The sequence below is a fragment of the Marinobacter sp. AC-23 genome (assembly GCF_001858325.1).
Classification (GTDB): Bacteria; Pseudomonadota; Gammaproteobacteria; order Pseudomonadales; family Oleiphilaceae; genus Marinobacter.
In genome coordinates, this window is sequence record NZ_MBPP01000078.1 from 57,672 (window position 1) to 173,014 (window position 115,343).

A 115,343-nucleotide genomic window follows, 5' to 3' on the forward strand; every position below is an offset into this window, starting at 1 on the left:
TTGCTCTGGATTCCCGTTTTGTACCTGTTGAAGGGGAGCCGCAGGATGCGCCGCGTGCACTTTCGGGCGCGCCGACGGCCTCTGAAAAACCAATCCAGGCGCAAGCCGAGACGGCTCAGGGTACGTCAGAGAGCGCTCCGGAAGAAGGCGCAGGGGCTGGTGCTTCTGAGCAGGCTGCGTATACCTACCAGCCCTCTCCCGTAGACGAAGAGGAAGCGGAGCAGGCCTTTGAGTCGCTTTATCAAGTGCTTTATTACCGCTGGCAGCCCGCGCCGGTTATCGAGAATGATGGCGGTCAGTAAGCCGCCATTGGAGGCAGCTCTGTGAAGTCACACACTTGGCGCTGGATTCCCAATGCGCTAACGTTTGTGCGCATTTTGCTGATCGCTCCTTTCGCCAGAGCCTTACTGGTCCAGGAGTATCGTCTCGCTTTGCTTATTTTCGCTGTCGCGTCGGTTACAGACGGTCTTGATGGTTTCCTGGCACGGCATTTCAATTGGCGTTCACGGTTTGGTGCGGTGGCTGACCCTTTGGCGGATAAAGCCCTGTTGGTTACGGCCTATCTGATGCTGACATATACATCGGTGCTGCCCTTATGGTTGTTTGCATTAGTGCTCGGGCGGGACCTCTTGATTGTTGGAGGTGCGCTTGTTTATCACTATTGCATCGGCCGTTTTGACATGGAACCCAGTGTGCCCGGGAAGTTGAACACCCTGGTTCAGGTTCTCGTGATTCTAGGCATCATTGTTATTTTGGCCGGCTTGCCCGTGCAGCCTATATGGCTGGAGGTGGGAATCTGGCTGGTTGCAGCATCCGCTGTGTTCAGCGGCAGCCATTATATTGTGATATGGGGTGCACGGGCATGGAGGTCCAGGCAGTCGTGAGCGCTTCTCAACTGGTTCTTGGTGTCAGGCTTCGGGACGACGCACGTTTCGACAACTTTCATGGTGACCGCAACCGGAACGCAGCGTTGCGATTGTTGTCGGTGTTCAAGCAACCAGCAGCGCTGCCGGTAATCGTGGTATGCGGTGATTCGGACACTGGCAAAAGTCATCTGCTTCAGGCCGCCTGCCATCACGCGGAAGCTGAGGGTAAAACCGCTGTCTGTATCAGTATCGCTGAGTTGGAACAGTTTGGGCCAGAAGCCTGGCGGGCCTGGATGCCATGCACCTGGTCGCACTCGATGATTTGGACAGAGTGGCCGGGAAAGCCGACTGGGAAGAGGCGGTGTTCCATTTGTATAACCGGCTGCACGATGGCGGTCATATGTTGGTGGTAAGTCTTTCGGAGGTTCCAGGGTCGCTGCCTTTTGTGTTGCCCGACCTGGTTTCCAGATTGCATCACGGGCTTACCGTGCAGCTGGGAATCTATCGGGATGATGATCGGCTGAGGATTCTTATGGCCCGCGCTGAACAGCGAGGGCTAACAATGACGGACGACGTTGCAGGTTTTATCATGCGCCGGGCGCCCAGGCGTCTCGGAGACTTGTTGAGTATTCTCGATACCCTGGATGAAAACTCTTTACAGGCGCAGCGGCGGCTCACCATTCCGTTCGTTAAAACAGTCATGCAGTGGTAAGAATAAAAAGCCAAGCACCGCAAAACACAGAAACAGCACTCAAACGATAAGGCGCTGAGTAAAGTGCCAGATGGAGACACGACATGAGACGGGTAGTATTCAACCAAAAAGGTGGAGTAGGGAAATCCAGTATTACCTGCAACCTGGCAGCGATCAGTGCCGCACGGGGCAAACGCACGCTGGTGGTTGATCTGGACCCACAGGGCAACTCGACGCATTATCTGCTGGGTAAGCCTGCCAGTGAGCTTGAAGACACAGTGGCAGATATGTTGGAGCAGACGGTGGCATTCAAGGTGTTCAACCGGCGTCCAGATGAGTTTGTTCATGCTTCGCCGTTTCGAAACCTCTTTGTGTTGCCTTCCAGCCCTGAGCTGGATTTTCTTGAGCGCAAACTGGAAGCAAAGCATAAAATTTACAAACTGCGGGAAGCCCTCAAGAAGCTGGGCGAATCATTTGAGGAGATCTACATTGATACGGCACCGGCCCTTAATTTTTACACCCGCTCGGCACTTATAGCTGCTCAGCGCTGCTTGATTCCGTTCGACTGTGATGATTTTTCCCGTCAGGCACTTTATAGTATTCTCAATGAAATCCGTGACCTGCAAGAAGATCATAACGAAGAACTTGTGGTGGAAGGTATTGTTGCCAATCAGTTTCAGCCCCGAGCGACTCTTCCAAAAAAATTGGTCAAAGAGTTGATAGCCGAAGGCCTGCCGGTTTTGCCTGTGCGCTTGTCTAGCTCTGTAAAAATGAAAGAATCCCATCAATGCCGGCAGCCGCTTATTCACATGGCGCCGAAGCACGGACTTACACGACAGTTTGAAGATCTATATCGCGTACTGAATGGCGAGGCGGTAGAGCTTGAGCCGCTGGCGGATTGAGACAATACGTTTATGACAGATTCAGGTGACATTTTGGGGCAGGTTGCAGATTGCCTTCTGGGTATCGAGATGGAGCTTCGCAAGCTTGATCTGTGGGAGGCCGAACGCCCGCCTGAGAAGGCCTTCCAAAGCACCGAGCCCTTTAGCCTCGATACGTTGATGTTTAACCAGTGGGTTCAGTTTGTGTTTCTTGAACGCATGAAGTTGATCGTTGAAAACGGGCACCCTTTGCCTTCGGTGTCAGGCGTTGCGCCCATGGCAGAAGAATACTTTCGTGGTCGCCCCGAATCAGGACTGGCTTTGATTCGGGAGCTTTATGCTATTGATCAGTTGTTGTCAGGTAGCTGATAACTTCTATTGGCTGCTGATTGCTTGTATTAATCCAAACGCATGGAGAGGTCGATGGCCTTGACGTCTTTGGTCAGCGCGCCAATGGAAATATAGTCGACACCGGTTTCCGCAATGGGAACCAACGTATCCGCGTTAATGCCTCCCGAAGCCTCCAGCTTTGCTCGCCCTTCGTTTATGGCGACCGCCGTGCGCAGGTCATCTATAGAAAACTCGTCAAGCATGATGATGTCAGCACCGGCACTAAGAGCCTGCTCCAGCTCTGCCAGATTTTCGGTTTCGACCTCTACGGGTTTGCCAGGTGCAATTCTGCGAGCTTCATTAATTGCGCTAGCAATAGACCCGCAAGCCGAGATGTGGTTTTCCTTGATGAGAAAGGCATCCCATAGGCCAATTCTATGGTTGTCGCAGCCGCCACAGGTTACCGCGTATTTTTGGGCAAGGCGCAATCCCGGCAGAGTTTTTCGAGTATCCAGAAGGCGTACACCTGTGTGAGCCACTTGAGCTGCGTAGCCTGAGCAGTTTGTTGCCACCCCTGAAAGGGTTTGAAGCCAGTTTAGCGCGGATCGCTCGGCAGTGAGCAGGCTTCTTGCCGGCCCTTTCATGCGAAACAAAACCTGGTCGGGGGATACCGAATCGCCATCCCGAACCAGCCACTCCAATGACACGGAGCTGTCCACCTGGCGAAACACTTCGTCTACCCACTGGCGTCCCGCTATTGTTGCCTGCTCCCGCGTAATGACGCGCCCCGTAGCCTGTTTTTCCTGGGGGATAAGCTGGGCCGTTATATCGCCGTCGCCGATGTCCTCGCGCAGGCTCCCAGCAACGGTTTCGATTCGAGACTGGCGTAGGCGTTCAGTGAAATTCATGGTTATGCATCCGCTTGTGTCTGGGCCAGAGGGGCCTGAAATATTCCGGGGCACAATTCTATAGTTCGCCAGCGGTTTCGCCAAATCCTGCTGGAAGTGTGATCTGAGTCCAGTCTACACAAAAGGTGACAAATTCTGACACAAGGTGACGCAGACAACTCGTATGATGTGTAATCAGAGTAGTGTCAAACCTATGGCCAAGCATTTTACATGATCTTGGTCGGGAGCCGTTGAATGAAGCAGGATAACAAGGTTGTCAGTTTTTCCGGTCAGAAGCCGTTTTCCCGGTTTGATCTGCCTCCGGCCCTTGTTCGCTTGCGTGATACCTCTGGCCAAGCTCTAAAGAGTGTTCTTGGGCGTTTTTTTGAACGTGCTGACGACGCCTTGTTTGAGCTGGCCGACCGCGCTGGCTCCAATAAGGATCAGACCGTTTATTTTGACGCCATGCGCGAACTAAGGTTGCGGCGCAAAGCTATGGCAGTCTCCGTACTGCAATACGTCAGCCAGGCATTTAACGATATTGGCCAGTTCCGGCCTCGGCACTCAAGCGGGGCGCTGGATGAAGTAGATCAGGACTCTCTTAGCTTGGTCGAGCATTCAGATCTGGAGCAGCAGGTTGCTGTTGATAATCTGATTAATAAGCTGCGTAACCGCTATCAAGACCCAATCCAGCTTTTGTCGTTGCGGGTAAATCACTTGGTTCCCGGCGTTGAGCTGGCAGAAAACCAAATGCCTCTCAGCCCGGAAGTTATTTGCACAGGCTTGGCGGAGGCCTGCGCAGATCTGGATATCGATATCCGTGCCAAACTGGTTGTGCTGAAGCTGTTTGATCGCTTGCTGGCAGATACGCTTGGTGATTTTTATCAGGACGCTAACCGCACGCTGATTTCGGAAGGCATTTTGCCAGATGTTAAGCGGCCACAGGCCCGTTCACCAGGGGGGGCTCGACCGCCAGGTCGGCGACGTCGGCCCCCGTGCCTCCAAGCTCTGTGCAGCACGGGGCAGGCAGTGAGACCGGCGAGACGAGTGGCAGCCAGAGCTATGGCTATGATCATATTCCGGGTAATGTTCCTTATGCGACGTTTTCCGAATTGAGCGCGCTCCTGCACCAGAAAGGCAACCCACAGGCAACGGCCGATCAGGCCGTTGGGAGTGGCACCTACCTCGATACGGATCGGTTGATGGCTCGTCTTAGCGAGGCGCAAGCCTCGTTTGGCCAAACGCAGGGTATTGAAATGGCCTCGTTCGACCAGCAGCTTCAGTCCGTGCTTCAGGTGGCCAACGGGCAAAAGGCCAATGTCGGCCAGGTAGACAGTGATGTGATCAACCTGGTGTCTATGTTGTTCGATTTCATACTCGAAGACCGGCAATTGCACCCGGTAATGAAGGCGCTCATCGGGCGCTTACAGATACCTGTATTGAAGGTTGCCCTGAGCGACAAAACCTTCTTTAACCGCGGTGGCCACCCGGTTCGTAAGTTGTTGAATGAGCTTGCACTATCTGCCATTGGCTGGAGCGAAAAGCGTGCAGGTCAGCGGGATCCTTTGCATGAAAAAATAGGGTCTGTTGTGGATCGGGTGCTCAACGAGTTTACCGATAACGTATCGCTTTTTGATGAACTGCTTAAAGACTTTTGCCATTTTACGGATCTTGATCGCCGCCGCGGGGAGCTCGTAGAGCAACGACTGCGGGATGCTGAAGAGGGCAGGGCGCGCCAGGAGCGGGCAAGCCATGCTGCTGAGTCACTGGTTAAGGATTTCACCGCCGAGCGAGATGTTCCTGCGCCTGTTTTTGAGATGCTTAGCGAAGCCTGGACAAGATATTTGCAATGGGTGCTGTTGCGGGAAGGCGAAGAAAGTGAGCGCTGGGCCGACGCGAGTGAGCTTACAAGGCACCTTGTCTGGAGTGTGGATCCGCAGCCAGTTGAAGCGACCACTCGAAGTGAACTGCTTAGAGCTATACCGGCTATTGTTGACGATTTTCGCATAGCTCTTCAGGAGATATCCTGGGATCCGTTTGCCACAGATGCGGCTGTGCGCGATCTGGAACTGGCCCACGTTGACGTGTTTCAGCGTTTGGCGACGGCACCGGCTCAGGCTGAAAGAGATTCTGAACGAATAGCTGCAGTGGCGATTACCGAAGAGCTAGAAGTGGGCGTGACAGAAGCAGGCGAAGCTGAGTTAGCACCGCTTGTCATTCCAAAGCCTGTTGCTGAAGCGCCAGCCCTGGACGAGGCAGAATCAGTTTCCCAGCAATGGTTGGATCAAACTGACAACCTTCGGGTTGGGGCCTGGGTTGAGCTAATACGTGAAGAAACCAAGCTGCGCTGTAAGCTGGCGGCGTTTATCAAAGCTACTGGCAAGTATATTTTCGTCAATCGCAGTGGCGCGAAGGTTGCTGAGTACCGCCGCCAGGAGCTGGCTGCTGAAATGGCGAGTGGGGTCGTCAGCATGCTTGATGATGGGCTTATCTTCGACAGAGCGCTGGAATCCATCATTGATAACCTGCGTAGCAATCGCAAGGATTGATCCGTGGTAACAGGCCTTGCTTTGTGATTCAATCAAACCACAACGTAATGCTCTGATAATCATGGATTCATCTTGCCCCATTCAGCCTCTGACAAATCCGGTGCGACCGTTTACGGCGAAGACTTAAAAACTCTTCGTGAGACAGGACGCCTTTCGTCTGCCCGCTGGTGCTCGTCGCCGAACTATGGCCCCCGACCAGAAGGTGTGAATATAAGCCTTCTGGTTGTGCACAGTATTAGCCTTCCTCCCGGTCAGTTTGGCGGAACCTATATTGAGCAGTTTTTTACGAATTGCTTGAACCCCGCCGACCACCCGTATTTTTCAACCATTGCCGATATGCACGTGTCCGCCCATGCCCTGATTCGCCGGGACGGAGCTGTGGTGCAGTTCGTCAGTCTGTTGGAAAGAGCCTGGCACGCCGGGCGATCGAGCTTTCAGGGGGTTGAGGAATGTAATGATTTCTCCATCGGAATTGAGCTTGAGGGCGCAGATGACATTCCTTATACCCCAGAGCAGTATCGGTCGCTGGCTATTCTCACAGACGTGATTCGTTCAGCCTGGCCGGCCATTACCCGTGATCGGATTGTCGGCCACTGTGATATCGCGCCCGGCCGCAAGACGGATCCCGGTCCAGCGTTTGACTGGCAAGAATTTTGGGAATCGCTACTGTCTACCCAGCTGGGCAAGCCCTGCGGTGCACAGCCTCTTAAAGGAGCTGAGTGAATGATTTTGGTGGTCTTCCTTATTGCTTACCTGGTACGGCGCCGTCTCGACAACCTCAACGTGGTTTCCAGCGATGAGCTTTGGCGGCGCTGGTTTCATCAGGGAAGCGTTGTTAAAGCTGGCGGTGAATCAGGCACCTTGAGGGGCCTGGTGTTTGTGGCTGTGCCGGCATTTTTGGTAGCGCTGAGTGTCTATGTTGTGGCGCTTTATGGCTGGCGGGTAGCAGCTATCCGCTCGAAGTTCTTGTGCTTGTACTGATGATGGGTACACCTGGCTGGCGGCAGTCGGTGGAGCCTTATGCGCAAGCCTGGCAAAACGGTGACATGCAGGCGGCGTGGCATCATGTGCAGGAGCGTCTACCGGCCAGCGAGCGTGGTGCAGCAGTGTCACCCGAAACCATGCACCTATCCTTGTCCAAGGCGCTTATGCTGGCTGTGTTTCAGCGCTTCTTCCTTGTGGCTTTCTGGTATGCGGTGGGCGGTATTGGCCTGGCAATCTTTGTGCGCGGGCTTGTGGCCCTGGCAGAGCAATGGCCCCAGGCGGCTGCGAGGCCGCGGTATCTAAAAGCCTGTGAGTGGGTTAACTGGATACCCGTAAGGTTGCTTTCAATCACCTTCGGAATCGCCGGCGATCTGTCGGGTTGGCTGGGAGAATCCAAGGCGGCTATTACCGGTGTCACAAAAAAGACCTCAGAGGTGCTCATGATTTCTGCTAACGGGTCGTTAACCGGGTATGCACTTGATCCGGCCCGTTTTTCCCGGATTCATCCGGATGAATGGGCCAGTTTTGGTGGACGAAGCCTGAGCGCGGTGAGAGACCTGCTTAACCGGAGTATGCTGGTTTGGATTTGCCTTTTGGCGCTATTGGTTATTGCAGGCGTTGTCTGAGTAATCAAGTGGTAGGAATTAGCGCTCAAGTTTTACAGCGTTCAGGCGATAACAAAAAAAAGAACATGAATTCAGTTTTTTTGTGTTTATAAAAGAGAGAGCCGATGTGAAGCAACTCATTAATCCCGCAGTAGCACTGATGAACCGGTTGCCGATGCTGTACAAGTTCAGCCTTATAAGCATCCTGTTCCTCTTACCGATTGGTGGGTTGTCCTGGCTTGTGATGACTGAGCTCAATCGTTCAGTTGCGACCATGACTCGCGGTGTTGAAGGCTTGGAACAATTGCATCACATTGATCGCCTTGTGGATGCTTCTATGGACTACCGGGATTACAGAGCGCCGGCAGTGATTAAAAACGAAAGTGCCATCAAGACTCTCTCAGATAAAGCCGCTAGCGAAATAACGTCGGTTTTGGACACTTTAACGGCTCAGACACGCTCGTTTGACGTATCTGGGGCTTGGGCTGATCAAGTCGAGGGCCTCAAGTCTGACTGGCAGGATCTTCGTGCAGATGATAACTACCAGACCAACTTTGATCCTCAGTTCAAGTATTTTCAGGAATTTGTCCAAAAGGCGCTGGCGCTGCTTCCAGCCACTATAGAGACATCAGGGTTGGGCCAGGGAGCTTCAAGGGAAAACCTGCTTATTCTTGGGCTTATTCGTGAAACCCTGCCGGAAGCCCGAAGTGTGATCGGACAGGCACGCTCCTATGGCATGTTTGCATTGGTTGAAGGCCAAGTAGGTTACGCGCTCAGTGAAAGCTTTAACGAAATTTACGATGGCTTGACCAACCGTAGTTCGCTGCTTTCGCCTGCACTCACATTTGCCGCCGATGCCTCTCCGGCACTGGCATCTCAGTCGGGTAATGCGCTCGAAAAGGTTGATGAAAGCCTTCTGAATGTCCGTGAATTGCTTGACGTAAATATCATCACACCCATGCGGCTGGAGATGACTTGGCAGGAATATGATTCGCGTATTTCTGCATCGCTGGCAAGCTATGGTGAGTTGAAAGACGCAGCGTTTGATGTGATTGGCACCAATCTAAACGCCAGGCTGGAGCAGGAAGTGAGTCAACGCCGCCTCATCGTAGTGGCGCTGATTGTGGTACTGCTGTTTGTTGTGTACCTCTATATTGGCTTCTTTATGTCTGTGCGCACAGCCATAAATCGCTTCAGTGAAGCGGCTCGCAAGGTTGCTGCAGGAGATATGACCACTCGTATTTCACTTGATAACCGCGATGAACTCGGCGAGCTGACCGGTGAGTTCAACAATATGACGGATCGAATGGCTGATCTGATTCGCTCTGTAGGCCAGACAACTTCTGAAGTTGACCAACAGGCTGCGCGAGTCAAGGATACGGCTGCCGCCAACAGCGATGCAGTGGCGCGCCAAATGGCAGAGAGTGGCCAGATTAATGAAGCCATGAACCAAATGGTTGAAGCTGTGAACGAGGTTACAGAGAGCGCTCACCGGGTTGCAGACAGCGCTACAGCAGCTGAACAGGATACAGAAACCGGACGCGGCGTTGTGTCGGATACAGTGGAAACCATTAACCGGCTGGCGACTGAGATTTCCGGTGCTGTGGATGTCATCAATCGGGTGAGTGCAGACAGCGACAACATAAGCCAGGTTCTGGTGGAAATAAAAGCAATAGCTGGTCAGACCAACCTTCTGGCGCTTAACGCTGCTATCGAAGCAGCCGCGCGGGCGAACACGGCCGTGGTTTTGCGGTTGTTGCCGACGAAGTACGCTCTTTGTCCCAGCGCACCCACAAGTCTACCGAAGAAATCGAAGGCATGATTTCACGGCTTCAGAGCGGCGTGAAAGATGCAGTAGCGGCCATGACCAATAGCCGTGATGTGACTCAGGCAACCGTTCAGAAATCCGGAGAAGTAACCGAAGCATTGACCCGGATTGCCAATGGTATTTCGGTGATCGTGGACATGAGTCACCAAATTGCCCAAGCAGCGGAAGAACAGTCTGCCGTATCCAAAGACGTGAACGTCAGCGTTGCTCAAATTGGTGAGCTGGGTACATCGACTGCGGCTAACGCTGAAGAAACACTGGCCTCATCCCGGCAGATGTCGGAGTTGACCGCATCTCTGCAAAAGCTCGTTGAGGCGTTTAAAGTCTGAAGCCGGGCTAAATGCCCGACTTCTTCTGATCCCACAGAATTTCTTCAGCACCATCCTGGCGCGCTAACACCCTTGAAGCTACAAACAACAAGTCTGATAAACGGTTCAGGTACTGGCGCCCTAGGGAGTTGATTGAATCCTCATGGCTGAGCGCAACCACCACACGTTCCGCACGGCGGCAAACGGCACGTGCTAAGTGACATTGAGCCGCAGCAGGGCTTCCTCCGGGCAGGATGAAGTTCTTCAGGGGTGGAAGAGGTTCGTTCATTTCATCCAGCAGATTTTCCAGCCAGCTAATGTGCTCGTCATTGATCGCCTTGCTTCCTGGAATCGCAAACTCACCACCTAGGTCAAATAGGTGATGCTGAATGCGGCGCAAGGATTCCAGCATGTCATCGTCATTGTCCAGAGTTTCAATCAGCAAGCCGATATGGCAGTTCAACTCATCGGCCATGCCCATGGCCTCAACGCGCTGGGCATTTTTGGCAATACGATTGCCATCGGCCAAGCCGGTAGTGCCGTCGTCACCGGTGCGGGTGTAAATTTTGGAAAGGCGATTGCCCATGAGGCGCTCCTTATTGGTTAGATGCTGATTAGTTAAGAGCTGATTGAATAAAAGCGTTATAAAGCTTTTATTCGTTCGGACAGCATTTGGTTTACCGGCGTGGCAATGCTATGGCGCTTGCCACACTGCACCAGATAGCCGTTGATAAAATCGATCTCGGTTTTACGCCCTGCCATAACATCTGCACGCATGGACGACGTATTGCTGGCGGTACTCCTCGCCACCGTTTCAATACGCTCCCGCAGAACTTTTGGCGCAATAGCCTCCGACGTTTCCGCTTGAAGCAAAACAGATATCTCTGAGCAAAGCCCGTCAATATTCTGCTGAAAAAAAGGTGAGTCCAGAATGTCACCGTTAGGACAGTCGAGCAGAGCCGTAAACGGATTGATCCCCGCGTTTATCACCAGCTTCTGCCAGAGTCTTTGCAGGATGTTCTCTTCAGCATGAACCCTCAAACCGGTCTCGGCTAACCGTTGCATGACACGTGTTGTGTGTTCAGCGGCAGAAGCTGTGAGTGCACCTACCCAAGTATCACCAGCCCCGCCATGAACCAACACATCAGGGGAGGGGCGGTTGGCTCCTTCAGTGGTGCTGGCTGCGAGAATCGGCCTTGATGGCCAGCGCTCGGCAACTGTTTGTTGGCTGCCCAGACCGTTTTGAAATAAAACAACAGGTGTGTTGTTCGGAATGTGAGGTAGCCAAGCTTCCAAAGCCGCGAGCGTATCTCCAGCTTTCGTTGTTACGAGCAGAAGCCCTACATTCTCAGCTGACTGGAGCCAAGGCAAGACTACATGGGAGCGAGTATCACCGGTGTCTGGCGAAGCCTTCAGGAAAGCCTCCCCGAAACCTTGTGGAGCCATGGATGGCGGAACAGAGCGTACAAGGATGTATTCACAGCGTGTTTCGGGGAGGCTTTCCTGAAGGCTGAAGCTTCTCCCAAGCTGATAACTCTCAGACGGATCGCACGACAGGCGAGGCAGGAAACCACAGCGAGCAGAAGGCAAAAGGGCGGCCCAAAGCCGCCCCAAAGAACCCGCTCCAAGAATGGCGATCTGCTCGCCACCCCCGGAACGCTCACCCACAGATACCATACCTACATGGCCTCGATATCTGTGCGCTGCTGGTTCAACCGGCTCAGGTTATTCCGAACCTCCGCCAGCTTCTCCTGCTCCTTGGCTACAACCTCCGCCGGTGCCTTGGCAGTGAACTTCTCATTACTCAGCTTGCCTTCAAAACGCCCGATTTCCTTTTGCAGGCGCTCAAGCTCCTTATCCAGGCGCTTCAGCTCCGCATCCTTATCGATCAGCCCGGCCATGGGCACCAGCACTTCCATATCGCCAACCAATTGAGTGGTACTCATGGGAGCGTTGTCGCCCTCAAACCACTCGAGGCTTTCCAGCTTTGCCAGAGAACTCAGGAACTGACGGTTCTCGTTCATTCGGCGCTGACCATCGGCGCTGCTGCCGCGGAGAAGAACCGGAATCTTCTTGGCCGGAGAAATGTTCATCTCGCCACGAATATTGCGCACTGCCACAATCACACCTTTAAGCCATTCGATATCCTCGACGGCTTGTGCGTCGTGCTTGCTGGCGTCCACCTGCGGGAATGGCTGCAGCATAATGCTGTCACCGGTTTTGTCGGCCAGCGGCGCAATGCGCTGCCAGATTTCTTCCGTGATAAACGGCATGATAGGGTGGGCCAGGCGCAGAACGGTTTCCAGCACGCGCACCAGAGTGCGTCGGGTACCGCGTTTGGCTTCGGCACTGCCAGATTCGTCGCTCAACGAAGGCTTGGACAACTCCAGATACCAGTCGCAGTATTCGTTCCAGATGAACTCATACAGCGCGTGGGAAGCCAAATCGAAGCGGTACTGATCCAGGTGGCGGGTCACATCCTGCTCGCACTGCTGCAGTGCGCTGACAATCCAACGATCTGCCAGCGATAGCTCAACTGGCTCGCCATTTACGCCGCAATCTTCATTTTCGGTGTTCATGAGTACGTAGCGGGCTGCGTTCCACAGCTTGTTGCAGAAGTTGCGGTAGCCTTCCAGGCGCTTCATGTCCCAGTTGATATCGCGGCCGGTGGTGGCCATGGCTGCCAGGGTAAAACGCAGGGCGTCGGTGCCGTGAGCAGAGATGCCTTCCGGGAATTCTTTTTCGGTCTGCTTGGCAATTTTCTTTGCCAGCTTGGGCTGCATCAGGTTGCCGGTGCGCTTCTCAAGCAGCGGCGCCAGATCGATGCCATCGATCATATCCAGTGGGTCGATCACGTTGCCCTTGGATTTGGACATTTTGTCGCCGTGCTCATCGCGGATTAGGCCGGTCACGTATACGGTCTTGAATGGAACCTGGGGCGTGCCGTCTTCATTTTTCATGAAGTGCATGGTCATCATGATCATCCGGGCAACCCAGAAGAAAATGATGTCGAAACCAGTAACCAAAACATCGGTAGGGTGGAAGGTCTTCAGGCGCTCGGTGATTTCCGGCCAGCCAGAGTGCCAAAGGTCCACAGGGCAGAACTGAACCAAGTGTCCAGCACATCGTCGTCCTGCTTCAGCGCAAAATCCGGTGCCAAATTGTGCTTCTGGCGGACTTCCTCTTCACTGCGGCCCACGTAGATATTGCCCTCGGTGTCATACCAGGCCGGAATGCGGTGGCCCCACCACAGCTGCCGGGAGATGCACCAGTCCTGAATGTCGCGCATCCAGGAAAAGTACATGTTCTCGTACTGCTTGGGTACAAACTGGATGCGGCCGTCTTCAACCGCTTCAATGGCAGGCTTGGCCAAGGTTTTTGCATCGGCAAACCATTGGTCCGTCAGCATTGGCTCAATGATCAGACCAGAACGGTCACCACGGGGCACGCTCAGTACGTGGTCTTCTACTTGCTGCACCAGGCCGGCAGCTTCCATGTCAGCCACGATCTGCTTGCGAGCATCTTCTCGTGTCATTCCAGCGTAGGCTGCGGGTAGGCTGTCATCCAATTCTGTATTTTCGGTGCCGTCGCTGTTGAACACCTCTGCCTGTTCACGGATGTTCGCGTCTTGGGTGAGCACGTTCATCATCGGCAGGCTGTTGCGCTTGCCCACGGCGTAGTCGTTAAAGTCGTGAGCCGGGGTAATCTTCACACAACCGGAGCCTTTTTCCGGGTCGGCGTGGTGATCGGCAATTACCGGAATGCGGCGGTTCACCAGCGGCAGCATGACAAACTTGCCGATCAGGTGCTGGTAGCGCTCGTCATCTGGGTGTACAGCGACAGCGGTATCGCCCAGCATGGTTTCCGGGCGAGTGGTCGCGACGACCAAGTAGTCTTTGCCATCTTGCGTAGTGGCACCGTCGGCCAGCGGGTAACGCAGGTGCCAGAAAAAGCCTTTTTCTTCCTTGTTCTCAACTTCCAGATCAGAAATAGCGGTGTGCAGTTTCGGATCCCAGTTCACCAGGCGCTTGCCACGGTATACCAGGCCGTCTTCGTACAGACGAACAAAGACTTCCTGCACGGCTTTGTAAAAACCGTCGTCCATGGTGAAGCGCTCGGTGTCCCAGTCCACCGAGTTGCCCAGCCGGCGCATTTGGTCGGTTATCGTGCCGCCAGACTCTTCTTTCCACTCCCTGATACGCTTTATGAAGTCTTCGCGACCCAGGTCGTGGCGGGTTTTGCCTTCTTCCGCCGCCAGTTTGCGCTCAACAACCATTTGCGTGGCGATACCTGCGTGGTCACTGCCTACCTGCCACAGGGTGTTGTGGCCCTGCATGCGCTTGTAGCGGGTGAGTGTGTCCATAATGGTGTGCTGAAAGGCGTGGCCCATGTGCAGGCTGCCGGTCACATTGGGCGGCGGGATAGCGAGGCTGTAAGACTCACCTTCGCCACTGGGGCGGAAGTAGCCTTTGGATTCCCAGTTTTCGTACCACTGGCGCTCAATGTTTTCTGGCTGGTAGGTTTTTTCCATGGGTTTTTCTGGCGACCGTTTGATTGATTCACAAGGGGAAATTGAAATCCTGGATTATACATGGTCAGCCGGATTGCGGCGAACCGGAACGCGAGGCTAGCGCTTTCTTTGGTCGTGCACTTGAGGCTCTATACCCAGCGCCCTGAGTTGTTTGAAGTGTGCCCTGGCTTGGTTGAGGACTGCAGGATCGTTGTGGGCCACCAAAGCGAGGCGCTTGAACCTGTCTGCATTTGCCGGAAGCGTCTCCGAGAGAATGATAACGGTATCCCAGTCTTCAGCTATTGGTGGGCATAACAGAATGCCGACAGGGTCGGTACAGGGTGTGGCGGCGTCGGGTATGACGCTGTGAGGGATGAACGCATCCGGGCTGAAATTCCAGATCAGGTTGTCCAGTTCTTCGGCCTGTTGTGTTGTATCACATACGATGCACACCCGGTCGCCTTGCTGCCAGGCTTTGTTTACAAGCTTGGTAGCGTGCAGGTGGCGGGCGGCCGGGGTGTCCTGCAGCAGAATGTGGAACCAATAACGTTGGTTCTTTGCCTGCTGCTCGGAGTCACCGGCAGCAGAGCTGCCGGTTTGTGTTGTCGGACTGCTTCTCACATGACTATCCGGCATGGGACATCAAGTAATCGACCAGCAGGGGAACCGGGCGACCGGAGGAGCCTTTGGCCTTGCCGGAGTGCCAAGCGGTGCCGGCGATGTCGAGATGGGCCCAGCGATATTCCTTGGTGAAGCGCGACAGGAAGCAGGCAGCGGTTATGGTGCCCGCTGAGCGGCCGCCGATGTTGGCCATGTCGGCAAAATTGCTGTCCAGCAGGCTCTGGTATTCATCCCATAGCGGCAGGCGCCAAGCTTTGTCGCTGGCACGGTCACCGGCGGCCAGCAGTTCGTTTGCCAGCTCATCGTTGTTGGCCAGCAAGCCGGTAGCTTCGTGGCCAAGAGCAACAATGCAGGCGCCGGTGAGGGTGGCTAGATCTATCACCGCCTCCGGGTCGAACTTCTTCACGTAGGTGAGGGCGTCGCACAGTACCAGGCGGCCTTCGGCATCTGTGTTGAGAATTTCAACGGTCTGGCCCGACATGGTGGTCACAATATCGCCTGGGCGGGCGGCGTTGCCATCCGGCATGTTTTCAGCGGCAGCAATAACGGCAACCACATTGATTTTCGGTTGGATTTCCGCAAGCACCTGCATGGCACCGAATACGGCTGCGGACCCGCCCATGTCGTATTTCATCTCATCCATGCCAGCGCCTGGCTTAAGGCTGATGCCGCCAGTGTCGAAGGTGATGCCCTTACCCACAAGAACATGGGGTTTGTCTTTGGCGTTGCCGCCGCGATATTCCATAACAATCAGGCGCGGTGGCTGGGTGCTGCCTTGGCCAACCGCCAGAAGCGAGTTCATGCCCAGCTTTTTCATCTGTTTTTCATCAAGAATCTCGGTCTTGATGCATTCGTGGTCGGCCGCCATTTTGCTTGCCTGTTCTGCCAACCACACCGGGTGGCAAATGTTAGGTGGCATGTTGCCAAGGTCGCGGGTGTAATTCATGCCGCGGCCAGTGGCCAAGCCCAGGTTGAAAGCTTCCTTCTGGGCTTTGCCGGTGCCAGAAGCGGCCACCAGTACCTTGTTGAGTTTCCGTGCGGCGGGCTTCTCGCTCTTGAAATCGCTGAACAGATAGAGCTGCTCTTCAAGTGTGCGACCAATCAGGCTAAGTTTTGCTAACTCTGAACCAGTCTTTTCGTCGCCGGTTATCGCAGTATCTGAAAGGGCAATGAGCACACTTTTCGAAGGGCCGTCCTTGAGAGCGCCGGTCATTGCGCTCAGCGCTTTGCGGAAGCTGGCGCTATTGCGGTCGGCGTCTTTCCCGGTGCCGATAATAAGCAGCCTGCTCCAGGCTGGTCGTTAAGCGGCACCATGTTTGCCTCTGCATTTTTGCCGCTGACATCACCGGCTTTTTGGAGTTTGCTGATCAGCCCGCCCAATGCACCGTCTGCCTCGGTGGTGGAGGTCGGCCAATCGCCTTTTTCTGGAAGGGCGACGACCAAACAGTCGGCTTTGGTGCTCGTAATGGCATTGCTGTTCAGGCTGAAGTTCATGGAAACTCCTTTAATTGTCCGGGGATGCCGCTGCGGTGAGCGGCGAGAATGATTTGATTCTATACCACCAAGCATTGGGGTTTGGAGGCGGATTATCAAGTTGGGATAGCAAGTTGCTTCACTTTGTCGACACTTAATCTGTCGCGGCCTTAACGTCTGCGCACTGTCATTCAGCCTCAAGGTTACATAGAATACGCGCAGTTTTCCCATTCCTTCATGTTCCGGTTTACACGGGCAGAGAAACCGTTTTGAGCATTATTTTTCGCTATCTCATACGTCAGGTTATGGTCAGCATGGTTGCCGTTTCGGGCATCCTTTTGTTGGTGTTCATGAGTGGGCGTTTTATCAAATACCTTGCCGCTGCCGCTGAGGGCAAAATCGCACCAGGTGTGCTGTTTGAGATCATGGCCTATCGCTTCCCTGGGTTCCTTGAGCTCATCCTTCCGCTAGGGCTGTTTATCGGCATATTGCTCGCCTATGGACGGATGTATCTGGAAAGCGAGATGACCGTGCTTTCCGCCTGTGGTTTGAGTGATCGCCAGCTGCTTTCAAAAACCCTGATGGGCAGTCTTGTGGTGATGCTGGTTGTCGGAAGCATGAGTCTGGTAGTTTCGCCCTGGGGCATGAAACAGGTCGAGAAAATCTTTGCCGAACAGGCGAAGGCAACAGAGTTCGACTTGCTTGCGCCGGGTCGCTTTCAGGAGCTTTCCTCCGGTGGGCGTGTGACCTATACCGAAGCGCTCAGTGACGATAAACGTGAGCTCAAAGGTGTGTTTATTGCCGAGTACGGCAGCAACGGAGAGGGTGTGAGTGTCATTGCTGCTGAGGCCGGATCCCAGTTAATTGATGAGGAAACCGGGAGTCGCTTCCTTATTTTGGAAAATGGTGCTCGTTTTGATGGCGTACCCGGTCAGCTGGATTATCAGGTTACCGGCTTTGAAGCCTATGGTTTGAAGATTCGTAGCGGTAGCCGTGGCGATGTGGAGCTGGACGAAGGGGTAACTACTGGCCAACTCATGCGCTCGGATGACCCCAGAGATAGGGCTTTGTTGCATTGGCGTTTTTCGTTGCCACTGATTGTCCCAATTGTAACGCTGTTGGCGGTTCGGCTGAGCAGGGTAAACCCCCGACAAGGCCGGTTTTTTCATTTGCTGCCCGCCATGCTGGTTTATGTTGCATATCTGGGGTTGCTCATAGCGGCCCGTGATGCAATGTCCGAGGGTAAAGTGCCTGAATGGCTGGGCATGCTTTGGGTACACGCTATCTTCCTGGCATTGGGCTTGTGGCTACATTTTGGCCCTGCGTGGCTTTACAAGCGAAAGGTACAGCGGGAAGGACTAGCCAATGCATAAAATTGACCATTATGTAATGCGCAATGTTGGCGGCGCTATGCTTCTGGTGATGGTTGTGGTGCTGTCGTTGGATTTGATTTTTGCGTTCGTTGCGGAACTCGACGATACCCGAAATAACTATCAGATCCTGAACGCACTCTGGTACGTGGTTCTTACTCTGCCACGCCGGATATACGACTACCTGCCATTGGGCGCGTTTATGGGCTGCCTGATTGGGCTGGGCACAATGGCAGGAGCCTCTGAGCTTACGGTCATTCGTGCCGCTGGGGTGTCCCTCAAGCGGGTTGTTTGGTCGGCAATGAAGCCGGCTTTGGTTATCGTTTTGGCGGGAGTTCTTATCGGTGAATACGTAGCGCCACCAGCGGAGCGAACTGCCCAAAGCTATAAAGCCGTTGCTCTTGGCGCTGGCCAAAATGTTGCAGCGGCCCATGGTGTATGGCATCGAGAAGGGAATGTCTTTATGCACCTTAACGCGGTGCAGCCGAACGGCGTACTGCACGGCATTTCCATGTTTCGCTTTGATGATCAGCGCCAGTTAATAGCGGCCAGTTTTTCGGAACGTGCGATTTATCAGGGTGATCACTGGTTGCTGGAAAATTCCACCACCACACGCCTGGAAGGAGACTCAACAAGCCGCGAAAATCATAAAACCTGCGCTGGGATACAGGCTTGTCGCCCGGTGTGTTGAGTGTGTTGATCGTAAAGCCCGAAAATCTTTCCATGACGGGCCTGTACACTTACGCAAGCTATCTTGGCGACCAGGAACTGAATGGCTCACCATACTGGCTGGCGTTTTGGAAGAAGGCTCTGATGCCGCTGGGTACCGGCGTGATGGCGCTGGTGGCGATTTCCTTTATCTTCGGGCCCTTGCGCTCGGTTACCATGGGTTTTCGTGTGTTTACCGGTCTGCTCGTGGGGTTGCTGTTCAAGTACATGCAGGATTTGCTCGGCCCCATGAGCTTGGTTTTCGGGTTTAACCCAGTGCTTGCGGTTCTCGTGCCGATTGCGGTGAATGCGGTATTTGGTGCCGTATTGATGCGCCGGGCAGGGTAGCCTGCCTGGCGAATGGTTTAGCCGGCCTTCGGTTTTGTGGCCAAGCTGACAACAACGCTGTCTGAAAATCGGTCGGTTAGTGAAAGCCCGTTTACCGGGAAGGACAGTGCAATCATGGCAGGAACCGATAGGAAGAGCGTTGCCGCGCCTAGGTAGTAGCCAGCCAGCAGAGCCAGAAATAACACAACGGCGGCGGTTACGTAGCGCCGAAGAGCCTGGCTCCAGCTTACGGATGTGCCATCCAGGTTTTCTATACGTACGCGCCATACCTGCATGCCGAGTGTTTGCCCGATACGTGTCCAGAAATAGGCAAAGAACAAATACATCACCAGAAATAGCACAAACGTCAGGCCGGGGTCTCCGGATAACTGACCCGTTTCAGCTTTTTGCAGAGGGGCATCCCAGTCGGTGACCCAGCCGTTCGCCCAGCCAGTTATCATGGTGTAAGCACCGGTGGTAACCAGGAGCACGGCAATGCTGATCAGGCCGTCGTAAACAATAGCGAGGAATCGTTTAAGAAACGACGCTGGGGGGAGTAGTTCATCAGCGGCGTGGAAGCGGCGGGGCATGGGGTCTCCTGTGATGTTTCACGTTTTTCATGTACTCGGCGTGTGCTAGAGTAGCCGATTTACACACGCATGTAAGTATTCGTATTCAATCGCGGATCCGGCCGTTTTACGGTGGGATTTATGGAAAGGTATCAACGGGCTATGAAAACCGCAGAGTTGCGACAGGCGTTTCTTGATTATTTTAAGCAGCAAGGTCACTCCATTGTTTCAAGCAGCTCGCTGGTGCCAGTGGATGATCCAACATTGCTGTTCACCAACGCTGGAATGAACCAGTTTAAAGACGTGTTTCTTGGCCGTGAGGAGCGCGATTACAGCCGCGCCACCAGCACCCAGAAGTGTGTGCGGGCAGGCGGCAAGCATAACGATCTGGAGAATGTCGCTACACAGCACGCCACCATACGTTCTTTGAAATGCTGGGCAACTTCAGCTTTGGTGACTACTTCAAGCGTGAAGCCATCAACTACGCGTGGACCTTCCTGACCGGAGAGCAGTGGCTGAACCTGCCCTCTGAAAAGTTGTGGATAACGGTCTACGCAGACGATGACGAAGCTTACGACATCTGGAATAAAGAAGTCGGCGTACCGGCGGAGCGTATTGTCCGTATCGGCGACAACGGCGGCGCTCCCTATGCGTCAGATAACTTCTGGCAGATGGGCGATACCGGCCCGTGTGGCCCTTGTTCCGAAATTTTCTATGACCATGGCCCGAGTGTGGCCGGTGGCCCTCCCGGCAGCCCCGAGGAAGACGGCGATCGCTACATTGAAATCTGGAACGTGGTCTTCATGCAGTACAACCGCACCGCAGATGGCGAGATGCTCAACCTGCCGAAGCCGTCTGTGGATACCGGCATGGGTCTTGAGCGGGTTACAGCGGTGCTGCAGGGCGTGCACAGCAACTATGAAATAGACCTCTTCGATGATCTGCTAAACGCGGCCTCTGCTGTGCTTGGCGGCGCTGCGACTACCGAGGCCAGCTTGCGAGTGGTTGCCGACCACATCCGCTCCTGTGCGTTCCTGATTTCCGACGGCGTTATGCCCTCAAATGAAGGCCGTGGTTTTGTGCTTCGGCGCATTATCCGTCGTGCAGCTCGTCACGGTAACAAGTTGGGTGCTACCGGCCCATTTTTCCACAAATTAACCGGTGCGTTGGTTGAATTGATGGGAGAGGCTTTTCCCCAGCTGGTCAGCAGTCAGAAGCAGATCGAGAGAGTATTGCTGCAAGAAGAAGAGCAATTTGTAAAAACCCTGGATAAAGGCCTGCGCCTTCTTGAGCAGGACATAGCTGAGCTTGAAGGCGAGATTATTCCAGGGAAAACCATTTTCACATTGTACGACACGTACGGTTTTCCTGTGGATCTCACCAACGACATAGCCCGTGAGCGCGGCTTGACGCTGGATTATGAAGCTATGAAAAAGCCATGGAAAGCCAGCGCGAGCGCGCCAGGGCTGCCAGTAAATTTGGCATGGATTACAACGCGGCCGGTCTGGGTATTGATGGCAAAACCGAATTTACCGGGTACGACCATATTGATGGTCACGAACGCATCCGCGCTGTGGTCGTTAATGGCGAACAGAAAACCGCAGAGGCAGGTGATGAAGCCATTGTCGTGCTGGAGCGTACGCCGTTTTATGCTGAATCCGGTGGCCAGGTGGGTGATACCGGGCTGCTGACCTGGAGTGGCGGTCGTTTCAAGGTAACCGATACCCGCAAAGACGGTGATAACCATCTGCATGTGGGCACTCTTATAGAGGGTGAGCTGTTCGAGGGCTTGGAGGTAGACGCTCGTATTGACCACGCACGCCGCGAGCGGACTCGCCGTAATCACTCGGCCACGCACCTGCTGCACGCGGCATTGCGCAAGGTGTTGGGTGAGCATGTTGGCCAGAAGGGCTCACTGGTTGATCCGGATAAGCTGCGCTTTGATTTTTCGCACTTTGAAGCCGTAACTCCGGAGCAACTGAAAGAAATCGAGCGTCAGGTAAACGAGCAGATTCTCGGTAATACCGCAGTACAGACCGACATTACGGATATGGAGCAGGCGCAGGAAAAAGGTGCCATGGCTTTGTTCGGTGAAAAGTATGGCGATGTTGTTCGTGTGTTGAGCATGGGTACAGACAGCTATTCCGTAGAGCTGTGCGGTGGTACTCACGTTGCTCGCACCGGCGACATAGGGCTGCTTCGTATTACATCCGAGAGCGGTATTTCTTCCGGCGTTCGTCGTATTGAAGCAGTGACCGGTTTTGGTGCGCTTGAGTGGGTGGATGAAACTGAGCGTACTCTGCGTGAAGCTGCCCGCCTGGTAAAAGGTAGCCGGGAAACGGTTATCGACAGATTGCAGCAGACCATTGAGCGTAATCGACAGCTCGAGAAGGACGTTGATGCCCTGAAAGCAAAACTTGCCAGCTCCGCAGGAAACGATCTGGCTGACTCTGCCGTGGACGTAGGTGGCCTGAAAGTGGTTGCTTCCGAGTTGGAGGGTGCGGATCGCAAAACGCTCATGGAAACCGCCGACCAGCTGAAAAACAAGCTAGGTGAGGGCGTGGTTGTTCTCGCCAGCGTTGAGGATGGAAAGGTCACCCTGGTTGCAGGTGTCACCAAGTCTGTCACTGGTCGCATCAAAGCGGGTGACTTGATGAAACACTTGGCGGGCTTGGTTGACGGCAAAGGCGGCGGCCGCCCCGACATGGCTCAAGGCGGCGGCAACGACCCCTCAAAGCTTGCCGATGCGCTTGCTGGGGTGCCGGAGTGGGTTAAGAAAAATATTGCCTAGGCAACTGTTTTTCTGAAGTGGCTGGGGTTTATAATTCTTGCCGCTTGTTTTTTGACGGGTGGGGCGCTCCGCTCTGCCGTAGGTCTCAGATTCGGATATTGGAAAGACAATGGCTCTGTTTGTTCAGAAATTTGGTGGCACCTCGGTGGGTACAACCGAGCGTATAGAGGCTGTGGCTGAAAAGGTATGTGGCTTCCGCAACGCGGGCCATGATGTGGTTGTGGTGGTTTCGGCCATGAGCGGTGAAACCAACCGGCTAATAGGGCTTGCCAGCGAAATTATGGAAGAGCCTGACCCCCGCGAGATGGACGTTCTGGTTTCTACGGGAGAGCAGGTAACCATGTCTCTTCTCTCCATGGCTTTACAGAAGCGTGGCTGTGATGCGCGTTCCTATACTGGGTCGCAAGTCCGCATCCTCACGGACAATATGCATACCAAAGCACGCATCAAGCAGATCGACGAGCAGCGCATGCGTGCGGATCTGAATGCGGGCCGTGTGGTGGTGGTTGCCGGGTTTCAGGGGGTTGATGAGGATGGCAATATCACTACCCTGGGCAGGGGTGGCTCGGATACCACCGCGGTAGCTCTGGCAGCCACCCTGAAGGCCGATGAGTGTCAGATTTATACCGATGTAGACGGCGTTTACACAACGGATCCCCGGGTGGTGGACAGTGCTCGTCGTCTAGAGCGGATTACCTTCGAAGAAATGATGGAGATGGCAAGCCTGGGCTCTAAGGTTCTCCAGATTCGTGCCGTAGAATTTGCGGGAAAATATAACGTTCCGTTAAGGGTTCTTTCCAGCTTCGAGGAAGGTGAAGGCACCCTGATTACATTTGAGGAAAATATCGCCATGGAACAACCGGTCGTCTCCGGCATCGCTTTTAACCGTGATGAAGCCAAAGTTACCATCTCGGGAGTACCCGACACCCCAGGCAGCGCGTTGCGCATACTGAAGCCGGTAAGTGAAGCCAACATTGGTGTGGACATGATTGTTCAGAACGTTGGTGAAGATAACCGGACAGCCTTCACGTTTACCGTTCATCGTAACGATTTCAAACGTGCTAAGGACGTGCTTCAGCGTGTTTCGGACGAGCTGGGTGCCCACGGAGTCAGTGGCGACACCAAGATTGCGAAGGTTAGTATCGTTGGTGTTGGCATGCGCTCTCATGCGGGAGTGGCGACCAAAATGTTTGAGGCACTCTCAGTTGAGGGGATTAACATTCAGATGATCTCGACATCAGAGATTAAGATTTCTGTGGTGATTGATGAGAAATATCTTGAGCTTGCGGTTCGCGCCCTTCACAGTGTGTTTGAGCTCGACAAGCCCGGGGTAGAAGAAACCTTGTAGCTCAGGCAGCGGCTAGGTGGTTTCGGGTGTTAAAAAAAGAGATTTATTTTCTGGCCTTGTGTCTGCATGTGAACGTATAAGGGAATGTGCGGCTTATGGCTGGCCAGTGATCTCGTTATAAAGATTTAGCTAATTAAAACTACTTGTCGGAACAGGTAGCTCTGAATAGGGAGTAAGGGATATGTTGATTCTAACTCGCCGTGTTGGCGAAACGTTGATGGTCGGTGACGAAGTCACCGTGACCGTACTTGGGGTGAAAGGAAACCAGGTGCGGATTGGTGTGAATGCACCAAAAGAAGTTGCAGTTCATCGGGAAGAAATTTATCAGCGTATTCAGTCTGAAAAAGACGGAGATGAGCCGGAGCCCGGGAACAGCTGAGCCGAAACAAAGGACGTTGAGGGGGGGGGAATCGGGTATTTTTTTAAGTATGGGCGCAATGAAGGCTAAAAAAATCGTGTTACCCCTATGAAAACAGAACGATTATGGTAGTATACGCCCCGTCCTGAAGGAGAGGTGGGTGAGTGGCTGAAACCAGTTCCCTGCTAAGGAACCGTACGCGCAAGTGTACCGAGGGTTCGAATCCCTCCCTCTCCGCCATTTCTTCTAGTAGGAAAGGCAGAACAGGTTGAAGTAACGACCAACCACAATAAGTGATCAATGTGCGGCTGTAGCTCAGCTGGATAGAGTACTCGGCTACGAACCGAGCGGTCGGAGGTTCGAATCCTCCCAGCCGCACCACTTTTTGCAAGTTGCTCTCGAAAAGGCTCTGCCCAATCGTGAGAAAAAGATTTTACGCGGCTGTAGCTCAGCTGGATAGAGTACTCGGCTACGAACCGAGCGGTCGGAGGTTCGAATCCTCCCAGCCGCACCATATGAAGACCAAAACGCCTCAGCTTGTGTACTCCACAGGCTGGGGCGTTTTGCTTTGTATAGCTTAGCTGTAAAATTTGAGCCAGTGCAGTCAGGCTGCTCCGGCCTGAGCCTATTACAGCGACGCAGCAGATCGTGCCGCTTGATCGTAGAGGCCGGATATCCCCCTCAAAAAGCCGGCCACAGCCCCCGTGTCAGCCCCTGAGAACCCTAGGCTCCGTAACGAGTCTATCAGGCACTCTTCGCGAATTTCACGGTAACGGCGGCAAACAGCTGCGCCTTCTTCAGTGGCTGAATAATAGGTCTCTTTCCCACGTTTTTCCGACGCGACCACGCTGTGCTTCAGTAGTTTTTTAAGTGCGTAGGTTACGGTATGGCTGTCCTCTATATTGAGCACCAGGCAGATATCTGCGGTTTTTTTGGGACGCTCGCGGTGATTCACGCTGTGTAGTACGAGAATGTCCAAGGGGCTTAGCTCCGGCAGGCCTGCTGCGTCCATGCAGCGCACCATCCAGCGATTAAACGCATTGCCGGCAACAATCAGCCCAAACTCCAGTTCAGACAGCTCCACGGCGCTGCCAGAGGCCAGGTGCGCAGAAGAGACGATCGGGCCTACCTTGCTGTCCTGACTGTGCTGGCTGTTTGGTTGGCTCTTGGAATCATTGGTTTTGATCATAATGAAACGGGTACTCTTTATTAACAGGTGCTTCTGTGAAGGCTCACTTCAGTGCGTTACTACCTCCCCATTTTACTGGGCAGGTACGTGACGATTTCGGGAAACACAGTGATCAGTATCACGCCGCTTAGAATCAACAGGAAATAGGGCATTGCAGCCCAGGCAATTCGCAGAATGTTCTCTCCGGTCAAGCCCTGAATTACGAATAGATTGAACCCTACGGGCGGTGTAATTTGGCTCATTTCTACGACGATTACGAGATAGATACCAAACCACAGAGGATCGATGCCTGCGGCCTGAACCATTGGCAGAATCACCGAAGTGGTCAGAACCACTACGGAGATGCCATCCAAAAAGCAGCCCAAGAGAATGAAAAACAGCGTTAGCGCTACCAGCAACATGTAGGGCGACAGGCCCAGTGTGTCAATCCAGGCGGCGAGTTCTCTCGGAATACCGGTAAAGCCATAGAGGTTGTCAGAAAGTGCGCGCTCACCAGGATGAAAGCAATCATCGAGGAGGTTCTTACCGTGCCCATTAGCCCGCTGGAAAAGGTGCTCCGGTTCATTGAACCACTTTTCCAGGACAGCAGGTGCGCCAGGGCCACGCCGATAGCAGCCGATTCCGTGGGAGAGGCCAGGCCGGCGTAGATAGAACCAATCACCCCGATAATCAACAGCATCACGGGAATAAGGGGGCGACTGCGGCGTATTTTTTCCCGGAACGAGAAGGTTTCGGCCTCGCCTGCGGGTATGCCAGAGGGATTTAGAAGAGACCAGATCATGACGTAACCGGCAAACAGAGACATCAATAACAACCCGGGCAGAATGCCGGCAACAAACAGGCGCGCGATGGATTGTTCGGTCGCGACACCGTACACGATGAGAATAATAGAAGGAGGAATCAGCAGCCCCAGCGTGGCAGATCCGGCTAGCGTTCCAAGAATCTGGTTCTTGTTATAGCCACGCTGGCTTAGCTCGGGAATCGACATTTTGCCAATGGTTGCGGCTGTCGCAGCGGACGAGCCAGATATCGCCGCGAAAATGCCGCAGCCTATAATGTTGGTATGCAGGAGTCGGCCGGGCACCTTGCCGACCCAGGGTGAAATGCCGCGAAACATCTCTTCCGACAGGCGCGAGCGAAACAACACCTCGCCCATCCAGATGAACATTGGCAGCGCCGCCAAATCCCAGGACACGCTGGCACTGTAAAAGGCCGTCGACAAGCTGTCGCCCACAGGTATGCTGCTGAAAAAATACAGCGCAACGCAACCGATGGTAGTTAACGAAAATGCGACCCACAGGCCACCAGCCAGAAGCGCCAGGAGCACACATAGCAGTAGCAAACTCATCCAGATCATGTCCATGAGCTTACTCCTGAGGTGCTTCGTTGGTTAGCTGGGTGATTCGGCCAGTGGCAAGCGAAAACAGCGCGTCCAGCAAGGCTATCAATAACCAGAGAAGGCCGAGCGTCATGACGGCCTGGGGAATCCACAGGGGTACAGGCACCATGCCAATTGAGAGGTCGCCAAAATCGTAACTGTCCAGTGTCAAGCGTGCGCTGTGCCATACGGCAAAACCGGTAATAGCGGCAGCTATCAGAGTGACTGCCATATCCATAACACGATGAAGGGGCTTGGGCAGGTATTGGAGCACCAAAGTGACACGGATATGGCCACCCTGCCAAAATGTGTAGGCGAGACCAAAAAACGTTGCGCCAAGCAGCAGGAACGAAGCCAGTTCCGCAAGCCCTGGTACAGTCAGGCCGAGCGCGTCGAAGCCCACCCATCCCAGAAGCTCGTCCAATACGCGGCCCAGCACCTGGGCCACGATTAATACCATGATAAGGGTCAGACACAACGCAGAAAGTGCGCCGCCTAGCCTGTAAAACGCATCAAGTGCTCGGCGCATCAGTCTGCTCTCTTGTTATCGTCTGAATAGTTCGGTTTGTTTACTGCTTGTGGTACGCATCGAGCAGGGCTTGACCGTCTTCGCCTGCGCGGTCGAGCCATTCCTGAGTCATCGTTTTGCCGATCTTTTGTAGGCGTTTGACCAGCTCAGGCGAGGGCTCGGATACCTCAATGCCGTTGTCCTGCATGATTTTTATCTTAGTTTCTGTTTCCGCTTTACTGGCTTCCCAACCGCGCTTTTCTGCGACCTTGGCGGCATCTTCCACAGCTTTCTGTTCTTCTTCAGACAAATTGGCAAAGGCTTTTGCGTTAACAACGACCATGTTTTTGGGTAGCCACAACTGGGCATGGTTAAAGTTGGTCAGGTAATCCCAGGCGCGAGTATTGGCGCCAGTAGAAGGCGAGGTGATCATTGCGTCCACGCGGCCTGTGCCGAACGCAGTTGGTATATCGGGTACCTCTACCTGCGTTGGTATGGCGCCGAGCAGTTCCGCGAGCTTCTCGCTGGACTTATTATAGGCGCGCATTTTTACGCCTTTCAGCTCCTCACCGGTTTTCACCTCAAACTGGGTGTAAATGCCCTGAGGCGGCCAGGGTACGGAAAAAAGCAGTTTTAGGCGCTGGCCTTCCAGGCGCTTGGATAGTATGTCTTTTGATGCCTGCCAGAGCTTCCAGGCTTCGTCGTAATCACTGGCAAGGTAGGGTACAGAGTCAACCTCAAACAGCGGGTCCTCATTAGCAAGGCGCGACATAATAAGCTCGCCAATAGGTACCAGCCCGCGGCGAACGGAATTCTTGATTTCCGGGTGCTTGATCAATGAGCCACTGCTGTGAACGGTAATGTTCAGCTCGCCGTCGGTCGCTTCCCGTACATCGTCTGCGAACTGGCGAATATTAACCGTGTGAAAGTTAGAGTCGCCGTAGGGTGTGGGCATGTCCCAGTCAGTAGCTTGGGCGCTACCAACTATTAAAGTGAGCGCGGCGGCCGTAAGCACGCTGCCAGCGCGCTGGCGAAAGGGTCTGTTGCTTTTTTGCATGATGGTTGCCTCTTGGCGCGTACATTCATTGGGAATGCCGGCTGTGTCTATTGTTGTATGTGTTAAAGCACCGATCTCACCTTACTTTCCAGTATCGATTTCGTGCTTTATTTAACCAAAACTAGTCGGGAGCTTTCGCGCTGTCAAACCTGGGGCCAGTAAAATGCCGACAAATTATCGAATTAATGCGTATAAATTATCAATAAATTGTAGGCGATGTGGGGTGATTCTGACAGTAAAGAGATTCAGTCTGTATTGACGCTTCTGAGGTTATGGGCCAGGGACGCATGCGACAGCTCGCCCAAGTGGGCGTTTACCTGTTGGCCATTGGCATCGTAAAAGAGGGTTGTTGGTAGGGCTTGGCTGCCGGTTGTCCGGCCAAGGCTGGCACTGGTATCCGTCAGAACGTTCTGCAGCGAGAGCTTGTGCTCGCCCATGAACCGGGTGATGGTTTCAGACTGCTCGCCCTGATTTACAAAAACAAAGGTGACGTCAGGGTTATTCTGCTGCGCTTTTTCCAATACCGGCATTTCCCGGATGCAAGGCGGGCACCAGCTAGCCCATAAATTGACGACCATCGGCTTATTGTCAGCCACTTCTGCGAGCGCAATCGGGGTGCCGTCTAGTAGAGTAAATGTATTGTCGGGAATGCCCCTTGAGCTGCTTTCCATCAAGCTTACCAGCAGCGCCACAGAGCCCCAGGTTAATATGCCGGAAGCCACCGCAATCGACAGCGGCCTACGCATTTTGGCATGACGCCAGAGCTTCCAGGCGGTCAACGCCAGCGCCCCAAGCAGGCCGGCAATCACGTGAAAACCGCCGTCCCGGATATCAATGATGCCCCAAAGGTCTTCCTGGTAGTGTTCGAAGTACTCGATAACAAAACCAATACGCGACGCCACCAGAGACATCAGAAAAATATCAGACAGAGTTCCAGCTATAGGAACGCCCTCTTTGCGGCCGGTAATTGCACCAACAATCAGGGCAATTACAAATGCACTGATCAATAGAAGTTGGCCCAAAGGCAAGCTTAGTGGGCCAAGACTAACGGATAACATTTTCGCTCCTTGTTATGAGTAGCGCGCAGGGCAGGCTAATCCTAGCGTTCAGAGGCTGTGATTAAACCGGTTGAAGGGCCTACGACCGCGCGGTCACGCGGGAGTTCCTGCCTTGCGTATTATCAGCGACCGTTTAGAGCCTGAACCGGGATACGAGTGTCTGTAACTCGCTGCCAAGCCTGGCGAGTTCGGTGCTGGAACTGGCGGTTTGGTGGGAGGATGCGGCAGACTGATCAGTAACGTCCCGAATGCTGGTGACGTTCTGATTGATCTCTTCCGCCACCGAGGTTTGCTGCTCCGAAGCGGTCGCAATCTGACTGTTGTACTGCTGTATCTCCTCCACAGAGCGAGTGATGCGCTCGATGGATGCGCCCGTTGCTGTGGCTCGTTCGAGAGTACGGGAAGCCAGTGACGCACTGGATTCCATTGCGGATACGGAATTTTTTGCGCTGCTCTGCAAGGTGGTTACCAGCGCTTCTATCTCCTGTGCGGAACTCTGTGTGCGTTGGGCCAATGAACGTACTTCATCCGCAACGACGGCGAAACCGCGCCCTTGTTCGCCGGCCCGGGCAGCTTCAATAGCTGCGTTCAGTGCCAGCAGGTTAGTCTGTTCTGCAACGGATTTAATCACATCCAGAACCGTCCCTATATTTGCGGTTTCCGCTTGCAGGCCTTGAATGATCTCCATGCTCTGGCTTACTTCCTGGGACAGGCTGTTCACTTGATTCACGGTTTCTTTAACCTCGTGTTCGCCCTTCGTCGCTTGGCTGGTGGCATCGGATGCAATCGTAAATGCCTGCTCTGCATTGCGTGCAATGTCGGCAACGGTTGCCGTCATCTCGTTCATCGCGGTAGCAACCTGATCGGTTTCCTGTTTCTGGCGGTTGATCCCGTCGCTGGTTTGGCTTGTGACCGTTGAAAGCTCTTCGGCAGACGCCGCGATGTTGGTGGCGCCAGATTCAATACTCCTGACCAGCTCCCGCAAGCCGCTGACCATGGTCGCAAGGGCCGCCATTAAGCGACCTATCTCATCCTTCCGGCTGTTATCGATATGGACAGACAGATTGCCGGAGGCAACCTCTGAGGCGATTGAAACGGCGTGATTGATGGGGGATGTGATAGCTCTGGTAATCAGGTAAGCCATCAGAATGCCAAGTAGCACTGCTGCAGCGGTTGCACCAAATATCAGGGTGCGGGCTTTCTTGTGGTCGGCTTCCATCTTGCTTACCTGAACTTCCCGAAGACCGTTCGCTGATTCGGTCACACGGCGGGCTGTTGTGACCATGTCCTGTGAAAGCTGCCCGCTGGCTTTGATCAGGTTTACAACGTTCTGAAATTCGTTTGTGTAGGATTCAAGCGCAGCAGTAACCTTTTCTTTTTCTTCCACGTTTATGGACGCCGATTTCAGAGGCCCCTGAATTCGTTTTGCATCCTCAAGGTACGACTTGACACTGCCGGCATCCCGCTCTACCAGGAACTTTCGTTCAGAGCGTCGCATATCTTCAAACATCGCCGACGCAAAAAACAAAGAGCTGTGGGCTTTGAGTGAAGATCCGAGTATCCGAGCTTTGGTTTCAAGACTTTTGAGAGCCTCCTCCCGCTTTGCAGTGTTTAGTTCTACATCGCTCATTAGCGATTGATACTGCTGTATATCAACCTGAATGCCTTCCAGGGTGTTGAGGTCTTCGGTGACGGCCAGTAAAGGCTTGATGCGTTCGGTGATTCCAAGCACTTCTGCACTGTGGGAACGCGATGCCTGTACGTTCTCTGCAGCGCCCGACAGCAAAAAGTTTTTCTCCTCAACTCTCGCTTCTGTGAGGCCTGTATTGACCTGGCCCAGCATGGTTACGATGGTTGAACGCTGGCTGTAGGTTTCTAGCGCTTGACTGCCAATAACACCTACGATAATGGTGAGCAATAATAACAGCGCAAAGCCGCCTGCCAGCTTAGCCCGGATGGACATGTCGCCGAAGAAGGTTGCAAATTTCATAGTGTTCCCTTAGATCTGTGGATCATCGCGATACAATAAAGAGGTGTATCTGTAGCTTTTGTTATAGCTGTATTAAGGATGTTTTCAGGAGCGGATTCCAGCTCTTTACGGTAACAATTGATTACCGAGGCCGGTGAAGCGATTCATAAATGGAGAACTGCGGGGCGAATAGCTATCAGGAAAGTAATGGCCGGGTGCTGACTGCCCAGAACCCGGCTTGGTTGACTACCACATTAGGTCATCGGGGATCTCGTAGCCTGCATACGGATCATCATCACCTAGATCGTCTTCTTTACGGTCGTGCAGAGCAACCACGGCCAATTCGTCGCGTTCTATGATCTTGCGGGCAACACCCTCCGCGACTATCTCATACTGATCATTGACGAACACAATGGCGAGCCGGCCTCGGGAGAGCTGGTCGGCCATGATGTCGTCCACATACAGTTTCTTGATCTTTTTTTCGTGAACGACTGATACGACGTTTCACCCCGGCTACGATCCAGCCGGTTGGTGTCTACCAATTGGCGAATCTGCGCCTTAATGGCTTTTTTCTCGGCTTCTTGCTGGCGTTTAAGGTTCAGCTGACGGTCGTGCTCGGCCTTTTCTTCACGCGCCTGGCGAGCACGCATTTCGGTTTCGTTGACTTGCACAGCACCTTTAGGTTGCTGCTTGCGCTGCTTATGTTTCTCATTGCGAATAGCCTTGGCCTTTTTCTGGTCGGCCAGGCCGGCTTTTAATAGCTGATCCTGCAGGGACGCCATGGGATAACTCCATTAATTGGTCATAAATTCTGGTATTCTATCGCAATAGTATACGCCTCGTGTTTACCTTCTTAACCAGCAATCGCTGATTCCGGGATTTTCTTGTATGCCTTCCTTTAAAGATCTTGAGCTGTCTGCAGCCATGCAGGCCAATCTTGCCCAACTGGGTTTTTCTGAGCCAACTGACATTCAGGCCCGCGCACTGCCGCATTGCTTGGCCGGGCGCGATGTGATCGCCATGGCACAGACAGGCAGTGGTAAAACGGCAGCCTTTGGTATTGGGTTGATCGAAAGCCTCAAGCCGAAGCTGTTTGCGGTCCAGGGCTTGGTGCTGTGCCCGACCCGCGAGCTGGCGGATCAGGTTGCAAAGGCGCTACGGGAAATGGCCCGGGCGCAGGAGAATATAAAAGTCCTCACTCTTTGTGGCGGTGTGTCCATCGGGCCACAAATTGGCTCTTTGGCTCACGGTGCTCATATTGTTGTGGGCACTCCGGGGCGCATCGCTGACCACTTGCGCAAAGGAACACTGGAACTGAAACGGGTCACGACGTTGGTTTTGGATGAGGCAGATCGGATGCTTGATATGGGCTTCCAAGACACAATGGAAGAGATTCTTGGCTATGTCCCAAAACAGCGCCAAACGCTTATGTTTTCGGCTACCTGGCCAGAATCGATCCGCAAGCTCAGTGCAGGTTTTCAGCGGGATCCGGTGGATGTGCGGGCACAAACCCAGAGCGGTAATACGGATATTCAAGAGCTGTTCTACGAAATCCCTGCCCAAGAGCGCACGCGAGCTATCGTCAGTTTGCTGTCTGAGCAGCAGCCAGCCTCATGTCTGGTTTTTGCTCCATGAAGCAACAGTGCGACGAACTGGCGGCAGAGCTGGGTAACCAGGGCTTCTCAGCGCTGGCGCTGCACGGTGACCTTGAACAACGTGAGCGCGATAGCGTACTGGTGCAGTTTGCAAATCAAAGTTGCCAGGTGCTTGTAGCCACAGACGTAGCGGCCCGCGGGTTGGATATTAAGGCGCTGCCACTGGTGATTAACGCCGAACCCGCCCGGGACCCGGAAGTGCACACCCATAGGGTAGGGCGCACAGGGCGTGCAGGTGAGGCAGGGCTGGCGGTTACGTTGTGTAGCCCGGCTCAGGGCCACAAGATCAATCGTCTTGAGAGTGAGCGTGGACGCCCGGTGGCCTGGGGGGATACGGAGATCTTGCTTTCGGTTCCCGCGCAGCCATTGGTGCCTGCGATGAAAACCCTTTGCATTGCCGCTGGGCGTAAGGAAAAGCTCCGGCCGGGTGATGTGCTTGGCGCACTTACCGGCGAAGCGGGGCTCAGTGGTAAATCCGTTGGTAAGATTGATTTGTTTGATTTTCAATGTTTTGTGGCGGTAGAAGCAGGGCAGGTCAGGCGCGCACTGAAGCGCCTTGAAGATGGAAAAATAAAGGGTCGCAAGCTAAGGGTCAGGCTGGTCTGAGAGAGAGGCTAGCGGGCTTTTTTGCGTGCCGGACGTGTCGGGCAACACTCGGAAAGTCCGTATAGTCATTTGCATTTTGGTTGATCACTGGGGGCGAAACCGGTAAATTACGCAGGATTTTGCCTCCCGGTTTACTTCGGCGCGCCATAAGACTTAAGTCTTAGGCATGTCGGTTTCCGGAAAAATCCATAAATCAATAACAGGTAGCTATTCAATATGGATGACCTGATGTCACAAGCCATTGATCTGATGGTTGCGGGTATGGGTTTTGTGTTTGCGTTCCTTATTATTCTGGTATTCGCAACTCTGCTTATGTCCAAACTGCTTACCCGTTTTGCAGCGCCTGAGCCGGTAACCCCGGCCAAATCACCTCGTGCCAAGTCTAAGGCGCCTGTATCAGTTGACCCTGATACGGCAGAGGCGATCAAAAAGGCAATTGCTCAATTCCGGTCGCGCCACAAGAAGTGACCCGATAACCGATTAGATAGAACCTTTAAACAGAAGGCTGACACGATGACTGACACGAAGAAACCGCTGGGGATTACGGACGTTATACTCCGCGACGCCCACCAGTCCCTGCTTGCCACCCGTATGCGGCTTGACGACATGCTGCCCATTGCCGAGAAACTCGACAAAGTCGGTTTCTGGTCTCTGGAATCTTGGGGTGGGGCTACCTTCGACTCCTGCATTCGTTACCTGGGCGAAGATCCCTGGGAGCGTATCCGCGAACTGAAAAAAGTAATGCCCAACACGCCCCAGCAAATGCTGCTGCGCGGCCAGAACCTTCTGGGTTATCGGCATTATGCGGATGATGTGGTCGAGCGGTTCGTTGACCGTGCCGCCGAAAATGGCGTAGACGTATTCCGTATTTTTGACGCCATGAACGACCCCCGCAATCTTGCGACTGCTATCAAGGCCGTCCGTAAAACCGGCAAGCATGCACAGGGTACGATTTCATATACCACCAGCCCGGTGCACACCGTTGAAATGTGGGTTGAGCTGGCAAAAGAAGTTGCAGACATGGGGGCAGACTCCATTGCTATCAAGGACATGGCGGGCATTCTTAAACCGTACGTGGCCTTTGACCTGGTTAGCCGCCTGAAGAAAGAGCTGGATATCCCGATTCACATGCAGTGTCACGCGACTACGGGCATGTCTACCGCCACAGCCCTCAAGGCAGCGGAAGCTGGCATTGATAACGTGGATACGGCCATCTCTTCAATGAGCATGACTTATGGCCATTCGCCCACTGAGGCAATCGTTGCCATCCTTGAAGGTACAGACCGTGATACCGGCCTTGACCTGAATTTGCTTGAAGAAATTGCCAGCTACTTCCGCGAAGTTCGTAAGAAGTACGCCAAGTTTGAAGGTAGCCTTCGTGGTACCGATTCCCGCATCCTGATTGCTCAGGTGCCTGGCGGCATGCTGACCAACATGGAAGGCCAGCTCAAAGAGCAGAACGCTGCGGACAGATTCGATGAAGTACTGGCCGAGATTCCCAAGGTTCGTGAAGATCTGGGGTTCATCCCGCTGGTAACGCCGACCTCCCAGATTGTTGGCACCCAGGCCGTACTGAACGTTCTGACCGGTGAGCGTTATAAGTCCATTTCCAAGGAAACCTCTGCGATCCTGAAGGGTGAATACGGCTCCGCGCCGGCGCCGTTCAATAAGGAGCTGCAAGAGCGGGTTCTGGATGGGAAAGAAGCGATTACTTGCCGCCCAGCCGACAATATTGAACCTGAAATGGACAAGCTGACCGACGAGCTGAAAAAGCTCGCGGACGAGAAAGGTATCAAGCTGGCGGATAACACCGTTGATGACGTTCTGACTTATGCGCTGTTCCCGCAGATTGGCCTGAAATTTTTGGAAAATCGCGGAAACGCCGACGCGTTTGAGCCGGTTCCAACGGCTGCCGATGCAGCGCCTGCCAAGCAGTCCAGTGGCCCGGAAACTTACACCGTTGATGTTAACGGCAAGAAGTTCGTGGTTGCGGTCTCTGAAGGTGGTGAGATTTCCCAGATTCAGGGTGAAGGTGGGGCTTCCACTTCGTCTGAGACTGCGGCGCCAGTTCCGGCTGCGGGAGAAGGCGAACCTGTAGTTGCGCCGCTGGGTGGCAACATTTTCAAAGTGTTGGTTTCACCGGGCGAGGCCGTTGAAGAAGGCGATGTGCTGATCATTTTGGAAGCCATGAAAATGGAAACTGAGATTCGCGCACCAAAGGCCGGCACTGTCGGTGAAGTCTTCATCAAGGTTGGTGACGCCGTCGCTCCTGATGATGAAATGCTGACAATCGCATAAAGGGCCAGCATTCCATGGATAAAATAATGACGTTGTGGACAGGCAGTGGCCTGTTTAATCTATCAATCGGCCAGTTCTTCATGATCTGTGTCGGTTTGCTCCTGCTGTTCCTTGCGATTCGCAAGGGCTTTGAGCCATTGCTACTGATCCCCATCGGGTTTGGTGGCATTTTGGCGAATATCCCGGAGGCTGGGCTCGCCCTGTCTGCCGCAGAAAATGCCATTCATGTCGCGAACCCGGATGCGCTCTTAGCGCTTGCGAGCGTTCTGGATGTAGGCTTCCAGGCGGGTCAGGTGGTCACCCCAGAGGTGCTGGGTACCTTCAAGGAGGCTTATAAGGTCGCAGATTATGCGACGGTTCAGCAGGCCGGTGTTGTTGCTCAGACTCTGGGTTACACCAACGGTATGCTTTACAACTTCTATACGGTTTCGATCGCCAGTGGTGCCGCTCCGTTGATCATCTTCATGGGTGTGGGTGCCATGACGGACTTCGGTCCATTGCTGGCGAACCCTAAAACACTGCTGCTTGGCGCGGCTGCTCAGTTCGGTATTTTCGGTACCGTTATCGGTGCGGCACTGCTCAACTGGAGCGGTGTGATGGATTTCACCATTCTTGAAGCAGCGGCTATTGGTATTATCGGTGGTGCTGACGGCCCGACGTCTATTTACGTGTCGAGCATTCTTGCGCCGCACCTGCTGGGCGCCATCGCGGTTGCTGCCTACTCTTATATGGCTCTGGTTCCGATGATCCAGCCGCCTATTATGAAGGCGTTGACGACCAAGAAAGAGCGTGCGATCAAGATGTCCCAGCTGCGCCCGGTAGCCAAGAAGGAAAAGATCATTTTCCCAATTGTGGTACTGGTTGCAACTGCGCTGTTCCTGCCGGATGCAGCGCCGTTGTTGGGTATGTTCTGCTTCGGTAACCTGATGCGTGAATGTGGTGTGGTGGAGCGTTTGAGTGACACCTCCCAGAACGCGCTAATCAATATTGTGACCATTTTCCTTGGTCTCTCCGTTGGTTCCAAGCTGGGTGCAGACAAGTTCCTGGATCTGCAAACTCTGGGCATTCTGTTGCTGGGTATGGCGGCCTTCTGTGTGGGCACCGCCTGTGGTGTTCTGATGGCAAAGCTGATGAACAAGCTAACCAAGGAGCAAATCAACCCGTTGATTGGTTCTGCGGGTGTATCTGCGGTGCCAATGGCCGCGCGGGTGTCCAACAAGGTTGGTCTTGAGGCGAATCCGCAGAACTTCCTGCTGATGCATGCCATGGGGCCGAACGTTGCTGGCGTTATTGGTTCGGCTGTTGCTGCGGGTGTGATGATCAAGCTGCTTAGCTGATCGTTTCTTCGTAGTGCTTAAAACCCCGTCCTGCTTTGGCTTGGCGGGGTTTTTTGTTTCCAGTAGCCGCCATGAGCACCTCGTGCCGATTGCGATGAAAACTCAGGTAAGCGGTGGAAGTGAGCGAGCGTATCTGATCCAATTGTTGCCTGATCCTGCCGGCTAAGTGAAGGAATACATGACACTGTTTGAAATCGTCGCCACCCTATTAAGTCTCTCCGCGTTGTTCAGTTATATAAATGCCCGGTTTATCGGTCTACCAACGAGTATCGCAGTGATGGCATTTTCGCTGGTGTTCTCGTTGGTTCTGGTCGGCATTAACTATTTGGGCGGGCAGGATTTGACCCGTTGGGCAGAGCAGCTGATTGCGCAGGTTGATTTGAGTGAAACATTGCTGAATGGCCTATTGAGCTTCTTGTTGTTTGCCGGTGCTCTACACGTAAATCTCGACGATCTGGCCGACCAGAAATGGCTGGTGGCTCTACTGGCGACCCTGGCGTAGTCGTCACCACATTCCTGGTGGGATGTGCCATGTGGGTGGTGCTGGGCTGGCTCACTATTCCGCTGCCATTTATCTACTGCCTGCTTTTTGGCGCCGTGGTGGCGCCCACCGACCCGGTCGCGGTATTGGCCATTCTTAAATCGGTAGACACCCCAAAGGCGTTGTCTACCAAAATTGCGGGGGAGTCTCTGTTTAATGATGGTGTCGCGGTGGTTATGTTTATCGCCATTTTGGGCATTGCACAGGGAGACAGAGAGGCGACGTTTCAGGGTATTGGCTTGCTGTTTTTAGAGGAAGTAGTAGGTGGGTTGGTGTTGGGGTTTGTTCTGGGGTGGGTGGGGTATTACCTGCTGCGTGAGCTCGACAATTACCAGGTCGAAATTCTGGTTACCATTGCCTTGGTAGCCGGGGGTTACGCGCTCGCCAGTCGTTTGCATATGTCCGGCCCATTGGCTGTGGTGGTCGCGGGATTAATGATTGGCAACCACGGTCGGCGATACGCCATGTCGGAAAAAACTGAGCAACAGCTGGATACGTTCTGGGAATTAATCGATGAGGTGCTGAACGCGGTTCTGTTTTTGCTGATTGGTCTGGAAATTCTGATCGTCACCTTTGAGTTGCCGGTACTGCTGGCCGGACTTGCAGCGATTCCGCTGGTGCTTCTGGCGCGGCTGGTGGCGGTGGGTGTTCCGGTGATGGCGTTAAAACCATTCCAGGAACATACCTCAAGCTCCATTCTGGCACTAACATGGGGTGGCCTCAAAGGTGGCATCTCCGTTGCGCTGGCATTGACGTTACCCGCAGGCCCCGAGCGGGACCTGATTTTGCCGATGGCCTACGCGGTGGTGGTATTTTCCATCCTGTTTCAGGGCTTGACGGTGAAACGGTTTTTGGGGCGTGCGGCGCCAGAATAGCTGGTTGGCACCACCGACTGTTAGGGAACACGACGATTTAATCGCTCAAAATCTCGTTAACTAATCAGCGCTGCCCTAATGAAAATCTCGAGAGCTGATCGGGAGTGCTTTTATGAGGTGACTCAGATCCGAGAGTTTTCCTGCCATGATATGAACAATTTCCCCCTCCCTTTCCAGAATACCTTTCACGTGCAATAGCCGTGCGGTAAGCAACGGCTTTCTTTGCCGGCGAGCGGTTTCCAGCCAGACAACGACGTTTACGTTGCCAGTTTCGTCTTCCAGGGTTACGAAGGTAACGCCGGAGGCGGAGCCAGGGCGTTGGCGGCCGGTTACCAGGCCGGCTACCTGTACCGGGAGACCGGCTTTGGTGGTTTTGAGCTGCTCGGCGCTGAGGCAAAACTGTAAATGGCCCTGTTCTTTGAGTAGGGCCAGCGGGTGGCGTTGAAGGGTTAGGCCTTGACTTGCGTAGTCGGCGAGCAGGTTCTGACCTTCGGTGGGTTCTGGTAGCTGACTACAGATTTCCAGCTCGTAGTTTTCGTCGTCTTCTGCCGCGGCAAAAAGCTCGGTGGGCTTTTCGTGGTCTAGCAGTTGCCAATAGGCTTGATGGCGGTTGGTAGCGAAGGCCGGCATGGCGTTGGCACCGGCCAGCAGTTCCATTTCGCGTTGGTTGAGATCTGCCAGGCGGCGCAGCTCGGCGGAGGATTTGTAGCCGGCTTCTGGGCGGTATTGGTGCAGGCGTTCGGCGGCGCTTGCCGGGAAGCCCGGATGATTCTCAGGCCCAGACGCAATTGGTGGTCAGGGCCTTCTAAAGTGTGCTCCCATTGGCTGCTGTTTATGTCTGGTGGTAGTGCGACAACGTTATGGCGTTGTGCGTCCTGTACCAGTTGCGACGGGGAGTAGAACCCCATGGGCTGGCTGTTGAGCAGGGCGCAGTAGAAGGCTTCAGGGTAGTGACATTTAATCCAGGCGGATACATAAACAAGTAAGGCAAAACTGGCTGCATGGGATTCGGGGAAACCATAGCCACCAAAGCCACAGATCTGTAGATATAGCGTTCAGCAAAGTCGGCATTGTGGCCGCGCTCGAGCATGCCGGTGATGAGTTTTTCCCGGAATTGCGTCATGTCGCCGTGGGATTTCCAGGCAGCCATGGCGCGGCGGAGTTGGTCGGCTTCGCCAGCTGTGAAGCCGGCAGCGACCATGGCGAGTTTGATAACCTGTTCCTGGAAAATAGGCACGCCCAACGTGCGCTCGAGTACGCCACGGATGGCATCGTTGGGGTAATTTACTGGCTCCAGCCCGTGTTTCCGGCGTAGGTAAGGGTGCACCATGTCGCCCTGAATGGGGCCTGGGCGAACGATGGCCACTTCAATCACCAGGTCGTAATAGGTTTCGGGTTTCAACCTGGGTAGCATGTTGATTTGGGCACGGGATTCCACCTGAAACACGCCAATGCTGTCGCCTTTTTGCAGCATGTTGTAGGTGGCCCGATCTTCCTGGGGAATGTCCTGCATGCTGAAGGGTCGGCCTTCCTGTTTGCTGATCAGTTCCAGCGCTTTGCGAATGGCGGTGAGCATGCCCAGTGCGAGGACGTCCACTTTCATCAACCCCAGGCTTTCCAGATCGTCTTTGTCCCATTGGATAACGGTGCGATCGGCCATGGCGGCGTTTTCTACGGGCACCAGTTCACTCAAAGGGCCCGAGCTGATCACGAAGCCACCCACGTGCTGGGATAGATGGCGGGGAAAACCGAGCAGGGTGTTCACCAGGGCAAAGAACTGGTCGGCCACCTTCGGGTTGCGGGTCAGGCGTTTATCTAGAATCTGCTGACGCCAGTTGGTGTCTTTGTCGCGCCAGTCGATGCCTTCCAGCAGCTGTTCCACCAGTGCTGGGTCAAACCCGAGCGCCTTGCCAACGTCGCGGATGGCGCTGCGAGGGCGGTAGCGGATAACCGTTGCTGCCAGTGCGGCCCGCTCCCGACTGTAACGCCGATAGATATACTGGATGACTTCTTCCCGGCGTTCGTGTTCAAAATCCACGTCTATATCCGGTGGCTCGTTTCTGTCTTTGGATATAAAACGCTCGAACAGAAGATCTACCTGGGCGGGATTTACTTCAGTAATACCAAGGCAATAACACACTGCAGAGTTGGCGGCAGAACCCCGGCCTTGGCAGAGAATGCGGCGGCTGCGGGCAAAGGCAACAATGTCGTGGATGGTGAGAAAGTAGTGCTCGTATTTCATCTCTGAAATCAGCCCCAGCTCTTTGCGGATCAAGGCTTGAACTGACAGAGGCGTACCTTCGGGATAACGCTGTTTTTCGCCCGCTTGTGTCAGCCGCTTCAGGTAATCGACGGGGGTTTCTCCCTTTGGCACAAGATCCGGGGGGTATTCGTAACGCAGGCTGCCAGGCTCAAAGGTGCACTGTTGAGCAATGTGCAAAGATTCTTGCAGCCAGGCTTCGGGAAACAGTCTTTGCAGTACCCTGAGTGGTCGCAAGTAGCGCTCGCCGTTCTGAAACAGGCAGTGGCCGGCATTTTCCAGGCTGGTGTGATTGCGCAGGGCGGCGAGTACATCCTGCAGTGGCTGACGTTCCCGGCTGTGCATATGAACATCGCCGGTGGCTGTAATCGGGCAGCGCAGATGTTCAGATAGCCAGCGAGCTCTGGCCAGTTTTCGTTCTTCACCAGATTCCAAAGTGCGGGCGGTGGCAATCCAGAGGCGGTGTTCAAACAACCGAAGTAGCCATCCGCCACAGGCCAGAGCCTGATCCGCATCGGCTTCGACCGGTGAGGGCGGTAGCCACAGGCACAGGCAGTCATCCAGGGTATGGGTTTCCATGTCGCCATGGAAAAGCTGGTATTGCCCTTTTTCCGCTCGCCGGCGAGCGATGGTTATAAGCTGACAAAGCTGGCCATAGCCTTGCGGGTTCGGGCCAGAAGAATAAATTTGGGTACGCTGGCATCTGGAGGAGAGCTGTCCAGCTCAAACCAACTCCCGGTAATCAGCTTTACAGGGCCTCCTTTCAATGCCGCCCAAGCCCGGGGGATGCCCGCTACCGAGCAGGCATCGGTAATCGCCAGCGCGGTATACCCAAGCTCTGCTGCGCGCTCCGCAAGCTCACGGGGGTGAGACGCCCCGGTCAGAAAAGTGAAGTTGCTGAAGCAGGACAACTCGGCGTAAGAAGGCTCACTCATTAGCCAAACCATCCGTGTACAAACCAGCCTTCACGCACATCCCGGAACACCCAGGCCAGCTGGCCGCTATTCAATTGGGCAATGTAATAATCCCGGTGTACTCGTTGGCCATCCCACCAACCACCGCTGATCCGTTCCGGGCCGGTAAACCAGGCCCGTGGGGTTTCTGTAAGAGGTTGCGGTCCGCTCAGAAGCCACAAGGGGCGCCGGGGCAGTTGGCCGGTTGTTGCTGCCATGGTACGTTTTGTTCGCCGCACTTCTGAGGCGCTCCAAGCCCGCTCGGGCCGGTGGTCTTTTCGGGGTGCGAGCTGCTTCAGTGCGTTGTCTCCAAGCCTTGCCTGAAGGCGGCTCATCAGGGTGTGCCAGGCTTCGTCCAAGTCCTGGCTTTCGCCCAACAGGTCTTGTCCACCGGGCGCTTCCCGCCCAAGAAACCGTTTAACGGTCAGGCGCAGTGATACAACGGGAGCTTGCAGTGGCTGTTGCTCAAGTCGCAGGCTGATCAGGCTGAGAAATGCTTCCGCCCGGTGTTCCGGGCCGGATGTACGGATGCGCAAGCGTGTGGGTTCTGCATTCCGGTGTTGGAGTACCAGTAGTAGGCAGTCGGTATCTTGCTGGCGCCAGCACAGGTCTTTTTCCAGTTCAGAGAGTATGCGTTGCAATGGAAATAACAGCCCCTGTGACTGCTCAATGTCCTGCACAAAATCTGCCTGCTGTCGGAAGTAGTGAGGTGGTTGCCAGGGTGCTTGCGGGTCCGGCCTGGAACCCTGAATTTTCTGAATATACGCCAAGGTTTCCGGAGACAACCTGCGCGCCATCTCTGCCGGTGGTAAGTTGAACACCTCCCCCAGCGTGTTCAGGCCAAGCCGCTGCAGGCGGGAGCAGGTGCGCCCGTCAAACTCCGCAGCCAACAGAGGCATTTTGCCCAGAGTGTGAAGAATATGGCTGTTGTCGTATGTGGGCTCCCCCTTGCCGTTACGCGCAATCAGGCGTGCGGCCAAGGGTGTGTGGCCAAGGGCGGGCCAGGCAGTAAGCTGGCGTTCATGTAGCACGCCTTCCAGCGTTTTCCAGACTGCCGGAAGACCCCCGTACAATCGTTGCAAGCTGCCGACCTCTGCCAGCAAACCGTTTGGCGGAACCAGAACAATGTGAGCCGCATAGCGGTATAGCCAGCGGGCTTGATCCTCCAGGATTCGAGCTTCCTGCTGCTGGTCGGCTCTTACTATGCCCAAATCCGGCGCCAGGCTAACGGCCGTTTTCAGGCGCATACCAGCGCCCACACCCAACCCCCGGGCAGCCGGGCAGGCCTGTATTACTTTCTGCCCGGAGCCCTCTACAATCACCAGCGCAGCCACGTTTTCACCGGAGCGGCGAATGTGATCCAGTAGTAGGTGAGGGAAATGCAGATACAGCCAAAGCATAAAGATTACCGAGTTGATGCGGGCCAAGGGCCCTGCACCACGCGTGGCGCTTCACGAGGAGACAGGCCTGCTCGGTGAACCATGGCAAGGGAGCAGCGCTGGCCGGGCCAACTGCCGCGACGTTTCACTACGTTTACTTTCAAGCCCTGCTGGTCGTCCGGCTCCAGCTCAAGGCGTAGGGCGGCGGGGGAGTTTTGTTCGGCGTAGTGGCGCTCACGAAAAAGCACGCAGACATTGCTGCCGGCCTCGGCCGCTAACTGCAATCGCCGGATTTCGCGGGCCGCCAGTTTTCCAGGCCAGGCGATTACCAGGCCGGTGACCGGAGAGCGCAGGCAGTTTTCCAATGTCCACAAAAAATCGCCTTTGTCGTTTGTGTGGATCATGATCACCTGGTCCAGGTTGATCTCTTCCCTGGCCAGGGCTGGAGCGTAAGGCGTGTGCGGTGGGTTAAGCCAGAATACGGTTTTACCTGCCTGTGACAGCCTTTGCATCAGGGGCATTAACAGTGACAATTCGCCAATGCCGGGGGCGTCCAGCAAGCATTCGCTTAAGGCCCTCGGGGCCAGCCGATGCCTCCGAGTTGGTTGTCCAGGGCCTGGTAGCCAGTAGGCTCTGCCGGTTGAGTGGTTTTGTTGTGCTTGTGCCCCTGCCAAACACGGGCATCCTGCATTAGCGTGTTAAGGATCTCGCTCATGATGAAATCTCAGAATACTGTTTAAATATACAGTATTCTTAAGAAGGGCTGATTTCAAGAAGCTGGTTGATTAAATGAGTAACCGAGTTCACCTTGTACTATGTGCAAAGGCAGAAAATTCGGATATCAGCTCGGAGATTGTGCATGAGTGGACTGACTGAACAGCACTGTGAAGCGTGTAGCTCGGACGCCCCCAAGGTAACCGATGAAGAGAAGCGCACACTGCACAAAGACGTCCAGGATTGGGATGTTCTTACAGTGGGCGGTGAAGAGCAGCTACACAAAACGTTTAAATTCAAGAATTTCGCCCAGGCTTTGGCGTTTACCAACAGGGTTGGAGCACTGGCCGATACTGAGAATCACCACCCGGCCATCCTGCTGGAATACGGGAAGGTCACCATACGCTGGTGGACCCACGCAATTGGTGGGCTGCACAAAAATGATTTTATCATGCAGCAAGAACGGACTCTGCTTACCACTGATCCTCTTTTTTTTCCTGCGCCTCAAGCTCCGCCTTGCGCTTGCGAACTTTGTCTATCTTTTCTTTCGGGATATACATCTTGCCGGCCGATTTTCGCAGCATTAAAAGGCTGCCTGCAACCAGAGCCACGGCAGCGAGCAGAAAAATCCATCCTATCATTGGCATACGTCAAGCTCCCTTGTTGTTGGGATGGTTTTCTTTATAGTGGAGTATTCCCGTTAGATTGGTGGAACATTCCATCTCTTACCAATCATTATGGCAGTGTCTGCCGAAAACAGGAGCGCTATCTGGTGGCAAAGCTATTACAGGTCGATTTTCCATTCGCTGGCCCGTTTAAGATTTTAGTTTCAGCATAGACAGATTCATCATCAAAAAAAGAGCAATCAAGGAGCCCAAAAGTATGAGTGATTCCAGCTATATCCCGCCCAAAGTCTGGACATGGGAATCAGCTAGCGGTGGCGCTTTTTCAAATATTAATCGCCCCATTGCAGGCCCTACTCATGAGAAAGAACTGCCGGTTGGCAAGCATCCTTTTCAGCTCTATTCGCTGGCTACGCCAAACGGTGTGAAAGCCACGGTAATGCTAGAAGAATTGCTGGAACTGGGCATTAGTGAGGCTGAATACGATGCTTGGTTGATCCGCATTAACGAAGGCGAGCAATTCGGTAGCGGGTTTGTGGACGTTAACCCTAACTCCAAGATTCCGGCGCTGTTTGACCATTCTCAAACTCCTGCTGTTCGGGTGTTTGAGTCGGGCTCCATTTTGCTCTACCTGGCAGAAAAGTTTGATAAATTTCTGCCATCGGATATTGCTGGTCGTACCGAGACGCTTAACTGGTTGTTCTGGCAGATGGGCAGTGCGGCATTTGTGGGCGGCGGCTTCGGACACTTCTTTGCCTATGCACCCGAGAAGTATGAGTACCCGATTAACCGCTACACCATGGAAGTTAAGCGGCAGCTAGATGTGCTGGATCGCCAGTTGGCTAATAACCGGTATGTTGCTGGCAACGAGTACACCATTGCAGATATGGCGATCTGGCCTTGGTATGGCGCGCTGGTAACCAACAAGGTTTATGACGCGGCCGAGTTTCTTGAAGCACACACTTATACCCATGTGATGCGTTGGGCTTTGGAGCTTAAAGAACGGCCGGCTGTTCAGCGTGGGCGAATGGTGAACCGCGCTTGGGGCGAGCCTGCAAGCCAGCTTCATGAGCGCCACGACGCGAGCGATTTTGAAAACAAAACTCAGGACAAGCTTGCCGGAACCACTGACGACTCCTGATTTATCAACTTTTCAGCCTGAGCAGCCCGTGGTTCTGGGAATCATCATACTGGTTGTGCAGGCTTGAGATCATTTCGGCCTGCGATCACCCTCCATGATTTTGGCCACGAAAACAGATTTTCCGTAGGTTTCAAAAGACCATTTCATGGTGTCGGAAAGAACGCTCATAACCTCATCGTACTCACCGAAAATCTCTGTGCTCATGCGACCTGAAACGACTTCCAGGTTGGTTTTCTTCAACCGCTCGATGAGATCCCAGATCGGCTGTTTGTAGTCATCCTTCAGGGGATAACAGCTCAGTTGCACAGACAGGAACATAAATACCTCCAGTTTCTCTTTCTATGGTGTCAGTGTGCCATCTTATCCGCTCATGATACGCTGAACAGCGCCCACAGCTGAATGGGTCACCACTTTGTGACCAACACAAAATGATTTTATCACGACAGCGAGAACGGGTGCCGACAACATAAGACGGGAGAGATCAATGATTAACCTGACCATTAACGGACAAGAGCACGAGCTGGACGCTCCAGACAACATGCCGCTGCTCTGGGCCATTCGAGATGTTGTTGGCATGAAGGGCACCAAGTTTGGATGCGGCATAGCTCAGTGCGGTGCTTGCACCGTTCACCTGAACGGCGTAGCGATACGATCCTGCGTTACGCCGGTCTCCGCCGCGAAGGGTGAGATTACAACCATTGAGGCCATGGCCGACGATCCCGTTGGCCAGAAAGTCCAGCAGGCTTGGCTGGATTTGGGCGTGGCGCAATGCGGTTATTGCCAGGGTGGCCAAATCATGAACGCCACGGCGCTACTTAAGAAAACCCCAGCACCACAAACCCAGGAAATTGTCGATGCCATGGCGGGCAACCTGTGTCGGTGTGGCACCTACAATCGCATCCTGGCAGCTATTGAACGGGCCGCAGACAAAGAGGAGGCCAGCTCATGAGCCGATCAAACGACACGCTGTTACTCGCTAATGTCAGTCGTCGCGGTCTTTTGAAAGGATTGGCCGGGGGCTCTGCGCTTTTGTTAGCCGCCCGTTGGGATTTGGGACTGGCCAATGAACAGGCCCAGTTTGGCGCTGGCGCCATGCCCGGTGGCTGGATTGATAACCCCAATGTGTTTATCCACATAGATTCCGACGGTCTGGTCACCATCTTCAACAATCGTGCCGAAATGGGACAGGGTATCCGTACAAGTTTGGCCATGGTGGCTGCCGATGAGTTGGGTGCCGACTGGGATCAGGCTCGGGCGCAGCAGGCGAATGCGGATCAAGACAAGTACGGCAACCAGAATACCGATGGCTCCCGTAGCATGCGCCACTGGTATGAGCCTATGCGACGGGCTGCAGCTGCGGCGAGACTGATGCTTGAGCAGGCCGCAGCCAATCAGTGGAATGTACCGGTACATGAGGTGCAAACCGGGATCCACAAGGTCGTGCATCCAGCCTCAGGCCGGGAACTTGGCTTTGGCGATCTTGCAGAAGCCGCGAGAGAGCTGGATGTCCCCGGTCGGGATGCCCTGGTTCTGAAGTCCGACAGCGAGCTGCGCTTTATCGGCAAGGAATCCGGCTGATCAACGGTGAACTGAAATCCGCCCACCCCAAAGCCATTGATGGTGAAGACATTGTCACCGGCAAGGCGATTTTTGGCGCCGATATCGACTTGGAGAATACCCTTTACGCGGTCGTGGCTCGTCCACCAGTCTACGGCGCCAAGGTGAAAAGTGTTGATGACGCCGATGCACTGAAAGTTGCCGGCGTCAAAAAGGTGATCCGCATAGAAGGTACTGGACAACCCGCAGCATTCAGTCCTCTTGGCGGCGTTGCCGTGGTGGCTACCAATACCTGGGCCGCTATGGAAGGCCGTAGGGCTCTGAAGATCGACTGGGATACTGCTCCGGCTGGCGACAATGCCGACTACACCTCAGATACTTACCGGAAGTCGCTTGAAAAGGCGGCGCAATCTCCCGGCAAAGTTATCCGCCAATCCGGCGATGTCGAGGCCGCCCTGCAAGAGGCCAAAAAGCGTGTGTCGGCAACCTACTATATGCCACACATGGCGCAGGCGCCCATGGAGCCGCCAGTGGCAGTAGTTAGGATCAAGGACGGCAAGGCCGAGGCCTGGGCACCGATTCAGAATCCGAGGGCGACCCGCGAGGGTATTGCCGGAATACTCGAGATGGACATGGAAAACGTGATCGTTCATCAGACCCTGCTTGGCGGTGGCTTCGGGCGTAAATCGAAGCCGGATTTCGTGATCGAGGCGGCCCGACTTGCGAAGGAGTTTGAGGGTCAGCCCATCAAACTTCAGTGGTCCCGCGAGGATGATATCAGCCATGCTTACTTCCATACGGCCTCGGTCGATCATCTGGAAGCCGGCCTGGATGAGGAAGGCAAAGCGACCTGCTGGCGCCACCGGACCCTGTCGCCCAGCATCACCTCGCTCTTTGCCCCGGATCCAAAGCATATAGCGGAATTTGAGCAGGGTATGGGTTTCAACACCATGCCATTCAGCATTCCCGCTATCAGGCTGGAAAACCCGCCTGCGCCTGCGCATGTTCGCATCGGGTGGTTTCGTTCAGTCTACAATCTGCCCCATGCCTGGGCGATTCAGAGTTTTGCGCATGAAATGGCCGTGGCGGCCGGCAAGGATCACCGGGACTATGTTCTGGATCTGCTTGGGCCGGATCGGAAAATTCACAATCTGACCGTCGGCGATGGCTGGAACTACGGTGAGGATCCGGACATGTACCCGATAGACGTGGGCCGGATGCGCCGAGTGATTGAGCGCGCCACTGAAGAGGCAGGCTGGGGGCGCAAGACTGGAAAGGGGCGTGGCTTGGGCCTTGCCTTTCACCACAGTTTTGTCTCTTACACCGCCGTTGTCTTTGATGTGGAAGTAGACGATAAGGGCGAACTGACCATTCATCGGGCGGACATTGCCTTCGACTGTGGGCCCCAGGTCAATCCGGAACGAATTCGGTCGCAGATGGAGGGTTCCTGCGTGATGGGTATTGGTGTCGCCCTGCAAAGCGAGGTGTCGTTCAAGGATGGCGTTGCTCAGCAGGATAACTTTGACCGCTACCTGATCCCACGCATGCCGGACGCGCCGAAAGTAGTCAGGGTGCACCTGATCGACAATCCCGGGGACGCCATGGGCGGTGTCGGCGAACCCGGCTTGCCGCCGGTTGCTCCGGCATTGTGCAATGCTATCTACGCTGCTACGGGGAAACGTATCCGGCGCCTCCCTGTCGGCAACCAGCTGAGCTAACGCCTACGCAGCACCTCTATCCTCTCATGATGCCTGGTTAGTAGCCCATGGCGGAGGAGGTGCTGCGCCTCGGATCTGCGCCACCGTACAGGGTGCCGTCTTCTCCGATCATAATACTCTGAATGGCCCCCATAGCCGAGTTGGTCACCACCTTATGGCCGCGGTTTTCCAGTAACCGTATGGTGTCTGGGCTGATGCCTTGTTCAATGCGGATTTCATCTGGCAGCCACTGATGATGAATGCGGGGTGCGCTGACGGCGGTTTGTATGTTCATGTCGTGGTCAATCACGTTCATGATTACCTGTAAGGTGGTGGTGATTATGCGTGAGCCTCCCGGACTACCGGTCACCAAAAAATTACGGTCATCTTTGCGCACAATAGTGGGCGACATGGAGCTGAGCATGCGCTTGCCGGGTTCCACTTTATTGGCCTCGCCACCGATCAAACCGTAAGCATTAGGCACGCCTGGCTTGGCGCTGAAATCATCCATTTCATTATTGAGCAGAAAGCCGGCGCCTTGCACGGTAATGCCTGAACCGTAGCTGAAGTTTATGGTGTAGGTGTTCGATACGGCATTGCCCCACTTGTCGACCACCGAAAAATGTGTGGTTTCCGGGCTTTCGTAGCCTGGGGGCTGGCCGGGGCCGATTTCGCCAGCAGGGCGGGCTTTATCAGGCTTGATGTCTTGTCGCAATTCTTCAGCGTAAAGTTTGCTGGTCAGGCCTTTCAAGGGCACGTCTACATAATCTGTGTCGCCCAAGTACTCTGAGCGGTCGGCATAGGCCAGCTTCATGGCTTCGGCCATGTAGTGAATCGTGTCAGCCGAGTTGTGGCCAAGTTCCGAGATAGGGTAGCCCTCAAGGATATTCAGGATTTGCACAATGTGCGTGCCACCAGAGGAGGGCGGTGACATGGAAAAGATATCGTAGCCCCGGTAGCTTCCATGCACTGGGGCCCGCACAACCGGCTGGTAGCCTTCAAGATCCTGCTGTGTAATGAGGCCGCCGTGCCTTTCCATTTCTTCAACAATCAGTTGTGCGGTTTCGCCCTGGTAAAAGCCTTTCACGCCTTCATCGGCAATGCGCTGCAGGGTGGCTGCTAGTTCTGGTTGGCGAAAGCGCTCGCCGGCTTGCCAGGCGGAGCCATCTTCTTTGTAAAACGTTGCCTGAGTTGCAGGCCAGCGCTGAAGCCTTTCCCGCGCTTGCTCAAGCCCTTCACTAAAGCGTTGAGGAACAATAAAGCCATCTTTGGCGAGTTTGATGGCCGGTGCCAGTGCCTGTTTCAATGGTAGGGTGCCGTGGCGATCCAGAGCCATGGCAAGGCCGGCCACTGTGCCGGGAACGCCTGCAGCCAGGTGGGTAAATCGGCTGCGGTTCTTCACCACTTCCCCGGATTCATCCTGGTACATGGTTTCGGTGGCACCTGTGGGTGCTTTTTCCCGGTAATCTATGGCTTCTGGTTCAGAGCCGTCGCCTTTTGATATCAGCATAAAGCCACCCCCGCCGATATTTCCGGATCTTGGCTGGGTGACCGCCAGCGCGAACCCGGCGGTAACTGCAGCATCCACCGCGTTGCCGCCATTTTCCAGTACCTTTAGTGCCACCTCCGTGGCCAGGGTGTGGCTGGTTGCTACCATGCCATGGCTGGCACTGGCAGGGTGAAATCGTTCGCCCTCAAGAATAGCTTGGCTAAAAACTGGCATTGCCAGGGTTGAAAGGCATAGGCTCAGTGTTAGCGCGCGTAAAGCGCCTGAGCGCCCAGTGAGTCGGGTTTTCCGTGGTTGCTGGTGTAGGCCTCTGTCCATGTCTCTGCTCCTCGTTTCTAATGTCCATATAGCTATAGTAGCCCGTCATTTTATAGGGTGCGTACCGCCAACCTTGTGGTTTTTCTCGGCTACCGCTTTCAGCGATGGTTCCCGGCGCATCTGCTTTCCCGTTTGTCAGTTAAGGAAAGGCTTTCATGGAGCATACCTACCGTCTTGTGATTTCCTGCCCGGATGGGGTTGGAATTGTCGCTAAGGTGAGTAATTTTCTGTCCACCTATAATGGCTGGATAACCGAAGCAAGCCATCACTCCGACACGCATAGTGGCTGGTTTTTTATGCGTCACGAAATCAAGGCGGAGTCTATCCCGTTTGGCCTTGAGCAATTCCGCGCCGCATTTGCACCAATTGCCCGTGAATTCGATATGCACTGGCATATCGCCGATTCGGCCCAGCCCAAAAAAGTGATTTTAATGTGCAGCAAGGAGTCCCATTGTGTGGCCGACCTTCTGTACCGCTGGCACAGCAACGAAATTAACGCAGACATTGTTGCGGTTATCTCTAACCACGACGACTTGCGCCGTATGGTGGAATGGCATGACATCCCGTACCACCACATTCCGGTAGGCAAGGATAACCGTGAAGAAGCGTTTGCTCACATCGACGAGCTTTTTGAAAAATATGAAGTCGATGTTGTGGTGCTTGCGCGCTATATGCAGATTTTGCCTGCGGAACTTTGTGCAAAGCACTCGGGCAAGGTGATCAATATTCACCACAGCTTTCTGCCTTCTTTTGCCGGAGCACGGCCATACCACCAGGCTTATGGCCGTGGGGTGAAGCTGATCGGTGCTACCTGCCATTATGTGACCCAGGATCTTGATGAAGGGCCGATTATTGAGCAGGACGTTATTCGTATCACCCACAGTGACACCATCGAAAACATGGTGCGCCTCGGTAAGGATGTGGAAAAAAATGTTCTCGCTCGGGGATTACGCTCTCATATCGAGGATCGCGTGATCACCCACGAAAACAAGACCGTGGTATTTGATTAAGGCTGCCTCACAGATGCCCCTGTAAGGGCGCGACTGTGGTAGAATCGGCGGCTTGATGAAGAATAAATACGGGGCCAGAAAACGGCCCTGAAACGACTTCCAGATAACGCAAAGGAACCTTTCTCGATGGGTGAATTAGCCAAAGAGATCCTGCCGGTCAATATTGAAGATGAACTGAAGCAGTCTTACCTGGATTACGCCATGAGCGTAATCGTGGGGCGAGCGCTTCCGGACGTGCGGGATGGCCTCAAGCCGGTTCACCGTCGTGTTCTGTTCGCAATGTCCGAACTGAACAACGACTGGAACAAGGCCTACAAGAAGTCTGCCCGTGTGGTGGGTGATGTTATTGGTAAATACCATCCACACGGTGACTCTGCTGTTTATGACACTATCGTTCGTATGGCTCAGCCATTCTCCCTGCGTTATCCGCTGGTAGACGGTCAGGGCAACTTCGGTTCTATCGATGGCGATAACGCAGCAGCCATGCGTTATACCGAAATCCGCATGAAGAAGATTGCACACTCTTTGCTGGCGGATCTCGAGAAAGAAACCGTAGACTTTGTCGATAACTATGACGGCACAGAGCGCATTCCCGAAGTAATGCCTACCCGGGTTCCTAACCTGCTGGTGAATGGCTCCTCCGGTATTGCCGTGGGCATGGCGACTAATATCCCGCCCCACAACCTGACTGAAGTGGTTCGTGGCTGCCTGGCGCTGATTGATAATCCGGATCTTACCTGCGATGAACTGATGGAGTTTATCCCGGGCCCGGATTTCCCGACCGAGGCATTATCAACGGTCGTGCCGGCATTGTTGAAGCCTATCGTACGGGTCGTGGTCGTATTTATATTCGTGCTCGCCACGAGATTGAAACCGACAAGAAGACCAACCGTGACGCCATCATCATCACCGAGTTGCCTTACCAGCTTAATAAAGCTCGCCTGATCGAAAAGATCGCCGAGTTGGTGAAGGAAAAACGCCTGGAAGGCATCACCGAGCTGCGGGATGAGTCCAACAAGGAAGGTATCCGTGTTTTTATAGAACTTCGTCGCGGCGAAAACCCGGAAGTTGTGGTCAACAATCTGTTTAAGCATACCCAGCTACAGACAGTGTTCGGTATCAACATGGTTGCGCTGATCAACGGCGAGCCAAGAATTCTCAATCTCAAAGAAATGCTGGACGCGTTCGTGCGTCACCGCCGTGAAGTTGTAACCCGCCGTACGCTTTTTGAGCTGCGTAAAGCCCGCGAGCGGGGTCATATTCTTGAAGGCCTGACCGTCGCACTGGCTAACATCGATGAGATGATCGAGCTGATCAAAGCTTCCCCGAGTTCTTTGGAAGCCAAAGAAAAGCTGATGGCCCAAGGCTGGGCACCCGGTAATGTGATGGCAATGCTTGAGCGTGCTGGCGAAGATGCCTGCCGCCCAGACGATCTGCCGGAAATCTATGGCCTGCGTGATGGCCTGTACTATATGTCCCCGGAACAGACCCAGGCTATCCTGGATATGCGTCTGCACCGCCTGACAGGTCTGGAGACTGAAAAGCTCCAGAACGAGTACAAGGAAATTCTTGAGAAAATCGCGGGTCTGCTGGAAATTCTGGGCGACCCGGATCGCTTGATGCAGGTTATCCGTGAAGAGTTGGAAGCCGTAGTAGAAGAGTTCGGTGACGAGCGCCGTACCGAAATAACCAGCTCCCAGCGCGATCTTACGATTGCCGATCTGATTGATGAAGAAGAGCTTGTTGTCACCATTTCCCACAGCGGTTATGCGAAGACCCAGGCGGTAGAAGACTATCAGGCCCAGCGCCGTGGTGGCCGTGGTAAAGCCGCGACATCCATGAAAGACGAAGACTTCGTTGAGAAGCTGCTGGTTGCCAACTCCCACGACACCATTCTGTGCTTCTCTAACCGGGGCAAAGTTTACTGGTTGCGTGTGTTTGAGATCCCCCGTGCCAGCCGCGCTTCCCGTGGCCGGCCGATGGTGAATATTCTGCCCCTGGATGAAGGTGAGCGCATCACAACCTTCCTGCCAGTGCGGGATTACCCGGAAAACCAGTTTGTTCTGATGGCAACGTCTGCGGGCGTTGTTAAGAAAACACGTCTGCCGAACTTCTCGCGCCCACGCAGCAGTGGCCTGATTGCCTTGTCTCTGGACGAAGGCGACACGCTGATTGGCGCTGCGATCACCGAGGGTGATGCAGAGATTATGTTGTTCTCCACGGCAGGTAAGGCGGTTCGCTTTAATGAAGAAGCCGTTCGCCCCTTGAGCCGAACAGCTCGTGGTGTGCGTGGCATCAGAATGCCAGAGGGCCATCACGTGGTTTCCTTGATCATTCCTCAGGATGACGGTGTTATTCTGACAGCCAGTGAGAATGGTTATGGCAAGCGCACAGCGATTGATGAGTTCCCAACTTATGGTCGTGGTAGTCAGGGCGTTATTGCCATGCAGTGCTCTGAGCGTAACGGCAACCTGGTAACCGCGCTGCAGTTGTTCGAAGGCGACGAAATGATGCTGATTTCCGATAAGGGCACGCTGGTTCGTACCCGTACGGACGAAGTGTCGGTTCTTAGCCGGAACACTCAGGGCGTGCGTTTGATTAGGCTGAGCCAGGAAGACGAGCGCCTGGTAGGTGTGGAGCGAATAGCCGAAACCGACGATGATGATATCGAAGGTGTAGATATCGAAGGTGCAGATGTAGAAAGCGCAGATATCGAAGGCGAAGACGCTTCAACAGACGAAAGCGAAAACAACAGTCCGGAACAGGATGCTGGCGAGGAATAAGCCAGCACTGCCGAACACCGAATCCGCAAGACGTGAGAGATCGCAGGAACATGAGCAGGGCGTATAACTTTTGTGCAGGTCCGGCAACCTTGCCGGAAAGTGTGCTGGCACAGGCACGGGATGAAATGCTGGACTGGCGTGGCACGGGCATGTCGGTAATGGAAATGAGCCATCGTAGCGATGCGTTTGTAGAAATTGCTGAAACGGCCGAGCGAGATCTGCGTGAATTGGCCGGAGTATCAGATGATTACGCTGTACTCTTCATGCAAGGTGGAGCTTCCAGTCAGTTCTCCACAATTCCCTTGAACCTGCTTGGCGACAAAGCGTCTGCGGATTATGTGAACACCGGAATCTGGTCGAAGAAGGCCATTGCCGAGGCTAAGCGCTATGCGGATGTGAATGTGGTTGCCAGCTCGGAGGAGGGCGGCTTTGCCAGCATTCCGGATCAAGCGTCTTGGCAGACTCGTGCGGATGCGGCGTACCTGCATTACACGCCGAATGAAACCATCGGCGGCCTGGAATTTGATTTTGTTCCCGATAGCGCCAATGTGCCGCTGGTAGCGGATATGTCCTCTACCATGCTTTCGCGCCCGGTGGATATTTCAAAATTCGGGCTGATCTACGCCGGTGCTCAAAAGAATATCGGACCTCCGGGCTGGTTGTCGTCATTATTCGGAAAGACCTTCTGGGCAAAGCTCGCAAGGAAACGCCGACCATGATGAACTACCAGGTAATTGCGGATAACGGCTCCATGTACAACACGCCTGCGACATATTCTTGGTATCTCGCAGGTTTGGTATTCCAGTGGCTGAAAGCCCAGGGCGGTGTCAAAGCCATGGGTGAGACGAATCGCAGAAAAGCCGAAAAGCTTTACGGCTTCATCGATGCCAATGAGTTTTACGCCAACCCCATAGATCCACGCTACCGTTCCTGGATGAATATACCCTTTACGTTGCGGGATGATGCCCTCAACAGTGTCTTCCTTGAAGGTGCCGACGCCCGTGGGTTGTTAAACCTGGCGGGGCATCGCTCTGTGGGCGGCATGCGTGCCAGTATTTATAACGCCATGCCGGAATCCGGCGTGGATGCGCTGATTCAGTACATGACCGAATTTGCGAAGGAGCGGGGCTGATCATGAGCGATGAGCAGATCCGCCTCGGAGAACTCCGGGAAGAAATAGACAGCCTGGATCAGAAGATCATGGAGCTGATCAGTGCCCGTGCAAAATGCGCCCAGGAAGTGGCCCACGTGAAAATGGCTGCGAACCCTGAGCAGGACGTACTTTTCTATCGCCCGGAACGGGAAGCCCAAGTGCTGCGTCGCATCAAAGAGGCCAACCCCGGCCCTTTGCCCGGCGAGGAAATGGCTCGGCTGTTTCGTGAAATTATGTCGGCTTGCCTGGCGCTCGAAAAACCCATGCACATTGCCTTTCTGGGGCCTGTTGGCACCTTTACCCAGGCGGCTGCTCTCAAGCATTTTGGGCATTCTGTTGTCAGCGTGCCTTTGCCAGCGATTGATGCGGTTTTCCGTGAGGTAGAGTCTGGATCTGCGCATTATGGCGTGGTGCCGGTTGAGAACTCCACGGAAGGCATGGTCAGCCATACGCTTGATGTGTTCATGTTGTCCCCGCTGAAGATCTGCGGTGAAGTGCAGTTGAGGATTCATCATCATCTTCTGGTGTCGCCGGAGTCTCGGGATCAGGAAATAACCCGTATTTACTCGCATCAGCAATCGTTTGCCCAGTGCAGACAATGGCTGGATACCCATCGTTACGGTATTGAGAGAGTGACGGTCTCCAGCAACGCCGAAGCGGCGCTTCGGGCGGCCAAAGAACCAGGTGCCGCAGCGATTGCCGGCGATATGGCGGCAGAGCTTTATGGGTTGGAGAAGCTGGCCAACAGCATTGAAGACCGGCCAGACAACACTACACGGTTCCTGATTATCGGCCGCGAAGAAGTGCAGTCGAGCGGGCACGATAAATCATCGATTGTTGTTTCCATGAGAAACAAGCCGGGTGCGTTGTATCAATTGTTGGAGCCATTTCACCGCCATGGGGTCAGTCTTACGCGGCTTGAGACCAGACCCTCGACCAGTGGCACCTGGACTTATGTGTTCTATATAGATTTTGAAGGGCATATGGACGATGAGCAGGCACATAAAGTACTTGCTGAGGTAGAAGAAGAAGCCGTTGAACTCAAGCGATTGGGCTCCTATCCCATCGGTGTTCTCTAGTATTTAGCATGAGAGCCTGGCATCAAGTAGTTTAAGGAAGGTATATGGCCATTGATTATCAAAGCCTTGCTGTAGAGGGTGTTCAGGCGTTGTCTCCCTACCAGCCGGGTAAGCCAATCAGCGAGTTGGCCCGTGAGCTGGGTCTGGATCCGGCTGAGATTATCAAGCTTGCCAGCAATGAAAACCCTCTCGGCCCCAGCAAAAAGGTTACCGCAGCGATTGAAAGTGTGCTGGCAGATCTTTGCCTGTATCCCGATGGCAATGGATTTGATCTCAAGCAGAAACTGTCTGGGCGTCTTGATGTTGGCGCCGACCAGATCACCCTGGGGAATGGCTCAAACGACGTACTCGAAGTGATCGCCCGTTGCTTTGCAGATGCAGATTCCGAGATTGTGTTTTCCCAGTATGCGTTTGCGGTTTATCCGATCGTTACTCAGGCTATTGGCGCGAAAGCTGTTGCTGTGCCTGCCAAAGACTGGGGGCATGATCTGGATGCCATGGCTGCGGCCGTAACAGAACGCACCCGACTGATATTTGTAGCCAACCCGAACAACCCAACGGGAACCGTACATAACTCCAGTGCTATTGAGGCGTTTCTGGGCAAGATCCCTGAAAATGTGCTGGTGGTTCTGGATGAAGCCTACTGCGAGTATATGACAGGGGGTGAGGATCCCGACGGCGTTGCGCTATTAACCCGTTTCCCGAACTTGATTGTATGTCGTACGTTTTCTAAAGCGTGGGGGCTAGCCGCCCTGCGCGTAGGCTACAGCGTAAGCTCAGCGGCCGTTGCCGATATACTGAACCGTGTTCGCCAGCCTTTTAACGTAAGCTCCGTGGCACTTGCAGCCGCGACGGCGGTGCTGGATGACGAAGACTATCTGCAGCGTTCACGCGAGGTCAATGCCGCTGGACTGAAGCAGTTAGAAGAGGCCTTCGATCAGATGGGCCTCCGGTATATTCCCTCATCCGGTAATTTTGTGGCCGTTGAAGTAGGGCCTCAAGCCATGGGCGTTTACCAGGCTTTGCTGGCCCACGGAGTTATTGTGCGCCCCGTTGCGGGCTATGGCATGCCTAATCACCTTCGGGTATCTGTGGGCTTGCCTGCACAAAACGAGCATTTTATCGACGCGCTCGCAAAAGCGTTGGCAGCGGCAGGGCAGGGAGCCTGAAAGTGTCATTGCGCGAGCCGATTTTTCAGCGTATTGCCATTATTGGGCTAGGCCTGATTGGTGGCTCGCTAGCCAGTGCTATTCGTAAAAATAACTTGGCACGGGAAGTGGTTGGCGCCGATCAGCGTAAAGAAGATCTTTTGCTGGGGCAGTCCCTGGGCGTGATTGATACAATCGCGGACACGATCGCAGAAGCGGTGCGGGGCGCGGACCTTGTTGTGCTGGCTGTGCCGGTGCAGGCGGCCCGAAAAGTGCTGGAGGAAATACGCCCGCACCTTGCAGCAGACGCTATTCTTACCGACGTAGGCAGTACAAAGTCCGGTTTTGTGAAGGACATTGAAGCTGTCTTCGGCGAGTTTTTGCCCTGCATTATTCCGGGGCATCCCATTGCAGGGTCGGAGAGAAGCGGTATCCGCGCGGCCAATCCGGATCTGTTCAGTAACCACAAGGTCATACTGACTCCCCCTGATAATGTTAGCAGTGCGCATCTCGCCAAGCTGCAGGCCTTGTGGGAAGGCTGTGGCGCCACTGTACTCACCATGAGTGTGGCGTACCATGATGAGGTGCTGGCGGCGACCAGTCACCTGCCTCACCTGATTGCCTTCTCGCTGGTGGATACACTGGCTGGAGAGGATCAGAACATGGACATTTTCCGGTACGCTGCCGGCGGGTTCCGTGACTTCACCCGGATTGCCGCGAGCGACCCGGTTATGTGGCACGACATATTTCTTTCCAACCGCGACGCCGTTCTTCGGGTGATTGACCATTTCACCCACGATTTAGACCAGCTGCGCACGGCCATTGCAGAGCAAGATGGCGCCATGCTGTTGCGGGTATTCAGTCGCGCCAAAGCGGCGCGCGAACACTTTTCGAAAATGCTCTCAGGACAGGCTTACGTGACAAATAACAGTGAAAAGCAGGTAACGTTCCGTCTTCAGCCCGGTGGCTCAGTAACCGGCGATATCCGGGTGCCCGGGGACAAATCCATTTCCCACCGCTCAATTATGCTCGGCGCGCTTGCTGAGGGCGTAACCGAGGTGAAAGGCTTTCTGGAAGGTGAAGACAGCCTCGCAACGATACAGGCATTTCGGGATATGGGCGTGACTGTTGAGGGGCCAGACGAGGGCTTCGTTCGCATTCACGGTGTTGGCATGCATGGTTTGCAGGCACCCCGTGGCCCGATATACCTGGGCAATTCGGGCACTGGCATGCGGTTGTTTACCGGTTTACTTGCAGCGCAACCATTTGAGTCAGAGCTAACCGGCGATGCTAGCCTCTCTACCCGACCCATGAACAGGGTTGCTGATCCATTGCGGTCTATGGGTGCAGTTATCGATACGGCTGAGGGCGGACGTCCGCCGCTAAAAATTCGCGGTAGCCAAAGTAAGAAGCTTACGGGTATTCACTACGATATGCCGATGGCCAGCGCCCAGGTTAAATCCTGCCTGCTGCTTGCCGGCCTGTATGCAGAAGGCACCACGTCTGTTACTGAGCCGGCGCCGACTCGGGATCACACCGAGCGCATGCTGACTGGCTTTGGCTATAAAGTAGAACGCGACGGCCCAACTGCCAGCGTAACTGGCGGTGGAAAGCTGACGGCCAATGCCATCGATGTTCCTTCAGATATATCATCGGCCGCTTTCTTCTTGGTTGGCGCCAGCATTGCGCCGGGTTCCGACCTGATTTTGCGCCATGTGGGTATGAACGCCACACGTGTAGGCGTTATCAACATTCTGCGGTTGATGGGCGCAAATATTGAAATCATGGCTGAGCGTGAAATTGGCGGCGAGCCGGTTGCCGATTTACGCGTTCGCTCCGCTGAGCTCAAGGGTATTAGTATCCCGGAAGATCAGGTGCCCCTGGCCATCGACGAGTTCCCGGTATTGTTTATTGCGGCCGCTTGCGCCACAGGTCGTACGGTTCTTACCGGTGCTGAGGAGCTGCGGGTAAAAGAAAGTGATCGCATTCAGGTAATGGCAGATGGCCTGGCCACATTGGGCGTTGAAACCACAGTGACAGAAGATGGCATTGTTATTGAGGGTGGGCAGACCATTAAAGGCGGCTCTGTGTATAGCCATGGCGACCACCGTATTGCCATGTCTTTTGCGATCGCCTCGTTGCGAGCCACCGATGAGATTGAAATAAGCGATTGCGCTGTTGTAGCGACATCTTTTCCAGGCTTTGTAGAACTTGCGCGAGGAACAGGTATTCATATTTCAGCCGAAGATTCAGAACCGCACGCGAAGCAGGGAGCGAATTAATGGTGAAAAATAGCGTGCCAGTCATTGCAGTTGATGGCCCTGGCGGTTCAGGTAAAGGCACGGTCACTCAGATGCTGGCTAAAAAGCTGGGTTGGCACCTTCTGGACAGCGGTGCACTCTATCGGTTGACCGCTCTTGCAGCCATACGCCAAAATGTATCGCTGGATGATGAGGATGCCCTGGTGCGTGTTGCTGCGTCGCTGGATGTAGCTTTCGAGCCAACGCCGGAAGGCGAGCCTGCCAAAGTGATTCTGGCGGGAGAGGATGTTACTGGTGATATTCGCATGGAAACCTGTGGTAATAACGCATCACGCATTGCTGTGATGCAGCCGGTTCGAGATGCGCTTTTGCAGCGCCAGCGTGATTTTCAGCAGAAGCCCGGGTTGGTTGCTGATGGCCGCGATATGGGCACGGTTGTGTTTCCGGATGCACCCGTTAAAATTTTTCTGACAGCCAGTGCCGAAGAGCGTGCACGCCGACGCTTCAGCCAGTTGATGGCAGCCGGTGTCGATGTTAGTATTGACGCCGTTTTAGAGGAGATACGGGTTCGTGATGAGCGAGATATGAATCGCTCCGCAGCCCCTCTCAAGCCAGCAGATGATGCGCAAGTCATTGATTCTACGGGTTTGAGTATACAGGAGGTGTTAGACAGGTGTATGGCAGCAGCAGGCCAGACCTGACTACACCTTTTTGTCGTTGAAATGCCGGAAACAGCGAAATTTGCCAGCCGCTGGCTGATTCCGGAATTTATTAACAGACCGTGTTGCTGGCGGCACGGAGCATACTTGCATTGAACCTATAGGACTCATAATGAGCGAGAGCTTTGCGGATCTTTTTGAAGAAAGCCTAAAAGAAATTGACATGAAACCAGGTTCCATCGTCCAGGGAACTGTAGTTGATGTTGATAGCGACTGGGTCACAGTTAACGCCGGGCTGAAGTCCGAAGGTGTTATCCCCGCCTCCCAGTTCCTGAATGAAAAAGGCGAGTTAGAAGTAGCTATCGGCGACGTTGTCGACGTAGCACTGGATGCAGTAGAAGATGGTTTCGGTGAAACCCGTCTTTCCCGTGAAAAAGCCAAGCGGGCAGAATCTTGGAAGGTACTCGAGAAGTCCTTCGAAGCTGAAGAAGTGGTCAAAGGTATTATTAACGGCAAGGTCAAAGGTGGTTTCACCGTTGATCTGGCTGGTATTCGTGCGTTCCTGCCAGGCTCACTGGTAGACGTTCGTCCGGTTCGCGACACCGCGCACCTGGAGAACAAAGAGCTCGAGTTCAAGGTTATCAAGCTGGACCAGAAGCGTAACAACGTGGTTGTTTCTCGCCGCGCCGTACTGGAAGCTGAAAACAGCGCCGAGCGTGAAGCTCTGCTCGAAACCCTGACTGAAGGTCTGTCAATCAAGGGTATTGTCAAGAACCTGACCGACTACGGCGCGTTCGTAGATCTGGGCGGTGTTGACGGCCTGCTACACATTACCGATATGGCCTGGAAGCGCATCAAGCATCCTAGCGAAATCGTGAATGTTGGCGATGAGATCAACGTTAAGGTTCTGAAGTTCGACCGTGAGCGTAACCGCGTATCTCTGGGTCTGAAGCAGCTGGGCGAAGATCCCTGGGTTGATATCAAAGGTCGTTACCCGGAAAGCACTCGGGTTACAGCCCGCGTAACCAACCTGACCGATTACGGCTGCTTTGCTGAGCTGGAAGAGGGTGTTGAAGGTCTGGTTCACGTATCCGAAATGGATTGGACCAACAAGAACATCCATCCTTCTAAAGTCGTGAATGTTGGCGACGAAGTGGAAGTGATGATTCTGGATATCGATGAAGAGCGTCGTCGTATCTCCCTGGGTATCAAGCAGTGTGTATCCAACCCATGGGAAGACTTCTCCGGCAACTTCAACAAGGGCGACCGCATCTCCGGTAAGATCAAGTCAATCACTGACTTTGGTATCTTTATCGGTCTGGACGGTGGCATCGATGGTCTGGTTCACCTGTCAGACATCAGCTGGAACGAAACAGGCGAAGAAGCGGTTCGTGAATACAAGAAGGGCGACGATGTTGACACCGTTATCCTGTCTGTAGATCCCGAGCGTGAGCGCATCTCCCTGGGTATCAAGCAGCTCGAAAGCGATCCGTTCGCCGAGTTTGTTCAGCTGAACGACAAAGGCTCCATCGTTAAGGCACTGTTTCTGCTGTTGATGCGAAATCAGCTACCATCGCTCTGAACGAAGAAGTTGAAGCTGTACTGAAAGCCTCTGAAATCAGCCGTGATCGTGTAGAAGACGCGCGTAACGCTCTGAAAGAAGGCGAAGAAGTCGAAGCGAAGATCATCAGCATCGATCGTAAAAACCGCATTATCAACCTGTCTGTTAAGTCTAAAGACGTAGAAGACGACAAACAGGCTCTTGATACCGTGCGTACTAAAACTGCAGAATCTTCCTCTAGTGCGACCACCATTGGTGATCTCATCAAGGAACAAATGCAGCAGCAAAACGCCAACAAGGACTAATCTCCGGTTGGTACGAAAAAAAACGGGCTCTAAGAGCCCGTTTTTTTTTGTGTTTTTTTTTGATTTGGCTAAACTACAGGAGTGGGAATTCGGCAATCATTGACCGAATAAATAAGAAACGAGGGAAGTGCCTCATGACGAAGTCTGAACTGGTTGAATTAATTGCATCAAAACAAACACAGCTTTCGGTTAAAGACGTTGAGCTGGCAGTAAAAACAATTATTGAGCACATGTCCCAGTCACTAGCGAATGGGCAGCGAATTGAAATACGGGGGTTTGGCAGTTTTTCCCTTCATCATCGGGCGGCCCGCACAGGCCGGAACCCGAAAACCGGTGAAGCCGTGCAGTTACCCGCCAAGCATGTTCCCCACTTCAAGCCCGGCAAGGAGCTGCGAGAACAGGTGAACGACAGTTTGAAGCAGGGGTTTTAAGCGCTTTTCATCCCTGAAGCGAAACACCTATAATTCGGGCATTTATCAGCGTTTGGGAGAGCTAAGGTTATGGCAGGATTACAGAAGATCCTACTTATTCTGTTGGTACTGGTCCTGGTGTTACTGGCGCTTGTGTTCTCGCTGAACAACCAGATGGCTGTTGCTCTCAATTTTCTGGTGTTCGAGACGAAGCCCCACGGTGTTGCCGTGTGGATTATCATGTCTTTTGTTATTGGCGCGTTGATTGGCATTCTAATGACCGTTCTCGCCACATTCCGAACGTCGGTTTCCCGTCGCACTCTTCAAAAACGACTTGATCGCGCCGAGCAGGCATTGGAGAAATCCAGGGCCCAGAACGACCAGGCTATTTAATGGACATGGTGTTTCAGTGGCTGCTGTTAACGGTTGCAGTTGCCGTTGGTTGGTTTGTAGGCAGGCTAGGTAGCGGCCGTAACCGAACCCGAGCGAAGATTGCAGACGAAGATTCTGTTAAGGACCGGCTGCAGTTTCTGTTTACGAATTACTCAGACCAGGCCGTCGACAACTTTGTGCAGTCACTGGCTGTTAACAAAGACACCGTAAGCCTTCATCTTTCTATTGGCCGGCACTTTCGCAACAAAGGCGAAACCGATCGCGCTATTCTGGTTCATCAGAACCTGCTAGCAAGACCTGAACTGCCTCCGCGCTTTTCTCCCCAGGTAACCCTCGAACTTGCTATGGATTTTCTTAACGCGGGCTTGCTGGATCGGGCTGAGGCGCTGTTGCAACAGTTGATGGGAGATCGTGAGTACGGGCGAAAAGCGGCTCGGCAACTTATTGACCTTTACCAACAGGAAAGTGAGTGGGGTAAAGCGGCCGACGTTGCCCGAACCCTGACTAAGAATGACGCAGACCCAGCCATGTTCAAGGATCTTGCGTATCTGACTTGCGAGTTGGCAGAGAGAGCCCTTGGTCAGGATGATCGCTGGGCTGCCCAGAAATTTGCCAAAGAAGCGCTGGAATATGACCATTCCTGCGTTCGGGCAACACTGATATTGATGAAAATTCTGATTCGGCAGGGTAGCTATCGTGAGGCTGGCAACCAAGGGTTGAAAGTTTTTGACCAAAACCCGGCTTTTGGGCCTGAATCCATTGATCGTTTGATGAAGCTTGAGCACGAGCACGGCGACATTGGTCGGTTGGTCAAAAAGCTGCGCAAGCTTTACCAAATTTACCCCAGCACCAGTTTGCTTTTGGCCTTGGTGGAATCGGTTGAGCGAGTGTCTGGCCGCCCGGCGGCTATTGATCTGCTGCGCCAGGAATTAGAAATTCGCCCTAGCGTGCGGGCCCTTTTGCGGCTGGTGGAAATGGCAGGTTATGAAAAGGGCATGACCACCGACGAAGGCAGACTGGTTAGTCGTATTGGCCTTCTGATTCTCGCCAACAGGCCGGTTTATCGGTGTGTAAGTTGTGGTTTCTCTGGCCAGCAACTTCACTGGCTATGCCCGAGCTGCAAGCAATGGGAAACCGTGCGCCCAATTCAGGGCGTTGAAGCGGAATAATCTTTTACCGACATTCTTTAATGACACTTTCTATCTACATCCTCTAACGACACCCCGCAGGACATTTCAACGTGCAAACTTCTAACGACCCCAAAATCATAGTAGCCCTAGACTTTCCAGCTGCAGGACCGGCTCTGGAGCTGGTGGATAAGCTTGATCCTGCCAAATGCCGGCTGAAGGTCGGCAAAGAACTCTTCACCCGATTCGGGCCTCAGTTTGTAGAGAGTTTACATAAGCTTGGGTTTGACGTGTTCCTGGACCTGAAATTCCACGACATCCCCAACACCGCCTCGGCTGCTGTCGCTGCTGCTGCCGATTTGGGAGTATGGATGGTAAACGTACACGCCTCTGGTGGTGAGAAGATGATGTTGGCCTGCCGTGAGCGTTTGGATACCTTCGGGACGGAGAGACCGTTGCTGATTGCCGTTACGGTCCTCACCAGCATGGATGCTGAAGACCTTGCCGGTATCGGGATAACCAGCTCGCCGGAAGCTCAGGTATCCAGGCTGGCAACGCTAACCAGAAACTGTGGTCTGGACGGCGTAGTCTGCTCGGCACAGGAAGCCCCCACGCTCAAAACTGAGCAGGGCAGTGATTTCAAACTGATCACCCCGGGCATTCGGCCATTAACCGCCGACAAAGGCGATCAGCAGCGCATCATGACCCCTAGAGACGCGCTCAAGGCTGGTTCCGACTACCTTGTTATAGGCCGACCAATTACCCAGGCTGCTGACCCTCTGGCAGCGCTTGAGGCTATTCATGCTGAGGTGATTGGGCTTTAGCGGATATTGCAGAGTTACCGAGGGAGGGCATTCACCGGGCCAAAACAAAAAAACCCGCTAACTCAAAGAATTAGCGGGTTTTCGGAATAATGGCTCCCCGAGCTGGGCTCGAACCAGCGACAAACGGATTAACAGTCCGTTGCTCTACCAACTGAGCTATCGGGGAACGTCGTCATGTGACGAGGCGCGTATATTAAGATTACCCCATCGCCTCGTCAACCCCTTACCGAAGTTTTTAGCTCAGCGCCTTCTGCAAACGCTCAATGGCCTTTTCCAGATTATCCATGCTGGTCGCAAAGCTCAGGCGCATATGTCCGGGAGAACCGAACGCAGAGCCTGGAACCAACGCGACGCCCGCTTCGCTCAGCAGCTTCTCTGCGAACTCCACATCATCGCTGACACTGGCATCGGCATCAATTGCACCCTGGAAGCTGGGGAACACGTAGAAGGTGCCGTCGCCTTTGAGGCACTCAACACCTGGCAACTTGTTCAAAGCATCTACCAGCCAGTCGTGACGCTCTTTAAACGCCTTAACCATCTCACCGATGCACGCTTGCGGGCCATCCAGAGCAGCCTGTGCGGCAGCCTGGGAGATGGAGCAAGGGTTGGACGTGCTCTGAGACTGGATTTTTTTCATGGCGCCAATGATCTTGGCTGGGCCTGCGGCATAGCCGATACGCCAGCCAGTCATTGAGTAAGCCTTGGATACACCGTTAAGAACGAAGGTACGCTCGTAAAGCTCCGGGTTAGCGTTCAGAATGTTGCAGAACGGCTTACCAGTCCAGAGGATAGGCTCGTACATATCATCCGTGGCGATCATGATGTTCGGGTGCTTTTTCAGCACGTCACCAATCGCCTGCAGCTCTTCCAAGGTATAAGCCATGCCGCTTGGGTTGGAAGGGCTGTTGATGACGAACAGGCGGGTACGCTCAGTGATGGCGTTTTCCAGCTGTTCCGGGGTGATCTTGAAACGGGTTTCTGCACCGGTTTCGATGATAACCGGCTTGCCTTCAGCAACCAGAACCATATCCGGGTAGGATACCCAGTAAGGCGCAGGGATAATCGCTTCATCACCCGCGTTAAGAGTAGCCAAGGCAAGGTTGAAAAAGCTCTGCTTGCCCCCACTTGAAACCAATACTTGGTTGGCTTCGTATTCCAGGCCATTGTCCCGCTTGAACTTCGCAATAATCGCCTTCTTAAGAGCTGGCGTACCATCAACAGCGGTGTATTTTGTCTGGCCGTTTTTGATGGCCTCAATGGCTGCCTGCTTGATGTGTTCTGGGGTATCGAAGTCCGGTTCGCCTGCACCCAGACCGATAATGTCTTGGCCTGCTGCGCGTAATTCAGCAGCTTTGTTGGTGACTGCGAGGGTGGGGGATGGCTTGATTGCCTGTACACGGCTGGAAAGTTGAAGGTCCAAACTTGCGCTCCTTAAAGCTGCGTCTGATAGGTCTGTGACCGGCGGGGTGTCTGAATCCTTGCCATATGGCGGCTGATTTTCGCCCAGSCGTCGATCGAGTTGATGGTACCATGAAGCCGGCGTAACAATAAATTTCTCTCTCTGGCCGCATCCTACAATTGCAGGATCTGGCCCGGATACACATGTTGAGTGAGCGGAGGTTGTCTGCCAATTATGGCCAGTAACGATTCCAACAGTTCAGTTAAAAGCGGTGTCTTCAGGGTTGATTCGCCGTATGAGCCTGCGGGCGATCAGCCCAAAGCTATTGAGGGCCTGATCGACGGCATTCATTCCGGCTTGGCACACCAGACATTGCTGGGTGTTACCGGGTCGGGCAAAACGTTCACCGTCGCCAAAGTGATCGAGTCAGTGCAGCGGCCAACCATTGTTATGGCCCACAACAAAACCCTGGCTGCCCAGCTTTATGGCGAGTTCCGCGAGTTTTTTCCAGACAACTCTGTGGAATATTTTGTGTCCTATTACGATTACTATCAGCCCGAGGCCTACGTTCCCTCATCTGATACGTTCATAGAGAAAGACGCCTCCATCAACGAACACATTGAACAGATGCGGCTGTCTGCAACCAAGGCTCTGCTGGAGCGCCCGGATGCGATCATTGTGGCGACTGTGTCAGCCATTTACGGCTTGGGTGATCCAAAGTCCTACCTGAAAATGATGCTGCATCTGGATCGAGGCGACAAGATTGATCAGCGGCATGTTCTGCGCCGGCTGGCTGAATTGCAGTACACCCGCAACGACATCGAATTTCACCGCGCGAATTACCGGGTGCGGGGCGATGTGATTGATGTGTTTCCGGCAGAGTCGGAGAAAGAGGCGATTCGTATTGAGCTGTTTGATGATGAGGTGGAAAACCTCAGTTACTTTGATCCGCTCACCGGGGAAGTGTTTCGACGGGTTCCCAGGGTTACGATTTATCCCAAATCCCACTATGTGACGCCGCGGCAAACCGTGCTCGATGCGGTGGAGCACATAAAGGTCGAGTTAGACGCTCGCCTGCAGCAAATGCGCGATAACAACCGCTTGGTTGAAGCCCAGCGACTGGAAGAGCGTACCCGCTACGATATGGAAATGATGAACGAGTTGGGCTATTGCAACGGCATTGAAAACTACTCTCGCTATCTCTCCGGTCGCCAGCCGGGCGAAGCCCCGCCCACGTTGTTTGATTACCTGCCAGCGAACGCATTACTCGTGGTGGATGAATCCCACGTGACGATTCCGCAGATCGGCGCCATGTACAAAGGCGATCGCTCCCGGAAGGAAACGTTGGTGGAGTATGGATTCCGCTTACCGTCGGCCCTTGATAATCGCCCCATGAGATTTGATGAATGGGAGCGTATTACGCCTCAGATGATCTTTGTGTCGGCGACGCCAGGCAATTACGAAGCAGAGCATACGGGGCAGGTAGTGGAGCAGGTGGTCAGGCCAACCGGCCTGTTGGATCCGATTATTGAAGTGCGCCCTGCGTCCACCCAAGTGGATGACTTGTTGTCTGAAATTCACTCCCGGGTGAAGGTAAAAGAGCGGGTTTTGGTGACCACACTCACCAAGCGTATGGCCGAAGATCTCACTGACTTTTTGATGGAGCACGACATTCGCGTGCGCTATCTGCATTCGGACATTGATACGGTTGAGCGGGTCGAGATTATCCGTGATCTACGTCGGGGCGTATTTGATGTGCTTGTGGGCATCAACCTGCTGCGGGAAGGCTTGGATATGCCCGAAGTATCGCTGGTCACCATTCTGGATGCCGATAAAGAAGGCTTCCTGCGCTCAGAGCGTGCACTAATCCAGACCATTGGTCGTGCCGCACGGAATCTCAACGGCAAAGCCATTCTTTACGGTGACCGGATTACCGGCTCCATGCAGCGCGCTATTGATGAAACCGATCGCAGGCGTGCCAAACAGGCAGAGCACAACGAGATTCATGGCATTACCCCTCAAGGACTGAGTAAGAAGATTACGGACATTATGGAGGGCGCTGGCGGCGGCCGGGGCCGACATAAGGCGGATAGGCCCGGCAAAAAGGCGGCGGAAGAAGCCGAGCACTACCGGGCCAAGATTGGCGGTCGATCTCCGGCAGAAGTGCTCAAAGAAGTTTCACACCTTGAGGATAAAATGTACAAAGCCGCATCAGACCTGGACTTTGAGGCGGCGGCCCGCCTGCGGGATGAAATATCAGAATTGAAAGAAGCGGCACTGCGCACCGGATAACCTCGCCTCAGCGCTTCGGGCCCACAATCACAGCGGCCTGAAGCGGCTGTATGCGGCCGTATCGCGAAATTTGGCTGAACACACGCCTATCCACGGGAAGGTATTGTTTGTCTGCCACGGTTTCACCATCGGCCACATCTATTTCCGGGTCGTGCAGATACACAAACTGGTCGTCCATGGCGCATACGGTTACCCAGTGAGGCACGCGGCTTCGGTTTAGTTGCCAGGTACTGATCAAAATCACCGGAATTTGGCCGTTGTGCAGTGCCTGCTCCATGGCCTCCAGCGTGAGCGGGTTATGGTGTAGTTGGATACTGGTTTGGCCAATATCTTGCAGGAATCCCTCGTGAACCAGTTCTAAAACCCGCTTTTTTTCGTCGCTGCGAACGGTATCCCTAAATAAAGGCCCCTCAGTACTGAGCCATGCATTGGCTTCAAATCCCCGGTTCCAGGCCGAGAGAGCAAGCCCGTGTGGCCCGCAGCCGCCATGGCCTGCCAGCATAAAAATCGTTGTTGCCTCACGCCAAATTTTGAGCTCTTCCAAGGTGTTCAATGGTTGCTGTTCATCAAGGGCTGACATGGCCATGATCAGCGCAGCTGGGCCGCAGGAGAAGTCGGTTGTCTGGGGGTAATAGGGCACAGGAAGAAACTCCCGTGTTGGCTCGTAAAACAGAATGCGGCGCTCAAAACGCAGCGCCGTCCCGTGATCTTCGTAATAGTCCCGGTAAGTCCCGAACTGGCGGTAGCCAGGCGCTTATAGAGTGCAATGGCGCCGCTGTTATCTTCCCTAACCTCAAGACGCATCAGAATACGGCCGGCCTCAGCCGCCTCATGTTCTGCGGCCTTAACCAGCTTTTCACCAATACCTTGGCCACGGGCCGTTGGCAGCACCGCAATGGAGTAAATTCGAGCCATCCGTGTTGCCGCGCTCATTAGTACCAGGCAGTAGCCAGGAGTTCGCTTTCACCCTCATGTTTGGTTTCAGCCACAATCAACCTGTCTCGGGGCATGTCCAGAAAGCGCCGGAAGCTGCGGCGGGATAGCCTGTCTTCCGTAAAGCAAAGATGCTCAAGCTGTAAAATCGCGCTCAAATCTTCGTTGGTGGCTTGCCGGAGTTGCAGGTCGGACATGTGTAAAGCGGCCTTGAGAATATAGGCATGGGGCATGCTGGTAGGCTTCCCGTATGCGGCTATTATGATAGAGAGTAAGGAAATGGCAAATACGCTTATTGTGAGTAAAAGCACGCATTATTAGCTGATTGTTCCAACCCCCGCAGCGGCGTATTGTTGCGACCAGTTCTATTGGCAATTATCTCCAGGGAGGAGCGCCTTTAATGTCCCGTTTGCTTATCGTTGTAGATCGCACCAAAGATTGGGCTCCATACTACCCCAGCGAAGATGTGCTGAGTTTCGATCAGTATCTCCAATTCTCGGCGCCGGCTACCAGCCGCGTACGCGTTATCAACCTGTGCCAGAGTGCAAAGTACCTGAGCCGGGGCTATTACTGTTCCCTGCTGGCTGAAGCCCGCGGGCATCACGTAGTGCCTTCGGTTATGACACTGAACGATCTGAGCCGCAAGGGGCTGTTTTCTCTCGAATTGGAGGAATTGGAGGCCAGCGTAATCAGTGGGCTGGATGCCGCCGGCTCGGCCATTGATCCCGCCAGTGATAAACGCAGTGCTACCCACGAAGTGCGAATCCGCTCCTATTTCGGCCAAACCGAGCACCCCGATCTCAAACCGGTAGCGCGGGCTTTGTTCGAGAGGTTTCCTTGTCCGATTCTCGAAATTGTATTCCGGCGCCGGAAAACCTGGCAGATTGAATCCATGAAGCCCGCTGCACCTGCCGATCTGAATGAACAGGAACAGGACGTCTTCGCCTCTGCATTGGATCGCTTCAGTAGCATGGTGTGGCGTAAACCCAGAACCCGTCGTCGTTATCGGTTTGACCTGGCGATTCTGGTGAACCCCGATGAAGAAATGCCGCCCAGCGATGCAGTGGCACTGCAGCGATTTGAAAAAGCCGGGCGCAAGCTGGGCATCAACGTGGAGCAGATCACCCGCCGGGACTATATGCGCCTGCCCGAGTACGACGGTCTGTTTATCCGCGAAACCACAGCCATCGATCACCACACCTATCGTTTTGCCCGCAAAGCGGCGGCGGAAGGTATGGTGGTTATCGACGACCCGGTATCGATTCTTAAATGCACCAACAAGGTTTTTCTGGCGGATCTTCTGAAAAACAACAAGATACCGACACCCAAAACCCTGATTTTGTCCAAAGATCAAAAAGATGCCGTGGAGCAGGTGGTTCAGGAACTGGGCTTTCCAGTGGTGATCAAAATACCGGATGGCGCGTTTTCCCGAGGGTGAACAAAGCAGAAGACGAAAAATCCCTGCGAGCAGGGCTAAAAGATCTGTTCCGGCAGTCGGCGCTGGTGCTGGCTCAGGAATACCTCTATACCGATTACGACTGGCGTATTGGTGTGCTGGGAGGTCGGGCAATATATGCCTGCAAATACATGATGGTTAAAGGCCATTGGCAGATTTATCAGCATGGCGAGTCGGAAAGCGAGAGCGGTGGATTTGAAACCATGCCCACCTACGAAGTGCCGAGAAACGTTATTCAAGCAGCGCTGAACTCCACTCGGCTGATTGGCAACGGGCTATATGGAGTGGATATAAAACAGACCGGAAACCGGGTTGCTGTTATCGAAGTTAACGACAATCCGAGTATTGATGCGGGCGTAGAAGATCGCTTTTTAGGCGGTGAGCTCTATACGCTGATCATGCAGGAGTTCCTTTCCAGAATGGAAGACAACCGCCGGCGCTAACGGCAAAAAAAGCATAAAAGTTAGCCTGCCTACGGGCCGGCAACCCAGACCCTGGCACTGCCAAACCAAGGGTAGCCTTCCAAGTGGTGCCGAACGTTTTCCGGGGTAAACACCGTTTCAGGGTCAGGCTCGTCCAGAAAGATCTCCAAATGCAGCTTGTTTCTGAGGTAATGCAGCCTTAAACGGCTGCGCTGGGGAATCTCGCCCAGGTGCTCAGCAATAATACCTTGAACCTCCGCCCGGGAAGGCAGTTTTTCAGTGGTCGGGAACTGATCCTCGTCGTTTTCGGCATCAATGTGAAAGTTGATATCGAGAATGTTCTCCAGTGCATGTCGCATGCCGGCGACGACCTGCATGCCTATTTGATGGCCTTCTGACACACTGATTTCTGGCCGCACCACAAGATGAATGTCCAGCAGAATATCCTGTCCCATCCGGCGGCTGCGAAGCTCGTGCACGTTGAGCACCCCTTCGGTACTGCGGGCTATGGTTTTCAGCATTTCGGTATCGACAGCGGAGAGCCCGGTATCTACCAGTTCCTGAACACTGTCCCAGGTAAACTTCCAGCCGATGTGAATGATAATGCCCGCGACCACAACTGCAGCAAGCAAGTCCAGCCGCAAAAAGCCCAACATTGCGCCAGCCGTAGAGACCAGCACCACAATGGAGGAAAACGCATCGGTGCGGCTGTGCCAGGCGTTGGCAACAATGAGGTCCGAACGTATAGCTTGGCCAACATGTCGGGTGTAGCGGAAAATCCACTCCTTACTCACCACAGAAATCGCCGCAGCCACTAAAACCGGCCACTGCGGAATAGTATCAATGCTGCCTTCAATCAGCCGGAGGGTATTTTCCCAGGCAAGGGCTGCGCCTACAGCAATCAGAATGCTGCCTAGTACGAGGGTGCCAAAGGTCTCGATGCGTTGGTGGCCATAGGGATGATTATCATCCGGCTCTTGGCGGGATAACTTCATTGCGCCAAGCACTACAAGATCGGATGCAACATCGGTAAACGAGTGTATGCCGTCTACAATAAGCGCCTGGGAGTGGAAAAGGGCGCCGCCAATAACTTTAATGATTCCGAGAAATGCATCAAGAATCATTCCGATAATGGTAACCCGCGAGGCCGCTTTCATTTCCATCGCTAGATTTTCACGATGACGCTGGGCCGGTGAGTCGGGTTGCTGCATTTAGAAACTCCGGATTTTCCGCATTCCTGCTTGATTTATGCACATCATAGCAGCATTGCATTTGAATGACAGACTGTTCAGGTTTCGTTTTATTTAAAGTGAAATAAATATAACTTCTTGAAAATAAAGACAAAATAAACTGTTCAAAAAATGATCAATCTGTAGATTGGCGCAGGTCACAAGGGATGGGCAACGTTGCCCCGTGATTTTCAACAGGGTTATCCACAGATTCCGTGGACAAGATCCTAAGAGCTCAATGATACAGATGTTTAGCGTTGGGTTTTTGTGTAATTGGGTTGCTGTGGAAAACTTCCGGTATACTCGCGCTCACGATTTATTGAGGAGTCTTCAGATGTACGGCGTTATCCGTAACCTGCTTTTCCGGCTATCACCCGAACAGGCTCATTCCGTTGCGTTAAACGGTTTGGATCTGGCGCATCGCCTGCGCGTGTTGGGTGCTTTTTCACCGAAAACAGGTGCGCTGCCGGTAAATGTTATGGGGTTGGATTTTCCTAACCCTGTGGGGCTCGCGGCAGGGTTGGATAAAAATGCCGATCATCTGGATGCTCTGGGCGCACTGGGGTTCGGGTTTATTGAAGTTGGAACCGTCACGCCACTCGCGCAGCCGGGCAACCCTAAACCCCGTATGTTCCGGTTGCCGGAACATACGGCCATTATTAACCGGATGGGGTTCAACAATGAAGGCTTGGCCCACATGCTGGAGCGCGTAGATAAGCGCAGTTACCGGGGCATTCTCGGCATTAACGTGGGTAAGAACAAAGATACACCAAACGAGGAATCGGAATCCGATTACCGTAAGGGCATTGCGGCGGTATATAGCCGAGCCGACTACATTACAGTAAACGTGTCTTCACCCAACACGCCTGGCCTGCGTGATTTGCAGTTTGGTGATTCCCTGAAGGGCCTACTTCATGCCATCAAGGACGAACAGCTTAAGTGTCAGAGCCAGTTTAGCCGTTACGTGCCTATAGCGGTAAAAATTGCACCGGATATGGACGATGAAGGTATTCGGTTTGTCGCATTAGCGTTAAAAGAAGCGGGTCTTGATGGCGTTATTGCCACAAACACCACCATAAGCCGCGATGCGGTTGCCGGGCATATTCATGCTGAAGAGGCGGGAGGGCTAAGCGGTGCTCCGGTTCGTGACGCATCCTTGAGGGTTATTCAGGGGCTGTATGCAGAGCTCGGTGACGATTTGCCAATTATTGGGGTAGGCGGCATTACCGATGGTGAGAGTGCAGCTGAAAAGATCCAGGCGGGCGCTAAGCTGGTTCAGCTTTATACCGGATTTATTTATCGGGGACCGGAATTGATAAGTGAAGCGGTTGAGGCGATTCGAGGTCTTAAGTAGTTTTTCGGGTGCTATAACAAAGATGGGCCCGCTGAGCGGGCCCTTGCAGGGAATAAACCCCGTAGTGTTTCACTTTATTTGAAACGGGGCAGGTGGCCCCGTTTTGTTTGCTCTGAATACTGAGTCAGATTGTGTATTAAAAGATCAGATACAAGATACGGGGTCTAAACAAGCATCAGGCTGTGGTAACGTTTGCCAATTTATGAATACCGGAGACGCCAGTCATGCCATCCCATTGGTCGGTGCGGCCTTCACGCCACCCGCTCAACCATTCCTGGCGGACCTCTGCCTGATCGAGCGGGCAGCTGTCTTTGGATTTACCGGATACACCGGCTAGGTAGCCCCGTTTAAATGCACGAGCATACATGTCTCTTTTCTGTCTTTTCATGCCGTTCCTCACTAATGGATTAACAGAACAAGCGTGTACACTTCTGCAGTGGCTAGGGCCCGTGGAATCCTCTTGGGGATAACCCACTATTGCCAGCTTCAGCCAGAGCAGTCAGGATCCTGTTAACGAAAGGGAGTTTACCCTTCCCGAACGACGCGTCACCTACAAGGTAAGCTTAACCACAAGCAGAAGTACACTATCATTTTGATCTATAAATTATAATTAATAGACCAAAAACAAATAGAAGAATTGCCCTAACCTATGAACGCCGCGATTCCCGTGACTTACCGCGATTCGCCAAAGAACCTGGAGTTGAACTTGTCCAAATCTGTCTTTTTTGTAACCTGCCCAAAGGGTGTTGAATACCTTCTGGCGGACGAGCTCAGCACCTTTGGTCTCGGGTTGATGCGCAACGCGCCTGCGGGTGCCTGGGTAGAGGGCCCACTGGAGGCTGGCTACCGTGCTTGCATGTGGTCCCGTTTGGCAAACCGGGTGATTCTTCATGTTGATGAAGTGGCCGCTACCAGCGCCGATGAGCTATACGACGGCGTTGTTCACCTTGATTGGCAGCAGCACATTCCGGTGGATGGTAGCTTTCGAGTCAATTTTATTGGTGAAAATGAGGCCATTCGCAACACTCAGTTTGGGGCCCAGCGCGTAAAAGACGGCATTGTGGATCGCTTTACCATGGGCGGTGGAAAACGCCCCGCGGTAGAAGCGAAAATGCCCGACGTAACCGTATCGGCAAGATTGCATCGTGGCAGGCTTGCACTGGGGATCGATATTAGCGGGCATAGCCTGCATCAGCGTGGCTACCGTACAGAACAGGGGTTGGCCCCCCTGAAAGAAAACCTTGCAGCGGCTTTGTTGATGCGCGCCGGCTGGCCAAAAATCGCAGCTGAGGGCGGCGATTTTATGGATCCCATGTGTGGTTCCGGTACTTTGGTGATTGAAGCCGCCATGATGGCCTTGGATATTGCCCCTGGTCGACGCTGTGAGCGTTTCGGCTTTGAGAAATGGCTGGGCCACCAACCAGAATCCTGGCTATCGGTTCGCAAAGAGGCGGAAAAGCGTGCCTACGAGGGCAAGCAGGGCACAATCCCGAAGTTCTTTGGCTTCGATCAGGACAGCCGGGTTATTTCCACCGCGCGCAATAATATGCAGCGAGCGGGGCTTGAGGGTTTAATCGAGTTTAATGCTCAGCCTATTGCAGAGCTTGCAATAAGCGAAGGTCAAGCTGAGACCGGCCTGGTTCTTGTAAACCCCCCTTACGGTGAGCGCCTGAACGATAGAACTGCCCTGGCAGGCCTTTATGAGTCACTTGGCGATGCTGTGAAAAAAGCAGCATCTGGCTGGCACCTTGGCGTGTTTACCGGTGCGCCGGAGTTCGGAAAATCCATTGGTCTTCGCAGCTTTAAGCAGTACAAACTGTTTAACGGCAAGCTCCCCGCACAACTTCTGCTGTTTACGATAGACGAGGCCAGTGTGCGTACCCCTCGGGAGCCGGCAGCGCCAGGTGAGGTTTTGCCCCGGATTGCCAATGAGGAGCGCGCAGCTATGCTGCGTAACCGCCTGAAGAAAAACATGAAGACCATCGGGCAGTGGGCCCGCAAGCAACAGATAGGCTGCTATCGCCTGTACGATGCGGATATGCCTGAGTATGCGTTGGCCATCGATATCTATGAAGGCTGGGTACACGTGCAGGAATATGTTGCACCCAAGTCCATTGATGAGCGTTCCGCGCGGGAGCGTCTGGCTGAAGCACTGGCCATTATTCCTGAGGCTCTGGGCATCGAGCGGGACCAAATGATCTGCAAGCAACGTCAGCGCCAGGCTGGGGTGAATCAGTATGAGAAACAAGATGTTAGCGGTGAGTTCTTTCAGGTGCAGGAATACGGCTGCACGTTGAAGGTAAACCTAAAGGATTATCTGGATACCGGGTTGTTTTTAGATCACCGCCCAGTGCGCCACTGGATCCAGCAGCATGCGGCCGGCAAGCGCTTCTTGAATTTGTTCTGCTATACCGGTGCGGCTACGGTGCACGCAGTTGCCGGCGGTGCCAGCCGCTCATTGAGCCTGGACTTGTCGAAAACATACGTGGCTTGGGCTCAGGATAACCTCAGGCTGAACGCGGCTGATCCCCGTAAGCATAAAGTGGAGCAGACGGACTGCCTTGCATGGCTTGCGGCCAGGCCTACACCGGACCAGCTCTACGATTTGATCTTCATGGATCCGCCAACTTTCTCCAACTCTGCTCGTATGGCAGGGGTGCTGGATGTTCAAAAAGATCACGCCAAACTGATCCGGCAGGCAATGACCAGGTTAAGCTCTGACGGCTTGCTGATTTTTTCCAATAACTTCCGGCGCTTCAAACTTGATGAAGAACTGGCCTCAGAATTTGAGATTGAAGAGGTAAGCGCCAGCACGCTGGACAAGGATTTTCAGAGGAACGCACGAATTCACCGGTGCTGGCACATTCGCCAAGGCGCGTAGTGTTCACGCGCAGTCACGCTCCTGCGCTTTAGAACTCGTATTTGAGACCTGCAGAAAACTGAAAGATATTGGCGTCTGTGCCGGTATCTTTGAGTAGTTTTCCGCCTTCAAAAACAATATAGGTATCGGTCAGCACTTCGACATCCAGGCCGAGCAGCCAACCTACGCCAAAACTGCTGTCCGGAAAATCTCCCTCCAGCTCACGGAATTGGGCGTTGCGATTTTCTTCCGGGTGGCTGAGCTCACCAGCGCCTTGAATAAACGAGAATCCGGCCTGGCCATAGATGTTGGCGTAGTTGGTAATGGGGTAGTGCAGGCCGATATACCAGCTGGCAAAGTAATCGATTGAAAGGCTCAGGTCGCCTCTAGGAACCTTGGCGTCGCGAAAACCGCCCCCCGCCCTAAGCTCGGCGTGAAACAGTTCATTGAGGTGGCCGCCAACTATCAGTGTGCCACCGGTACCTGTGGCGGTTTCATTGGACGCCGTGCCGATGGAGCGGTGATTGAACGCCGTTACCAGCAGGCCAACGTAATGCTTGTCTTCCCGGAGAGTTTCCTGCGCCAGGGCTGCTTGGGCACAAAGCAGACAAGCCGGCACCAGAGTGAGTATTAGGTGCGATCGAACAACCTTTTTCATTATTATCGGGTTTCCTGACGTGAGCGGTTACGGGCTGAGTTTGCCTTGTGTAACCGATTGTTACGTCGACCCGCGTCACACTTTAGTCCTCGTCAAACAAGCCCTCTTCCTGGGCCATCAACAGTAAGGCGTACACTCCGTTTTCTGGCAACTGGGGTTCCAGACCCTCTTCAAACAATAACTGCCGACGACGATCTTCCAGCGCATCGCTGTCCAGGCCGGTAATCAGGTCGGTAATGGGTGCGATTTCAAAAGGCGCTTCCTGGTTCATGGCGCTGAAGATTAAATCCACTAGAATTTCGTCTGGGTCCAGGCCATCTACGTATACCGTCTGGTCGGGTAGATCCTCGTGCAGTTCATGGATAAGCTCGAGCAAAGGCACGCCCTGTTCTGCAAGGTAGTGCAGGTCAACATCACCAAGGTCGCCGTCCTCGGGCAGCCATTCGTCTACAGGCGCTATCACCACCGTTTTCATTTGGCCGTCTGCCAGGGACCAAGCCATGGCAGTTGGAAAGAGGACGTCGTCGGTCTGGCAGTATTCGATGTCGAGAAATCTTGGTGCTTGCATGTAGGGCCTCGTGCCGTGGGTGAAAGAAAGAGGTTGGGTGCAGGCTAATGCCTGTTGCCCCGGTATGAGGTGTTAAGGCTTCATGCCATAATGTTGTGATCAATACTATTCTATCAGGGACATCATGGAACACGCTGAATTCAACAAAGATTTGCTGAAGTTTCTGAACGCATCAACCACGCCTTGGCACGCCGTGGCAACCATGACGCAACGGCTGGATGCAGCCGGGTTCGAAGAGCTGGACGAAAAGGACGACTGGGCTCTTGAGCAGGGTCGCGGTTATTACGTGGTTCGTAATGGCTCTTCAATCGTTGCTTTTCGCACCGGTGCTCAGGATGCCTCAGCATCGGGTATTCGTATGGTGGGTGCTCACACTGATAGCCCGTGCCTGAAAGTAAAACCCAACCCAGAGCTGCGCCGCAAAGGCTTTTTCCAGCTGGGTGTTGAAGTTTATGGGGGTGTTCTGATGAACCCCTGGTTTGACCGGGATCTTTCGCTGGCAGGCAGGGTGACGTTTCTCGACAGCCATGGCAAGGTCAGTGACACGCTGGTCGATTTCCGCAAGCCCATTGCGTTTATTCCCAGCCTCGCCATCCACCTGGATAGGGAGGCCAACACCAGCCGCACGGTGAATGCCCAGACAGACCTTCCACCAGTATTGATGCAGGTTGCGGAAAACGACGCAACGAGTTTTAACGATCTGCTCAGTCATCAGATTGCCAGTGAATCTGGCAGCAAAGTACGCAAGGTTCTGGGCTATGAACTGGGCTTTTATGATGCTCAGGAAGCTGGGTTTGTGGGCCTGCGTAGTGACTTTATTGCCTCCGCCAGGCTGGACAACCTGCTGAGCTGTTATATCGGGTTGCAAGCCCTGTTGAACACCTCGGGCGATGAGGCTGCGCTGCTGGTGTGTAACGATCACGAAGAGGTGGGCAGCGTATCTTCAGAGGGTGCTCAGGGGCCATTTTTAACGACGGTTCTCGATCGATGGTGCGGCGCTGGCAAGGCCAAAGCCATTGCTCGATCCATGATGATTTCGGCCGATAATGCACACGGCGTGCACCCGAATTACATGGACAAACACGATGAAAACCACGGCCCCATCCTGAACCAGGGCCCGGTTATCAAGGTGAATCATAACCAGCGCTATGCAACCAACAGCCGCTCAGCCGCGGTTTACCGACATATCAGCGATGAACTGGGGTTGCCGCACCAAACTTTTGTGGTGCGTAGCGATATGGGGTGCGGCAGCACCATTGGGCCGCTAACGGCTGCAAACCTGGGGGTGACAACGCTAGATATCGGTGTGCCGCAGTTTGGCATGCACTCTATCCGCGAGCTGATTGGTGCTGAGGATGGCTTTACGCTGTACCGCGTGCTAACCGAGTTCATGCAGCGCGAGCAGGTGTTTTGAAGCTGTGAACAAAAAATGCCGCTGCTTCATAAGAAACAGCGGCATTTTAGAATAAGTGGCTCCCCGAGCTGGGCTCGAACCAGCGACAAACGGATTAACAGTCCGTTGCTCTACCAACTGAGCTATCGGGGAACAGCATCAAGTCGGGCGGCATAGTAAGCGCTTTGTATTAGCTGGTCAACCCCCTGATATAAAAGGTCAAAATTTGTACCGCAGTATGGCTCATCAATATCGTCCTCCTCCTTGGCTGCGCAGTGGTCATGTTCAATCCGTGTGGCCGTCGCTTTTCCGAAAGGTACAGGTGGCAGATCCGCAGGCAGAAGTGCTTGCCACTGACGACAACGATGAACTGCATCTGGACTGGTATCGCCAAGGCAGCAGCCGTCTGGCCATCATTTCACATGGGTTGGAAGGGCATAGCCGGCGCCCCTATGTGCAAGGGTTAGCCAAAGCACTTTTGGCCGAAGGCTGGGATGTTTTAGCTTGGAACTTTCGCTCCTGTGGCGGGGTGATGAATCACCAGCCAAGGTTTTATCACAGCGGCGCGACCGAAGATCTACGCCGGGTGGTGGGGCATGGCTTGGCACAAGGCTATCAAACGGTGTTTCTTTCCGGTTTCAGTATGGGCGGGAACCTCACACTGCTGTATCTCGGTGAACAAGGTGAGCGCGTTGACAGTCGAATCTGCGGCGCGGTGGCCTATTCTGTTCCCTGCGATTTGGCAGGCAGTGCGGATATGCTGGCGCTACCCAGTCGGAAGATCTACATGCAAAGGTTCTTGAAGGATCTTCGCGTGAAAATGAACGAAAAAGCACAAAAGTTCCCCGATCTTATTGATGTTTCGGATTTCGATACGATTCAGAACTTTCACCAGTTTGATGATCGCTACACAGCGCCGTTGCACGGATTCAAGAATGCCGCAGATTACTGGGCTCAGTGTTCTGCGTTAGGCAGATTGAAAGATATCAAGGTGCCTGCATTGATGGTAAACGCGGCAGACGATCCGTTCTTATCGGCGAATTGCTTTCCGGAATCACTTTCGGTGCTGGGAGCCCACGTTCGATTGGATGCGCCAAAGTGGGGCGGCCATGTGGGGTTTGTAGATCGTGGCCGTGATGGTTATTACTGGTCTGAACGTCGGGCCCTCGCGTTTTTGCAGGGCGTGGTGTGATGCGGCCTTAGTCAAGCAGAGGCTTGAGCACCGGCCATATGTTATCAAGCAGCCTTGGCTGGGCTTCGGCAGTGGGGTGAATGCCGTCCCCTTGCATCAGGTTCTCTTGATCGTAGATTCCTTTCAAAAAGAAGGGAACCAGAGCGGTGTTGTAGCTGTCTGACAGCGCTGGAAAGATATCAGCAAACATCTGTGTATAGCGCTGACCGTAGTTTGGGGGTATTTGCATGCCAACCAGAATGGCGCGGGCGCCAGAGTCCTGAACACTCTCAACCATTGAAGCCAGATTGGATTTGATCACACCAGGGGGAAAGCCGCGAAGGCCGTCGTTACCGCCCAGCTCGATAATAACCACGGAGGGATTATTTTTTTCAAGCAACTCAGGCAGGCGACGGACACCGCCATCTGTGGTTTCACCACTGATGCTGGCATTCACTACGCTCCAGTTGCTCAGGCCATTGCTTTGTAAACGCTCGCGCAACAGTTGCGCCCAGGCTGTTTCCGATGGCACGCCGTAGGCGGCGCTTAGGCTGTCACCTACAATCAGAAGCGTTGGCTGGCCGGCCATGACAGGCATGGCAAAAAATGCCACCAGAAGAAATACGATTGATCTTACGTACAGCAATAGCGTATGCATAAACAGCCTAAACACCTTAATAAATGAACGTGCCTTTTCCGGGAGCCCCGTAAGCAACATGCAAACTAAAAACCCTGATAGCCAGCGCCCGATGTTGCGCGTTGAAAACCTGACCCACCGCGTAAGTCTGGAAACAGATACGCTGACGATCTTGACGGGGGTCAGCCTTGAAATCAATCGGGGAGAATCCGTAGCCATTGTCGGCCGCTCCGGTTCTGGCAAAACCACCTTGCTTGGATTGCTTGCTGGTCTCGATACGCCAACCGAAGGCACCGTTGAGCTAGACGGCGCCATTATCAGCCGGTTAAGCGAAGATGAACGAGCTAAATTGCGTGCCCATCGTGTGGGATTTGTATTCCAGTCATTCCAGCTTTTGCCGGCGCTGACCGCTCTGGAAAACGTGATGCTGCCGTTGGAACTGGCGAGTATGGACGCACCGGAAAAGCGTGCCCGCGAGCTTCTTGAGCGAGTAGGGCTGGGCGAGCGGCTTACCCACACACCCAGACAGCTCTCCGGTGGCGAGCAACAGCGAGTAGCCATTGCCCGGGCGTTTGCCTCCGACCCCTCCATACTGTTTGCTGACGAGCCTACCGGCAATCTGGATAACCGCACCGGGCAGGAAATTTCCGATTTGCTGATGGCGCTGAACCAGGAGCAGGGCACCACGCTGGTGATGGTTACACACGATGAACAGCTGGCGGCACGCTGCTCCCGGCAATTCCATATTGAGGCGGGCGAGTTAACTGAGCCGGTAGCTCAGGCGGAGCTTGCGTACTGATGGCTGCTGCAAAAAAACTAATGTCTGTACGCCGCGACTGGCGGCAGCGAGATGTGCGAGTGGTACTTGCGGCGCTGATTATTGCCGTAGCTACTGTGGCCACCATCGCTTTGTTCGCCAGCCAGTTACAACGCACACTGGTGTCTTCTGCCAGCTCTTTTTTGGCCGCAGACAGGCAGCTAGAGGCAGAAAACGGGCGTCCTGTGCCCGAACCGTGGATTACTGAAGCCGTGGAGCGTGGGCTTGAAACCGGCCGTATGGTGGAGTTCTCCACCATGGTTTTTGGCAGCGATGCTTTCCAGCTAGTATCGATAAAGGCCGTTAGTAACGAGTACCCGTTACGTGGCGAGCTCGAAATTCAGGGGGCTTCAGAAGGCTCTCGAGAACAGGTAAAGCACGGCCCGGCGCCAGGAGAAGTCTGGATTAGCCCCAGGCTGTTGCGACTGCTGGATATTCAGATTGGTGACCCTCTTGAGGTAGGCAGCCAGAACCTTACCGTGTCTGGCTTATTGCTCCGCGAGCCAGATGGTGGGTTCAGCCTTTCTGCACTCGCGCCCCGGGTGATGATGCACGTGGATGACGTAGCTTCCACCGGCGTTATTCAGGAGGGTAGCCGAGTGGAATACATTTACCTGTTTGCGGGTAACGAGGCTGCACTCGAAGATTACTATCAATGGTTGCAGCCACAACTTGAGCCTAGCCATGAATGGGAAGGCGTTCGCGATGGCGAAACCTTTTCCCGCTCGTTGGAGAGGGCCGAAAGCTTTCTTTTGTTAGGGGGCAGCTTGGCGGTTTTGCTGGCCGCTGTGGCCGTGGCGGTTGCCAGCCGGCAGTATGCGCTTTCCCAGCGCGACACCGTTGCCTTGCTCAAAACCCTTGGTCTCGGCAGCGACGGAATTGGGCGACTTTATTTGAAGCGCCTCGCCCTCTGGGGCGTAACTGGCATGGTCGGCGGCCTTCTGGTGGCCCTTCCATTATTCTGGTTGCTAACCCAACTACTCAGCGAGGCGTTGGAAAGGCCAGTAGAGTTTCAGTTGGATTCATCCGCGCTAACACCAGCGTTGCTTACGGCGCTGGTTTCACTGTTTGCCTTTGCCTATCCGCCCATTCGGCGCCTCAGAAACGTGCCCGCAATGCGCGTACTGCGCAGCCAACCGGGTGAGACCGGGCGGGAAGCCTTGCCCGATATGTTGACTGCCGTTGTGGCAGTGTTTGGCCTTGTGTGGATGTATGCGGGTGAATTGTCACTGGTGGTTTCCCTACTCGGCGGTCTTGCGTTGCTGTTGGGAACGCTTGGTTTGCTGGGAGGGCTACTCGTCGCAATGCTCCGAAAGGTTCGTGGTGGCGGGCACTCGTGGCGCCTGGCTTTAGTGGGTCTATACCGTCATCGCCGCGCCAGCCTGTCGCAAATTGCCGTGTTTGCCATGACGCTCATGCTGGCAACAACGCTAATTCTGGTACGCACGTCCTTGCTGGATGACTGGCAAGCACAGCTTCCAGACGACGCACCAAATCATTTCCTGATCAATATTGCCCCGGATGCGGTGGATGACGTTGCCGGCTATTGGAAAGAGCGTGGCCAGCCACTGGACCAGCTTTACCCCATGGTGCGTGGTCGGCTAACAGAACTGAACGGCCAGCCGGTAAAAGAAGCGGTGAGTAAAGATCAGCGGGTAGGGGCCCTAAATCGGGAACTGAACCTCACATGGATGGATACGCTTCCGGCTGATAACAATATTGTGGAAGGCCGCTGGTTTGAAACTGGTCAAAAAGACGGGGTATCCGTAGAGGCGGAGCTGGCGGGCAAACTTGGGTTGGTGTTGGGTGATGAGCTTACGTTCACCATCGGTTCCGACAAGGTCACAGAAACCGTTACCAGCATTCGCACGGTTCAGTGGGACAGCATGAAGCCCAACTTCTACATGGCGTTTCCACCGGGAGGCGGCCTTACCAACATGCCGGCCACCTGGATAACCAGCTTTTATCTGCCAAGAGAGAAAAAAAGCGCGCTAAATGAGTTCTCTCGACGTTTTCCGACGGTTTCCTTGCTGGAAATTGACAACATTATTGAACGCATACAGGAAATAGTCCGGCAGGTTACCCAGGCCATTGAGGCAATCCTTGTGTTGATACTGGCGGCGGCGTTGGTGGTGATGGCGGCGGTGGTCAGCGCCACGCTTCAGGATCGCCGGAGGGAAGGGGCGCTTCTGCGCACCCTTGGTGGCCGCCAAAGCCTGCTTGTGCGTAGCACCATGCTGGAGTTTGCGCTGCTCGGTSSCATTCCGAAGGGCTGGTGGGGCTTGTGGGCTCCCGTGAAGAGCCTATTAACCTGGAAGATGCACCGTCCCACCCCCGCTATCGCTACTTTCCTGAAACGGGCGAAGAGCGTTTCCGTTCTTTTCTTGGGGTTCCCATTATTCACCATCGCCGGGTACTCGGCGTTCTTGTGGTTCAGCAACGGGAAAGTTCCCGATGTTTCGATGAGGGTGAAGAAGCCTTTCTGGTTACCGTGTCTGCTCAGCTTGCCGGAGTGATTGCCCACAGCGAAGCAACCGGTGCGATTAGCGGTTTGTCGCTGACCGGAGAGGAGGCCCGCGACGTAAGCTTCGACGGTGTGCCCGGCTCGCCAGGGGTGGCTATCGGCCACGGGGTGGTGGTTTACCCTGCTGCAGATCTGGATGCAGTGCCAGAGAGGCCGGCGGAAGATATTGAGCTGGAACTGGAGTTGTTCCGGCATGCTGTACAGGCGGTCTGGGAAGACATCGAAGCCGTCGCAAAGCGCCTGACTTCACGCCTGCGCCCAGAAGAATTGTCGCTGTTTGACGTGTATCTGCGGATGTTAGGCGATGAGGCCTTGCCCGGAGAGGTCAATAATAGAATCCGTGAAGGGGTTTGGGCGCAGGGTGCACTAAAGCAAGTGGTTCTGCAGTACGTTCGCCAGTTTGAAATGATGGACGACCACTACCTGCAAGAACGGGCAGTAGACATTCGCGATCTCGGTCGCCGCCTGCTTTCCTATTTGCAGGAAGGTGAGCAAGAAGATGTGGTCTATCCTGAGCGCACGGTTCTGGTCAGTGAAGAGCTGACCCCAGCCATGCTCGGTGAGGTACCCCGAGGGAAGCTTGTGGGTCTGGTGTCCGTTAAAGGCTCCAGCAACTCCCACGTAGCCATTCTTGCCCGTGCCATGGGTGTGCCTACCGTTATGGGCCTGGTGGACATTCCGGTTAATCAGCTTGATGGCAAAGAGCTGATTGTGGATGGCTTTGAGGGGCAGATTTTTGCTTCTCCCTCATCGGATCTACGGACATTTTTCCAAGCCATCTGTGATGAAGAAGAAGAGATCGATCGGGGGCTGGAAGCGCTTCGCGATTTGCCTTGCGAAACAACCGATGGGCATCGGGTTCCGCTTCTGGTCAATACCGGTCTGATGACGGATGTGGTGCGGTCGCTGTCCCACGGCGCTGAGGGCATAGGGCTATACCGCACCGAAGTGCCGTTTATGATTAAGGATCGCTTTCCGTCGGAGCAAGAGCAGCGCCAGTATTACCGTGAACAGCTGGAGGCGTTTGCCCCCAATCCGGTAACCATGCGCACCCTCGATATCGGCGGCGACAAATCCCTGACCTACTTCCCGATTGAAGAAGAAAACCCGTTCCTGGGCTGGCGGGGTATCCGGGTTACCCTGGATCATCCCGAGATTTTTTTGGTGCAAGTGCGGGCGATGCTGAAAGCCAGTGAAGGTCTGAACAATCTTCAAATCATGCTGCCCATGATCAGCAATATTTCTGAAGTTGAAGAGTCCCTGCACCTGATCTATCGGGTGTATCACGAGGTGAGGGAAGAGGGTTTCGACATTCACATGCCCAAAGTGGGGGTGATGATAGAAATACCCGCTGCCGTGTACCAGATTCGTGAACTGGCAGATCGTGTGGATTTTCTGTCGGTTGGCTCCAACGACTTGACTCAGTACTTGCTTGCGGTAGACCGCAATAACCCTCGAGTTGCACAACTCTACCACTCCTACCACCCAGCTGTGCTGCAGGCTTTGGTACGCATAGCTCAAGATGCCCATGCGGTGGGTAAGCCCCTGGGTATTTGCGGCGAATTGGCCGGGGACCCTGGAGGGGCGCTGTTATTGATGGCCATGGGCTACGATTCGCTATCCATGAACGCGGCCAGCCTACCGAAGGTAAAGTCTGTGATCCGCAGCGTTAGCAAGGAGTGGGCGGTTAAGCTTCTTAAAGATGTGCTGTTGCTGGATTCGCCCCATGTAATCAAGAGCTGTGTGGATTTGGCATTGCGTAACGCCGGCTTTGGTCGTTACCTCCGGCCGGGCAAATCCACGTCTGCGGCACTGGCGGAACAAGCTGCCCCCTGAGGATGTCATATCAGGCAGTGTTTCAAATCTAGGGTGCTGACTCTAAACCGGGTTGCTACCGTGTTAGCCAGACATAATAGGATGTTACATCTCGCTATTTACCTGAAAAAGGCAAGGCTATGAACGCGCCAACCAATCTGAAACCTGCTCCACGCATCGGGCTCGCGCTTGGTGGGGGCGGCCCTTTGGGTGGGATTTATGAGATTGGTGCACTCCGGGCGCTGGATGAGGCGCTGGACGGCTTGGATTTTAACAATCTTGACGTTTATGTGGGCGTGAACACCGGCTCGTTTGTTGCGGCCAACCTGGCTAATCAGATGACCACTGCCCAGCTGTGCCGGATCTTTGTGCGCAATGAAGCGGAAGTTCACCCTTTTCACCCAGACGTATTTTTTCGCCCCGCATTGAGGGAAATGGGCAGCCGACTGTTGGCTGTGCCTGGGCTGCTCTCTACCGCGGTTCGTCGTTTTGTTAGTAACCCCTATGATCAGAGCTTGCTTGAGGCTCTCACCATATTGGCGCAAGCCGCGCCCGCTGGGCTTTTTGATAACGAAGGGTTGCATCAGTATCTTCAGAGCACGTTTTCCATGCTGGGGCGCTCAAACGATTTTCGGCAATTGAAGCGCAGCCTGTATGTGGTGGCCGCCGATGTGGAAAGTACCGAGGCTGTCTGTTTTGGTGCGCCAGGGTTCGATCATGTGCCGATTTCCAAAGCCATCCAGGCGAGCACGGCGTCGCCAGGGTTGTACGTGCCGGTTGATATCGATGGCCGATATTATGTGGATGGTACCTTGCGCAAAGGCTTGCATGCTTCGGTAGCGTTTGAAGATGGCGCGGATCTGGTTTTTGCAGTAAACCCTCAGGTACCGATTGACGCCAGCGCAGCGGTAAGAGCTGGAACCATGAGACCAGGGGAACTGACTCGTTCGGGTATGCCCAACCTGCTGTCTCAAATGTTCCGAACCATGGTGTATTCCCGCATGCAGTCAGGGGTAGCCCATTACGCGACCGATTACCCGGATAAGGATCTTCTCCTGTTTGAACCCACCAGAGATGACGCCAAACTGTTTTTCTCTAACGTGTTCAGCTTCCAGTCACGCAGGATGGTGTGTGAGCATGCCTATCAGATGACCCGTCGGGATCTGTTGCATCGGGCGGATGAACTGGAACCAAAACTTGCGAAGTACAGCATAAAGCTGCGCAGGGACAGGCTGGAAGACGAACAGCGTACTATTAGCACCAGCCTTTATGGCGAAATGCTGCCACTGTATGTGGCTAAGAGCAGAAAGAAAAAAGCGGCGGAAAAAGGGAAGCTCGTAGCAGGGCTGGAAAACGTCACGCACCTGTTTTCAAAAGCAGAATAAATAACTGGGCCAAGCGCACAAAAAGTGCGGTTGGCCCAGAGGTCTCTGATTCGCGATTACCAATCAGAGAATATAGCGACTCAGATCTTCGTCTTCAGACAATTCCCCAAGCTTTTCATTTACGTAATCGGCGGTCACTTCAAACGCTTCTGTTACGTGGTCACCGGCATCGAACGACAAGCTTTCCAGTAGCCTCTCCAAAACCGTATGAAGGCGCCGGGCACCGATGTTCTCAGTTGTCTCATTCACCTTCCATGCAATCTCTGCAATGCGGGCGATGGCGTCTTCGTTGAACGTCAGCTTAACGCCCTCTGTGGCCATCAGTGCCTCATATTGCTGTACCAACGAAGCATCTGGCTCTGTGAGAATGCGTTTGAAATCGCCTGGGCTTAAAGCCTGTAGCTCCACGCGGATAGGCAAGCGACCCTGAAGCTCGGGGATCAGGTCCGAGGGCTTGGACAGATGGAACGCGCCGGAGGCAATAAACAGAATATGATCCGTACGCACCGAGCCGTATTTAGTGCTCACGGTGCTGCCCTCAATCAGCGGCAGAAGGTCCCGCTGAACGCCTTCCCGGGACACATCTGAGGAGGTGTTTTCTGAACGCTTGGCCACTTTGTCTATTTCATCGAGAAACACAATGCCATTCTGCTCTACCGCAAGAATGGCTTTCTGCTTGATCGATTCTTCGTTGACCAGCTTCGCAGCTTCCTCTTCCTTCACCCGTTTTAGAGCGTCGGACACCTTCATCTTCCGAGGCTTGGACTTTTCCGAGGCCATGTTGGAGAACATGCTCTGCAATTGGTTGGTCATCTCCTCCATGCCTGGCGGCGCCATGATTTCCACGCCAGCGCCTGAGTTGCTCAGATTAATCTCAATTTCCTTGTCGTCCAGCTCACCTTCGCGCAGCTTTTTCCGGAACATCTGGCGCGTTGATGAGTCTTCAGAAGGCTTCTGGCTGTCTTCATCAAAGCTTCTGGCAGGTGGTATCAGAACATCCAGAATGCGGTCTTCCGCCGCGTCCAGAGCCTGCTCTTCGTGGCGCTTCATTTCCTGAACGCGCAGCATCTTAACGGCCATATCCGCCAGATCACGAATAATAGACTCCACATCACGCCCCACATAGCCTACCTCGGTAAACTTGGTGGCTTCTACCTTCAGGAAAGGTGCATCGGCCAGCTTGGCCAGGCGACGGGCAATTTCGGTTTTACCCACACCGGTAGGGCCGATCATCAGAATATTCTTTGGCGTGACTTCATCACGAAGGCTGCTGTCGAGCTGCATACGGCGCCAGCGATTTCTCAGGGCAATCGCCACCGCTCGCTTGGCTTCTTGCTGGCCTACGATGTGTTTGTCGAGTTCGTGAACAATCTCACGGGGAGTCATTGCAGACATGTTTGCTCCGAATCAATCGTTTTTAGAGGGTGGCTCTATGGAGAGTGTTTCAAGGGTGCGGTTGTGGTTCGTGTAAATGCAGATATCCGCCGCTATGTCCAAGCCCTTCTCCACAATTTCATGGGCCGAAAGCTCGGTGTTTTCAAGCAGTGCGCGCGCAGACGCCTGCGCGAACGGGCCGCCAGAACCAATCGCAATCAACCCCTGCTCAGGTTCGATGACATCGCCATTGCCGGTAATAATTAAAGAGGCGTTTTTGTCTGCCACGGCCAGAAGCGCTTCCAGTCGTCGCAAGGCTCTGTCTGTGCGCCAGTCTTTGGCCAGTTCAACGGCTGCTTTCGTCAGGTTACCCTGGTATTTCTCAAGCTGGGCTTCAAACCGCTCGAATAACGTAAAGGCGTCTGCGGTGCCGCCTGCAAAGCCGGCAATCACTTGGCCGTTGTAAAGGCGGCGCACTTTTCGGGCGTTACCCTTCATTACGGTGTTGCCCAGAGAAACCTGGCCGTCTCCACCCATGGTCACTTCGTCATCGCGTCTGACCGAAAGTATGGTAGTCATTGGGGCTCCAATTGCCTGATGAAAATCGGTATTGGCCAGTTATGGAGGCAGGATAGAAGAATTCAAGTGATATGCAGGGGAGGCTCCACTTCGAAGCCTCCGATTGTGCGCGGGAACCGTTAGTTTTTCTTCGGAATTTTCCGGGCAAGGGGTTGAATGTTAATAGACACCAGCTTGTCTATAGCGGCGCTCATTTGGCTCCGCGAAGTGAAAGGCCCAACATTCACTCGGTACCATATAGTGCCACTGTCTAACTCAATGTGTTGCACCGAGCTCTGAGGCCCTGGAATGCAACCTGTGCGCGCTGGCGCTCAGCGTCTTCTTTGCTGCGAAATGAACCGGACTGCACTATGTAGTCATAATCTTGCCGGGATGGGCCAGGGGTGTACTCGTCCACCGTCGCAGGGACAACCTCCGATTCCGGAAGCATGTCGTAAAACCGGAATCCTGGCTTTTTCTCTTGCGGCTTGGCGATTTTTTCTGCCGATTGCTGTGCTGGTTTTTCGGCAACAGGCTGTGGCCCGGCGCTAGGCGGTACAGAGTTCAGGTAAACAATAAACCCGATAAAACCGCCTACGGTGGCCAGTGACAGGATCCACTTCAAAGATAGGCCTCCACGTTGCGAGCGAGCCGGCGCGGCAGGCTTTGTGCGCTTTTTAGGGGCGCGCGCAGCCTTGGTCGGCTTTCTTTTTGAAGTGGTGGCCGGCGTGGCCGACCTTTTTTTACGGGCGTAGTCATGGGCCATTGTTGCTACTTACATCTCTTCTGGTGCGCTGACGCCCAACAGGCCAAGCCCGTTGTCGATTACCTGGCGCACAGCAAGGTAAAGGCTTACACGGGCATCACGTACGGCTGTGTCTTCAATCAGCACTTTGTGGGCGTTGTAATAGGTGTGGAACTGGCCAGCCAGCTCTCTCAAGTAATGCGTAAGATGGTGCGGTTCGCGCTGGGCTGCCGAGTTGGCAATCAATTCCGGGTATTTTGCCAATTGATTTGCCAGCTCTTTTTCTTCATCCAGAGTAAGCAGGGACAAATCGCCCACGCACTCATTGAGACCGCGCTCAACACCTTCGGCAGACAGCTTCCGCAACACACTGCAAATGCGCGCATGAGCATACTGAACGTAATACACCGGGTTTTCATTGGTCTGGGAGCGGGCCAGGTCGATATCGAAGGTCAACTGGGAATCAACTCGCCGTGCCGCGAGGAAAAAGCGGGTAGCATCCCGGCCTACTTCGTCGATCAGGTCGCGAATGGTTACGTAGCTGCCGGCCCGTTTGGAGATTTTCACTTCCTGGCCAGAGCGGGTAACCATAACCATCTGGTGCAGAACGTAATCTGGCCAACCCTGGGGGATACCCGCGTTCAACGCCTGTAACCCGGCACGAACCCTGGTAACGGTGGAGTGGTGGTCGGCACCTTGCTCGTTGATTACCGTGGTAAAGCCGCGCTCCCATTTGTCCAAGTGGTAGGCTACGTCTGGCAGGAAGTAGGTGTAGCCCCCGTCTTTCTTGCGCATCACCCGATCTTTATCATCGCCGAATTCTGTGGTTTTCAGCCACAGGGCGCCACCGTCTTCGTATGTGTAGCCGTTGCTCTGAAGGCGTTCTACGGCCGCCTCCACCTTGCCGCTCTGGTAAAGAGACGACTCCAGAAAATACACATCAAACTGAACGCCAAAGGCTTTCAGATCCAGGTCCTGCTCCCGGCGCAGGTACGCCACGGCAAATTCCTGAATGGCGGCGCGGTTCTCCGGGTCGGCGCTGGCGGTCACTTCGCGGTCATCTGCGGTTACGGTATCGCCAGCCAGGTAGGCCTTGGCAACATCGGCAATGTATCGCCTCGGTAACCGTCTTCTGGCCAGTTTTCATCTTCCGGCGTTAGCCTTTAACGCGAGCCTGCACCGAGAGCGCCAGGTTGTTAATCTGGGCGCCAGCGTCGTTGTAATAAAACTCCCGGGTAACGTTATAGCCGTTCGCCTCCAGCAGGCGGCAAAGGCAATCACCAATGGCCGCGCCCCGGCCGTGGCCCACATGCAGCGGGCCGGTCGGGTTGGCAGAAACAAACTCCACCTGAACGTTCTCACCCTTGCCGTTGCCGTTTCGGCCGAACTGCCCAGCCTCATCCAGAATCGTATTAACAATCTCAAACGCACTGGAGGTGCTCATAAAGAAGTTTATAAAACCGGGCCCGGCAATTTCCACCTTATCCACGGCGCTGCTTTCAGGCAGCTTATCAATCAGCCTTTCAGCCAGCTTGCGAGGCGCACAGCCCGCCGTTTTGGCGGCAACCAGTGCAATGTTGCAGGCATAATCACCGTGGGATTTATCCTTGGTGTTGCCTACTTGCGGCGTGAAGGTTTGGTCGGCAGGCAGCGTGCCTTCAGATTGAAGGGCAGCCAGCGCGGACTGGAGCAGGTCGGAAACGGTCTCTTTCATGCGTCAGATGACTCGATATTCAGAAGGATGGATGCAGGGCAAAAGGCCCGTTAAAAAAGAAGGAGAATATTATCGCGGAAAGCTGGAGTGTAAGCAAAGTCACAGGTATGTAATGAACCGCCTAATGCATGTGCTAATGCGGCTTTAAAAGATTTGGCAGCGAAAGCTGCTCCATTGGGTCTTTCTGTCGCGTTTTGTGAAGAGCCGGCCCTGGGTGTGCTGCAGGGCCGGGGTTTGTTCGCTAACCTATTAGTTGCAGGCTGTTCCGTTGTAAGGGCTGCCATTGCCTCCAGGAGGGCTTACGCCTTCGTCACTGAGATCATCTGCGAGGCAAGGTAGAGTAAATTCTCTGGTGTTAGAGCTTGAGAAACCTTCAACATTAGACGTTGCAGTCAGGCGAACTTTTACCCACGAGCACTCCCCTTTGGGATATCTGATATTGAACTCGATTGAGCCGACAGCATCCGTAACGACTGAGTTAGGTGCTGATGCTGGATTGGCAATTTCTGTTCCGTTATTGGCATCAGCATGGTTCGTTTGACATGTCTCGGTTGGGTCGATTTCCCACTTTTTTTCAGCCCAAACATAAGAGCCTTTAGTAAATTCCAGAGGAAGAATGCTTAGCTGGACAGACTGGTTGGCGCTGGCGTTTCCATTAGCATCGGTGACCAGAACACTCCAGGGCATGTCATAAGTCGTTTCAGAAGGCGCAGATATTGTGTTTCCTGTGCCTAAAATTAGTGTTAATGCCCTGCCTGCAACAGTGAGAAAGAGCGATTTGGATTCGGATGTACCGTCTTTCCGGGTAATGGTTGCAGTTACCTGTACGCCATCCTTTTCACTGATACTGCTAGTTGACTTGTAAGTGGAGATAGCGCGGCCTTGGCTGTCCGTTTTTACGCTTCCAGGAAGTAGGGTTCCGCCAGTTGAATCTATAAGCGAGAATTCGACAGCTGCATTTTTGACTAAGTTACCATTCGCATCTTTGACGGTAGTGATAATGCTGCTTCGCCGTTCGTGGAAACTTGAGTTTTTGATGCCCGCATAGTTATCGTTTGGGGGGATGAGGAGACGAACTCTATGGACTTGGTTGCTTCAATCTGGCTGCCCTCAGAGCTTTCGGCGCTGGCAGTGATTTCGGCTATTCCGACATCGTTAGAGCTGATGCTAGCCGTGGCAATACCTTGCGCATTGGTAAGAACATCGTTGGCAGACAGCGTTCCTCTTGTTGAAACAAAGCGAACGGATTGACCGACCACTGGAGAGCCGTTCTGATTCCAGCGGACAGAGATTTCTTTTGAGCTTCCAACCTCTAACTCGATAGCATCAGTGCCATCAAAAACAAAATTATCTGCTGAGATGTTCACATCAAGCTGCGCTGAAATCCGGGACTCGCCTTCGTAAGCAGCGACAGACAATGTGTCCAAGCCTCCCGCCTGAGCGTCGAGCAAGAACTGTACTCGCCCCGCGGAGTCTGTTGATACGGATGTGGTCGACACAGTGTTGTTTTGGCTTGATATGCTGACGACAGTATTGCTAATTCCTTGTCCGGCGGAGTCAAGCAAGCGGGCTTCAAAATTTGCAGAAGCACCGTTGCTTATAGCTGAGGGGCCCGTCAGGTTCATTGTCGTGCCCGTTACATCAACATTTACGGATCCCGAGATTGAGTTAGCAGACGCGGTGACTGAGATAGTACGGTTTCGTGCATCGCCCTGAGTTGATAGTTCTGCGCTGGCTTGCCCCGACTTTGAGGTGGTTGGCGCTGTGACAATCAGAGATCCATTGTTGGAGGCTTCAAAGTTTACACCCACGTCAGGCGTGAGAATACCATTTTGATCGCGCACCAATGCCGTGATTATGGCTTTGTCCTGGCCTGAGGAGCCCATCGCCGGAGTACTGGCAAGGAGTTGTATTGAGCCGATGTTGACGCTTGGGTTCGTAGGCTCCTCGGTGCCACCGCCACTGCCATTATTGTTGCCGTTGCCGGCCAGAGGTGTCGAGTCGTCATCACCACCACAGGCGGCAAGCATGAAGGCCAGCGACAATGCCGACGCACGAGCAAAAAATTTCCCTGACATTTTTATCTCCAGTTTCCGTTACAGCACAAGCCCCTAAATGCGTATTTACCGCGCGATCGCTGCAAGCTAAGGCACATTTACAGGTTTAGATTATTAATTTTCGGAAAGCATAGCATAGGTTTTGACCATGAAATGCTGATTAGTATTCATTTCTGCAATTGTTTGTAACGCAGCGTAGCCCGTTTAATTTTAGTGGCTTAACCGGTTTCTTGCGGGTCCACATCTATCATCCATTTGGCGCCCTTTGGGGCTTTTTCTTGTTCGAGTGTCTGGCAAATGCCGGTCAGCAGTTTGTTGAGTCTTGAGCGGTTGCCTGTGTTCAGTACCAGCTGCGCCCGGTGCCTGTCTGCCCTGCGCGCAATTAGCGCAGGTAGTGGCCCCCAGGTTTCGATGCTAGGTGCGTGGGTGAGTGGTTTGATGCGATCCAGTATTTGCAGGCTTTGCTCCATGGTGTCCGCTTCGGCCCGGAAGATCGCCATAGCGCGGTACGGAGGAAACTGGCCGGCTTCGCGCTCCTCAAGAAGCTGGTCGGCCATGTCCAGATAGCGGCCATTGCATAGTGTTCTGAGGAGCGGGTGGTCGCTGTGACAGGTTTGAACGACTACCTTTCCGACTTTCGTACCACGCCCCGCTCGCCCGCTTACTTGAAGCAGAGTTTGGAGCAGTTGTTCCGGGGCTCTGAAGTCGACACTAAAAAGCCCTCCGTCGGCATTGATAACAATCACCAACGTTACATCCGGGAAGTCGTGGCCTTTGGCCAGCATCTGGGTGCCAACAAGAATGCATGGTTCGCCACTGTTTACCTGTTTCAGGATATTTTGAATGCTGCCTTTGCGTTGGGTGCTATCCCGGTCGACACGAACGATGGGCGTGTCCGGGAAGTTCGCAGCGAGAATGTCTTCTGTTTGTTCAGTGCCCTGGCCAACCGGTTTGAAGGCTTCGCTTTTGCACTTCGGGCAGGTTTCAGTTGCGGCGGTCTGGTAATCGCAGTGGTGGCAGCGCATGGCTCGGTCACGGCGGTGGTAGGTAAGGCGAGTGTCGCAGCGCGGGCATTCAACCATGTGGCCGCAATCAAAACACATCATCACTGGCGCAAAGCCACGGCGATTTACGAACACCAGGGCTTGGTTACCGCTATCCAGGGTTTGCTGGAGCGCCTGCATAACCGGGCGAGAGAGCCCCCCTTCAAGCGGCCGGCTGCGTATGTCCAGTAAGCTGATAGATGGGGGGAGGGCATTGCCGGCCCGTTCTTCCAGTCGGATGAGCCGGTATTTGCCGGTAAGGGCGTTGTGGTAGGACTCAAGAGACGGCGTGGCCGAGCCCAGAATAACTGGGCAACGGTTCAGGTGAGCGCGATAAACGGCTACGTCACGGCCTGAGTAGCGAAAACCCTCGCCCTGTTTGAATGAACTGTCGTGCTCTTCGTCGACGATCAGTGCTTTCAAGCCGGTAAATGGGAGCAGCACCGCAGAGCGAGTGCCAATGAGGATAACTGGCTCGCCGTTGCGGATTTTCAGCCACGCATTCAAGCGTTCGCTGTCGTTCAGTGCCGAGTGCCAAACCAGGATGCGCTCGCCAAAGTAGCGCTGAAATCTGGCAACTGTTTGCGGTGTGAGGTTTATTTCCGGAACCAGCACTAATGCTTGATCTTTCGCGGAGAGGTTCTTTTTTAAATAGTGCAGGTAAATTTCTGTTTTGCCACTGCCGGTGATGCCATATAGAAGGGAGGCGCTGAAACCGTCCTCGGGGGTTGGGAGTTGGGAGGCGGCTTCTTGTTGCGCAGCCGACAGTTCGGGGGCTGCGACGGTTTCTTTGTGCTTTTGATCTTGAGAGTTCTGCTCTGGAGGTGTTGCGGCCTGGATCAATTCTTTGTTGCTTAACGTTTTCAGCTGCGCGCGAGTGAACCCGGCCTTAGTGATGTCGCCACTTTTGACGCCTGACTTGTGGCGCGCTATCCAGTCCAGTAAGTGCTTTTGTTTGTGGGCGTTTGCTGGCAGTGCCGCACTGCTGCCGCAGGCCTGCCACCAGTCTTCGCTTTTCTCGATAGCTGGCCGGCCCCGCCTTAGTGCTGGGGGCAGGGCGGTGAATAGGCACTCGCCCAGCGGGTGTTGATAGTAATCGCTGGCCCAGCTCAGGAGGCGAAAGGTTTCTTTGGGTAGGGCAGGCCATTCTTCTAGCGCGCTGTGGATGGGCTTGAGTGTAATACCTTCGGGTGGAGTGATGTCAGTTTCCACCACCAGGCCAATGGCTTGCTGACGCCCAAATGGGATCTTTACACGCTGACCCGGCCTTAGGGCAAGGCCGGCCGGCACAATATAGTCAAACAGCCTTCTGAGCGGCCGGTTCAGTGCAATGCGGGCAGTGGATGGCACTGGGTGCTTCCTTGTGGTTTGGGGCGTTGCGGTATCTGCTTATCTCTGTGCCGCCACGGCCCAGCTTCGCTGCAGAGCCAAGGCCGGGTTCGTGCACTTGTAAGGCTTGCCTGCCAGCATAATTGCAAGTAAGATTCGCGGTCTGTTTACGGCAGGGCATGATTGTGCCCCGTCTACTCCATTGATTCAAACATGCGGTGCCTGGCACCAGGCTTTAATCAACGCCCCGTGATCAGGTAGCGGCATTACCCACAGAGGTTCCCCATGAAAGAAGGTATTCACCCAAAGTACAACGAGATCACTGCAACTTGCTCTTGCGGTAGCGTGATGAAGACCCGTTCCACTTATGGTAACGATCTGCAGCTTGATGTGTGCTCACAGTGCCACCCATTCTACACGGGTAAGCAGAAAGTTATGGACACAGGTGGTCGTATCGATCGCTTCCAGAAGCGTTTTGGTGGTCGTATCGCTGGTGCCAAGAAAGACTGATTCTTGTCGCAGAGTCAAAAAAAGCGCCCTCGGGCGCTTTTTTTGTGCGTGGCCAAAACTAGTCGCTTAATTCTTGATTGTACGCAATTCGCCGTATTGACTGATCATAATTTGTTCGGGTGGCCCTTGTCGTTTTGGGGCGGGCGCGCCATAATGTCGCGCTCCTTTAGGTAGGCCCTCGCCTTCTGAAGGCTTATTACCTTTTAACGTGACAAACGGAACAGTGGCAATGTCTCAAGATCTGAAAGAAGCAGCCCTTGAATATCACGCCAAGCCGCGGCCTGGGAAGATCAGTGTAGAAATCACCAAGCCGACAGCGACCGCCCGCGACCTTGCTTTGGCATACAGCCCCGGCGTTGCCGAACCGGTCCGCGAGATCGCGAAGGACCCGGAGAACGCATATAAGTACACTGCCAAAGGCAATCTTGTAGCGGTTATCTCCGACGGCACTGCGATTCTAGGCCTGGGTAATCTTGGCCCGCTTGCAAGCAAGCCGGTAATGGAAGGCAAAGGCGTACTGTTCAAGCGCTTTGCTGGAATTGACGTGTTCGATATCGAAGTCAATTCCGAAAGCCCACAGGCGTTCATTGAAACCGTTGAGCGTATCGCTGACACCTTCGGTGGTATCAACCTTGAAGACATCAAGGCGCCGGAGTGTTTCGAAATTGAACGCGCGCTTATCGAAAAGTGCAACGTGCCCGTCTTCCATGATGACCAGCACGGTACGGCGATTGTTACTGCGGCGGGCATGATTAACGCCCTTGAGCTGCAGGGCAAGAAAATTGAAGAAGCGAGGGTGGTTTGCCTGGGTGCCGGTGCTGCTGCAATCGCTTGCATGAAGTTGTTGATCAGCTGCGGTATCAGCCCTGAGAACATCTATATGCTCGACCGCAAGGGTGTGATCCACTCAGGTCGCGACGACCTCAATCAGTACAAGGCGATGTTCGCCAACGAGACTGATAAGCGTACCCTGGATGAAGCAATGGAGGGGGCGGATGTTTTCCTCGGGCTTTCTGGGCCGGATCTGTTGAGCGCTGACCAGCTCAAAAAGATGGCGCCAAACCCGGTTGTGTTTGCGTGCTCGAACCCGGATCCGGAGATCGATCCAGCGGTGGCTCACTCGGTTCGCGACGACCTGATTATGGCTACCGGCCGTTCAGATTACCCGAACCAGGTAAACAACGTTCTTGGTTTCCCGTTTATCTTTCGTGGTGCGCTCGACGTTCGTGCGACCTGCATCAACGAAGAGATGAAAGTGGCGGCGGTAAATGCCATTCGCGAATTGGCGAAAGAGCCGGTTCCGCAGGAAATCTGTGAAGCCTACGGTGCTGACAGCTTTGAGTTTGGTAAGGAGTACATCATTCCCAAGCCCATGGATGTTCGCCTGCTGGAGGTTGTTCCGGCTGCCGTGGCCCGTGCTGCTGTGGATTCGGGTGTGGCCAGTAAAGGTTACCCGGCACATTATCCGTTGAAGAGCATGGATGACATCATCTGATCGATGGCGTTCTGAAGTTATAAAAAAACCGGCGGTGATCCCGCCGGTTTTTTTATGGGTGTTTGTCTGGAAGTATCAGAAGATCTGACGTGATAGGTCGTCCCCATTTCCGCCTGTGCCGCCAGACCCTTCATCATCTGCTGCCAGAGGTGCTGGTGCGTCTTCTTCTTTGAATATTTCGAACGTACCGTCTTCGCCAGGTCTTGCGCGCTTGCCCGTCTCTGGGTTGATGCGAATGTTGACGATGCCGTTCGGTCTGGGCATGAAAGCGGAGGATTCTCCTTCCAATGCTACCTTCATGTAATCGAGCCAGATAGGCAAAGCCGTGCTTGCGCCAAACTCCCTGCGGCCCAGTGGCGCAGGCTGATCAAAGCCCACCCATACGGTGGTAGCAAGGTTGTGGTTGAACCCTGCAAACCAGGTGTCCCGCTGCTCGTTGGTGGTGCCTGTTTTTCCGGCAATGTCGTCACGCCCAAGGCTAGTGCTCGTCGCCCGGTTCCGCGTTTAACCACGTCTCTGAGCATTGAGTGCAGGATGTAAACTGAGCGCTCATCTGCAAGCCGCCGCATAACTCGTGTTTTAGGGGCGGACTCTTTGGTCAATGCTGGCGCGTTGTCGCTCTCTTCATCTGGGTGTGAGGAGGGTGCTTCATTAGTGTCGCAGTTCGTGTCGCACAGAACGACTTTGGGCGCCTCATACACTGTCTCACCGTTAACGTCTGTGATGTTCTGAATCAGGAAAGGCTCTACATCGTAGCCTCCGTTTGCAATAACGGCGAGCCCTCGAGCCAGCTCCATGGGTGAGAGCTGGCCGCTGCCCAAGGAGAGAGATAGGTCTTTGGGCATGTTCTCAGCGGGAACCTTGAGTTGTCTCAGGTAGTCCAGCGTCCGGGGAATTCCGAGATCTCGCAAAAGTCGAATCGACACCAGGTTCCGTGAGCGGTAAAGCGCTTTGCGAAGCGTGGTAGGGCCGTAAAACTGCCCGGAGGAGTTCTGGGGGCGCCAAGCGGTTTCGAGTTCCGAGTCGTCAAATACAATCGGTGCGTCATTGAAGATGGTTGCGGGCGTCATGCCGCTCTCAAGAGCGGTCAAATACAGGAACGGCTTGAAGGTAGAGCCCGGTTGCCGCTTGGCCTGCATGGCGCGATTGTACTTGCTTTGGCCGAAGCTATAGCCGCCGGCGAGAGCTTCAATGGCCCCGGTTTTTGCCTTAAGAGAGATCAGTGCGCCTCAGCTTTCGGGGTCTGCATGAGGGACACCCGGACTGGCTCGGCAATGCCGGAGGCGGCAACATTCGAGCGCTCCTCGTCTGCCGGCAATGTCGGTGCTTTCGCTAAATCATCTACTCGAACGTAAACAACGTCACCCACACTCACCACGTCAGAGGGTTTTTTTGGCTTGGGGCCGGTCAGGTTTTCTGTTTTATAGCGTTGGGCCCATTGCATGGTTTCAAACGGCATTACCGCCGGACCAAAGCGGCGTACGTGGGCGCGAGCCTCGCCCTTGTCATCATCAACTGCCGTTATAACAGCGGGCATTAAAGACTCAATTCTTGGGTAGTTCAGCATGGTGCTGGATAGGTCGTCACCGGAGAGGGTTTCAGTGTCAATCTGGCCAATAGGCCCGCGGAATCCGTGCCTTCGGTCGTAGGCTTCAAGTCCGCTTCTGAGTGAGTCTGTTGCCGACTGTTGTTCTTTGCTATCTACCGTCAGGGTAACGGTGTAGCCGTCGGTGTAAGCTTCATCGCCAAAGCGCCTGACCATTTCGGCGCGCGCCATCTCTGCCACGTAGTCGGCATCTACTTCCGCTTCAGTGGCGTTATAAGTTGCTGTGATCGGGGCTTGGATGGCGAGCTCGTAGGCGTCGACGCTGATAAAGCCAAGCTCCTTCATCCGGCCAAGAATCCAGTCTCTGCGAACCAGTGCGCGTTGGGGGTCGGCAAGTGGGTTGTAAGCAGACGGAGCTTTGGGCAGGCCTGCCAGCATGGCCATTTGCGCAAGGGAGAGTTCGTTTACTGGTTTGTTGTAATAAACGCGGGCTGCCGCAGCAATGCCATAGGCTCGGTTGCCAAGGTAGATCTTGTTCAAATACAGTTCGAAAATCCGGTTTTTATCAAGTTCACGCTCTATCTGAATAGCCAGAAGTATCTCGTTGAACTTGCGAATAAAGGTGCGATCACGTGACAAAAAGTAATTTTTTGCAACCTGCATTGTGATGGTACTGCCACCAGATTGGATCGAGCCAGTAGAGATCAGTTCGATTGCAGCCCGCACCAGTCCTTTAATGTCGACCCCGTGATGCTCGTAAAATCGCGAGTCTTCGGCCGCCATAAAGGCTTGTAACTGAATTGTTGGGATCTGTTCGATTGTGATCGGTGCCCTTCTCTTTTCACCGAATTTTGCTATTAATCTGTTGTCTTTGCTATATACCCGCAATGGCGTCTGGAGTTTTATCTCCAGAAGCTGTTCGACAGGTGGAAGGCCGGGACGAAGGTAAAGATAGAAGCCTGAGCCTACGATAACGGCGACACTCAGACCAGTGAGAAATAACCATGCAAAAAGGCGAGATGTACGCAACAAATGGGACATTTTTTTCTGACAACTGTTGGATATAGGTCTATCATTTGAGAAATTGCTTTAGGAAGGATGAGTCGCTTCACCGCAGCAATTGTTCTCAATTGAATGAGAGCAAACATTGTAGACGGAATAATGAAGAAATTCTCTTAAATAAAAAACACATAAGTCATATAGCCGGGTGCATCTAACCAGGTATAGGGTGAGCGCGTGTTCGGATTGTTCGGAAAGAAATCCAGTGCAGTATTGGGCTTAGATATAAGCTCAAGCTCCGTCAAGCTCCTCGAGCTGTCGAAGCAGGGCGACCGCTATAAGGTCGAGAGCTACGCCGTTGAGCCGTTACCGGCTAACGCTGTTGTCGAGAAAAACATCACGGATGTAGAAGCCGTTGGAGAGGTCCTCAAGCGGGTGGCTTCCAAGTCCCGCACCAGCATAAAACATGTGGCGGTGGCGGTATCCGGTTCTGCAGTCATTACCAAGCTTATCCAAATGGATGGCGGCCTCAACGAATTTGAAATGGAAGACCAGATCGCCTTGGAGGCAGATCAGTATATTCCATATCCCCTTGATGAAGTGGCAATCGATTTTGAGGTGCAAGGGCCTTCGGAAACAAATCCGGATCAGGTTGACGTGCTCTTGGCCGCGTGTCGCAAAGAAAACGTGGACATCCGTGAGGACGCACTCGAGATTGCCTCTCTCAACACTAAAATTGTGGACGTAGAAGCCTACGCGCTTGAGCGTGCTTACGCGTTGATTGAGTCTCAGCTTGACTCTCAGGGCGAAGATCTTGTGGTGGCAGTCGTTGATGTCGGCGCAACGATGACCACGTTGAGTGTTTTGGCTGAAGGCAAAACGGTCTACACCCGAGAGCAAATCTTTGGCGGCAAGCAGCTCACCGAAGAGATCCAGCGTCGCTACGGTTTGTCTGTTGAAGAAGCAGGTCTTGCCAAGAAACAAGGTGGGCTGCCTGACGATTACGATTCCGAAGTACTTACACCGTTCCGGGAGGCTGTGGTTCAGCAAGTTGCGCGTGCGCTCCAGTTCTTTTTCGGAGCCAGTCAGTACAATGCGGTGGACTACGTAGTGCTCGCAGGTGGTACTGCTTCGATTCAGGGGCTGACAGAAATGGTGGAAGAGAAAACAGGAACGCCGACACTGGTCGCGAACCCCTTTGCGGAAATGTCGGTCGGTTCTAGGGTTAACGCATCGGCGCTGAGCAACGACGCTCCCTCGCTGATGATTGCCTGTGGCCTGGCAATGAGGAGCTTCGACTAATGGCAACAATTAACCTCAGGCCTTGGCGCGAAGAGCTTAGAGCAGAGAAGCAGAAGCAGTTTGTTGTGATGATTTTAGGGGCCGCCATCATTGCCGGTGGCCTCACATTTCTGTGGAGTTCGGATCTGGACAGCGGTGTTGCGTATCAGCAGTCCCGAAATGCCTACATTGAATCGGCCACCAAAAAACTGGATGAGCAGATTCGTGAGATTGAAAGCCTCAAGCGCAAGCGTGATGAACTGCTGGCTCGCATGAAGGTTATCCAGGATTTGCAGGGTAAGCGCCCTGTGATTGTTCGTGTGTTTGACGAACTGGTGCGCACGTTGCCCGACGGCCTTTTCTACACAGACCTGAAGAGAACGGGTGACCGAGTGAGCATTGTTGGCATGGCAGAATCGAATAGCCGAGTATCAACACTCATGCGGCAGTTTGATGAATCCGACTGGTTCACCAGCCGAATCTCTCAAATGTATCATCGGCGGATAGCCGGCGAGCGGGGTACAGTCAATTCACCATGACCGTTAATCAAAAAACACCAGAGCCCGAAGGGGAGGATAAGTAATGAGCCTCGCGGACTCACTAAAAAGCCTCAATGAATTTGATATCAATGACCTTGATGTAAACAACGCTGGCATTTGGCCGGCACCTATCAAGGCTATTGTCGTGCTGATCATTTTTGGTCTGATCATGGGTGGCGGTTACTGGTTCTTTATCAAGGATCAGTACGTACAGCTCGACCGGGTTGAAAAGACCGAGCAGGATTTGCGCAAAAAATATGAGGAAAAGGCCTACCGGGTAGCGAATATCGAGGTTTTCAAGGCGCAGATGGTAGAGATGGAAGAAACGTTCGGTGCGCTTGTGCGACAGTTGCCAAGTGAAACCGAAGTCCCAGGCCTACTGGAAGATATTACCAATACGGCTCTGGGTAACGGTTTGGCTCTTCAAGAAGTAAAGCTTCAGTCTGAGCAAAAGCGTGACTTCTATTCCGAACTGCCGATCAATATCCGTGTTTCAGGCTCTTATCACGAGCTGGCATCGTTTGTAAGCAGTGTCGCAAGCCTTCCACGAATCGTGACTCTGCACGATTTAACCATTAAACCAACTGGCGGAGACGGCGAGCAACTTGATATGCAGGTTGTTGCCCGAACATACCGCTACCGGGCTGGAGAATGAGCATGGCAGCAAAGCATGCGGGAAAGGCCTGGCTGGGTGTTTGTCTGGTGTCACTCCTGACAGCCTGTTCCCAGGGCAGTGGTTTTTCTGACCTTGACAAGTTCATGGCAGACACTCGAGCAAAGCCTCGAGGGCATGTCGAACCGTTACCTGAGTTCAGCGCTTACGAGGCCTTCAGTTATTCGGCTGCAGACCGAAGGGCACCGTTCGAGGCGCCAATCGATGTTCAGCTGACGATGATCGATGAAAAGCCAATAAGTGATGTTGAACCTAATCTGGATCGGCCAAAGGAGGTGCTTGAGAACTTTGATCTTAAGGGGCTCGATATGGTGGGCACGCTCCAGGGTCTTTCAGGAAATTTGTTTGCGCTGATCCGGGATAACACCGGCGGCATACACCGGGTTCGTTCCGGGAATTTCATGGGGCAGAGCTATGGCCGTATTATTGGTGTGAGTGAAACCCGTATTGAGCTTATCGAAATCGTTCCCAATGGCCGGGGTGGTTGGGTAGAGCGTCCTCGCTCTCTGACCCTAGACGAAGACGCAGGCTAAGGAGCGGCTAGATGAAGAATGAAAGAAAAATGCATATACAAAAAAGTTCGGGGTCGAGGCTAGCGATGTTCAGAAAACTCAATGTATACGTCAGCGTAATTGCTTTTGGGTTGTTATCCGGCCTGGCCAATGCGGTCACGTTGGAAGACGTGTCGTTTTCGTCGCTACCAGGAGAGCGCTTGGAAGTGACACTTAAATTTGATGGTCAGCCACCCGAGCCATCGGGTTATACCATCGAGCGTCCAGCACGCATTGCGGTGGATTTGAACGACACCGTCAGCGGCCTCAACAGCCGAAGTATCCCTTTGGGATCCGGTAATGCCCAGAGCATGACCGTGGTAGAGACAAAGGATCGCACTCGCCTGATTTTTAATCTGATTGAGCTTGTGCCTTACGAGACCGTTCGAAATAACGACTCTCTTGTGATGACCATTGGCAGTGATTCCGGTGCCGCTCCGGTTGAGGCCAGTTCAACGGGGGCAGCCGCGGCCACGCAGTCGACCTCTGCGCCTGACACACTGGCTGGCGTTGATTTTCGCCGGGGTAAAAACGGCGAAGGCCGGGTTATCGTAGATCTGGGCAGCCCTAGAACACCTGTTGACCTATCTGAGCTGGGTGGCAAAATTCGACTTACCATGGATGGCATTTCCGTGCCGGCTGATCTGCGCCGCCGCTTGGATGTCACTGACTTTGCAACACCTGTAAGCCGCATTGACACCTTTGTTGAAGGCGGTAATGCAGTGGTTGAGATTCGTCCGGAAGGCAACTACGACTACATTGCTTATCAGTCGGGAAACCAGTTCACAGTGAGTGTTGAAAAGCTTACTGAAGAAGAAGCAGAGTCACGCCGTGAGGAGAAATTCCCGTACTCTGGCGAAAAGCTTTCCTTGAACTTTCAGGATATTGAAGTGCGCTCTGTGCTGCAGCTTATCGCTGACTTTACCGGGCTGAATCTGGTGGCCAGTGACACAGTAGGCGGCAGCATTACTCTGCGCTTGCAGAATGTACCCTGGGATCAGGCGCTTGATCTTATTCTAAAAACCAAGGGGCTGGACAAACGCCAAATCGGTAACGTGTTGCTGGTTGCGCCGGCCGATGAGATAGCCGCTCGTGAGAAGCTTGAGCTTGAAACCACCAAGCAAATTGCAGAACTTGCACCGGTTCGGCTGGACATTGTTCAGGTTAACTACGCCAAAGCGGCTGATATTGTTGCGCTGATTAAGGAAGACAAAGAGCTGATCTCCGATCGTGGCTTTGTGTCCTCCGACGTTCGCACGAATACCATCAGCGTTCGTGAAAGCACCGGGAAACTAGAGGAGATTCGTCGCCTTGTGGCTACTTGGGACGTTCCGGTTCGTCAGGTATCTATTGAGGCCCGCATTGTGCGCGCGCAAACTAACGTGGCGGAAAACCTTGGTGTGCGCTGGGGTGGTGCAGGCTACGATGTGAGCGGGGATAACGTGTTTTCGGTGGGCGGTTCTCAAAGTGCTTCGGGAGAAGCGCGTGATGCCGCAGGTGGCGGTACGGGTGGCATTACGTTCCCGGGCGCGCTGGCTGTTGACCTTGGTGTAACCGGCGAAGGCGCTTCTTCATTCGCAGTAGGCTGGGGCAGCGACAACTTCCTGGTAGATCTGGAGTTGTCAGCGCTTGAAACTGACGGCCAGGCAGAGGTCGTATCTCAGCCGCGAGTGGTAACCGCGGATCGCCAGACAGCCTCCATCAAGTCGGGCGAAGAAATTCCATACCAGGAAGCCTCGTCCAGTGGCGCTACCTCTGTGTCATTTAAAGAAGCCGTGTTGTCTTTGGAAGTGACGCCGCAGATCACACCGGACGACAAGATCATTATGGATTTGATGGTTAATCAGGATTCCCGTGGCGAAGTAACGGGGGGTATTCCTTCCATCAACACCAATGAGGTGACGACGCAGGTATTGGTTGGTAACGGTGAAACGGTGGTTCTGGGCGGTATTTTCCAGTCAGAAGTCGCCACCCAAACCACAAAGACACCGTTCCTTGGAGATATTCCTTACCTTGGGCGTTTGTTTAAGCGCACTGAGAAAATTAACGAGCGAAGTGAGCTGCTGATCTTCATTACACCGAAGATCATCAAGAACGACCTGATTCAGTAATAGGGTTTCAGGAAGAAAAGCCGCCGCGATAAACCGGCGGCTTTTTTGTGTCTGCATGTCCCGTGATACTCACGCTGAAGCTTATGCAATCTGTAGCCCTGTGATATTCTCACCCGCCTGAACATTATTGAGCGGAAGTTATGTCTTTGCCCAAACGCGTTGTCTTGGTTGGCCCTATGGGCGCCGGTAAAAGTACCATTGGCCGGATGCTTGCCCGTGAGCTGGCGTACCGCTTCCTTGATTCTGATCGGATCATTGAAGAGCGTTGTGGAGCAAATATTCCCTGGATATTCGATGTTGAGGGCGAGGCTGGGTTTCGGCAGCGTGAGACAGCGATGCTGGACGAGCTGTCTGCGGAGCCCGAGACCGTTCTGGCCACCGGCGGCGGCGCGGTCATGCGAACCGAAAACCACCCGCTTCTGAAAAAAGATTCGGTCGTTATTTACCTACGCACGTCGATAGAACAGCAAGTAGAGCGCACGCGTAAAGATCGCAATCGCCCCTTGCTGCAGAACGACGACCCCGAAGGCGTTTTGCGCCGGCTGTTTGCGCTCAGGGATCCGCTATACACGGAGCTTGCCGATATTATTATGTTTACAGATCGCAAGAGCCCCCGGCTTGTTGTTCGCCAGCTTGTTAATCGAATGAATCCGAAAACGCCGCGACAACAAAGACAAGTGCGAAAGGAGGGCCGTAACCATGTATAAACTGCTTCATGAACTGCCGGTTGATCTGGGAGAACGCAGTTACCCCATCATGATCGGCGAAGGCATGCTAGGGGCGTACGACCTTTCCGGTTACGTGTACGGCTCCCAGGTAATGATTGTAACTAATGATCTGGTTGGCCCCTTGTATCTGGAGAAAGCCAAAGCCAGTTTTCCCGGCAAAACGGTGGATGCCGTGTTGCTGCCTGATGGCGAAAAACATAAAGACTGGCAGACGCTGAACCTGATTTTTGATGCCTTGCTAGAGAAGCAACACACTCGAAAAACCACACTGGTGGCTCTGGGCGGCGGTGTTGTGGGTGACATGACGGGGTTTGCGGCAGCGTCTTACCAGCGCGGTGTTCCATTCATACAGATCCCAACCACGTTGTTATCTCAGGTTGATTCGTCTGTGGGTGGTAAAACTGGCATTAACCACCCGCTTGGGAAAAACATGGTTGGGGCTTTCCATCAGCCAGAAGCGGTATTGATTGATACGGATACGCTTAAGACCCTGCCACCGAGAGAGGTATCTGCAGGGCTTGCTGAGGTAATAAAGTACGGCCTGATTAGGGATACAGCCTTTCTTGGCTGGTTGGAAGAGACCATCGAGCTTTTGGTGGCCGGCGACAGCAAGGCTCTGGCAGAAGCCATATTGCGCTCATGCGCCTGCAAGGCGGACGTTGTGGCCTTGGATGAGCGTGAGAACGGGCTCCGGGCTACTCTGAATCTTGGTCATACCTTTGGTCACGCCATTGAGACCTTCGCCGGCTACGGCAACTGGTTGCATGGAGAAGCAGTGGGTATGGGTATGATCATGGCTGCCGACTTGTCGGCCCGGGAAGGCTTGATAAGCTCGGCTGATTACCGTCGCATCGTAGACATTGTGGATAGGGCAGGCCTGCCTGCGCGGCCCCCGTCTCAAATGACGCCTGCGGATTTCATGAGCTTGATGGCCGTTGACAAGAAAAACATCGACGGCCGGTTGAGGCTTGTATTGCTCCGTTCCGTAGGCGACGCGGTGGTTACATCGGAGGCTACTTCGGAAAACCTAGCCGCAACGTTAAAGGCATTCTGCCAGCAGGAAAAGTGAGGTTGTAACATTGAACGGCAGAGGTTTTTAGTGACTGACGACAGCTTCAACAGCCTGGATGGTGGAGGGTTGTTTCCCAGGCTACAGCAGCGATACGGTCTAAGAGAGAATCCATTGGAAATGGAGACACCTTTCTTTCCGGATGGCATGCGCCATCACGCCTTGGAGGCTCTTCGCCATCTTTGTGGGTTTGGTGATATGGCTTTGCTGCTCACAGGCGCTCCGGGCTCTGGTAAGAGCCGGTTGCTGGCTGAGTTGGTGCGCAGCGAATCATCACGGTTAGGCTTTCATCGCCTGCCTGCCGCGGCTATGACAAGTTCGAGTGCATTAGCACGAGATCTTAAACAGGTTGCGCGCTCCGGGGCCAACGCGGATGATAATTCGCGCGAAGCTGTCTATCGCTTTTTTCGTTGGTCTGAAGGGCGAGTTGTTAAGGGGCAGCGCATGGTGTTGCTCATTGATGATGCCGATCGCGCGCCCCCTGAGCTTCTCCGGCTGATCCTGGGTGGCTTTCTGGCTGCGGATCGCGCCAAAGCAGCGGTTCCGGTGTTTGCCGGGGAGGATCGTCTTGTCACGCTGCTAGGCCTTGAGGATTCGTCGGTATCTATACACCAAATTCATCTGCGACCGCTTACCAAGGGCGAGGTGTTCTTGTACCTGGAACCGCGAGTACATAAAGCGGGCGGAAAAGTGAATGAGCTCCTGAGCTCTGCCAGACTTGCGAGAATATACGACCTTAGTCAAGGCAGCTTTTCGCGGTTGCAAAGAGTTACACCCGGCATCTGGTTAGATATTGTCTCCAATTCTTTAAAGCAAAAACCTGCTCGTCGTATCGACTTCAGGGCGCTTCGCTTGCCTGCGCTGGCACTCTTGCTTTTGGCTGGCTCTTGGTGGTTCGTATCCCAGCAGTATGATGAAACAGTGGCTGTGGAGATCGAAGCGGTTCCAGAACCTGAGCAGGTGCGAAAGAGTATTACCATTGGCCCCGAAACGCTCGAAGGTGACGTGCCAGTCGAATCGCCTTCGCCATTGACAGAGGAAACCGTGCCGTTGGATTCTGTTTCTGAGCCTGAGCCTGAGCCTGAGCCTGAGCCTGAGCCTGAGCCTGAGCCTGAGCCTGAGCCTGAGCCTGAGCCTGAGCCTGGATTCGTGCCTGAAAACGCAAACAAATACGTGGACATTGAGCAGTTGCGCAGCCGCAGCGAGGGCTGGACGATTCAGCTGGTAGCGGGAAACCTGGAGCAAACGGCTCTCAACGTTATTTCCCGCTACCCCTCGCTTGATGAAATGGTCTATACGTTGGGCGAGCGTAAGAGCGAAGCCTGGTTCATGGTGCTCTATGGAAACTATTCATCTAAGGAAGATGCCCAAAAGGCGGCGTCTCGACTCCCTGATGCACTAATTTCGCGCACGCCTTGGGTGCGTACAACTGAAGGTCTGTGAACTACAGTAAATAGGCAGTAACTCCCTGTTTCGTCTCGGGAAAGGCCTGAGGCGACGAAACCTCTCCAAATAAATATTGTCAAAGCTATTTGAGTAAGTAATTCTACGTGTGTAGAATCATCTGCCCATTTTTTTAACGTCGGTCGATTTTTGTGCGCCGTTTTGGTGCAGAAGTCTCTGATTGAACAGCATTTATATGCAAAAGGGCACTTATGGTCTCAGGCTTGTATCACCCAGATGAATTCAAGGATAACTGCGGGTTTGGTTTGATTGCCCATATGAAAGGCAACGCCAGTCACGCATTATTGCAGACTGCCATCGAGTCGCTGACATGCATGACTCACCGGGGCGGGATTGCGGCTGACGGAAAAACCGGTGATGGCTGCGGCCTGCTTATTCAAAGCCCCGTGGCGTTTCTTAGAAAAGCGGCCAAATCAGCGTTTGATGAAGAGCTCGACGGGTTGTTTGCCGTGGGCCAGGTTTTTCTGAGCCCAGAGCCGGGCAAAGCTGCCAGTGGGCGCGCTGCGCTTGAAAAGCGACTGGTTGAGCAGGGCCTTGACGTTATGGGCTGGCGTGAAGTGCCGGTTGATGACAGCTGCTTGGGCCCGATGGCTTTGGAGTGCATGCCTCGGATAGAGCAGGTATTCGTTACGCCGGCTACCAAATCGGAACAGGAGTTTGCCATCAGCCTGTTTGTCGGGCGCCGCCATGCCGAGCGTGATATGGCTGACGATCCTGAGTTCTATATATGCAGTCTTTCCCATCGCACGCTCGCCTACAAAGGCTTGATGATGCCGGCGGATCTGGCGAATTTCTATAAAGATCTGGGCGATCCTGATTTCGCCACCGCCATTTGCGTGTTCCACCAGCGTTTCTCCACTAACACCATGCCACGCTGGCCTTTGGCGCAGCCGTTTCGCTATCTGGCCCATAACGGCGAAATCAACACCATCGACGGCAACCGTAATTGGGCCATTGCGCGGGCTGCCAAATTCAGCTCCCCAAGCCTGCCCGATTTGCAAACTCTGCAGCCTCTCGTCAACTTGGCTGGCTCCGACTCTTCCAGCATGGATAACATGCTGGAAATCCTACTGGCGGGCGGTGTGGATCTGTTCCGTGCTGCGCGGATGATGATTCCACCGGCTTGGCAGAATGTCGACACGATGGATTCTGACTTACGAGCCTTCTACGAATACAACTCCATGCATATGGAGCCCTGGGATGGCCCCGCAGGGCTGGTTATGTCGGATGGCCGTTACGCCGTGTGTATGCTGGATCGCAACGGCCTGAGACCGGCGCGGTGGGTAGTTACCGACGATGATTTCATTACCTTGGCGTCGGAAATTGGCACATACAGCTATCAGCCAGAGAACGTGGTGGCAAAAGGCCGCGTAGGGCCTGGCCAAATGCTTGCTATCGATACCGAAACCGGTGAGGTCTTGCATACCTCGGATATCGATCAGCGACTAAAGACAGCACAGCCTTACAAACGTTGGTTGCGTGAAAACGCACTGCGAGTAGAAACAACCCTGAACCAGGATACGCCAGAATTCCGGTTGATGGATGCGGATGAGTTGCTGGTGCACCAGAAGATGTTTCTGGTGTCTTACGAAGAGCGTGATCAGATTTTGCGTCCACTGGCAGAAAATGCCCAAGAGGCTGTTGGCTCCATGGGAGACGACACGCCCATGGCGGTGTTGTCCAGCAAGGTTCGCCACGTTGCGGATTATTTCCGCCAGAAGTTTGCCCAAGTGACTAACCCGGCGATTGATCCTTTGCGGGAAGCGGTCGTGATGTCCCTGGAAACCTGTCTTGGCGCCGAACGTAACGTATTCGAGGAAACTGCCGAGCACGCTGACAGGATCATCCTTACTACCCCCGTATTGTCACCGGCCAAATTTCTTCGGATTGCTAACAACGACCGGCCGGGCTTTTCGGTTGCTCAGATTTCTATGAGTTACCTTCCTGAATTGGGGTTGGAGCAGGCAATTGACCGCATTTGTGATGAGGCTGAGCAAGCGGTACTTAGTGGAAAAGTACTCCTGATTCTCTCGGATAAAGACCTTAAGCAAGGCGAGTTGCCGGTGAGCTCTCTGATGGCAACCGGAGCCGTTCATCACCGGTTGTCGGAAAAGCGTTTACGGTGTGATTCCAATATCATCGTGGAAACAGGCTGGGCCCGGGATCCTCACCATTTTGCGGTGTTGTTCGGTTTCGGTGCCACCGCCGTCTACCCGTATTTGGCCTACCAGGTGCTGAATGATCTGATTCGTACCGGCGAAGTGCTGATGGATCCCATCCAAGCGAAGAACAACTACCGCAAAGGCATCAATAAGGGACTGCTGAAAATTTTGTCCAAGATGGGCATTTCCACCATCGCTTCGTACCGTGGCGCGCAGCTTTTTGAAGCGATTGGCCTTGCGGATGATGTTGCTAACCTGTGCTTCAAAGGTGTGCCTTGTCGTATTCAGGGTGCAGGGTTTATTGATTTTCAGCAGGATCAGGAGCAGCTGGCATTTAATGCCTGGAAGCCGCGCAAGCCGGTTTCACCGGGTGGCTTGCTGAAATATATTCATGGCCAGGAGTACCATGCGTTTAATCCTGATGTCGTTGGCAAGTTGCAGGATGCAGTTACCTCAGGCGATTATGGTCACTACAAGGAATACGCAGCACTGGTCAATGAGCGCCCGGTTGCCACGCTGCGGGATCTGTTCGGTTTCCGCGAGGGTATAAAAGCCATCGGAGTTTCTGAGGTTGAGCCGGTGGAGCAAATCTTTACACGATTTGATTCCGCAGCCATGTCCCTTGGTGCTCTGTCACCCGAAGCGCATGAAGCGCTGGCGGTGGCGATGAACACCCTGGGTGGCCGCTCCAATTCAGGTGAGGGCGGTGAAGACCCGGCTCGCCATGGCACCGTAAAGCGATCCAAGATCAAACAGGTAGCCTCCGGCCGCTTTGGCGTAACCGCAGAGTACCTGCGCAGTGCCGATGTCATGCAAATCAAGGTTGCCCAGGGCGCCAAGCCGGGCGAGGGTGGACAGCTTCCCGGTGGCAAGGTTAATGAGCTGATCGCGCGCCTGCGTTACTCGGTGCCTGGCGTAACCTTGATTTCTCCGCCGCCGCATCACGATATCTACTCGATCGAAGATCTTGCGCAGCTGATCTTTGATCTGAAGCAAGTCAACCCGCAGGCGCTGGTCTCGGTAAAGCTTGTCTCGGAGCCGGGTGTTGGCACGATTGCAGCGGGTGTCGCAAAGGCTTATGCCGATCTGATTACAATCTCTGGCTACGATGGCGGCACCGCAGCAAGCCCGCTGGCGTCTATTCGCTACGCAGGCTCGCCTTGGGAGCTCGGGCTAGCCGAAACCCAGCAGGCGCTGCGCGCTAATGATTTGCGTGGAAAAATTCGTCTGCAAACGGATGGGGGTATCAAAACTGGCCTGGATGTAGTGAAAGCGGCCATTCTTGGAGCCGAGAGTTTTGGCTTTGGCACCACACCTATGGTGGCGATTGGGTGTAAATATCTGCGCATTTGCCACCTGAATAACTGTGCAACCGGCGTCGCAACGCAGAACGAGCACCTACGCAAAGAACACTTCAAAGGCACCGTGGAAATGGCCATGAACTTCTTCCGTTTTGTAGCGGAAGAAACCCGCGAGTGGATGGCTAAGCTGGGGGTTCGTACCCTGGAAGAGCTTGTCGGGCGTGTTGATCTTCTTGTGCGATTGCCCGGTGATACCGAGCGCCAGAAAAAATTGGATCTAACGCGGCTGATTTCCAACGATCACATTCCGGCTGACAAGCCTCAAACCTGCCAAATTGAACGCAACCTGCCGTTCGATCAGGGCTTGCTGGCGGAGCGCATGCTCACGGCAACCACACCTGCGATCGAGGGCAAAACCGGAGGGGCCTGGAATTACCGGGTGACCAACTGTGATCGCTCAATTGGTGCCCGCCTTTCCGGTGAGATTGCCGCGAGGCACGGCAATCAGGGTATGGTCGATGCGCCGATCACGCTGGATCTTGTGGGCACTGCCGGCCAGAGTTTTGGGGTGTGGAACGTCGGTGGCTTAACCTGATTCTTGAGGGTGACGCCAATGATTATGTTGGCAAGGGCATGACTGGCGGCAAGCTGGTGGTCAAGCCACCCCGAGGTAGCGCTTTCGAGTCCCAGAATACAGCGATTATCGGCAACACCTGTTTGTACGGGGCCACTGGCGGCAAACTGTTTGCAGCAGGTACAGCTGGCGAGCGCTTCGCGGTTCGCAACTCTGGCGCCCACTCGGTTGTTGAAGGCGCAGGCGATCACTGCTGTGAGTACATGACCGGCGGTTTGGTGACCGTGCTGGGCTCTACTGGCGCCAACTTTGGTGCGGGCATGACCGGCGGGTTTGCCTATGTGCTGGATATGGACAATACCTTTGTTGATAAATACAACCATGAGCTGGTGGAAATTCAACGTGTTTCCCGGGAAGAAATGGAGGCGTACCGTAACCATCTGCGCAGTGTGATTCGAGAGCATATCTCGGAAACCGGCAGTGCCTGGGCTGCGCATATCCTTGAAGATTTCGACGACTACATTGGCCGCTTCTGGCTGGTGAAACCCAAAGCTGCAAGTTTGGGCAGCCTATTGGCAAGTACCCGTGCGCGCCCCGAATAACTCGGTGCGTTAACTCTGATTACTTGCGAGGGTGCAGGGTTGCCGGTACGAGCAGCCCTTGTCGATATTGAGCTGATGAGAACGTCAACATGAAAGAACGACTTGGTAACGATTTTCAATTTGTGGAAGTGGGGCGGGTAGACCCAAAGAAAGTCCCCGCGAAGAAGCGCAAAAAAGAGTTTGGCGAGATCTATCGCCCGTATACCGCCGATAACGCATCGTCTCAGTCCCATCGGTGCCTGGAGTGCGGTAACCCTTATTGTGAATGGAAGTGCCCGGTGCACAACTACATTCCTAACTGGCTGAAGTTGGTTGCCGAGGGCAATATCATGAAGGCCGTTGATTTGTGTCACCAAACCAACTCGCTACCTGAGGTGTGCGGCCGCGTTTGTCCGCAAGATCGCTTGTGCGAGGGCGCCTGCACTCTTAATGACGGATTTGGTGCCGTTACTATTGGCTCGGTGGAGAAGTACATCACCGATACCGCCTTCGCCTTGGGCTGGAAGCCAGACATGTCTGCGGTTAAATGGACCGACAAGAAAGTGGCGGTGATCGGCGCCGGGCCTGCGGGTCTGGGCTGCGCGGATGTGCTGGTTCGCAATGGCGTAAAGCCGGTGGTATTTGATATCTACCCGGAGATCGGCGGTTTGCTGACCTTTGGTATTCCC

Annotated in this window: 71 protein-coding genes, 5 tRNA genes and 26 pseudogenes (2 of these 102 cut by a window edge); 62 read left to right on the forward strand and 40 right to left on the reverse strand. The window is 54.0% G+C overall.

What is annotated here, in order from left to right; genetic code table 11:
• From BCA33_RS18375 to BCA33_RS18395, 5 genes and pseudogenes are all read left to right on the forward strand, one after another.
• Positions 1-302: the 3' end of a DUF2066 domain-containing protein gene (locus BCA33_RS18375; protein ID WP_071268258.1), read on the forward strand. 1,027 nt of this gene lie to the left of the window's left edge; only the last 302 of its 1,329 coding nucleotides appear in the window; the start codon falls outside the window, past its left edge; its stop codon occupies positions 300-302.
• A gap of 21 nt (positions 303-323) precedes the next feature.
• Positions 324-884, forward strand: a complete 561-nt coding sequence (locus BCA33_RS18380; protein ID WP_071268131.1) for a CDP-alcohol phosphatidyltransferase family protein — start codon at positions 324-326, stop codon at positions 882-884.
• Positions 863-1,578: pseudogene (gene hda, locus BCA33_RS22945) on the forward strand (DnaA regulatory inactivator Hda). Before BCA33_RS18380 ends, hda begins: the two are co-directional and overlap by 22 nt.
• A gap of 83 nt (positions 1,579-1,661) precedes the next feature.
• Complete coding sequence (locus BCA33_RS18390; RefSeq protein WP_071268133.1) at positions 1,662-2,459, forward strand: ParA family protein; 798 nt, start codon at positions 1,662-1,664, stop codon at positions 2,457-2,459.
• A gap of 12 nt (positions 2,460-2,471) precedes the next feature.
• Positions 2,472-2,807 (forward strand): YqcC family protein, encoded by a 336-nt coding sequence (locus tag BCA33_RS18395; RefSeq protein ID WP_071268135.1) that lies wholly within the window; start codon positions 2,472-2,474, stop codon positions 2,805-2,807.
• Positions 2,808-2,836: 29 nt separating this feature from the next.
• Here BCA33_RS18395 and nadC read toward each other — a convergent pair whose 3' ends face one another.
• A complete protein-coding gene (gene nadC / locus BCA33_RS18400) occupies positions 2,837-3,676 on the reverse strand; it encodes a carboxylating nicotinate-nucleotide diphosphorylase (protein ID WP_071268137.1) in 840 nt (279 codons plus the stop codon).
• A 234-nt stretch (positions 3,677-3,910) separates the two neighbouring features.
• Between nadC and BCA33_RS18405 the strand changes: the two are divergent.
• From BCA33_RS18405 to BCA33_RS18420, 5 genes and pseudogenes are all read left to right on the forward strand, one after another.
• Positions 3,911-6,204 (forward strand): annotated as a pseudogene (locus BCA33_RS18405) (DUF1631 domain-containing protein).
• 72 nt (positions 6,205-6,276) lie between these two features.
• Complete coding sequence (ampD, locus tag BCA33_RS18410; protein WP_071268139.1) at positions 6,277-6,927, forward strand: 1,6-anhydro-N-acetylmuramyl-L-alanine amidase AmpD; 651 nt, start codon at positions 6,277-6,279, stop codon at positions 6,925-6,927.
• Positions 6,928-7,185: a hypothetical protein gene (locus tag BCA33_RS22385; RefSeq protein WP_254774605.1), complete on the forward strand. Its 258-nt coding sequence runs from the start codon at positions 6,928-6,930 to the stop codon at positions 7,183-7,185.
• Positions 7,173-7,814 (forward strand): histidine kinase, encoded by a 642-nt coding sequence (locus tag BCA33_RS18415; protein WP_254774607.1) that lies wholly within the window; start codon positions 7,173-7,175, stop codon positions 7,812-7,814. Before BCA33_RS22385 ends, BCA33_RS18415 begins: the two co-directional genes overlap by 13 nt.
• A 106-nt stretch (positions 7,815-7,920) precedes the next feature.
• Positions 7,921-9,950: pseudogene (locus BCA33_RS18420) on the forward strand (methyl-accepting chemotaxis protein).
• Between the two features lie 7 nt (positions 9,951-9,957).
• Here the strand turns inward: BCA33_RS18420 and BCA33_RS18425 are convergent.
• The 5 genes and pseudogenes from BCA33_RS18425 to BCA33_RS18445 all read right to left on the reverse strand — a co-directional run bounded on the left by BCA33_RS18425 (position 9,958) and on the right by BCA33_RS18445 (position 16,554).
• The gene (locus BCA33_RS18425) at positions 9,958-10,515 is read right to left on the reverse strand and encodes a cob(I)yrinic acid a,c-diamide adenosyltransferase (RefSeq protein WP_071268141.1); all 558 of its coding nucleotides are present in this window, start codon (positions 10,513-10,515) and stop codon (positions 9,958-9,960) included.
• 56 nt (positions 10,516-10,571) lie between these two features.
• Positions 10,572-11,606: a ketopantoate reductase family protein gene (locus BCA33_RS18430; RefSeq protein ID WP_083394826.1), complete on the reverse strand. Its 1,035-nt coding sequence runs from the start codon at positions 11,604-11,606 to the stop codon at positions 10,572-10,574.
• A 2-nt stretch (positions 11,607-11,608) separates the two neighbouring features.
• Positions 11,609-14,460 (reverse strand): annotated as a pseudogene (locus tag BCA33_RS18435) (valine--tRNA ligase).
• A 96-nt stretch (positions 14,461-14,556) separates the two neighbouring features.
• A complete protein-coding gene (locus BCA33_RS18440; protein WP_071268143.1) occupies positions 14,557-15,075 on the reverse strand; it encodes a DNA polymerase III subunit chi in 519 nt (172 codons plus the stop codon).
• Positions 15,065-16,554 (reverse strand): annotated as a pseudogene (locus BCA33_RS18445) (leucyl aminopeptidase). The gene BCA33_RS18440 and the pseudogene BCA33_RS18445 overlap by 11 nt, the downstream one beginning before the upstream one ends.
• Before the next feature lie 248 nt (positions 16,555-16,802).
• Between BCA33_RS18445 and lptF the strand changes: the two are divergent.
• Positions 16,803-17,906, forward strand: a complete 1,104-nt coding sequence (gene lptF, locus BCA33_RS18450; RefSeq protein ID WP_071268145.1) for an LPS export ABC transporter permease LptF — start codon at positions 16,803-16,805, stop codon at positions 17,904-17,906.
• A pseudogene (gene lptG / locus BCA33_RS18455) lies at positions 17,899-18,959 on the forward strand (LPS export ABC transporter permease LptG). Before lptF ends, lptG begins: the two are co-directional and overlap by 8 nt.
• Positions 18,960-18,976: 17 nt before the next feature.
• Here the strand turns inward: lptG and BCA33_RS18460 are convergent.
• Positions 18,977-19,528 (reverse strand): RDD family protein, encoded by a 552-nt coding sequence (locus BCA33_RS18460; protein WP_071268147.1) that lies wholly within the window; start codon positions 19,526-19,528, stop codon positions 18,977-18,979.
• A 141-nt stretch (positions 19,529-19,669) separates the two neighbouring features.
• Between BCA33_RS18460 and alaS the strand changes: the two are divergent.
• From alaS to BCA33_RS18490, 6 genes and pseudogenes are all read left to right on the forward strand, one after another.
• Positions 19,670-22,298, forward strand: a pseudogene (alaS, locus tag BCA33_RS18465) (alanine--tRNA ligase).
• Between the two features lie 109 nt (positions 22,299-22,407).
• Entirely contained in the window at positions 22,408-23,646 is a 1,239-nt protein-coding gene (locus BCA33_RS18470) for an aspartate kinase (protein ID WP_071268149.1), read from the forward strand.
• 181 nt (positions 23,647-23,827) lie between these two features.
• A complete protein-coding gene (gene csrA, locus BCA33_RS18475; protein WP_071268151.1) occupies positions 23,828-24,025 on the forward strand; it encodes a carbon storage regulator CsrA in 198 nt (65 codons plus the stop codon).
• 129 nt (positions 24,026-24,154) lie between these two features.
• Positions 24,155-24,244, forward strand: a tRNA-Ser gene (locus BCA33_RS18480).
• Positions 24,245-24,308: 64 nt separating this feature from the next.
• Positions 24,309-24,385: transfer RNA gene (locus tag BCA33_RS18485), tRNA-Arg, on the forward strand.
• 56 nt (positions 24,386-24,441) lie between these two features.
• Positions 24,442-24,518, forward strand: a tRNA-Arg gene (locus BCA33_RS18490).
• Positions 24,519-24,632: 114 nt separating this feature from the next.
• On the opposite strand, the gene BCA33_RS18495 is transcribed toward BCA33_RS18490, so the two are convergent.
• From BCA33_RS18495 to BCA33_RS18525, 7 genes and pseudogenes are all read right to left on the reverse strand, one after another.
• Positions 24,633-25,193, reverse strand: a complete 561-nt coding sequence (locus BCA33_RS18495) for a winged helix DNA-binding protein (protein WP_071268153.1) — start codon at positions 25,191-25,193, stop codon at positions 24,633-24,635.
• 59 nt (positions 25,194-25,252) lie between these two features.
• Positions 25,253-26,556 (reverse strand): annotated as a pseudogene (locus tag BCA33_RS18500) (TRAP transporter large permease).
• Positions 26,557-26,560: 4 nt separating this feature from the next.
• On the reverse strand, positions 26,561-27,100 hold the full coding sequence (locus BCA33_RS18505) for a TRAP transporter small permease (RefSeq protein WP_071268155.1): 540 nt from the start codon (positions 27,098-27,100) through the stop codon (positions 26,561-26,563).
• A gap of 40 nt (positions 27,101-27,140) precedes the next feature.
• Positions 27,141-28,136 carry a TRAP transporter substrate-binding protein gene (locus tag BCA33_RS18510; RefSeq protein ID WP_071268157.1) on the reverse strand — a complete coding sequence of 332 codons (996 nt, stop codon included), beginning with the start codon at positions 28,134-28,136 and terminating at the stop codon, positions 27,141-27,143.
• Positions 28,137-28,381: 245 nt separating this feature from the next.
• Positions 28,382-29,194, reverse strand: a complete 813-nt coding sequence (locus BCA33_RS18515; RefSeq protein ID WP_071268159.1) for a TlpA disulfide reductase family protein — start codon at positions 29,192-29,194, stop codon at positions 28,382-28,384.
• A gap of 133 nt (positions 29,195-29,327) precedes the next feature.
• Positions 29,328-31,184: a methyl-accepting chemotaxis protein gene (locus BCA33_RS18520; RefSeq protein ID WP_071268161.1), complete on the reverse strand. Its 1,857-nt coding sequence runs from the start codon at positions 31,182-31,184 to the stop codon at positions 29,328-29,330.
• Between the two features lie 225 nt (positions 31,185-31,409).
• Positions 31,410-31,945 (reverse strand): annotated as a pseudogene (locus BCA33_RS18525) (DUF2058 domain-containing protein).
• Positions 31,946-32,051: 106 nt separating this feature from the next.
• Here BCA33_RS18525 and dbpA point away from each other — a divergent pair.
• From dbpA to BCA33_RS18550, 5 genes and pseudogenes are all read left to right on the forward strand, one after another.
• Positions 32,052-33,424: pseudogene (gene dbpA / locus BCA33_RS18530) on the forward strand (ATP-dependent RNA helicase DbpA).
• A 216-nt stretch (positions 33,425-33,640) separates the two neighbouring features.
• On the forward strand, positions 33,641-33,892 hold the full coding sequence (locus BCA33_RS18535; protein WP_071268163.1) for an OadG family protein: 252 nt from the start codon (positions 33,641-33,643) through the stop codon (positions 33,890-33,892).
• Positions 33,893-33,937: 45 nt separating this feature from the next.
• A complete protein-coding gene (gene oadA, locus BCA33_RS18540) occupies positions 33,938-35,722 on the forward strand; it encodes a sodium-extruding oxaloacetate decarboxylase subunit alpha (RefSeq protein WP_071268165.1) in 1,785 nt (594 codons plus the stop codon).
• 26 nt (positions 35,723-35,748) lie between these two features.
• On the forward strand, positions 35,749-37,059 hold the full coding sequence (locus BCA33_RS18545; RefSeq protein ID WP_071268167.1) for a sodium ion-translocating decarboxylase subunit beta: 1,311 nt from the start codon (positions 35,749-35,751) through the stop codon (positions 37,057-37,059).
• A 178-nt stretch (positions 37,060-37,237) separates the two neighbouring features.
• Positions 37,238-38,475 (forward strand): annotated as a pseudogene (locus BCA33_RS18550) (cation:proton antiporter).
• 75 nt (positions 38,476-38,550) lie between these two features.
• Here the strand turns inward: BCA33_RS18550 and BCA33_RS18555 are convergent.
• The 4 genes and pseudogenes from BCA33_RS18555 to BCA33_RS22395 form a co-directional block, all read right to left on the reverse strand.
• Positions 38,551-41,670: pseudogene (locus BCA33_RS18555) on the reverse strand (error-prone DNA polymerase).
• Positions 41,670-43,088 (reverse strand): DNA polymerase Y family protein, encoded by a 1,419-nt coding sequence (locus BCA33_RS18560; protein WP_071268262.1) that lies wholly within the window; start codon positions 43,086-43,088, stop codon positions 41,670-41,672. The pseudogene BCA33_RS18555 and the gene BCA33_RS18560 overlap by 1 nt, the downstream one beginning before the upstream one ends.
• A gap of 5 nt (positions 43,089-43,093) precedes the next feature.
• The gene (imuA, locus tag BCA33_RS18565; protein WP_254774612.1) at positions 43,094-43,627 is read right to left on the reverse strand and encodes a translesion DNA synthesis-associated protein ImuA; all 534 of its coding nucleotides are present in this window, start codon (positions 43,625-43,627) and stop codon (positions 43,094-43,096) included.
• 8 nt (positions 43,628-43,635) lie between these two features.
• Positions 43,636-43,782 carry a hypothetical protein gene (locus BCA33_RS22395; RefSeq protein WP_254774613.1) on the reverse strand — a complete coding sequence of 49 codons (147 nt, stop codon included), beginning with the start codon at positions 43,780-43,782 and terminating at the stop codon, positions 43,636-43,638.
• Positions 43,783-43,926: 144 nt separating this feature from the next.
• Here BCA33_RS22395 and BCA33_RS22400 point away from each other — a divergent pair.
• A pseudogene (locus tag BCA33_RS22400) lies at positions 43,927-44,181 on the forward strand (4a-hydroxytetrahydrobiopterin dehydratase); the annotation flags it as partial.
• 73 nt (positions 44,182-44,254) lie between these two features.
• On the opposite strand, the gene BCA33_RS22405 reads toward BCA33_RS22400, so the two are convergent.
• Positions 44,255-44,428 carry a DUF2897 family protein gene (locus tag BCA33_RS22405; RefSeq protein WP_071268171.1) on the reverse strand — a complete coding sequence of 58 codons (174 nt, stop codon included), beginning with the start codon at positions 44,426-44,428 and terminating at the stop codon, positions 44,255-44,257.
• A 235-nt stretch (positions 44,429-44,663) separates the two neighbouring features.
• On the opposite strand from BCA33_RS22405, the gene yghU reads away from it, so the two are divergent.
• Complete coding sequence (yghU, locus tag BCA33_RS18580; RefSeq protein ID WP_071268173.1) at positions 44,664-45,545, forward strand: glutathione-dependent disulfide-bond oxidoreductase; 882 nt, start codon at positions 44,664-44,666, stop codon at positions 45,543-45,545.
• Between the two features lie 69 nt (positions 45,546-45,614).
• On the opposite strand, the gene BCA33_RS18585 is transcribed toward yghU, so the two are convergent.
• Positions 45,615-45,863, reverse strand: coding sequence for a YkoF family thiamine/hydroxymethylpyrimidine-binding protein (locus BCA33_RS18585; RefSeq protein ID WP_071268175.1), 249 nt, complete (start codon positions 45,861-45,863; stop codon positions 45,615-45,617).
• A 166-nt stretch (positions 45,864-46,029) separates the two neighbouring features.
• Between BCA33_RS18585 and BCA33_RS18590 the strand changes: the two genes are divergently transcribed.
• Entirely contained in the window at positions 46,030-46,494 is a 465-nt protein-coding gene (locus tag BCA33_RS18590) for a (2Fe-2S)-binding protein (RefSeq protein WP_071268177.1), read from the forward strand.
• Positions 46,491-48,820, forward strand: a pseudogene (locus BCA33_RS18595) (molybdopterin cofactor-binding domain-containing protein). The gene BCA33_RS18590 and the pseudogene BCA33_RS18595 overlap by 4 nt, the downstream one beginning before the upstream one ends.
• A 37-nt stretch (positions 48,821-48,857) precedes the next feature.
• Here the strand turns inward: BCA33_RS18595 and ggt are convergent.
• Positions 48,858-50,624, reverse strand: coding sequence for a gamma-glutamyltransferase (gene ggt / locus BCA33_RS18600; protein ID WP_071268179.1), 1,767 nt, complete (start codon positions 50,622-50,624; stop codon positions 48,858-48,860).
• A 155-nt stretch (positions 50,625-50,779) separates the two neighbouring features.
• Here ggt and purU point away from each other — a divergent pair, with 155 nt between their 5' ends.
• The 13 genes and pseudogenes from purU (at position 50,780) to pyrF (ending at position 65,337) form a co-directional block, all read left to right on the forward strand.
• Complete coding sequence (gene purU, locus BCA33_RS18605; RefSeq protein ID WP_071268181.1) at positions 50,780-51,634, forward strand: formyltetrahydrofolate deformylase; 855 nt, start codon at positions 50,780-50,782, stop codon at positions 51,632-51,634.
• Between the two features lie 279 nt (positions 51,635-51,913).
• Positions 51,914-53,610: pseudogene (locus BCA33_RS18610) on the forward strand (DNA topoisomerase (ATP-hydrolyzing)); the annotation flags it as partial.
• Positions 53,611-53,613: 3 nt separating this feature from the next.
• Positions 53,614-54,417 (forward strand): DNA gyrase C-terminal beta-propeller domain-containing protein, encoded by an 804-nt coding sequence (locus BCA33_RS22950; protein WP_368087272.1) that lies wholly within the window; start codon positions 53,614-53,616, stop codon positions 54,415-54,417.
• Positions 54,418-54,467: 50 nt separating this feature from the next.
• Positions 54,468-55,549 (forward strand): annotated as a pseudogene (gene serC / locus BCA33_RS18615) (3-phosphoserine/phosphohydroxythreonine transaminase).
• Between the two features lie 2 nt (positions 55,550-55,551).
• Entirely contained in the window at positions 55,552-56,649 is a 1,098-nt protein-coding gene (gene pheA, locus BCA33_RS18620) for a prephenate dehydratase (RefSeq protein ID WP_071268183.1), read from the forward strand.
• A gap of 44 nt (positions 56,650-56,693) precedes the next feature.
• A complete protein-coding gene (gene hisC, locus BCA33_RS18625; protein ID WP_071268185.1) occupies positions 56,694-57,818 on the forward strand; it encodes a histidinol-phosphate transaminase in 1,125 nt (374 codons plus the stop codon).
• A gap of 2 nt (positions 57,819-57,820) precedes the next feature.
• Entirely contained in the window at positions 57,821-60,079 is a 2,259-nt protein-coding gene (locus BCA33_RS18630) for a bifunctional prephenate dehydrogenase/3-phosphoshikimate 1-carboxyvinyltransferase (protein ID WP_071268187.1), read from the forward strand.
• Positions 60,079-60,759 (forward strand): (d)CMP kinase, encoded by a 681-nt coding sequence (cmk, locus tag BCA33_RS18635; RefSeq protein ID WP_071268189.1) that lies wholly within the window; start codon positions 60,079-60,081, stop codon positions 60,757-60,759. Before BCA33_RS18630 ends, cmk begins: the two co-directional genes overlap by 1 nt.
• A gap of 130 nt (positions 60,760-60,889) precedes the next feature.
• Positions 60,890-62,583 (forward strand): annotated as a pseudogene (gene rpsA, locus BCA33_RS18640) (30S ribosomal protein S1).
• Between the two features lie 134 nt (positions 62,584-62,717).
• Positions 62,718-63,014 (forward strand): integration host factor subunit beta, encoded by a 297-nt coding sequence (locus BCA33_RS18645; RefSeq protein ID WP_071268191.1) that lies wholly within the window; start codon positions 62,718-62,720, stop codon positions 63,012-63,014.
• A gap of 69 nt (positions 63,015-63,083) precedes the next feature.
• Positions 63,084-63,386, forward strand: coding sequence for a LapA family protein (locus BCA33_RS18650; protein ID WP_071268193.1), 303 nt, complete (start codon positions 63,084-63,086; stop codon positions 63,384-63,386).
• Positions 63,386-64,555: a lipopolysaccharide assembly protein LapB gene (gene lapB, locus BCA33_RS18655; protein WP_071268195.1), complete on the forward strand. Its 1,170-nt coding sequence runs from the start codon at positions 63,386-63,388 to the stop codon at positions 64,553-64,555. Before BCA33_RS18650 ends, lapB begins: the two co-directional genes overlap by 1 nt.
• Positions 64,556-64,626: 71 nt before the next feature.
• The gene (gene pyrF / locus BCA33_RS18660; RefSeq protein ID WP_071268197.1) at positions 64,627-65,337 is read left to right on the forward strand and encodes an orotidine-5'-phosphate decarboxylase; all 711 of its coding nucleotides are present in this window, start codon (positions 64,627-64,629) and stop codon (positions 65,335-65,337) included.
• Between the two features lie 90 nt (positions 65,338-65,427).
• Here pyrF and BCA33_RS18665 read toward each other — a convergent pair.
• Together BCA33_RS18665 and BCA33_RS18670 are read right to left on the reverse strand one after the other, a co-directional pair.
• Positions 65,428-65,503 (reverse strand) — tRNA-Asn (locus tag BCA33_RS18665).
• Positions 65,504-65,572: 69 nt separating this feature from the next.
• On the reverse strand, positions 65,573-66,757 hold the full coding sequence (locus BCA33_RS18670; protein ID WP_071268199.1) for a pyridoxal phosphate-dependent aminotransferase: 1,185 nt from the start codon (positions 66,755-66,757) through the stop codon (positions 65,573-65,575).
• 213 nt (positions 66,758-66,970) lie between these two features.
• On the opposite strand from BCA33_RS18670, the gene uvrB reads away from it, so the two are divergent.
• Positions 66,971-69,028: an excinuclease ABC subunit UvrB gene (gene uvrB, locus BCA33_RS18675; RefSeq protein ID WP_071268201.1), complete on the forward strand. Its 2,058-nt coding sequence runs from the start codon at positions 66,971-66,973 to the stop codon at positions 69,026-69,028.
• A 7-nt stretch (positions 69,029-69,035) separates the two neighbouring features.
• Here the strand turns inward: uvrB and BCA33_RS18680 are convergent.
• Positions 69,036-70,158: pseudogene (locus tag BCA33_RS18680) on the reverse strand (GNAT family N-acetyltransferase/peptidase C39 family protein).
• 203 nt (positions 70,159-70,361) lie between these two features.
• Between BCA33_RS18680 and BCA33_RS18685 the strand changes: the two are divergent.
• Positions 70,362-71,860, forward strand: a pseudogene (locus BCA33_RS18685) (RimK family protein).
• Positions 71,861-71,889: 29 nt separating this feature from the next.
• On the opposite strand, the gene BCA33_RS18690 reads toward BCA33_RS18685, so the two are convergent.
• Positions 71,890-73,050: a cation diffusion facilitator family transporter gene (locus BCA33_RS18690; protein WP_071268203.1), complete on the reverse strand. Its 1,161-nt coding sequence runs from the start codon at positions 73,048-73,050 to the stop codon at positions 71,890-71,892.
• A gap of 352 nt (positions 73,051-73,402) precedes the next feature.
• Here BCA33_RS18690 and BCA33_RS18695 point away from each other — a divergent pair, with 352 nt between their 5' ends.
• Positions 73,403-74,422: a quinone-dependent dihydroorotate dehydrogenase gene (locus BCA33_RS18695; protein ID WP_071268205.1), complete on the forward strand. Its 1,020-nt coding sequence runs from the start codon at positions 73,403-73,405 to the stop codon at positions 74,420-74,422.
• 175 nt (positions 74,423-74,597) lie between these two features.
• Here the strand turns inward: BCA33_RS18695 and rmf are convergent, their stop codons facing one another.
• Positions 74,598-74,810, reverse strand: coding sequence for a ribosome modulation factor (rmf, locus tag BCA33_RS18700; protein WP_071268207.1), 213 nt, complete (start codon positions 74,808-74,810; stop codon positions 74,598-74,600).
• Between the two features lie 318 nt (positions 74,811-75,128).
• Between rmf and rlmKL the strand changes: the two genes are divergently transcribed.
• The gene (gene rlmKL / locus BCA33_RS18705) at positions 75,129-77,303 is read left to right on the forward strand and encodes a bifunctional 23S rRNA (guanine(2069)-N(7))-methyltransferase RlmK/23S rRNA (guanine(2445)-N(2))-methyltransferase RlmL (RefSeq protein WP_071268264.1); all 2,175 of its coding nucleotides are present in this window, start codon (positions 75,129-75,131) and stop codon (positions 77,301-77,303) included.
• A gap of 28 nt (positions 77,304-77,331) precedes the next feature.
• On the opposite strand, the gene BCA33_RS18710 is transcribed toward rlmKL, so the two are convergent.
• Complete coding sequence (locus BCA33_RS18710; protein ID WP_071268209.1) at positions 77,332-77,940, reverse strand: outer membrane beta-barrel protein; 609 nt, start codon at positions 77,938-77,940, stop codon at positions 77,332-77,334.
• Between the two features lie 82 nt (positions 77,941-78,022).
• Positions 78,023-78,508 (reverse strand): hypothetical protein, encoded by a 486-nt coding sequence (locus BCA33_RS18715; protein ID WP_071268211.1) that lies wholly within the window; start codon positions 78,506-78,508, stop codon positions 78,023-78,025.
• Positions 78,509-78,632: 124 nt separating this feature from the next.
• Between BCA33_RS18715 and BCA33_RS18720 the strand changes: the two genes are divergently transcribed.
• Positions 78,633-79,922 (forward strand): M18 family aminopeptidase, encoded by a 1,290-nt coding sequence (locus BCA33_RS18720; protein ID WP_071268213.1) that lies wholly within the window; start codon positions 78,633-78,635, stop codon positions 79,920-79,922.
• A gap of 56 nt (positions 79,923-79,978) precedes the next feature.
• Here the strand turns inward: BCA33_RS18720 and BCA33_RS18725 are convergent.
• Positions 79,979-80,054 (reverse strand) — tRNA-Asn (locus tag BCA33_RS18725).
• Between the two features lie 169 nt (positions 80,055-80,223).
• On the opposite strand from BCA33_RS18725, the gene BCA33_RS18730 reads away from it, so the two are divergent.
• The gene (locus BCA33_RS18730; RefSeq protein WP_254774614.1) at positions 80,224-81,093 is read left to right on the forward strand and encodes a YheT family hydrolase; all 870 of its coding nucleotides are present in this window, start codon (positions 80,224-80,226) and stop codon (positions 81,091-81,093) included.
• A 7-nt stretch (positions 81,094-81,100) separates the two neighbouring features.
• Here BCA33_RS18730 and BCA33_RS18735 read toward each other — a convergent pair whose 3' ends face one another.
• Positions 81,101-81,730: an arylesterase gene (locus BCA33_RS18735; RefSeq protein ID WP_083394830.1), complete on the reverse strand. Its 630-nt coding sequence runs from the start codon at positions 81,728-81,730 to the stop codon at positions 81,101-81,103.
• Between the two features lie 58 nt (positions 81,731-81,788).
• On the opposite strand from BCA33_RS18735, the gene BCA33_RS18740 reads away from it, so the two are divergent.
• The 4 genes and pseudogenes from BCA33_RS18740 to BCA33_RS18755 all read left to right on the forward strand — a co-directional run bounded on the left by BCA33_RS18740 (position 81,789) and on the right by BCA33_RS18755 (position 88,250).
• The gene (locus BCA33_RS18740) at positions 81,789-82,508 is read left to right on the forward strand and encodes an ABC transporter ATP-binding protein (RefSeq protein WP_071268215.1); all 720 of its coding nucleotides are present in this window, start codon (positions 81,789-81,791) and stop codon (positions 82,506-82,508) included.
• Positions 82,508-84,784: pseudogene (locus BCA33_RS18745) on the forward strand (ABC transporter permease); the annotation flags it as partial. The gene BCA33_RS18740 and the pseudogene BCA33_RS18745, both read left to right, overlap by 1 nt.
• Positions 84,785-84,789: 5 nt before the next feature.
• A pseudogene (gene ptsP, locus BCA33_RS18750) lies at positions 84,790-86,886 on the forward strand (phosphoenolpyruvate--protein phosphotransferase); the annotation flags it as partial.
• 119 nt (positions 86,887-87,005) lie between these two features.
• Entirely contained in the window at positions 87,006-88,250 is a 1,245-nt protein-coding gene (locus BCA33_RS18755) for a patatin-like phospholipase family protein (protein ID WP_071268217.1), read from the forward strand.
• Between the two features lie 63 nt (positions 88,251-88,313).
• On the opposite strand, the gene hslU is transcribed toward BCA33_RS18755, so the two are convergent.
• The 9 genes and pseudogenes from hslU to BCA33_RS18785 all read right to left on the reverse strand — a co-directional run bounded on the left by hslU (position 88,314) and on the right by BCA33_RS18785 (position 97,091).
• Complete coding sequence (gene hslU, locus BCA33_RS18760; protein ID WP_071268219.1) at positions 88,314-89,645, reverse strand: ATP-dependent protease ATPase subunit HslU; 1,332 nt, start codon at positions 89,643-89,645, stop codon at positions 88,314-88,316.
• Between the two features lie 12 nt (positions 89,646-89,657).
• Entirely contained in the window at positions 89,658-90,203 is a 546-nt protein-coding gene (hslV, locus tag BCA33_RS18765; protein ID WP_071268221.1) for an ATP-dependent protease subunit HslV, read from the reverse strand.
• 119 nt (positions 90,204-90,322) lie between these two features.
• Complete coding sequence (locus tag BCA33_RS22955; RefSeq protein ID WP_368087270.1) at positions 90,323-90,472, reverse strand: SPOR domain-containing protein; 150 nt, start codon at positions 90,470-90,472, stop codon at positions 90,323-90,325.
• Entirely contained in the window at positions 90,454-90,807 is a 354-nt protein-coding gene (locus tag BCA33_RS22960) for an SPOR domain-containing protein (protein WP_368087271.1), read from the reverse strand. The genes BCA33_RS22955 and BCA33_RS22960 overlap by 19 nt, the downstream gene beginning before the upstream one ends.
• Before the next feature lie 150 nt (positions 90,808-90,957).
• A pseudogene (gene argS / locus BCA33_RS22965) lies at positions 90,958-92,641 on the reverse strand (arginine--tRNA ligase).
• A gap of 249 nt (positions 92,642-92,890) precedes the next feature.
• Positions 92,891-93,328, reverse strand: a complete 438-nt coding sequence (locus tag BCA33_RS22425) for a hypothetical protein (RefSeq protein WP_254774619.1) — start codon at positions 93,326-93,328, stop codon at positions 92,891-92,893.
• Between the two features lie 219 nt (positions 93,329-93,547).
• Positions 93,548-93,643 (reverse strand): annotated as a pseudogene (locus BCA33_RS22970) (hypothetical protein); the annotation flags it as partial.
• Positions 93,607-94,719: an Ig-like domain-containing protein gene (locus tag BCA33_RS22430; RefSeq protein ID WP_254774620.1), complete on the reverse strand. Its 1,113-nt coding sequence runs from the start codon at positions 94,717-94,719 to the stop codon at positions 93,607-93,609. The pseudogene BCA33_RS22970 and the gene BCA33_RS22430, both read right to left, overlap by 37 nt.
• A gap of 197 nt (positions 94,720-94,916) precedes the next feature.
• Positions 94,917-97,091 (reverse strand): primosomal protein N', encoded by a 2,175-nt coding sequence (locus tag BCA33_RS18785; protein ID WP_071268223.1) that lies wholly within the window; start codon positions 97,089-97,091, stop codon positions 94,917-94,919.
• A 264-nt stretch (positions 97,092-97,355) separates the two neighbouring features.
• On the opposite strand from BCA33_RS18785, the gene rpmE reads away from it, so the two are divergent.
• Positions 97,356-97,580 carry a 50S ribosomal protein L31 gene (rpmE, locus tag BCA33_RS18790; RefSeq protein ID WP_071268225.1) on the forward strand — a complete coding sequence of 75 codons (225 nt, stop codon included), beginning with the start codon at positions 97,356-97,358 and terminating at the stop codon, positions 97,578-97,580.
• Positions 97,581-97,809: 229 nt separating this feature from the next.
• On the forward strand, positions 97,810-99,075 hold the full coding sequence (locus BCA33_RS18795; RefSeq protein WP_071268227.1) for a malic enzyme-like NAD(P)-binding protein: 1,266 nt from the start codon (positions 97,810-97,812) through the stop codon (positions 99,073-99,075).
• A gap of 75 nt (positions 99,076-99,150) precedes the next feature.
• Here BCA33_RS18795 and BCA33_RS18800 read toward each other — a convergent pair.
• A pseudogene (locus tag BCA33_RS18800) lies at positions 99,151-101,662 on the reverse strand (penicillin-binding protein 1A).
• 195 nt (positions 101,663-101,857) lie between these two features.
• Between BCA33_RS18800 and BCA33_RS18805 the strand changes: the two are divergent.
• The 10 genes and pseudogenes from BCA33_RS18805 to BCA33_RS18850 all read left to right on the forward strand — a co-directional run.
• Positions 101,858-102,922 carry a pilus assembly protein PilM gene (locus tag BCA33_RS18805; RefSeq protein ID WP_071268229.1) on the forward strand — a complete coding sequence of 355 codons (1,065 nt, stop codon included), beginning with the start codon at positions 101,858-101,860 and terminating at the stop codon, positions 102,920-102,922.
• Positions 102,922-103,484 (forward strand): annotated as a pseudogene (locus tag BCA33_RS18810) (PilN domain-containing protein). Before BCA33_RS18805 ends, BCA33_RS18810 begins: the two are co-directional and overlap by 1 nt.
• The gene (locus BCA33_RS18815; RefSeq protein ID WP_071268231.1) at positions 103,484-104,095 is read left to right on the forward strand and encodes a type 4a pilus biogenesis protein PilO; all 612 of its coding nucleotides are present in this window, start codon (positions 103,484-103,486) and stop codon (positions 104,093-104,095) included. The pseudogene BCA33_RS18810 and the gene BCA33_RS18815 overlap by 1 nt, the downstream one beginning before the upstream one ends.
• Positions 104,096-104,097: 2 nt before the next feature.
• Positions 104,098-104,646, forward strand: a complete 549-nt coding sequence (locus tag BCA33_RS18820; RefSeq protein ID WP_071268233.1) for a pilus assembly protein PilP — start codon at positions 104,098-104,100, stop codon at positions 104,644-104,646.
• Positions 104,647-104,711: 65 nt separating this feature from the next.
• Entirely contained in the window at positions 104,712-106,775 is a 2,064-nt protein-coding gene (gene pilQ, locus BCA33_RS18825) for a type IV pilus secretin PilQ family protein (protein ID WP_139173058.1), read from the forward strand.
• Positions 106,776-106,915: 140 nt separating this feature from the next.
• Positions 106,916-107,482 (forward strand): shikimate kinase AroK, encoded by a 567-nt coding sequence (aroK, locus tag BCA33_RS18830; RefSeq protein WP_071268235.1) that lies wholly within the window; start codon positions 106,916-106,918, stop codon positions 107,480-107,482.
• A complete protein-coding gene (aroB, locus tag BCA33_RS18835) occupies positions 107,475-108,572 on the forward strand; it encodes a 3-dehydroquinate synthase (protein ID WP_071268237.1) in 1,098 nt (365 codons plus the stop codon). Before aroK ends, aroB begins: the two co-directional genes overlap by 8 nt.
• A gap of 30 nt (positions 108,573-108,602) precedes the next feature.
• Positions 108,603-110,015 (forward strand): AAA family ATPase, encoded by a 1,413-nt coding sequence (locus tag BCA33_RS18840; protein ID WP_071268239.1) that lies wholly within the window; start codon positions 108,603-108,605, stop codon positions 110,013-110,015.
• Between the two features lie 212 nt (positions 110,016-110,227).
• A pseudogene (gene gltB / locus BCA33_RS18845) lies at positions 110,228-114,675 on the forward strand (glutamate synthase large subunit).
• 89 nt (positions 114,676-114,764) lie between these two features.
• Positions 114,765-115,343, forward strand: the 5' portion of a protein-coding gene (locus tag BCA33_RS18850; RefSeq protein WP_071268241.1) for a glutamate synthase subunit beta. The gene runs 840 nt beyond the window's last position; 579 of the gene's 1,419 nt are visible here — the first part of the coding sequence; the start codon lies at positions 114,765-114,767; its stop codon lies off the right edge, out of view.

Bases quoted from the DNA above. Each gene is read 5' to 3' on its own strand.
- BCA33_RS18390 (WP_071268133.1), top strand. From the start codon at position 1,662: ATGAGACGGGTAGTATTCAACCAAAAAGGTGGAGTAGGGAAATCCAGT.
- BCA33_RS18395 (WP_071268135.1), top strand. From the start codon at position 2,472: ATGACAGATTCAGGTGACATTTTGGGGCAGGTTGCAGATTGCCTTCTG.
- nadC (WP_071268137.1), bottom strand. From the start codon at position 3,676: ATGAATTTCACTGAACGCCTACGCCAGTCTCGAATCGAAACCGTTGCT.
- BCA33_RS22385 (WP_254774605.1), top strand. From the start codon at position 6,928: ATGATTTTGGTGGTCTTCCTTATTGCTTACCTGGTACGGCGCCGTCTC.
- BCA33_RS18425 (WP_071268141.1), bottom strand. From the start codon at position 10,515: ATGGGCAATCGCCTTTCCAAAATTTACACCCGCACCGGTGACGACGGC.
- BCA33_RS18430 (WP_083394826.1), bottom strand. From the start codon at position 11,606: ATGGTATCTGTGGGTGAGCGTTCCGGGGGTGGCGAGCAGATCGCCATT.
- BCA33_RS18440 (WP_071268143.1), bottom strand. From the start codon at position 15,075: ATGCCGGATAGTCATGTGAGAAGCAGTCCGACAACACAAACCGGCAGC.
- BCA33_RS18460 (WP_071268147.1), bottom strand. From the start codon at position 19,528: ATGCCCCGCCGCTTCCACGCCGCTGATGAACTACTCCCCCCAGCGTCG.
- BCA33_RS18470 (WP_071268149.1), top strand. From the start codon at position 22,408: ATGGCTCTGTTTGTTCAGAAATTTGGTGGCACCTCGGTGGGTACAACC.
- csrA (WP_071268151.1), top strand. From the start codon at position 23,828: ATGTTGATTCTAACTCGCCGTGTTGGCGAAACGTTGATGGTCGGTGAC.
- BCA33_RS18495 (WP_071268153.1), bottom strand. From the start codon at position 25,193: ATGATCAAAACCAATGATTCCAAGAGCCAACCAAACAGCCAGCACAGT.
- BCA33_RS18505 (WP_071268155.1), bottom strand. From the start codon at position 27,100: ATGCGCCGAGCACTTGATGCGTTTTACAGGCTAGGCGGCGCACTTTCT.
- BCA33_RS18510 (WP_071268157.1), bottom strand. From the start codon at position 28,136: ATGCAAAAAAGCAACAGACCCTTTCGCCAGCGCGCTGGCAGCGTGCTT.
- BCA33_RS18515 (WP_071268159.1), bottom strand. From the start codon at position 29,194: ATGTTATCCGTTAGTCTTGGCCCACTAAGCTTGCCTTTGGGCCAACTT.
- BCA33_RS18520 (WP_071268161.1), bottom strand. From the start codon at position 31,184: ATGAAATTTGCAACCTTCTTCGGCGACATGTCCATCCGGGCTAAGCTG.
- BCA33_RS18535 (WP_071268163.1), top strand. From the start codon at position 33,641: ATGGATGACCTGATGTCACAAGCCATTGATCTGATGGTTGCGGGTATG.
- oadA (WP_071268165.1), top strand. From the start codon at position 33,938: ATGACTGACACGAAGAAACCGCTGGGGATTACGGACGTTATACTCCGC.
- BCA33_RS18545 (WP_071268167.1), top strand. From the start codon at position 35,749: ATGACGTTGTGGACAGGCAGTGGCCTGTTTAATCTATCAATCGGCCAG.
- BCA33_RS18560 (WP_071268262.1), bottom strand. From the start codon at position 43,088: ATGCTTTGGCTGTATCTGCATTTCCCTCACCTACTACTGGATCACATT.
- BCA33_RS22395 (WP_254774613.1), bottom strand. From the start codon at position 43,782: ATGAGCGAGATCCTTAACACGCTAATGCAGGATGCCCGTGTTTGGCAG.
- BCA33_RS22405 (WP_071268171.1), bottom strand. From the start codon at position 44,428: ATGCCAATGATAGGATGGATTTTTCTGCTCGCTGCCGTGGCTCTGGTT.
- yghU (WP_071268173.1), top strand. From the start codon at position 44,664: ATGAGTGATTCCAGCTATATCCCGCCCAAAGTCTGGACATGGGAATCA.
- BCA33_RS18585 (WP_071268175.1), bottom strand. From the start codon at position 45,863: ATGTTCCTGTCTGTGCAACTGAGCTGTTATCCCCTGAAGGATGACTAC.
- BCA33_RS18590 (WP_071268177.1), top strand. From the start codon at position 46,030: ATGATTAACCTGACCATTAACGGACAAGAGCACGAGCTGGACGCTCCA.
- ggt (WP_071268179.1), bottom strand. From the start codon at position 50,624: ATGGACAGAGGCCTACACCAGCAACCACGGAAAACCCGACTCACTGGG.
- purU (WP_071268181.1), top strand. From the start codon at position 50,780: ATGGAGCATACCTACCGTCTTGTGATTTCCTGCCCGGATGGGGTTGGA.
- BCA33_RS22950 (WP_368087272.1), top strand. From the start codon at position 53,614: ATGGTGAATATTCTGCCCCTGGATGAAGGTGAGCGCATCACAACCTTC.
- pheA (WP_071268183.1), top strand. From the start codon at position 55,552: ATGAGCGATGAGCAGATCCGCCTCGGAGAACTCCGGGAAGAAATAGAC.
- hisC (WP_071268185.1), top strand. From the start codon at position 56,694: ATGGCCATTGATTATCAAAGCCTTGCTGTAGAGGGTGTTCAGGCGTTG.
- cmk (WP_071268189.1), top strand. From the start codon at position 60,079: ATGGTGAAAAATAGCGTGCCAGTCATTGCAGTTGATGGCCCTGGCGGT.
- BCA33_RS18645 (WP_071268191.1), top strand. From the start codon at position 62,718: ATGACGAAGTCTGAACTGGTTGAATTAATTGCATCAAAACAAACACAG.
- BCA33_RS18650 (WP_071268193.1), top strand. From the start codon at position 63,084: ATGGCAGGATTACAGAAGATCCTACTTATTCTGTTGGTACTGGTCCTG.
- lapB (WP_071268195.1), top strand. From the start codon at position 63,386: ATGGACATGGTGTTTCAGTGGCTGCTGTTAACGGTTGCAGTTGCCGTT.
- uvrB (WP_071268201.1), top strand. From the start codon at position 66,971: ATGGCCAGTAACGATTCCAACAGTTCAGTTAAAAGCGGTGTCTTCAGG.
- BCA33_RS18690 (WP_071268203.1), bottom strand. From the start codon at position 73,050: ATGCAGCAACCCGACTCACCGGCCCAGCGTCATCGTGAAAATCTAGCG.
- BCA33_RS18695 (WP_071268205.1), top strand. From the start codon at position 73,403: ATGTACGGCGTTATCCGTAACCTGCTTTTCCGGCTATCACCCGAACAG.
- rmf (WP_071268207.1), bottom strand. From the start codon at position 74,810: ATGAAAAGACAGAAAAGAGACATGTATGCTCGTGCATTTAAACGGGGC.
- BCA33_RS18710 (WP_071268209.1), bottom strand. From the start codon at position 77,940: ATGAAAAAGGTTGTTCGATCGCACCTAATACTCACTCTGGTGCCGGCT.
- BCA33_RS18715 (WP_071268211.1), bottom strand. From the start codon at position 78,508: ATGCAAGCACCAAGATTTCTCGACATCGAATACTGCCAGACCGACGAC.
- BCA33_RS18720 (WP_071268213.1), top strand. From the start codon at position 78,633: ATGGAACACGCTGAATTCAACAAAGATTTGCTGAAGTTTCTGAACGCA.
- BCA33_RS18735 (WP_083394830.1), bottom strand. From the start codon at position 81,730: ATGCATACGCTATTGCTGTACGTAAGATCAATCGTATTTCTTCTGGTG.
- BCA33_RS18740 (WP_071268215.1), top strand. From the start codon at position 81,789: ATGCAAACTAAAAACCCTGATAGCCAGCGCCCGATGTTGCGCGTTGAA.
- BCA33_RS18755 (WP_071268217.1), top strand. From the start codon at position 87,006: ATGAACGCGCCAACCAATCTGAAACCTGCTCCACGCATCGGGCTCGCG.
- hslU (WP_071268219.1), bottom strand. From the start codon at position 89,645: ATGTCTGCAATGACTCCCCGTGAGATTGTTCACGAACTCGACAAACAC.
- hslV (WP_071268221.1), bottom strand. From the start codon at position 90,203: ATGACTACCATACTTTCGGTCAGACGCGATGACGAAGTGACCATGGGT.
- BCA33_RS22425 (WP_254774619.1), bottom strand. From the start codon at position 93,328: ATGCCCTGGAGTGTTCTGGTCACCGATGCTAATGGAAACGCCAGCGCC.
- BCA33_RS22430 (WP_254774620.1), bottom strand. From the start codon at position 94,719: ATGTCAGGGAAATTTTTTGCTCGTGCGTCGGCATTGTCGCTGGCCTTC.
- rpmE (WP_071268225.1), top strand. From the start codon at position 97,356: ATGAAAGAAGGTATTCACCCAAAGTACAACGAGATCACTGCAACTTGC.
- BCA33_RS18795 (WP_071268227.1), top strand. From the start codon at position 97,810: ATGTCTCAAGATCTGAAAGAAGCAGCCCTTGAATATCACGCCAAGCCG.
- BCA33_RS18815 (WP_071268231.1), top strand. From the start codon at position 103,484: ATGAGCCTCGCGGACTCACTAAAAAGCCTCAATGAATTTGATATCAAT.
- BCA33_RS18820 (WP_071268233.1), top strand. From the start codon at position 104,098: ATGGCAGCAAAGCATGCGGGAAAGGCCTGGCTGGGTGTTTGTCTGGTG.
- pilQ (WP_139173058.1), top strand. From the start codon at position 104,712: ATGTTCAGAAAACTCAATGTATACGTCAGCGTAATTGCTTTTGGGTTG.
- aroK (WP_071268235.1), top strand. From the start codon at position 106,916: ATGTCTTTGCCCAAACGCGTTGTCTTGGTTGGCCCTATGGGCGCCGGT.
- aroB (WP_071268237.1), top strand. From the start codon at position 107,475: ATGTATAAACTGCTTCATGAACTGCCGGTTGATCTGGGAGAACGCAGT.